Genomic DNA, 115,343 nt, shown 5'->3' on the forward strand with positions numbered 1-115,343 from the left:
ACGCCAGTCGGCTAGGGCGCGACGCGTGCCCAGGGTGTCGCGGTGGTCCTCGCCCAACACCCGCACCTGATCGGCCAGCAGCCGTTCGAGATCGGCAATCGCACCGGCCGCACCGCCCGCCTCCCCCCGCCAGTCGGCTAGGGCGCGACGCGTGCCCAGGGTGTCGCGGTGGTCCTCGCCCAACACCCGCACCTGATCGGCCAGCAGCCGTTCGTACGCGGCGACGACGTCCCCTGCCTGAGCATCGGCCTGTCCCTGCCAGGAGGCGATGGTGTGGCGTGTGGCGAGGGTGTCGCGGTGGTCTGCGCCCAGCACACGCACCTGGTCGGCCAGCAGCCGTTCGAGATCGGCGACCGCACCGGCCACATCATCGGCCTGACCTCGCCAGCCGGCGAGGTTGGCACGGGTGATGAAATTTCCCGGGTGGTCCACGCCCAGAATCCGCACCTCGTCGGCAAGGAGGTGTTCGAGATCGGTGACGGCTGCTGCTCGATCGCCCGCTTCCCACATTGAATAGGCGAGATTGTGGCGGGTGACTAGCGTTTCCGGGTGGTCTCTTCCCAGGACCCGAATCCGGTCGGCCAGGAGCTGTTCGTAGGCAACGACGACATCCCGCGCCGGATCACCTGCCTGCTCCCGCCAGTACAAGAGGCTGTGCCGAGTGGTAAGCGTTTCGGAGTGGTCCCCTCCCAGAACCCGTGTCCGGTCGGCCAGGACCAGTTCGAGCCCGGCGATGGCGTCAGCCGGATCGCCTGCTTCTCCCTGCCAGGACGCGAGGGCGTGGCGGGTGGTGAGCGTGTCTGGGTGATCTCTTCCCAGGACCCGTGTCCGCTCGGCCAGGACCAGTTCGAGCCCGGCGACGGCGTCAGCCGGATCGCCTGCCTCTCCCCGCCAGGAGGCGAGCTCATGGCGGACGGTGAGGGTGTCGGGATGCTCAGGTCCGAGCTGCCGGTGACTGGTGTTCTCCATGCGCTGGAAGTGGGTGGCGGCCGCGCCGCTCTGGCCGCTTTCGCCGAGACTTTTACCGAGACGGAACAGCAACTGGTGGGCACCGGATCGGTACAGGGCCTGCTCTGCGCGGCGGGCAAGGGTCGTGGCGTTTGCCCGAAGGGCCTGGGCGAGTGCGGCGTCGCGTTCGATGTCGGGCCACGCGGCGACGAGGGCGGAGGCGGCCGTGGATGCGACATCTTCCCGCTCCTGTGCGCACAGTGTGTCGCGAGTCGCGCGCTGGGTGAGTTGATGGACGCGTACCGCGTGGTGGGAATTGCCGGGTTCATGGTCGACGAGACTCAGGCGGTGCAAGGCGCGCAGCGCGTCGACTGCGTCCTCGACCGTTACCTGACCGGCTCCGACCGGGCGCTGGTCCTGCATCGCCGTGCGGGTGCGGTGTTCGGCGAGGTGCGTGAGGGCGGGCTCACCAGCCAGCACCGAGGTCGGAATGCCGTTGGGGTCGAGCAAGGCCGCTAAGTGCAGCATGGGGCGGGCCAGTCCCACTGGCCGGAGCTTGTCGGCACGGTCGATGGACAGGGCCCAGGCTGCAGCCACGCTCGTGGCCTGATCGTCCGGCAGACCGGACGGTTCGGGTAGCACCTCGATCAGCGTCCGGGCCCGGTCGGTCAGCCGCTGCCGGTAAGTGGCGCAGTCCAGGCCAGCGTCCAGAATGTAGGCGGCGGCCTGGGACAGGGCCAGCGGCAGATGGCCGAGGTCACCGGCGAGAGCGGTGAGCTGGTCTGCCGGTTCCTGCCGACTGTGAGCCGCCAGAGCCGCAGTCAAGTAGGCAACGGACTCCGTAACGGTGAACAGGCCGACGTTGATCAGGTGACGGCCGGATCCGGACAGGGACGCGTCTCTGCGACGGGTGGTCACCAGGGTTCGGCCGTGCGGGCTCGTGGGCGGCCACAGACCACGCAGATCGACCGGATCGGCAAGATCATCCAACACGACCAGCCAGCGACACGGCTGCTGCCGGCCCGGTTTGGGCTCCAGCCAGGCCAGGAACGCCTCTACGGCCTGTTCGGGTTCGGCCGGATTCGCGCCGAGCACCTCCACAGCGGCCCGGGCGTAGACATCGGTGATCGCCTCGCGTGACGCCGCGGTGGCCCACACGAGCAGATCCACGTGCCCGTCCCGTAACAGTGCCCGTGCATAGTGGGCCGCCAACTGGGTCTTACCGACCCCACCCGTACCGGCCAACACCTGGCACAGCACCGCCGTTCCCCCGCCGGCCATTGCTTGCTCCAGCGCTCCGACCGCCGGGCGGCTCTGGAACCAGTCGGCCTGCCGCGGCAGCACCCCCACCTGATGGGGCCACGAAACGGGGACTCGAGGTGAGCCATAGAACGTGTTGAAGTTGTTGTTCATGATTCCGCCGGGCCCGGCCTGCAGCGCGGCATGGTGACGAAACGTGTTCTCGGACACCCTGACCGCGCCCGGTGTATGCGGCACGGGACCAGTCATGCAGACGACCCCCAATTGTTGGTCTGCTCGTTGTGGTCACCGATCTGGGACACGGCCGGCCCGTAGTAGATGTTGTTGGACACCGTCGTTCCACCGCGTTCTGCCCGCTCATCCACCAGGGCCTGCAATTCCGCCGCGGCCCGCTCCCGCTCCACCCCGTCCAGACTCAGCAGCAGCGTCTCGAAGCGGCTCCGCCACAGGGTCTGCTGGCCGCTCCGCGTCAGCTCAGCCTCCTCGCCACCGACCGCTTCTAAGGCGGCCGCGGTCTGATCGAGCTCGAGCTCGACTCGCTCTTGCTGAGTGTCCCCATGGCCGAACAACCGTGCCACCCGCTGTCGACATCCGCCCCAGACATCGGTGCCCGCAGCCTGTACCACGGCCGTGCCACCTGCCGCCGCAAGAGCCGTCAACGCCTCTGTCAGCATCCAGTCGCCTCCCCCTCGAAGTCCCCACTGTTGCGCGTGACTCTGTGAACGTAGCGCCTTACCGACGGTTAGGAACCGTCTTCGACGGACCAGCCCGGCGCACTCCGGCGACTTCACCGCGGGGCGCGCTCCAAATACTCCAAAAGAGGTGCGAGCTGCGAGCACGTGTGTGCTGATGTCGTGGTATGTGGGGGAAGCCAATGGGGCCGGAAGCCGCCCGCATGCCTGTCGCGACCGGTCGGCACCGCCCCCTGGTCACCGGATGCTGCCCCCGGAACGGTCACCCGGCCCGGTCGCGGCCTCACGCAGGGCCCCGGCACTCTGCCCGCCTCATGCCTCCTCAGGCCCCTTCCTCACCGCCGCTGAGACCTGCCTCGTGGGCGGGACCGCCACGAGCCCCCCTACGTCGCCTCCCTCGAGCAGCATTGCCGCCATCCGCGGTGGCTTTGACACAGAAGCAAACTGCCCCGCCACCGTCGCCCCGAACGCCAGCCCCATGCCGACCAGTTGCACCGCCGTCAGCGCTTGTCCGAGCGCCACCCAGCCGACGACTGCCGCGGTCAGCGGGGAGAGCGGGCCGAGGAAGGTGACCTGGGTGGCGGTCATGCGGCCGATGCCGCGGAACCACAGCCAGTACGCGAGGGCAGTGTTCGCGACGGCGAGGTAGAGGTAGCCGCCGACCGCCGGGCCGTCCAGCGCCGGTGGCGCCCCTTCCACCAGGAAGGCGAGCGGCGCGATGAGCAGGCCTCCCGCGGTCAGCTGCCAGCCGGTCAGCGCCAGCGGCCCGACGCCCTCGGGGCGGCCCCAGCGCTGGGTGAGCACGGTGCCGGTCGACATCGACGCCGTGGACGCGACGGCCGCCAGCAGACCGAGCGTGTCCAGCGACCCGGCCGCCTTCAGCACGACGAGGCTGACGCCGAACGCGGCCACGGCCCCGGTCACCAGCGTGCGCGCCGACGGCCGCTGCCCGAGCAGCAGTACCGAGAGGCCGGCCACGAACAGCGGCCCGGCCGAGCCGACGACCGCCGCCAGGCCGCCGGGCAGCCGGTACGCGGAGAGGAACAGCAGCGGGAAGAAGGCGCCGATGTTCAGCGCGCCGAGCACCGCCGCCTTCCACCACCAGGCGCCGCGCGGCAGCACCCGGGCGAGGGCGAGCAGCAGCAACCCGGCGGGCAGGGCGCGCATCAGGGCGGTGAAGAGAGGGCGGTCGGGCGGGAGGAACTCGGTGGTGACCGCATAGGTCGTGCCCCAGGAGACGGGCGCGAGGGCGGTGAGGGTGATGAGGGCCGGTCGGGACATGGCCATGGGAAGCACCCTTCGAAGTAGGTCAGCAGAAAGTAGCTTACCGCTAAGCAACTTTCAGTCAAGCTACTTTCTTGCGGGTCACCGAGAGGCGGCCGATACTCGTGCCATGAGCGAACGCCCGGAGCAGCGCAAGGACCCCGTCGACGCGATCATCGACCAGTGGGCGACGGTCCGGCCCGACCTCGACACCGCCGCCATGGAGGTCTTCGGCCGGATCAACCGGCTCTCGCACGCGATCGGCGAGCGGGTGGGGCGGACGTACGCGAAGTTCGGCATCTCACGCGGGGAGTTCGACGTCCTGGCGACCCTGCGCCGCTCCGGCGAGCCCTACACGCTCTCGCCCCGGCAGCTCTCCGCGACGCTGATGCTCACCACCGGCGGCATGACGGGACGCCTGGACAAGCTGGAGCGGGCGGGGCTGCTGCGCCGCTCCCCCGACCCGCACGACCGGCGCGGACTGCAGGTCACACTCACCGGCGAGGGCCTCGCACTGGTCGACGAGGCGGTCGGGGCGGGGCTGGCGGTGCAGACGGAGGCCCTGTCCGCCCTGGGCGCGGAGCGGGCCGGGCAGCTGGCCGGTCTGCTGCGGGACCTGCTGGCCGGGACGGACAGGTCCTGACACGACGAGGGCGCCGTCGCGGATGTCGCGACGGCGCCCCCGAAGAGGAACGCGGATCAGGCCTTGACTTCGCTCTTCGCCTCGGCCTTGGTGGCGATGTTGGAGCTGGTCGGGTCCTTCTTCTTGTGCGACTTGTCGCCGATCACCACCAGCGCGTGGATGACCAGGTACAGCGCGATCGGGGCCACGACGAAGAGGCCCAGCGTCTCGATGACGCTCAGGCCCGGGCCGGGGTCGTCACCGTCGTCGCGGGTGAGCGCGCTCGCAGGGGACGACATGAGCAGCATCATCAGCGTCGTACCGGCTGCCAGGGCGCCGGCGCGCAGGGCGTTCTTCTTGTCCACGGTGTCAAAATATCCAACGCCGGCCGGGCCCGCGCGCCCGGGGTGCCGTAAGAGGCCCTCGCCTCATGGCCCCCGCCCCTGACCTCATGCCCCGCCGTCCCTGAGCACCCCCATCAGCGCGTGCAGCCGCGGCGAGGCCGCGAGGTCCTCCAGCGTCACCGGCCGTCCCTGCGCGTCCGCGATCGGCAGGCGCCAGTTCGGGTACTGGTCCCAGGTTCCCGGGAGGTTCTGCGGGCGGCGGTCCCCGACGCCGTCCGGGAGCCAGACGCCGATCATGCGGGCCGGGGTGCGCAGCAGGAAACGGTGGACGGCCTGGATCTCGGCCTCCTCCGACGACGTGTCGCTGCCGCCGCCCGTGCCGTGCAGCAGACCGAGCCGGGAGAGCAGCGACAGCCACTCCCCCGCGTCGGCGGCGGCCTCGGCGCGCTCCTCCTCCAGGGGCCGGGTCAGCAGACCCAGGCTGTCGCGGAGCTCGACGTGCTCGCCGGTGAGGCGGGCGGCCGTGGAGGGCAGGTCGTGGGTGGTGGCGGTGGCCAGGCAGTCGGCGCGCCAGGCGTCGGGGGGCAGGGGGCGGCCGTCGCCGTCCCAGTCGCGCTCGAACCACAGCACCGACGTGCCGAGCACCCCGCGCTCGCGCAGGGCCTCGCGCACCCCGGGCTCGACGGTGCCGAGGTCCTCGCCGATCACCAGGGCCCCGGCCCGGGAGGCCTCCAGGACGAGGACGGCGAGCATGGCCTCGGCGTCGTAGCGGACGTAGGTGCCCTCGGTGGGGGGATGTCCCTGCGGGACCCACCAGAGGCGGAACAGGCCCATGACGTGGTCGATGCGCAGCGCACCGGCGTAGCGGAACAGGGCGCGCAGCAGCTCGCGGAACGGGGCGTAACCGGACTCGGCCAGCCGGTCGGGACGCCAGGGCGGCAGGCCCCAGTCCTGGCCGCGGGCGTTGAAGGCGTCCGGTGGGGCGCCCACCGACATACCGGCGGCGAAGTACTCCTGCTGCGCCCAGGCGTCGGCCCCGCCGGGGTGGACGCCGACCGCGAGGTCGTGCACGATCCCGACCGGCATCCCGGCCTCGCGCCCGGCCCGCTGCGCGGCGGTCAGCTGGGTGTCGGTGAGCCAGGCGAGCCGGGACCAGAAGTCGACCCGGTCCATGAGGCCGTTGCGGGCCTGGGCGGTCTCGGCCGAGCGCGGGTCGCGCAGGCCGGTCGGCCAGCGGTGCCAGTCGGAGCCGTGCACCTCGGCGAGGGCGCACCAGGTGGCGTGGTCCTCCAGGGCCTGGCCCTGCCCGGCGAGGAAGTCGCAGTAGGCGGCGCGCCGGCCGGGGCCGAGGGGGACCTCGGCGAGCAGCTCCAGCGCCTCCCGCTTGAGCTCCCACACGGCGTCCCGGTCGATCAACGCGCCCTGGTGCAGCACCGCTTCGCGCAGCCGGCCGGACCTCTCCAGCAGCGCGCGCAGACGCCCGGGGTCCTCGGCGTACGCGGCTTCCGGGACGTCCTCGACGCGCAGGTGCACGGGGTCGGGGAAGCGGCGCGAGGAGGGGCGGTAGGGAGAGGGGTCGGTGGGAGCTCCGGGCACGGCCGCGTGCAGCGGGTTGACCTGGACGAATCCGGCGCCGAGGGACCGTCCGGCCCAGCCGGCCAGCTCGGCGAGGTCACCGAGGTCGCCCATGCCCCAGGAGCGGCGGGACAGCAGCGAGTAGAGCTGGACGAGGAGTCCGTAGGAGCGTCCGGCGGGAGCGGGCAGGCGGGGCGGGGCGACGATCAGGTGGGCGGTGGCGGTGCGGCCGTCGGGGGTGGTGGCGGTCAGCCGGTGGACGCCGGGCGGGAGGCCGTCCGCCGAGGCGCGGCTCTCGCCCTGCTCGGTGTCGATCCGCAGGCGGGTGCCCCCGGGGAGCGCGGCCAGGGCGGCCGGGGGGCTGCCGCTCCAGCCGACCACGGTCGGCGGCAGCAGCCGTTCGCCGAGTTCCCCCTCGCGGGCCGCGAGCGCGGCGCGGACGGCGCCGGGCGTGCTCGCGTCCACGCCGAGGGCGGCCAGGGTCAGGGTGACCGCGGTGGCCGAGGCCGCGACCGAGCGGTCCGGGGACGGGCTGTAGGAAGTGGCGACGCCGTGCAGTGCGGCGAGGCGGGACAGGTCCTCGGAGGGCGGGTCGGCCGGCCGGGGTGCGGTCATCTACATCCTCGTGAAGTCCGGGACGAAGGCCGGGGGCTCGCTGGTCAGGGGAGCGGCTTCGGCGAGCGGCGGCTCACTGGTGAGGGGCTCGGCGTCGGGCAGCGGGGGCTCGCTGGTCAGCGGCAGTTCGGTGTGGGTGCTCTCGGAGCTGAAGACGCAGTAGCGGGGGTCGGCATGGTGCGGGTCGTCGAGGTCGGCGGACTGGTCCGCCACGGGTTTGGACGGGGCCGGGAGCGGAAGGAAAGTCATCGCAGCCACGGGGGCCTCCTTGTCGGGTACGGCTTTCAACGGGTCATCGCAGCCCTACCCAGTCGGCGCGAAGGCAGACGCCCCAGGCCGAACATCGTGCTCCTGCTCACATTCCACTCCCCTCCACATACTCCAGATTCCGGCATTTCACCCACAACGGCCACCCTCGTTGACACGTTCACCGCACGGGTGGTGGGCTCGTTCTGCCGGTCGAACGCATCTGGAGGGGGCCTGTGGGAGTGCGGCGTGGAAAGCGGACCGCGGCCCTCGCGGTCGCCGTCGTCGCCGGGAGCCTGGTCGCCCCGCCCGCCGCGACGGCGGCTCCGCCCGGCCCCGGTGTGACCGCGACGACGGCCCCCGACACCACCGGAGGGGGCCTCTCCGTCTGGCCGCGCCCGCAGTCGCTGCGCGCGAACGGCGCCCCGGTGGCGGTGCCGGACGAGGTCGCCCTGATCACCGGGCCGGATGCGGACCCCCATGCCGTCGCAGCCCTGCGGGAGCTGCTGCGCCGGGCCGGGGCGCGCCGGATCACGGACACGCCCGGGCCGGGCGCCCTGATCGTGCGTACGCGGACCGAGCCGGTGCGCCCGGGCGACCGGCACGCCCTCCCCGCCGGGGGATACGAGCTGTCCGTGGGCGCGGGCGGCGTCTCCCTCACCGGCACCGGCGAGGACGGCCTCTTCCACGCCGTGCAGACGCTGCGGCAGCTGCTGCGGCCCTGGGAGTCCCCCCTGTTCGAGCGCAGCCGAGAACTTGGGGGACGCACGATCGCGGCGGCGGTGGTCCGCGACTGGCCCGGCACCGCCGTCCGCGGCATCACCGAGGGCTTCTACGGCACCGCCTGGACGCACCGGCAGCGGCTGGCGCAGCTGGACTTCATGGGGCGCACCAAGCAGAACCGCTACCTGTACGCCCCCGGGGACGACCTCTACCGGCAGGCCCGCTGGCGTGAGCCCTACCCGGCGCGGCAGCGGGCCGCGTTCCGGGAGCTGGCCGAGCGGGCGCGCCGCAACCACGTCTCGCTCGGCTGGGCGGTGGCCCCGGGCCAGGCGATGTGCTTCGCGTCGGACGACGACGTGCGGGCGCTGACGCGCAAGCTGGACGCGATGTGGGCGCTGGGCTTCCGGGCGTTCCAGCTCCAGTTCCAGGACGTCAGCTACAGCGAGTGGCACTGCGGGGCGGACGCCGACCGGTTCGGCTCCGGCCCCGAGGCGGCGGCGCGGGCACAGGCCCGGGTGGCCGACGCGGTGGCCCGGCACCTGGCGGACCGGCACCCCGGCGCCGCGCGCCTGTCCCTGATGCCGACCGAGTACTACGAGGACGGCACGACCGACTACCGGCGGGCGCTGGCGAACGAGCTGGCCGAGGGCGTCGAGGTGGCGTGGACGGGGGTCGGGGTGGTGCCGCGCACCATCACGGGCGGCGAACTGGCCGACGCGCGCGAGGCGTTCGGGCACCCGCTGGTCACGATGGACAACTACCCGGTCAACGACTACGCCCCCGGCCGCATCTTCCTCGGCCCCTACCAGGGCCGTGAGCCGGCCGTCGCGACCGGTTCGGCCGCCCTGCTCGCCAACGCGATGCAGCAGCCGGAGGCGTCCCGCATCCCGCTGTTCACCGCCGCCGACTACGCCTGGAACCCGCGCGCGTACCGCCCCGCGGAGTCCTGGCGCGCCGCGATCGCCGACCTGGCGGGCGGGGACCGGAGCCGTGAGCAGGCCCTGGCCGCGCTCGCCGGCAACGACGCGTCGTCGGTCCTGGACGACGAGGAGTCGGCGTATCTGCGGCCGCTGACCGAGGCGTACTGGCGGTCCGGCACGGCGGGCGGCGCGGGCACCGGCGGCGACGCCGAGCGCCGGCTGCGCGAGGCCTTCACCGTGCTGCGCGAGCTGCCCCGGCGGCTGTCCGGCACCGGCCTCGGCCCCGAGGTGGGCCCCTGGTCCGAGCAGCTGGCGGACTACGGCGAGGCGGGCACGGCCGCGCTCGGCATGCTGGAAGCGCAGCGCGCCGGGGACGCGGCGGCGGCCTGGACGGCGTATCGCAGGCTCGGCGCGCTGCGGGCCCGGCTGGAGTCGGCGCCGGTCGAGGTCGGCAAGGACGTCCTGGACCCCTTCCTGCAGCGGGCGCAGAAGTCGTACGCGGCCTGGTCGGGCATCCACCACGAGCCGCCCCGCAACCCCGGCGACGGCCGCACCCTGCGCTTCCCGCGGCCCCGGGCGCTGACCGCCGTGACGGCCCTGACCGAGCCGGGCACCGAGGGCACGGTCGAGGCGCACGTGCCGGGGCGGGGCTGGCGGGAGGCGGGCCGGCTGGACGGGTCCGGGGCGACCGAGGTGCGGCTCGGGGCACGGGCCGACGCCCTGCGGGTCACCGGTCCCGACCCGTCCCGGGTCCACCACCTCATCCCCTGGTTCACCGACGCCCCCGCCGTCTCCCTCGGCCTGCCCCGTGACCGGGCGGACGTCGAGACCGGCCGGACCGAGCGGCTGACCGCCCGGCTCGGGTCGCTGCGCCCCGCCGACGCCCGCGGCCGGCTCACCGCCGAGGCGCCCGAGGGCGTCCGGGTCCGGGTGCCGGAGGGCGAGCTGACCGTACGGCGCGGCACGACGGTGGAGGTCCCGGTCGAGGTGACCGTGGAACGCGGCACCCCGACGCGGTCCTTCGACGTCCGGCTCGGGTTCGCGGGAGCGGACCGCACCCTCACCGTCCGGGCCGTCGCGCCCACCGGCGGCCCCGACCTGGCCCGCACCGGCACCGCCCGTTCCTCGGGTGACGAGACGCCCGACTTCCCCGCGCGGGCGGCGAACGACGGCGATCCGCGGACCCGCTGGTCGTCCCCGGTCGACGACGGCGCCTGGTGGCAGGTCGAGCTGGCCCACCCGGCGCGCCTCGGCCGGGTTGCGCTGCACTGGCAGGACGCCCACCCCTCGGCCTACCGCGTCCAGGTCTCCCCGGATGGCCGCCGCTGGCGCACCGCGGCCACGGTCCGGGACGGCCGGGGCGGCCTGGAGGACGTCCGCATGGACGAGAAGGACGTGCGCTTCGTGCGCGTGCAGGGCGACAAGCGGGCGACGCCGTACGGGTATTCGCTGTGGTCGGCGGAGGCGTACGCCGTCTCGGACTGAGCCCCCCTCAGGCAAGGTGGCGAACTTCTTCCCGGGCAACTATTCACTCAGTACATGTACTCAGTACATAATGATCGGCATGAGCACCCGCCACATCCTGCTGGGCCTGCTCGCGACGGGTCCGAGCCATGGCTACGACCTCAAGCGGCGCCACGACGAACGCTTCCCGCAGGCCCGTCCGCTGGCCTACGGGCAGGTCTACACGACCCTGCAGCGCCTCGTGCGGGACGGCCTCGCGCAGGTCGACGGCACCGACTCGGACGGCGGCCCGGAGCGCACGATGTACCGGGCGACGGACGAGGGGACGCACGAACTGGCCCGGTGGGCCGGGGAGATCGCGCCGCCCGCACCCTTCGTGGCGAACGAGATCTTCGCCAAGGTCGTGGTCGCGATCCTCGCGGGCGGCGACCCGGCCGGCTACCTGAGCGCCCAGCGCGCCGCGCACATGGAGCGGATGCGGGAGCTCACGGCCGTCAAGGCCGCCCAGGGCGCGGACCTCGCGACCGTGCTCTCGGCGGACTACGCCCTCAACCACCTCGACGCCGACCTCCGCTGGATGAACACCACGGCGGCCCGGCTCACCACCCTGACCGCGGAGGTCGACGCAGCATGAGCAGACCCGTGCCCCTCCTCACGGCCGGTGGCCTCGTCAAGGCCCACGGCCGGACACAAGCCCTGCGCGGCGCGTCGGTCGAGCTGCACGCCGGCGAGATCCTCGCGGTGACCGGCGCGAGCGGCAGCGGGAAGTCCACGCTGCTGAACTGCCTGTCCGGCATCGTCCGCCCGGACGCGGGCTCGGTGACGTATGACGGACGGCGGCTTGAGGACCTGCCCGAGAAGCGGCTGAGCGAGCTGCGGCGCACCGAGTTCGGCGTGGTGTTCCAGTTCGGGCAGCTCATCCCCGAGCTGACGGTCCTGGACAACGTCGCCCTGCCCCTGCTGCTGGCCGGCACCGACCGGGCCGCCGCCCGGGTCCGGGCCGGGGAGTGGCTGGAGCGGTTCGGGGTGCGGGGCCAGGAGGACCTGCGGCCGGGTGAGCTGAGCGGCGGCCAGGCGCAACGGGCGGCTCTGGCCCGGGCCCTGGTCACCCGCCCGAGGGTGGTCTTCGCGGACGAGCCGACGGGTGCGCTGGACTCCCTCGCGAGCGAGCAGGTCATGACGGCCCTCGTGCACACCGCCCGCGAGTCGGGCACGGCCGTCCTGCTGATCACGCACGACGCCCAGGTGGCGGCGTACGCGGACCGCGAGGTCCAGCTGCGGGACGGCGCCGTGGCGGCACTGGGGGTGACGGCGTGACGTCACTGCGGGCCGATCTGCGCCTCGCCTGGGAACTGACCCGGGGCTCCGATCGCGGGGAGTGGTGGCGGGTGACCCTCACGGCGACGGGGGCGGCACTGGCGACCGGGTTCGCGCTGGCCGCCGTCGCCCTGGCGTCACTGCGCGGCCGTTACGACGTGCCCGTCGCCGCGGGTCTGCTGGACGAGCCCGGCACGCGATCCGGCGTGATCGTCGGCCTGCTGCTCCTGCTCGTGCCGGTGCTCGGGTTCCTCGGCCAGTGCGCCCGGATCGGCGCGGTGCACCGCGACCGGCGGCTGGCCGGACTGCGGCTGGCCGGGGCGACGCCCTGGCAGGTGCGGCGGATCGCGGCGCTGGAGACCGGGCTGGCCTGTCTGCTGGGCTCGGCGGTCGCCACCGTCTTCTCGGTGCTGCTCCTGCTGCGGCAGTGGGACCGGCCGACCGTCCTGGCCTGGGTGGGGGTCGCCCTGGTGGCCGTCGCCGTACCGGCGCTGGGCGCGGTCGCGGGCGCTCTCGCGCTGCGCCGGGTCGTGGCCTCCCCGCTGGGGTGGGTGCGCCGGGTGGGGCAGCGTCACGGTCGAGGCCCGGGACTGCTGTTCCTGGCGGGGATCCTGCTCGTCGCCGTGATGGCGTTGCTGGCCGTGGCCACCACGTCCACGCCTGCCGCCAACCGGCCGAACGGCGGCGCACAGCTGCAGACGATGGGGGTGATCCTCGCGGTCGGCGCGGGTGCGGTGTGGCTCTCCGGGGCCACCGCGAAGGCCACCGGGCGGATCCTCGCCGTCCGGGCCCGGTCGGCGGCGACGCTGATCGCGGCGGAACGGCTGCGCGACGATCCCTGGTCGGTCGCCCGCACCCACGCGGCGGTGCTGCTGGTGACGGTCGTCGGGACGGGCTTCCTGGGCATCCGGCAGGTCATGGGCGAGGTGGTCCGCACCCGCCGGTTCTCCGCACCCCCGTCCTACTACCTCACCGGCCTCGACCTCACCGGCGCCGCCATCGGCATCGCCTTCGCGATCACCCTGTCCGGCCTCGCCGTCGGCACCGCCGAGTCCCTGGCCACCCGCCGCAGGAGTCTCGCCGCACAGGCCGCCGCCGGAGTGCCGCAGCGGGTGCTCGACCGGTCCCTGCTGCTGGAGACGGCCCTGCCACTGGCCCCGGCGGTGCTGCTCGCGGGTCTGGGCGGGACGGCCATCGGCACCTGGTACGCCCTGGCCGGCAACCGGCCGGTCCCCTGGGAGATCACCCTGGTGCCCGTCGCCGTCTACGCCGCCTGCCTGCTGGCCGCGGCCACAGCACTGCCCCTGCTGCGCCGATCGGTGCGCCCGGGGGAACTGCGATACGCGTAGGCGTCCATGACGGTCCGGCCCGGGGGAACGGGGGTCCCCCGGGCCGGTCGCGCGCGGCATACGAAGGCCCGGATCGTCGTCAGGCGGAAATGCCGTCGATCCGGGCCATGGCGTCCTCCGCGCCGTACGGCTGCAAGTACGGCAGCCAGCGCGGATCCCTGTGGCCGGTCCCGATGATGCGCCAGGCCAGGCCGGACGGCGGGGCGGGTTTGTGGCGCAGCCGCCAGCCGATCTCGAAGAGGTGCCGGTCGGCCTTCACGTGGTTGCAGCGGCGGCAGGACGCCACCACGTTGTCCCAGACGTGCTTGCCCCCGCGGCTGCGCGGGATGACGTGGTCGACGCTGGTTGCGACGCCACCGCAGTACATGCACCGGCCCCCGTCGCGGGCGAAGAGCGCCCGGCGGGTCAGAGGAACGGGCCCCCGATAGGGAACCCGGACGAATCGCTTGAGCCGGACCACGCTGGGTGCGGGGACTGTGACGGTCGCGCTGTGCAGATAGGCGCCGGACTCCTCGAGGCAGACAGCCTTGTTCTCGAGGACGAGGACGAGCGCGCGGCGGAGCGGTACGACACCTAGCGGCTCGTACGACGCGTTGAGGACCAGGACATGCGGCACGGATGCCTCCTTGGACGCCGGCGGCGCGTGGCTCGCGCCGGGACGATTCGTAGCCAGTCTCCCCTCATGCCTGGTGGAAGCGCCACCATGTCCCCGTAACGGGCTGGGAGTGTTTTCGACCACATCTGATTCATCCCCCGGACCATGGCCTGTTCAAGCCCAGGTGAGCACGGTCTCTCCTTCACACATCCTGCCGAAGCACACACAATGCCCCGTTAGTGTGGTGGTTCTGCCCCTTCGGTGACCCAGTCGTGACCTTGACCCCCGTGAACCACCGCACCGGGGCAGACCGCTGCACCTGGAGGTACCTGCCGTGTCCCTGTCCGCCGTCCTGCTCGCCGCCGGTCCGTCGCCGTCGCCGACCCCCTCGGACTCGGAGACTCCGAGAGTGCCCTCGCTCCAGGACGCCCAGGAGAGCGCGACGAACGCCGCCGGCTGGGTCGAGCAGAACTGGTCGACGTGGCTCGCCATCGGCCTCAGGGTCCTGCTCATCGTGGTGATAGCCGCGGTGCTGAGGGTTTTCGTGCGCCGGGCGATCACCAAGCTGATCGACCGCATGAACCGGACCGTGCAGTCCGTGGACGGCGGCGCGCTCGGCGGGCTGCTGGTCAACGTCGAACGCCGCCGGCAGCGCTCGCAGGCCATCGCCTCGGTGCTGCGCTCGGTGGCGTCGTTCCTGATCATCGGCACCGCGGCGCTGATGATCCTGGGCACCTTCCAGATCAACCTCGCCCCGCTGCTGGCCTCGGCCGGTGTCGCCGGCGTGGCGATCGGCTTCGGCGCCCGCAACCTCGTCACGGACTTCCTGTCCGGCGTCTTCATGATCCTGGAGGACCAGTACGGCGTCGGCGACACGATCGACGCGGGCGTCGCCTCCGGCGAGGTGATCGAAGTGGGCCTGCGCGTGACCAAGCTGCGCGGCGACGGCGGCGAGATCTGGTACGTCCGCAACGGCGAGGTCAAGCGCATCGGCAACCTCTCCCAGGGCTGGGCCACCGCCAACGTCGACGTCACCGTGCACGCGGGCGAGGACCTGGACCGGGTGAAGGCCACCCTGGACGAGGTCGCCGAGAAGATGGGCGCCGAGGAGCCCTGGAACGAGCTGCTGTGGGGCCCGATCGAGGTCCTCGGCCTGGACAGTGTGCTGCTGGACTCCATGGTCGTGCGCGTCACGGCCAAGACGATGCCCGGCAAGTCCCTGACCGTGGAGCGCGAGCTGCGCTGGCGCATCAAGCGGGCCTTCGACGCGGCGGGCATCCGGATCGTCGGCGGCGCCACGGCCCCGGTGGAGGAGCAGCCCGTCGACCCGACGGCGGGGATGGCCGCCCCGTCGGTGTACGCGAACGCGACGTCCCCGCAGTCGGCGGCGGCGTCCCCGCTCGCACCGCCCGCGCCGACGAGCACCACGAAGTAGCGGCAACGCCTCACGGAACAGGGCGGCATCCGGTTCTCCGGGTGCCGCCCTGTCGCATGTCCGGACGCCGCCCTCCCGCATGTCCGGATGACGACAGGGCGTCCCCTATTGACGGCCATGCGGCACCGGGCCTACCTTCCTCCCACCGATAGGAAACTTTCCTAACAGTGATCGGGGAACGGCCGTCCGATGGACTTCCCCGCCTGGTCACTGAGAAGCTGAGCAGCCGAAGGGCAGGTGTGGACACGCATGGCAGGAACCGCCGGCACGCCGGGCACCCCGCGCGTCCTGCGCGCCATGAACGACCGGGCCGCCCTGGACCTGCTGCTGGAGCACGGACCGCTGTCGCGCACCCGGATCGGCAAGCTCACCGGCCTGTCCAAGCCGACCGCCTCCCAGCTCCTGTCCCGCCTGGAGGCGGCGGGCCTCGTCCTGGCCACCGGCACCACCGAAGGCCGGCCGGGCCCGAGCGCCCAGCTCTACGAGGTCAACCCGGCGGCCGGTCACGCCGCCGGACTCGACGTCACCCCCCAGCGGATCCTCGCCGCGGTCGCCGACATCACCGGCCGCACGGTCGGCCGCTTCGAACTGCCCACCCCCGGCAGGCGCACCGGCACCCCGGTCGTCCAGCAGGTCACCGACGCCCTGGACGGAGCGGTGAAGGCGGCCGGTCTCGCCCGGGACGACGTCCACCGCCTCGTCATCGGCACCCCCGGCGCCTTCGACCCCACCACCGGCCGGCTGCGCTACGCCTCCCACCTCCCCGGCTGGCACTCCCCCACCCTGCTGGAGGAACTCGCCGCCGCTCTGCCGATGCCGTTCGAGTACGAGAACGACGTCAACCTCGTCGCGCTCGCCGAGCAGCGCCTCGGGGCGGCCCGGGGCCACGCGGACTTCGTGCTGCTGTGGAACGAGGAGGGCCTGGGCGCCGCCCTGGTGCTCGGCGGCCGGCTGCACCGCGGCTGGACCGGCGGCGCCGGCGAGGTCGGCTTCCTGCCGGTGCCGGGCACACCCCTGGTCCGGCAGGTCACCAAGGCCAACAGCGGCGGCTACCAGGAGCTGGCCGGCTCCCAGGCCGTCCCGCGCCTGGCCCGTGAACTCGGCATCGAGGACATTCCGCAGAGCCCGTACGCCGAGGCCGCCGCGGAGCTGATGGCCCGGGCGGCGAAGACCGGCGACGAACCGCACCGCGAACTCCTCCGGGCCTACGCGACCCGCCTGGCCACCGGTCTGGCCTCCCTGGTCTCGGTCCTCGACCCCGAGCTCGTCGTGCTGAGCGGCGCGTCCCTCACCTCGGGCGGCGAGCCGCTGCGCGCCCTCGTCCAGGCCGAACTGGAAGAGCTGGCCGCCTCCCGCCCCCGCCTGGTCGTGGGCGACGTCCGTGAACACCCCGTGCTGCGCGGCGCGCTGGAGAGCGCGCTCGCGACCACCCGCGACGAGGTCTTCGACACCTCTCGTTGATCACCTCTCACTGATCACCCCTCACCGACCCACCCCCCTCCCCCCGGTATTCCCTTCCTTCCCCCGTGCCTCAGGGAGCTCTGCCATGCCCGGAATGTACAGAAACGCGACCCTCGCGCTCGCCGCCTCCGCCTCCCTCGCCCTCCTCGCCACCGCGTGCACCGGCCAGTCCGGGGCGGGCGCGAGCGACGACGCGTCCAAGGAGACGACCATCAACTTCTGGCACGCCTGGAGCGCGCCGTCGGAGGTGAAGGCCGTCCAGGACCTGGTCGCCGGATTCGAGAAGGCGCACCCCAACATCCACGTCGACGTCGTCGGCAACATGACGGACGACAAGATGAACCAGGCGCTGCGCACCGGCGGCGCCAAGGCCCCGGATGTGATCTCGTCGTTCACCACGAACAGCGTCGGGAAGTTCTGCTCCTCGGGCGCCCTGGTGAACCTCAACCCGTTCTTCGAGAAGTCGGGCATCGACCCGCGGAAGACCTTCCCGAAGGCCATGAACGAGTACACCCAGTTCGAGGGCAACCGCTGCGCGGTCCCCCTGCTCGGCGACGCCTACGGCCTCTACTACAACAAGACGGCGTTCAAGAAGGCGGGCATCACCGCACCGCCGAAGACCTGGTCGGAATTCGAGCGGGTCGCCGAGAAGCTGACGATCCCGCAGGGCGGCACGTACAAGCAGCTCGGCTTCATGCCGAACTACCACGGCTGGGAGACCACCACCGAGCACTACCTCGGACAGTTCTCCCCCACGTACTTCGACAAGGACGGCAAGTCGAACGTCGGCACGGACCCGGCGTTCGAGAAGGCGTTCAAGCTGCAGAAGAAGCTGGTCGACGCACTCGGCGGCTACCGCAAGCTGGAGACCTACCGCGCCGGGCTCGGCGACGAGTGGGGCCCCAAGCACCCCTTCCACACCGGCCAGGTCGCCATGCAGCTCGACGGCGAGTGGCGGCTCGGCATGGCCCTGGACACCAAGCCGACGTTCGACATCGGCGTGGCCCCGCTGCCCGTCCCCGACGACCAGGCCGACCAGTACGGCAAGGGCTACATCACCGGCACCATCACCGGTATCGCCGCGACCAGCAAGAAGCAGAACGCGGCCTGGGAACTGGTGAAGTACATGACCACCGACACGGACGCGGTGGTGAACTTCTCCAACGCCATCCACAACGTGCCCTCGACGCTGGCGGCCCTGAAGTCCCCGAAGCTGAAGTACGACCCGCGCTTCAAGACGTTCCTGGAGATCGCGGCGAACCCCGACTCCACGACGGCCCCCGCCTCCGTCAACGGCGGTGTCTACCTCACCACGATCCAGGAGTTCGGCTACGCCTACGAAAGCGGCAAGGCGACCGATCTCAAGGCCGGCCTCAAGAAGACGGCGGCACAGATCGACACGGACATCGCGCAGGCGAAGTAAGCCATGAGCACCTACACCCTGCGGGCGAAACACCGCCGCTCGACCCTGCGCACCCTCGCCTTCCTCTCCCCCTGGCTGATCGGCTTCACGGTCTTCTTCGCCTACCCCCTGGTCTCCACCGTCTACTTCTCCTTCATGCGGTACGACGGCTTCAAGCCGCCGGTGTGGAGCGGGACGAAGAACTGGACGTACGTCTTCGAGCACTACCCCTTGTTCTGGCCCGCCCTGCGCAACACCCTGTGGCTGGTCGTCATCATGGTCACGCTCCGGGTCGCCTTCGGCCTGGGCGTGGGCCTGCTGATCACCAAGATCAAGACGGCGACGGGTGTCTTCCGCACCCTCTTCTACCTGCCCTACCTGGCCCCGCCCGTGGCGGCCACGATGGCCTTCGCCTTCCTCCTCAACCCGGGCACGGGCCCGGTCAACTCGATCCTGCAGAAGACCGGGCTCCCCGCCCCCGGGTGGTTCAACGACCCGGCCTGGTCGAAGCCGGCCCTGACCCTCCTGGCCCTGTGGGGCATCGGCGACCTGATGGTCATCTTCATGGCGGCCCTGCTCGACGTGCCGAAGGAGCAGTACGAGGCGGCGGAACTGGACGGCGCGACGCCCTGGCAGCGCTTCCGCTACGTGACGCTCCCGAACATCTCACCGATCGTCATGTTCGCGGTCGTCACGGGCGTGATCCAGACGATGCAGTACTACACACAACCCCTGATCGCCGGAAAGGTCGCGTCGGGCGTGATCCAGGGGGCAGGCACCCAGTTCGAACCCGGCTACCCCGACAAGTCGACGCTCACCCTGCCTCAGCTCGTCTACAACCTGGGCTTCCAGCGCTTCGACTACGGCTCGGCCTGCGTGGTCGCCCTGGTCCTCTTCGCCCTCTCCATGGCCTTCACGGCACTTCTGATGCGCCGCAGGGGCGGCCTGATCCAGGCAGGTGAACGATGACGCAGGTACTCGAAACGCCCCTGGAGCCGAAGGCGCCCCCCACTCCCGCGGAACGCACGGCCCACCGCAAAGCACTACTGGAATGGATCGGGATCCACTCCCTGGGCATCGCCGCGGCCCTCTTCTTCACCCTCCCCTTCGTCTTCGTCTTCCTCACGTCCCTCATGAGCGACAGCCAGGCGCTCAGCCGCGACCTGATCCCGCACACCTGGGAGTGGGACAACTACCGAAGGGTCTTCGACACGCCGGGCTTCCTCACCTGGTGGCGGAACACCCTGTTCTACGCGTTCCTGGGCACGGCGCTCACGGTGATCTCCTCGATCCCGGTGGCCTACGCCCTGGCCAAGTTCCGCTTCCGCGGCCGCAATCTGGCCCTGATGCTGGTCATCTCGATGATGATGCTGCCGCCGCAGGTGGTCATCATCCCGATGTACCTGTTCTGGGCGAAGCAGCTGGACCTGTCCGGCTCGCTCTGGCCGCTGATCATCCCCATGGCGTTCGGCGACGCGTTCTCCATCTTCCTGCTGCGCCAGTTCCTGACGACGATCCCCGACGAGTACGTGGACGCCGCCAAGGTGGACGGCTGCGGCGACGTGCGCACCCTGCTGAAGGTAGTGCTCCCGATGGCCAGACCGGGCATCGCGGCGGTGGCCCTCTTCCAGTTCTTCTACGCCTGGAACGACTACTTCGGCCCCCAGATCTACGCCTCGGAGAACCCGGGCGCCTGGACGCTCTCCTACGGCCTGGAGTCGTTCAAGGGCGCCCACCACACCGACTGGAACCTCACCATGGCCGCCACGGTGCTGGTCATGGCCCCCGTGATCCTCGTGTTCTTCTTCGCCCAGAAGGCGTTCGTCGAGGGTGTCACGCTCACCGGAGTAAAGGGTTAGTACTGACATGAAACTCACCGTGGTCGGCGGAGGCTCGACCTACACCCCCGAACTCGTGGACGGCTTCGCCCGCCTGAGGGACACCCTGCCCGTCGAGGAACTGGTCCTGATGGACCCCGCCCAGGACCGCCTCGACCTGGTGGGCGGCCTGGCCCGCCGCATCTTCACCCGCCAGGACCACGCGGGCCACATCACCACGACCGGCGACCTCGACGAGGCCGTGGACGGCGCGGACGCGGTCCTCCTGCAACTCCGCGTGGGCGGCCAGGCGGCCCGCGAGCAGGACGAGACCTGGCCCCTGGAGTGCGGCTGCGTGGGCCAGGAGACCACGGGCGCCGGCGGTCTGGCCAAGGCCCTGCGCACCGTCCCGGTCGTCCTGGACATCGCGGACCGGGTCCGCCGCACCAACCCCCACGCCTGGATCATCGACTTCACCAACCCGGTGGGCATCGTGACCCGCGCCCTGCTCCAGGCGGGACACAAGGCGGTGGGCCTGTGCAACGTGGCGATCGGCCTGCAGCGCAAGTTCGCGGCCCTGCTGTCCGTCGCGGCCTCCGAGATCCACCTGGACCACGTGGGCCTCAACCACCTGACCTGGGAGACGGCGGTACGCCTGGGCGGCCCGGAGGGTGAGGACGTCCTACCGAAACTGCTCGGCGAGCACGGCGACCGGATCGCGGCCGACCTCCGCCTGCCCCGCCCCCTGCTCGACACCCTGGGCGTGGTCCCCTCCTACTACCTGCGCTACTTCTACGCGCACGACGAGGTCGTACGGGAACTGCGCACCAAGCCCTCCCGGGCAGCCGAAGTGGCCGACATGGAACGGCGTCTGCTGGCGATGTACGCCGACCCGGCCCTGGACGAGAAGCCGGACCTGCTCGCCAAGCGGGGCGGCGCCTACTACTCCGAGGCGGCGGTGGACCTGGCAGCGGCCCTGCTGGGCGGCGGCGGCACGCCGTACCAGGTGGTGAACACGTACAACCGGGGCACGCTCCCGTTCCTGCCCGACGACGCGGTAATCGAGGTCCAGGCGGCCGTGGGCGCGAAGGGCGCGGCCCCCCTCCCCGTACACCCCGTCGACCCCCTCTACGCGGGTCTGATGGCCGACGTCACCGCCTACGAGCACCTGGCCCTGGAGGCCGCCCTGCACGGCGGCCGCAACCGCGTCTTCCGCGCCCTGCTCTCCCACCCCCTCATCGCCCAGTACGAGTACGCCGAGACGCTCACCGACCGGCTGATCGCGCACAACCGGGAGCACCTCGCGTGGGCCTGACCGTCCTCGCCATCGACGCGGGCAACAGCAAGACCGACGTGGCGATCGTGACAACGGACGGAGAGGTCCTGGCCACTGCACGCGGGGGCGGCTTCCGTCCGCCGGCCGTGGGCGTGGACACGGCGATGGACGACCTGGCCGGGACGGTGACGCGGGCCCTCACCACCGCGGGGCTCACCTCGGTCACCCACGTCTCGGCGTGCCTTGCCAACGCCGACTTCCCCGTCGAGGAGGAGCAACTGGCGGCGGCACTGCACGCGCGCGGGTGGGGCACGACGGTGACGGTCCGCAACGACACCTTCGCGATCCTGCGGGCCGGTGTCACCGAGCCACGGGGCGTGGCGGTCGTCTGCGGTGCGGGCATCAACTGCGTGGGAATGCGCCCCGACGGCCGCACCGCCCGCTTCCCGGCCCTCGGCCGGGTCTCGGGCGACTGGGGCGGCGGCTGGGGCCTGTCCGAGGAGGCCCTCTGGCACGCGTCCCGGGCTGAGGACGGCCGCGGCGCCTCCACCGCCCTGTCCCACACCCTCCCCGCCCACTTCGGCCTGCCCTCCGTGTACGCCCTCGTCGAGGCGCTGCACCTGGAGCACGTCCCGGCACTCCGGCGCCACGAGCTGACCCCGGTCCTGTTCGCCACGGCCTCCGACGGTGACCCGATCGCCCGGACGATCGTGGAACGCCAGGCCGAGGAGGTGGTCGCCATGGCCGTCGTCGCCCTGACCCGCCTGGACCTCCTGTCCGAGGAGACCCCGGTCCTCCTGGGCGGCGGCGTCCTGGCGGCCCGTCACCCTCAACTGAACGACCACATCACCCACTTGCTCACGGACCGCGCCCCCAAGGCGGTCCCCCAGGTGGTGACGGCAAGCCCGGTGCTCGGGGCGGCGCTGCTGGGCCTGGACAGAGTCGGCTCGGGTGAAGGGGCGCAGGGGCGGTTGCGGAGGTACTACGGGGTGTGAATCGCAGGGCTGTTGGCCCTCAGGCCGGGTGGGTGCGCAACTCGGCGCGACGAGGTGCCTCCCCCAAGCTCTCGGCTTCGCTCGAGCAGGGGGGACCCCTGGGGGAGGCACGCATGCCCGCAGCTAGGGCGGCCCCGCACCCCCGACACGTCCCCGACCCACCCCCGGCGCCAGGCGAAGACGCGCACCCCACCCCGGGAACCGAACCACCTCCCCGCACGTGTTCCTGGGCAAGGGGTGGTGCGAGGGGTGCTGCAAGGGGGCGCGAGACACGCTCCACGCTGCGATCCGATCAAGATCGAGGCAAGGCCGGTGCGGATGTCGGCCCCGGCAGCGATACTTGCGGCGACGGATGACCATGGGGGAGGTCACAGTGACGTACACGCCGAAGAGCAGCCCGCCACCACCAGGCCCGGGCCTGCCCGTCCTGCCGCCGGTCCCGGCCCAGGCGGCACCCCCGGCCCGCCCCCCGGAGAACACCCCGGCGCCCCCTGCGCCCCCCGCACCCCCGGCCGCGCCCCGCCGCACCGCCTTCGCCGAGGGCCTCGACCAGCTCCGCTCCGCCGCCACCACCGAGCCCGGCCGCCTGCGCATCATCGGCGCCCTCCTCGCCCTCCTCGTCATCGCCTTCGGCGCCGTCACGGCCTGGCAGATGACCGACCGCGCGGCCGCCGCCGACGACGTCCTCAACCGCAGCCAGCCCCTCAGTTCGGACGCCGCCGACATCTACCGCTCCCTCGCGGACGCCAACACCGCCGCCTCCAGCGGCTTCCTCGCCGGCGGCCAGGAGTCGGCCGCCACCCGCGACCGCTACGAGCGGGACATCCGCACGGCCGCCGAGAAGCTCGTCAACGCCGCCGCCAACGCCGAACCGGGCTCCCCCTCCACGGCGACGATCGCCGAGCTCAACCGGCTCCTCCCGGAGTACAAGGGCCTCGTGGAGCGCGCCCGCACGTACAACCGCCAGGGGTTCCCCGTCGGCGGCGCCTACCTGCGCTACGCCAACGAGAAGATGCAGAAGGAGATGCTCCCGGCGGCGGAGGACCTCTACAAGAAGGAGAACCAGCGCCTCAGCGCGGACTACGCCGGCGCCACGCCCTACCCCTGGGCGGCCATCGCCCTCGGCGTCGCCGCCCTGGCCGCCCTCGCCTGGGCCCAGCACCGCAACTACCAGCGGACGAACCGGGTCCTGAACCACGGCCTGGTGGCCGCCACGGCCACGGCCACGGTCGTCCTCCTCTGGCTGGTCGTGGGCCACACCGTCGCCCGCGCGGGCCTGGACGACTCCTACGACCACGGCGTCCGCTCCCTGAACGTCCTGCACGACGCGCGCATCGCCTCCCTCAAGGCCCGGGGCAACGAGAACCTGACCCTGGTGGCCCGCGGCGCGGAGACGAAGAAGGTCGGCGAAGAGACCTACGACGCCTACGACTACGACTTCGGCAGGGACATCAAGGCCCTCGCCGCGCACCTGGCGGCGGCGGAGAAGCTCGCCGACGACACCTCGGGCGAGCGCCCCGTCACCGCCGCCGTGGGCAACATGACGGAGTGGAAGAAGCGCCACACCGCGGCCCGGGAGCAGGACGAGAACGGCAACTACCAGCAGGCGCTGAACCGGGTCATCGGCACCAAGGGCGCGACGGGCGAGTGCTTCGACAGCGTCGACGAGAACCTCCGCACGGCGCTGGCGCACGAGGAGACGGAGTTCAAGCGCGCCGCCGGCGACGGCCGTGACGCGCTGACGGGCATGCCGGCCGGCGCGGCCGTACTGGCGGTGCTGGGCGCCGCCGGCTCGGTCCTGGGCATAGGCCGCAGGCTGTCGGAGTACCGGTGAACGGGTCGGGGGCGAAGGGAGGAACGACCGTGCGAGACGCGCTCAGGGGCTGGGGCGGAGTGACCGCGATGGCAGTCGTGTGCGCCCTGGTGGCGCTGGTGGCCCTCTGCCTGCCGCTCACCACGGCCACGACGGCCACCCAGAACACCACCGCGACGCAAACCGCCCGGACGAAGGCCGACGAGGAGTGCGAGGCCCCCGAGAAGCAGACGCTGTCCCCCTCCTCGGCCGACGGCGACACCATCCGCGCGATCAAGAACCGTACGGGCGAGAAGCGCAAGCTGATCGTCGGCGTCGACCAGAACAGCTACCGCTGGGGCTACCGCAACCCCAACAACGGCAAGACCGCGGAGCTCGAAGGCTTCGACATCGACCTGGTCCACCGCATCGCCGAGGACATCCTCGGCGACCCGGACGCCGTGCAGTTCAAGGCGATCCCCACCGACCAGCGCATCCCGGCGATCAAGGACGGCCGCGTGGACATGGTCGTCCGCACGATGACGATCAACTGCGCCCGCATCGCCGACGTCGCCTTCTCCGCGCCCTACTTCAAGACAGGCCAGCAGGTCCTGGCCCCGAAGTCCTCCCCCGTCAAGGGCTACGACGGCACGCTCGCGGACCGCAGGATCTGCACGGCGGCCGGCTCCACGGCCTACGCGAAGCTGGAGGCGGACCAGAAGGCGGGCGAACTCCCCGCCAGCACCGACATCTCCACCACCGTGCCGAACCAACTCGACTGCCTGGTGCGGCTCCAGCTCGGCGAGGTCGACGCCGTGGTCACCGACGGCGCCCTCGCGGCGAGCCAGGCGGCCCAGGACCCGACGGTCCAGCTCAAGGGTGACGCCTTCACTGCCGAGTACTACGGCGTGGCGATGAAGAAGGACGCGGACGATCTGGTGCGCCGGGTCAACCAGATCCTGGTGGACTACCGCAAGGACACCGCGAACGGCTGGCAGGCGTCGTACGACCAATGGCTGTCGGCAACACTGGGCAAGGATGCGAAGAAGTCGGAACCTCCGGCACCGCAGTACCTCCGCACGAGCTGATGACCGGTACCCAACCGGACAACGACAAGACCCCCCGACGGGCACTACGCAGCGAGAGGTGATCGATGGGCGTCACGGGACCCACCGGGCCGGTGATGGACCGGGACGAGGTGGACCGTGCGCTGGCGCGGCTCGGCGCGGAGCACGAGGCGATCGAGACCTCGCTCCTCGCCCTGCAGGACCACGCGGGCCGCAGACTCCTGGAGGGCGCCGAGCTCACCGGCGTCACCCGGGAACGCTGGGCGGCGACGGAGGCGTCGATCACGCTGCTGTGGACGTACTTCGACGCGTACACCGATGCGCTGCGCTCCGCCCGCGACATCCGCTCCCGCCGCCGCTGGTCCAGCCGCGAGGACCTGGTGGAGCTGACGGAACTGCTGAACGGCGACTCGGTCACCGTCGCGGGCAGCGCCACGGCGACGGCCAACGCCCCCACCCTGCACGGCAGTCCGACGAAACTCAGCGAGCGCTACTCGCTCAGCACCCTCGTCGACCGCATGAACGAGCTGTACGCGACGAGCCTGGACATGGTGGTCGCCGCGGACGCGGTCTGGTCGGCCCTGCCCGCCCGGATCGACCTGCTCGCGGCGGAACTCCAGCGCACCCGGCGGCTCGCGCACTCGGTCGGCGTGCGCCCCGGCGAGCACCCGGCGGGCGACGACCTGGAGCGCATCACGCGGATACTGACGAAGCTGCGCGAGCAGGTCGTCTCGGACCCGCTGGCGTTCTGGCTGGCCGCGGAGGGCAGTTCGGCGCCGGGCGGCGGCCGGCCGGACACGACGGTGTACGACCGCGAGGCGCGCGCCCTGGACGAGGTACGCCGTGAGATCGACGCCGTGCTGACCGTCCGGCAGGACGCCGAGAAGCGGATCGTGAAGCTGCGGGACCTCCTCAGCCGCGCGGACCGCACGCTCGCCGAGGCGCGCACGGCACGCGGTGAGGTGCTGGCGAAGATCGCGGCGACGGAGGTGCCGGTCGTCAGCGGCCCGCCGACCGTGCTCCAGGAGCAGGTCGCGGCGGCGGCCGAGTACCGCAGGCAGGCGCAGTGGCACCGGCTGTCCCCGCTGCTGGAGTCCCTGGAGCAGAAGGCAGAGGACGAACTGCTGCGCGCCCGCGAGTCGTTGACGGCGGTCACCGCCCCGCTGGCGGTCCGCGCCGAGCTGCGCGGCCGGCTGGACGCGTACAAGGCGAAGGTCGCCCGGCACGGCTTCGCCGAGGACGCGCTGCTGGTGGAGCGCTACGAGAAGGCGCGCCGCATGCTGTGGAGCGCCCCGTGCGACCTGCGCGCCGCCGAGCAGGCGGTGCTGCGGTACCAGCACGCGGCCACGGAGCTGCTGGGCGGCCCGCGGGTGCCGGGGCAGGGCGCGCCGGAGGACGACCGGAGGGGGCCGGGCGCATGAGCGACGAGGGGGAGTCCATGAGTCAGGCACCGCAGGAGCCATCCGGCGCGCCGCCGCGCACCTGCCAGCGCCCCACCTGTGAGGGCACGTACGAGGACGTGGGGGGCGGCGAGCTGTACTGCGACACCTGCGGTATGGCGCCGGTCGTCGCCGCGGACGGCATGGTCGGTTCGCCCCCCACCGGCATCACCGCCGGCGGCAGGGGCGGCTCCCGCGGGTCCGCGGGCAGCGGCAGTTCCCGTTCCAGCGGCGGCAGTTCGCGGACGTCGTCCCAGTCGTCGAAGTCGCGACGCTCGGTGTCGGGGCGCCTGTCGCGGTCGCTGTCGGGCAAGTCGACGGGCCGCTCGGTGTCGGTGCGCAGCTCCGGTTCGACCGCCGGTTCCGGGTCCCGGGGCCGGCTGGGCGCCGGGCTGGTGCAGGTGCCGCCGATCCCGCGGCCGGACCCGCGCGAGATGGTCCTGGACAACCCCGAGGTGCCCGAGCGGAAGCGGTTCTGCTCGCGCTCCGACTGCGGCGCCCCGGTGGGCCGGGCACGCGGCGACCGGTCGGGCCGTACGGAGGGTTTCTGCACGAAGTGCGGCCATCCGTACTCGTTCGTCCCGAAGCTGAGGGGCGGGGAGGTGGTGCACGGCCAGTACGAGGTGGTCGGCTGCCTGGCGCACGGCGGCCTGGGCTGGATCTACCTCGCCGTCGACCGGGCGGTCTCGGACCGCTGGGTGGTCCTCAAGGGCCTGCTGGACACGGGCGACCAGGACGCGATGGCGGCGGCGATCTCCGAGCGGCGCTTCCTCGCGGAGATCGAGCACGCCAACATCGTGCGGATCTACAACTTCGTGGAGCACCTGGACCAGCGCACGGGTTCGCTCGACGGCTACATCGTCATGGAGTACGTCGGCGGCAAGTCCCTCAAGGAGATCGCCAACGCCCGCCGCACCGCGCAGGGCAGGCGCGACCCGCTGCCGGTGGAGCAGGCCTGCGCGTACGGCATCGAGGCGCTGGAGGCGCTCGGGCACCTGCACAGCCGGAACCTGCTGTACTGCGACTTCAAGGTCGACAACGCGATCCAGACCGAGGACCAGCTGAAGCTGATCGACATGGGCGCGGTGCGCAGGATGGACGACGAGGAGTCGGCCATCTACGGCACGGTCGGCTACCAGGCTCCGGAGGTCGCCGAGGTGGGCCCGTCGGTGGCGAGCGACCTCTACACCGTCGCCCGCACCCTCGCGGTCATGACCTTCGACTTCCAGGGCTACACGAACGTCTACGCCGATTCCCTGCCCGACCCGGACCACATCGAGGTGTTCCGGCAGTACGAGTCGTTCTACCGGCTCCTGGTCCGGGCCACCGACCCCGACCCGGCCCGCCGGTTCGCCTCCGCGCAGGAGATGACCGAGCAGCTGACGGGCGTCCTGCGGGAGGTCGTCTCCCTGCAGACGGGTCGCGCCCGCCCGGCCCTGTCGACGCTGTTCGGGCCGGAGCTGCGGGTGACGGACACGGAGTTGTTCCCCAAGCTGGACGGCGAGGTGTCCCGCCTGGGAGCCCGGGCGCCGCGGGGCCGGGCTCGTGCCGGTGCTCCCGCCGCCTTGCCGCACCCGCAGGGGCCCGCGGGCGCGCACGGCCTCGTCAGGCCCGTCGACACCCCCGCCGCCGCCTTCGCCCTGCCCGTCCCCCGCGTCGACCCGACCGACCCCAACGCCGGTTTCCTGGCGGGGCTGATGACCTCGGCGCCCGCGGAACTGCTCGGCGCTCTGGCGGCCGCCCCGGCCCCGTCGATCGAGACGCGGCTGAGGCAGATCCGGGCCTGGCTGGAGACGGGCGATCCGGCCGCCGCGTTGCAGGAGCTGGTCGCGCTGGAGGGTGAGCGGCCCGACGACTGGCGGGTGGTCTGGTACCGGGGCCTGGCCGCGCTGGTCACGGGCGACGACGAGGGCGCCGCGCTGGCCTTCGACGCGATCTACGACGCCTTCCCGGGCGAGATCGCGCCCAAGCTGGCGCTGGGCCTGTGCGCTGAGGTGCTGGGGCAGCTCGACAACGCCGCCGAGTACTACCGGCTGGTGTGGTCGACCGACCCGAGCTATGTGAGCGCCGCGTTCGGCCTGGCCCGCGTCCAGCTGGCGACCGGGGACCGGCTCGGTGCCGTACGGACGCTGGAGTCGGTCCCGGAGTCCTCCATCCACTACACGGCCGCCCGGGTGGCGGCCGTGCGGGCGCGGCTGCGCCGGCGCACGGCGAGCGCCTCCGACGCGGCGTTCCTGGGGGATCTGACGGCGGCCGCCGCGCAGGTCGAGGCGCTGGACGCGTACGGTCTTGATCCGGCGCGGCGGGAGCAGTTGTCTGCCGAAGTCCTCGGTTGCGCGCTGGACTGGGTACTCTCCGGGGGCCAGGGTTCCGCCCCTCCCGCCGCCGGGGGACGGACGCTGCTCGGCAGCGGCCTGGACGAGCGGGGCCTGCGTTTCGGTCTGGAACGCTCGTACCGCACGCTGGCCCGGCTGGCGCGGGGCGGCGAGGAGAGGATCGACCTGGTGGAACGTGCCAATCGTTACCGCCCCCGGACGTGGGTGTAGTTGATGTCGCAGATGCCCCAGTTGTCCGCCTGCCCGAGTTGCGAGGAACCCCTCGAATCGGGTGACCGTTTCTGCGGCGCGTGCGGATATGACCTGTCCGCCGTGCCGGAACGGCCGCAGGACAACCCGACCATCACCATGAACGGCTCGGTGCCCGCCCAGGGCGCTCGAGCCGGCGAGTACCCCGAGCCCCCGTCGGCGCCCCCCGCCGGCGCGGCCTGGCCCGCCCCCGGGCCGGACGGCGCGGGAGGCCCGGAGGCGGCGCACCTGCCGACGGACCTGCCGGGCACGGACTCGGGCGGCTCGGCCCTGCCGCCGGACACCCCTCCGCCACCGAGCGCCCCGCCGGCCGCGGCCGCGGGCGTACGGTTCGACCGGCCGCGGCAGCCCGACGGGGCTGCGGTGTCGCCGGAGATCTACCAGACACAGCCCGACGAGTACCTACTCCAGGCACCGGACCCACGGGTGTCCGCCGAGTCGGCGGCCCAGGCCGCGGGCACCGGCGGCAAGGTCTGCGTCGCCTGCCGGGCCGGCCGCGTGGACGACGACGGCTACTGCGAGAACTGCGGCCACGCCCAGCCGCGCGAACGGGACCACATGGAGCAGGAGTCCGGCCCGGTGGCCGCGGTCAGCGACCGCGGTCTGCGCCACCACCGCAACGAGGACGCGTTCGCCATCGGCACCACCACGCTGCCCGACGGCTCCCCCGCCTCCGTCGCGATCGTCTGCGACGGCGTCTCCTCGGCGACCCGCCCCGACGACGCCTCCGCTGCGGCGTCCAAGGCGGCGGGCGAGACGCTGCTGGCGGCCCTGCCGCGCGGCACGCACCCGCAGCAGGCGATGCACGACGCGATCCTGGCCGCCTCGCGCGCGGTCAACTCGCTCGCCGCGGAGCCCGCCACGGCCCTGGAGCAGGCCCCTCACCAGAACGCCCCCGCCTGCACCATCGTCGGCGCCGTGGTGACGTCGGGCCTGCTGATCGTCGGCTGGGTCGGCGACAGCCGCGCCTACTGGGTGCCGGTCGACCGCAGCGCTCCCCCCGCCCGGCTCACCGAGGACGACTCCTGGGCCGCGCAGATGGTCGCCGCGGGCCTGATGAACGAGGCCGAGGCCTACGCCGACGAACGCGCCCACGCGATCACCGGCTGGCTCGGCGCGGACGCCTACGAACTGGAACCGCACACCGCCGCGTTCAAGCCGGACCGGCCCGGCGTGGTGGTGGTCTGCACGGACGGGCTGTGGAACTACGCGGAGGCGGCCGAGGAGATGGCCCGGGTCGTCCCGCTCGATGCCGCCTCGCAGCCGCTGCACAGCGCCCGCGTGCTCGTCGGCCACGCCCTGGACGGCGGGGGCCACGACAACGTAACAGTGGCGCTCGTGCCGTTCCCGGCCGTGCCCCAGGGGGCAGGATCGGCCTGAGGCCACGTACGGGGACGCCTCGGCGGACCGGAGGGGACCGGTCCGCCTACCGTCATCACCCCGCCGCGGCGGGGGCTTTGGAGGGGGATCGAAGCAGGCATGGCCAATTTCTCGAAGTCGAACGTGCCCCAGTTCTCGGTGGACGTGTACCAGAACGAGTACCTGCCGGAGGGCGCCGGCGAGGTCAACGCCATCGTCACGGTGACGGCGACCGGCGGCGGCACCATCGGCAGCGCGGTCGCGGCGCCCCACCTCTACTCGCCCGGCCAGGGCCCGTCCGCGGCCGTGGCGATCATGGTCGACTGCTCGGGTTCGATGGACTACCCGCCGACCAAGATGCGCAACGCCCGCGACGCCACGGCCGCCGCGATCGACACCCTGCGCGACGGCGTGCACTTCGCGGTGATCGGCGGGACACACGTGGCGAAGGAGGTCTACCCGGGCGGCGGGCGTGTCGCGGTCGCCGACGCCACGACCCGCGAGCAGGCCAAGCAGGCGCTGCGCTCGCTCAGCGCGGGCGGCGGCACGGCCATCGGCACCTGGCTGAAACTGGCCGACCGCCTGCTGTCGTCCGCGGACGTCGCGATCCGGCACGGCATCCTGCTCACCGACGGCCGCAACGAGCACGAGTCGCCCCAGGACCTGAAGGCCGCGCTCGACGCGTGCGCCGGGCGCTTCACGTGTGACGCACGCGGCGTGGGCACCGACTGGGAAGTGAAAGAAGTCACAGGAATCGCCTCCGCCCTGCTCGGCACCGCCGACATCGTCGCCGATCCGGCCGCGCTCGCCGCCGACTTCACACGGATGATGGAAACGGCGATGGGCAAGGAGGTCGCGGACGTCTCGCTGCGGCTGTGGACCCCGGTCGACACGACCGTGAAGTTCGTCAAGCAGGTCGCGCCGACGGTCGAGGACCTGACCGGCCGGCGCACCGAGGCGGGCCCGCGCGCCGGCGACTATCCCCTTGGTTCCTGGGGAGATGAGTCCCGTGACTACCACGTCTGCGTCGAGGTGCCGGTCGCGGGCATCGGGCAGGAGATGCTGGCGGGCCGGATCTCGCTGGTCATTCCGCAGCCCGACGGCAGCGTCCAGAACCTCGGCGCGCAGGGTCTGGTGCGGGCCGTGTGGACGGACGACATGGTCGCCTCGACGTCGATCAACCCTCAGGTCGCCCACTACACCGGGCAGGCCGAACTGGCACAAGTCATCCAGCAAGGGCTGGATCTTCGCAAGTCGGGAGATATGGACGGAGCAACGGCCAAACTGGGCCGGGCCGTTCAGCTCGCGAGTGCCTCCGGGAACGCCGATACTGCGAAACTGCTTGCGAAGGTGGTGGACGTGGTCGATGCCGCGACCGGTACTGTGCGACTGAAGGCGAAGGTCGCGGAGGCTGACGAGATGACGCTCGAAACCCGTTCCACCAAGACCGTTCGCGTCAAGAAGTGACCTAGAAGAGATCGAAGGAGGGACGCGCCGACATGCCGACCTGCCCGAACGGACACCAGTCGGGTTCCGACGACTGGTGCGAGGTCTGCGGTCACCGCATGGCGGGTGCCGTGCCTCCGCCTCCTCCCCCGCCGCCGCCCGGTGGCTACGGCTTCCCGCCCCCCGCCGGCCAGGGTGGCCCGCAGGGTCCCGGCGGCCAGCCCGGTGGGCGCCCGCCGCACCTGTCCGCCGTGCCGAACTCCGAGCCGGAGCTCTGCCCGCAGTGCCGTACGCCACGTGAGGGCGGCGCGCCGTTCTGCGAGGAGTGCCGGTGGAACTTCCTGACGAACACGGCGACGTCGTACACCCCCGCGGCCCCGCCGCCCGGCCCCGGCGCGCGTTTTCAGCCACCGGGCCAGCAGGGCGGCCCGCCCCCCGGCCCGTCGTACGGCGGCGGTGACTCCTACGAGTACCAGGGCTCCCGCCCGTCGCAGGTGAACCGCCCGGCCGAGCCGATCCCGCCGTTCGGCGGTGACCCGTCCGGCCGCCCCGGCCCCGGTGGTCCCGGTGGCCCTCAGGGCGGTGGCTACGGCTACCCGCAGCCCGGCGCCGCCCCGACCCCGCCCGGTCCCGGTGGTCCCGGCGGCTTCGGCGGCCCTCCCGGCCCCGGTGGGCCTGGTGGTCCCGGCGGCTTCGGTGCCGACCCCTCAAGGCCGGTCCCGCCCCCGCCCGGACCCGGTGGCCCCGGTGGCCCGGGTGGCGCTCCGCAGGCCTTCCACCAGTCCGGCCCGCCGGCCCCGCCCGGATTCCCGCAGGAGACCCAGCGGCCTCCGCAGCAGGGCGGTCCGTCCTTCGGCGGCGGTGACGACGACTGGGTGATCTCCCCGCCGTCGTCCGGCCCGGGCAGCCATGGCGGTCCCGGTCCCGGCCAGGGCGGCTACGGCTACCCGCAGCCCGGTGCGACGCAGGCCCCGCCCGGCCCCGGTGGCTTCCCGCAGCAGCCCCAGGCGCCGCAGGGACCGGCGACGTGGACCGCGACCATCGGTCCGGACCGCGACTACTTCATGGCGATGATGCAGCGCTCCGGCCCCGAGGCCGCGGGTCTGAACCTGCCCGCGTACTCGCCCGAGCAGCAGCGCCGGCTCACCGGCAACCAGCTCACGATCGGCCGCCGCCGGCACTCCACCGGCGACACCCCCGACATCGACCTGTCGACGCCGCCGGAGGACCCGGGCGTCTCGCACCAGCACGCGGTGCTGGTCCAGCAGCCGGACGGCAGCTGGGCGGTCGTCGACCAGAACTCGACGAACGGCACGACGGTCAACGGCTCGGACGAACCGATCCAGCCCTTCGTCCCCGTACCGCTGCAGGACGGCGACCGGGTGCACGTGGGCGCCTGGACGACCATCACGATCCGCCGCGGCTGAGCCCGGCCGGCAGCGGCAACGTCACGACGGGAGGGGCCAGGCGTACGGCCCCTCCGGGTCGTCCAGCCAGGCCCACTGCCGCTCACCGCTGACGGTGATGCCGTAGCGCTCGCGCCGCGGTCTGCCCTCCTGCTCCCACAGCGCGTGCGCCTCCTGCGGGTCGAGGCTGCCGCGGGTCAGGGCCAGCAGGAAACGGAACAGGTCGTCCTCCCGGGCCCGGCGCGGCACCCCGCCCAGCTGGACCGGCTCGCCCCCGGGCCGTCCGGCGCCGCGCAGCGGCACGAAGTAGGCGGGCGTGTGCAGGAAGCGTCCCTCGGCGTGCCCGGCGCCCGTCACCGTCAGCATGATCAGGCCGGTGGCCAGCGGCATGAGGATCCGGCCGCCCGGGCGGCTCTGGGCGACCCAGGCGGGCGGGACACCGCCCAGGGCGCAGGTGGCGATGATCCGGTCGAACGGCGCACGCTCCGGCACGCCCCGGGCGCCGTCGCCGGTGACGACGACCGGGTGGTACCCGGCGGCCGCGAGGTGCCGGCGGGCCGACTCGGTGATCTCCGGGTCCAGGTCGACGGTGGTGACCTTGTCGTCGCCCAGCCGATGGGCCAGCAGCGCAGCGTTGTAGCCGGTGCCGGCGCCGATCTCCAGGACCGTGTGGCCCTGCGCGACGCCCAGCGCGGCCAGCATGTCCGCCATCAGGGACGGCTGGCTGCTGGAGGACAGCAGCTCGCCGTCGCGCAGCCGGGTCGCCAGCGGGGTGTCCTCGTAGGCGCCCCGCATCCACCGCTCGCGCGCCCCGGGGTCGGTGCTCTCGCCCCAGCGGCGTTCGTAGCCGCCCGCGACACCCACGTAGTAGTACGGCACGAAGAGATGGCGCGGGACCGCCGCGAACGCCTCCCGCCAGCCCGGATCGGCGTCCAGGGCCCCGCTCGCCTCGATCCGCCGCACCAGCGCCGCCCGCGCGGCGGCGGCGAGATCGTCGAGCTCCCTGCCGGGTGCGTAACCGCCCATGTCTCCACAGTAGGGGCAGGGTCCCGACGGGAGGGGGAGGGTCCTAGGTCTTGAGTCCTATGCCGGGGCGTCTGAGACCATGGAGCGCGTGAATGAGATTCGGCGCGGCACGCTTCAGGAGCAGACCTTCTACGAGCAGGTCGGCGGGGAGGAGACCTTCCGTCGGCTCGTCCACCGCTTCTACGAGGGAGTCGCCGAGGACCCGCTGCTGCGGCCCATGTACCCCGAGGAGGACCTGGGCCCGGCCGAGGAGCGCCTCGTGCTGTTCCTCATCCAGTACTGGGGCGGCCCCACGACGTACAGCGAGAACCGCGGCCATCCTCGTCTGCGGATGCGGCACGCGCCCTTCGCGGTCGACCGCGCGGCGCACGACGCGTGGCTCAAGCACATGCGCGTCGCCGTCGACGAGCTCGGGCTGTCCGAGGAGCACGAGCGCACGCTCTGGAAGTACCTGACGTACGCGGCGGCCTCGATGGTCAACACCGCGGGCTGAGATCCGCGGCGCTTCGCCGGAGGGCGCTGTTCAGCGGACGCTGACGTCCAGCGCCCCGAGCCCGGCACGTCGCACGGCGATGGACCCGTACGGCGTGCGCAGCCTCAGCCACGCGCCCGACGAGAACAGCCCGAGCGGCACCCCGGGCCGCAGGAAGCCGAGGGACTGCGCCGCGTGCACGGCCCGCACGGGCAGCCGGGTGTCCCCGACCGTACGGGACCAGATGTCGCGTCCGATCCGGTCGAGCTCGGCCCTGGTCCGCTGCTCGGCGGGCAACTCCTGTGTACGGGACCGGAACTCGGTGACGACGGCGGCGACCAGCGCCCGCAGGGCGTCCGGCGCCGGCAGCCCCGGCTCGCTGCGCCAGCCGCTCCGGGGCGGCAGCACACCCGCCCACGGCGGCCCGGTCACCGCACCCGGCACGACGACCGTGCCGGCCTGCTCGTCCACCGTCTCCAGGAACTCACCGGCGGACACCGTCACGTCCAGCGTGCCCTCAAGACCCTTCTCGTACGGCTTCGCCAGCCGCACCGCCCGCACGGCCAGCACCTCGAAGGACGGCGGCCGCCCGAAGACGGCCAGGGCGGTGCCCGCCGCCTGCAGACGCACCGCGGCTCCACGGTCGTAGTGGAGCAGCCGGGAGAGGAAGGCCGCGAGATCCGCCGCCTCCCCCTCGTCGGCGAGGTGGAGCACCGTCATGCCGCGACGGCCTCCTCCTCGGCGTCATCCGTGTACTCGCTGAGGAACTCCCGTTCCTCAGCGGTGATCCGGCGCGGGCGCTGGGCCTCGAAGTCGAACGGCACGATCACCGTCGAGGCCCGCACGTAGACCTGGTCGCCGTCCTTCACCTCGTAGGTGAGGGTGAAGGACGCGGCCCTGATCTCGGTGACCCACAGCTCGATGTCCACCGGGTGGTGCCGGTGGACGAGCTGCCGCTTGTAGTCGATCTCATGGCGTGCCACCACGGACCCCTGCTTGAAGTCCTTCTCCGGGCGGAACAGGAAGTCGATACGGGCTTCCTCCAGGTAGCGGAGGAACACCACGTTGTTGACGTGGCCGTATGCGTCCATGTCCGCCCAGCGCAGCGGGCAGCGGTAGATGTGCCGCAAGATCGATCAGCCCCGGGTCAGCTTCTTGTAGGTGGCGCGGTGCGGACGGGCGGCGTCCGGCCCGAGCCGCTCGACCTTGTTCTTCTCGTACGACTCGAAGTTGCCCTCGAACCAGAACCACTTGGACTCGCCCTCGTAGGCGAGGATGTGCGTGGCGACGCGGTCCAGGAACCACCGGTCGTGGGAGACGACCACGGCGCAGCCGGGGAACTCCAGCAGCGCGTTCTCCAGGCTGGAGAGGGTCTCGACGTCGAGGTCGTTGGTCGGCTCGTCGAGGAGCAGCAGGTTGCCGCCCTGCTTGAGGGTGAGTGCGAGGTTCAGACGGTTGCGCTCACCGCCGGAGAGCACGCCCGCCGGCTTCTGCTGGTCCGGCCCCTTGAACCCGAAGGCGGAGACGTAGGCCCGGGACGGCATCTCGACCTGCCCGACATTGATGTAGTCGAGCTCATCGCTGACCACGGCCCACAGCGTCTTCTTCGGGTCGATGTTCTCGCGGCTCTGGTCGACGTAGGAGATCTTGACGGTGTCGCCGACCTTGATGGCGCCGGAGTCCGGCTCCTCGATGCCCTGGATCATCTTGAACAGGGTGGTCTTGCCGGCGCCGTTCGGGCCGATGATCCCGACGATGCCGTTGCGCGGCAGCGTGAAGCTGAGGTCGTCGATGAGCAGCTTCTCGCCGAAGCCCTTGCTGAGGTTGCTGACCTCGACGACGACGTTGCCCAGACGCGGGCCCGGCGGGATCTGGATCTCCTCGAAGTCCAGCTTCCGCATCTTGTCGGCCTCGGCGGCCATCTCCTCGTAGCGGGCCAGACGCGCCTTGGACTTGGCCTGTCGCCCCTTGGCGTTCGACCGCACCCACTCCAGCTCTTCCTTGAGCCGCTTCTGCCGCTTGGCGTCCTTCTGCCCCTCGACCTTCAGACGGGCGGCCTTGGTCTCCAGGTACTTGGAGTAGTTGCCCTCGTAGGGGTAGAGGCGACCGCGGTCGACCTCGCAGATCCACTGGGCGACGTTGTCGAGGAAGTACCGGTCGTGGGTGACCGCGACGACGGTGCCCGGGTACTTGGCCAGGTGCTGCTCCAGCCAGTTCACCGACTCGGCGTCGAGGTGGTTGGTGGGCTCGTCGAGCAGCAGCAGGTCGGGCTGCTCCAGCAGCAGCTTGCACAGCGCGACGCGGCGGCGCTCACCACCGGACAGGTTGGTGACGGGCCAGTCGCCGGGCGGGCAGCCCAGGGCGTCCATGGCCTGCTCCAGCTGGGCGTCCAGGTCCCACGCGTTGGCGTGGTCGAGGTCCTCCTGGAGCTTGCCCATCTCCTCCATGAGCGCGTCGGTGTAGTCGGTCGCCATCTGCTCGGCGATCTCGTTGAACCGGTCGAGCTTGCCCTTGATCCCGGCGACACCCTCCTGGACGTTCTCCAGGACGGTCTTGTCCTCGGTCAGCGGGGGCTCCTGGAGCAGGATGCCGACCGTGTAACCGGGCGTGAGGAAGGCGTCACCGTTGGACGGCTGCTCGATGCCGGCCATGATCTTCAGGATCGTCGACTTGCCGGCGCCGTTCGGGCCGACGACGCCGATCTTCGCCCCCGGCAGGAAGCTGGTCGTCACGTCGTCGAGGATCACCTTGTCGCCGTGCGCTTTGCGCGCCTTGCGCATGGTGTAAATGAACTCAGCCAAGAGAAACCGTCCGGCAGCTTGAAACTGGCAGTGGGCAGATACACCCCATCTTGCCGTACCGCCACCCCTGGGTGGAAACGCGTATGGGTGGGGGCGGCTGACCTGGCCTTTCTCGGATGACGGCTGCCGGGCGACTGTCACTGTCGGTCGCCTTTGGTCGACCTCGGGCAACCTCGCACGGCTCAGGGACGGCCCAGGGGTGATCACTTAGCAGCCTGCATCGGGTTAGGCCGCCACCGCTGCGTGAACCGCAGGGCTGACCGCCAGCACCGCTCGACAGACGCAGACGCGCCCGAAGCGCCGCCGCAGCCCGCTCGCGAAAAGCGTGCTCAACCGTATCCGCCGCGCCGCCTCGCTCACCAGAGCGCGGTACTTCCCCAAGGGCAGGCACCGCCGCCCCTTACGGCCGCCGTCCCGGCCGACGTCCGCCGCCGCTTCCTCTGCATCCACTGACGAACCGACGGTCGTCCTGGGCCAGACCCTCGACAGGGCGAGTCACTGGCAGCTGCTCAGAGGCGAGGACACCGCACTCGTCCGTCCGTACGTACTGGCGCACGAGGAACGCGCACGCGCGGCACCCGCGGGTCGCCATCGCTCCCCAGCTACCGACCGACGTCCGGTCGACTCTGCTGAGGTCCACTGATGCCCTCGCAGCGGCAGACTCTTGGCCCGGACACCTCGACCACGTCGTACCGCTCGACTGCTTGCCAGATCGGCACGCATCACGCCTGCGCGGAGTCCTCTCCGAAATCGGCGCCGGTCGACCTGCCTTTGATCTACGAGGCGTGCGGGCACCGACGACCAAGGCGGTTACGTCTCCCGCCTGGCGGACCACATCGAGGCCTTCCAGCTCGGGATGGCGGCCCAACTGCTGGAGCACTCACATCTGGTACTTGACGACCAGACCGAAGACCTGGAGGAGCTGCACCTTCTCGCCGCCCAGTTGACCAGCGCCTTGCGGGACGTGCTGCGCGTAGCGACCAGCCGCGGACGCGGTCCCGTCGCGCCTGGGCGCCCCTGAGAGACACTGCGCTGCTGCACCGCCCCAACTGACCACCGGCGGCGGTGACCTGCGACCGTCATCCGACTGTGGCCGTCGACTCCTGCGACGGCTGGACAGAGTCACTGACGTATCCCCTCGACGATTTTGTTCTGGTGGTCGTGCGCGCCGGTGGGCTGACCCGCGCCTTGGCCGGGGCGTAAGCCGTATGGCGGCGGACCTCGCGACGCGGACGCGGAGGAGTAGGGAGAATGCGGATCGAGGGTGATTACCGAGGCATATGTGACAGACGCAAGAGCCGCGCGAGACGTGAAAGGCGGAACCCATGCCGAAGTACCTCTTCAAGGTCAAGTTGACCGTGGACGGACTGAAGGGCCTGCTCGAAGAGGGCGGCACCGCGCGCCGTGAGGTCGTCGAGCGGTTGGTCCAGAGCATGGGTGGCCGGCTCGAATCGGCGTACTGGGCACTCGGCGAGGAGGACTTCTACCTCACGGCGGACCTGCCAGGCAACACCTCCGCCGCGGCTCTGGGGCTGGTCACGTCGGCGGCCGGTGGCGTGCGCACCAACACGGTTGCGCTGCTGACGGCCGAGGAGATCGACGAGGCGGTCCGTCAGGAGGTGGATTACCGGGCGCCCGGCGCCTGAGCCGTCACCCGGGAGCGAACGGCCCGCCGGCGCGGGGCACTTCCCCCAGGATCGCGGTAACAGTCCGGGCGACTCCCCGAGACCGGCGGGGTCGACGGCGAACCGGTCCCCGGCCACCCCTCCCCCTCCCGTAGCCAGCCTCTCTTCTCCGGCACAACCGAATCGCCGCAGACGGCAACACTCGCCCCACGTAAACCGCCCACCGTGTCCGTATGCCCTGCTGTCGGAGTCGCGCTTCTCGTGGGCCTGGCTGTGGTCGGTCTGCTCCACACCCTGCTGCGGTGATCGTGTTCAACAACGGCCTTGGGGAACATCGGTACAGCGGTTATCGGTGAGATTGATCTTCCGGTGGTCGGTCAGCGGCGGGCGCGCCAGCGGGTGAAGACGCACTGGTCGTCGCCTGCGCCGAGCCGGAACGGCAGGGCGATGCGGTCCAGGGGGCAGGTCTCGCCGGGTGCCTGGGTGGTGTAGCCGCAGCGGGTGTGGAAGGCGGCGAGGTCGCGGTCGGCCTCGTACGAGCCGTACAGCAGGAAGTAGCCGAGCCCGCCGGGCCACCGGACGAGAACATCAGATCCTCGACGTCCGCGCCGAACTCGGTGGGGGACGAGGACCTCGCTGCTGCACAGTTCGGGCACCCGGCCCGTAGCCGCCCCGCTGTTCGCATGCGCGCGGTACTACCCTGGAACCTAGGTGGCTATTCCTTCGCGCACCCACGCCCTGCGCGTGCGGGGGATAAGTGGTTCGAGGCCGGAACCAGGAGGTGTGCCATGCGAAAGAGGACACTGACCGCCGTAGCCGTCTCGGGAGCGCTGTTCGTCGGCATGTCCGGCCCGACCGTGGCGACGGGCCAGGCGAACCCTGCCGGAGAGGGGGCGACCCGGCCGTCACCGACGCCACCGAAGCCCCCTCCACCGCGCGACGTCATCAAGGACTGCCCGGAGGTCGACACCACCAACTGGGCGGACTGCAGTAATGCCACGTTCCGGCTGCTGCCCGGAGAAAGGATCTCCGTGCGTGTCGCCGCCGCGTCCGAGGTCGTGGACGCCGCCTTCCAGCTCGTGGAGGCGCGTGACGTCGAAGAGGTGATCAGCGAGGTCGAAAGCGTCGGCAAGAAGAAGTGGCGGCCCCTGTTGAACAACGTCAGCAAGTTCACGGAAAGGCGTGTGACGCTGCTGGCCAGCCCCATGGAGACCTTCGACGACGGTGAGACGATCAAGGCGCAGATCCGGGTCGAACACATTCCGCTGAATGCCATGGGCACGACGTACGACATCCCCAAGAACAAGGCCTTCACCGTGAGAGTGGCGGACCAGCTGGTGTGGGGTAAGCACCCCATCACGATCACCCGGGTGTCCAAGCCTGAGCACGGGACGGAGAAGCACCTGAGCCACGTCATTCGGTACACGCCGGCCAAGAACTTCACCGGCGAGGACTCGCTCCGGTACGAAGTGCAGAGCCGTTACGGCGAGCGGGACAGCGCGACGATCACGTTCGTGGTGAAGTAGCGGGAGGAGGGGCGGGATCGCCTCGGTGCGTGCTCGCGCGCACTGTACGTGCCCGCTCTCATCGCTCCTTCGCTCCTTCGGCGGGCGTGCCGTGTCTTCAACTCAGGGAAGCGTATGTCGTCCTGTCGCTGACTCCCAGCAGAGAATCGAGCCTTGCGCCGGAGGCAACGCTCACAAGTCCCGCATTGAAAGATGCCCCCCATAGACAACTGGGTGGCTTCGGCTTCCGACTTCAACCCTGGCACGAGCAGATCCGCCGCACCGGCGGCTGCGCCGGGTCGCCGAGTTCCAGAAGCGTGGCGCCGTGCACTTCCACGCCGTGATCCGCATCGACGGCCCCGACGGACCGGAAACGGCCCCACCGTCCTGGGCCACGGTCGACCTCCTCGCCGACGCGATCCGAGGAGCTGCCGCGCACTCCTACACTTCGGTCTCCGTCCCGGCCACCGAGGACCAACCGGCCCGCACCTTCCCCTGGGGCACCCAGCTCGACGTCCGCCCCGTCAAGGCCTTCGGCGACGGCTCCGACATCACCGAACAGGCCGTCGCCTCCTACGTCGCCAAGTACGCCACCAAGGCCGCCGAGAACACCGGCACCCTGGATCGCCGCATCGGCGAACTCTCCGAACTCGACCGCCACCAAGTCCCCGACCACACCCGCCGCCTCATCGAGGCCTGCAAGCAGCTCGACCCGCTCTACCCCGACCGGCGCCTGTGGGCCTGGGCTCACATGCTCGGCTTCCGCGGCCACTTCTCCTCCAAGTCCCGCCGCTACTCCACCACCCTCGGCACCCTGCGCCAGGCCCGCGCCGACTACCGCGCCGTTCAGGAACACGCCGCCCTCGCCCTGGACGACCGCGAGCCGGACACCGTCCTGGTCCTGGCCGACTGGCAGTACGCCGGACACGGCCACACCCCCGGTGAATCCGTTCTCGCCGCCACCATCGCCCGCGACCTCCAACTCAACCGCGAGAACGCCCGCGAACCTCTACGCGCTCAACTCACCGATGAAAGGGCGTGGTGACATGTCCTCCGAGCTGCCGAACCGCTTCCTCACCCCTGACGACCTGGTCGAGATGTTCGAACTTCCCAGCGTCGAGACCGTCTACCAGTGGCGCCGCAAGCGCACCGGTCCCCGCGGCTTCCGAGTCGGCCGGCATCTCCGCTTCGACCCGGACGACGTACGTGCGTGGGTGGACTCCCTACTCGGGGAGGCTGCCTGATGGCCGGGCACATCAGGTCTTCAACGACCAGGCTTGGAAGCCCGCGCTCGCATCCGCCGGCATCATCCCGACCCCCGAGAAGGGCCAGCGGTACGCCGCCGCCCGCAAACACGGCATGCACGCCCTACGCCACTGCTGCGCCTCGGTCCTCCTGGACGCCGGAGAGAGCATCAAGGCCCTGAGTCTCTACCTCGGCCACAGCGATCCGGGCTTCACACTCCGCGTCTACACCCACCTCATGCCGTCCAGCGAGACCCGGACCCGGAAGCCATCTCCGCGATGTACCGGGCTGCCGGTCACGCCCATGACGGCCCAGGGACGCCCGACGGCCCAGAGACGGCCCAAGCCGCCTGACACGGCCCCTCATCGGCAGGAAAATCGCTGGTGAGAGGCCCTTTTATACCCTCTCGCCGCAAGTAAGACCCCATCTTGCCGTACCGCCACGCCTGGGCGGAAACGCGTATGGACGGTGCGCTGTGACCTGGGCTTTCGTTAGGGGCGGGCGGGCGAGCCGGTGGGAGTCCGTGTTCCCTCGTACCCTGTCCACGTGCCGTCCTCCCGCCTGCATCGCGTCGCCGTCCTCGTGCTCGTGGGTGCGAAGCCGCTCGACGTCGGCATTCCCGCGCAGGTCTTCACGACCCGCGCGAGCATGCCGTACGAAGTGCGTGTGTGCGGGGCGGCACCCGGTCTGGTGACCGGCGGCGACGGCCTGTCGTACTCCGTCGCCCACGGTCTGGACGCGCTCGCGTGGGCCGACATCGTCTTCATCCCCGGCTACCGGTTCCCGGATCGCGACGACCCGCCGCAGGCCGTCGTCGACGCGCTGATCGCGGCCCACGCCCGGGGCGCACGGCTCGCCGCCATCTCGACGGGTGCCTTCGCCCTCGCCGCCACAGGCCTGCTCGACGGCAGACGCGCCACTACGCACTGGCACTACTCACGGGCGCTCGCGGCGAAGCATCCGCTCGTGCGGATCGACGAGGATGTTTTGTTCGTCGACGAGGGCAGCGTGCTGACGTCGGCGGGCGCCGCCTCGGGCATCGACCTGTGCCTGCACATTCTGCGCGGCGACCTCGGAGTGGCCGCGTCGAACCACGCGGCCCGGCGCCTGGTGGCGGCCCCCTACCGAAGCGGCGGTCAAGCGCAGTACGTGCCGCGCAGCGTGCCCGAGCCGCTCGGCGAGCGGTTCGCCGCCACCCGCGAGTGGGCGCTGCACCGGCTCGGCAGGCCCCTCACCCTCGACGTGCTCGCGCGGCATGCGGCGGTCTCGCCGCGTACGTTGTCGCGGCGCTTCGTCGAAGACACGGGTTACACGCCCATGCAGTGGGTCATGCGCGCCCGTATCGACGTGGCCCGTGAGTTGCTGGAGCGTTCGGAGCGGGGCGTGGAGCAGATCGCCGCCGACGTCGGTCTGGGCACCGGGGCGAATCTGCGGCTGCACTTCCAGCGCATCCTCGGCACCACGCCGAGCGAGTACCGGCGCACTTTCGCCCGGGGCGAGTAGCCCGCCGTCCTGTGGCGCCCGTGGCGCGATCCTTTTGAACCGTGGCGATCACGCCGCTGTCCCGGGCGGTTGCCTGCCGCGACGCTGGTGGCGAACCGGAGAGACCCGAAGGGACACCACCACTCATGACGCGCATCGCGATCAACGGATTCGGCCGCATCGGACGCAATGTGCTGCGCGCACTGCTCGAACGCGACAGCGACCTCGACATCGTCGCCGTCAACGACCTCACGGAGCCCGCCACCCTCGCCCGGCTGCTCGCCTACGACACGACGGCCGGCCGGCTCGGCCGCCCGGTGGCCGCCGACGGGGACGCCCTCGTCGTCGACGGCCGTCGCATCAAGGTGCTCGCCGAGCGCGAACCGGCTCAGCTGCCCTGGGCCGAACTCGGCGTCGACATCGTCCTTGAGGCCACCGGCCGCTTCACCTCGGCCAAGGCCGCCCGTGCCCACCTCGACGCCGGAGCGAAGAAGGTACTCGTCAGTGCGCCGTCGGACGGCGCTGATGTCACGCTCGCGTTCGGGGTCAACACCGACGCGTACGACCCGGACGTGCACACGGTCGTCTCGAACGCCTCGTGCACGACCAACGCGCTCGCGCCGCTGGCCGCGGTGCTCGACGAGCTCGCGGGCATCGAGCACGGCTTCATGACGACGGTGCACGCCTACACGCAGGAGCAGAACCTGCAGGACGGTCCGCACCGCGACCCCCGCCGCGCCCGCGCCGCCGCCGTCAACATCGTGCCGACCACGACGGGCGCCGCCAAGGCGATCGGTCTCGTGCTGCCGAACCTCGACGGCAAGCTGTCGGGCGACTCGATCCGCGTGCCGGTTCCGGTGGGCTCGATCGTCGAACTCAACACGACCGTCGCCCGCGACGTGACGCGCGACGAGGTGCTGGCGGCCTACCGCGCCGCGGCGGAGGGCCCGCTCGCCGGTGTCCTCGAGTACTCCGACGACCCGCTCGTGTCCGCCGACATCACGGGCAACCCGGCCTCGTCGATCTTCGACTCGGCCCTCACCCGCGTCGACGGCCGCCACATCAAGGTGGTCGCCTGGTACGACAACGAGTGGGGCTTCTCGAACCGCGTGATCGACACCCTCGAACTGCTCGCGGCCCGCTGACGGGAAGGGTGAGAGCGGCCCGGGCGTCGCCCGGCCGGGTCACTCCCCCGCCGTCGCCTCCCTGCGCCGCAGCACGACCAGCGTCGTCCCGCCGATCAGGACCAGGCCGATGGCGACGCCCACGATCACGGGGGTGATCTCCGAGCTGCCCGTTTCGGCGAGGTTGGTGTCCGTGGCGGCGCCGCCCACCGTCGCCGGGCTCGGTTCGCTGAGGGTCTGGGTGGTGGTGCCGGCGGCGCTGCCGCGCGTCTGGCAGTCCAGCATGCCGGTGAAGCGCTTCTCGAAGCCGCCGGGGCCGTGGATCGTGAAGTCGTAGGCCTGGTCCTCCTGGAGCGGCACCGTCACCGTGCGGGACTCGCCCGCGGCGATGGTGTGCTCCAGACCGGCCAGTTCGAAGGTGAACGGCTCATCGCCCTGGTTGGACGCGATGATGTCGACGCCGCCCTCGGCGCAGTTCTCCGCCGCCGACAGCGCCGGGATCGGGCCCTGCTTGGCCCAGGTCGCCCCGGCCGTCGCGGACACCGTCGACTCGCTGGAGCCGGCCAGGATCTGTGTCTGACTGCGGTTCTCGGAGGCGAAGGCCCGGCCGACCGGCACGGTCGTCGAGGCCTGCACGGTCAGTTCCGCCGTACCGGCTGCCGCGTCCTCGGGCACGTCGAAGAACACCTGCCCGCCGTCGGCCGTGGTCGTGACGGCCTTGCCCTGCTTGTCGACGACCCGCACCCCGCTGGTCGCGGCGTCCGCGGGCGGGGTGACCGTCGCGCTGCCGGCGTTGGTGCGCACCGTCACCGGTCCGATCCGCTCTCCCGGCCGGCCGGAGACGGCGGGCGGCTCCAGGGTGAGCGAGGCCCGGGGCTCGGGCAGATTGCGGGCGCTCCTCTCCAGGTGGTCCGCGAGCTGCTCGGCCTGCGGGTCGAGGGCGTCGACGGCCACGTCGTCCGAGTAGCGCCAGATCGCCACCTGGGTGCCGGCCGCCGCGTCCTGCTCGGTCAGCGTACCGCGCACGCCCGCCTTCCGCGCCAGCGTCGCGAGGTCGTTGACCTGCGGGTAGGAGTTCTGCAGGATCCAGCGGATCTTGCCGGCGTCCTTGTTGGTGCCCAGGGACGTGCCGCTCCAGGGCGTCTCGTGGTACTTGGCGTCCCGCTGCGTGGGGTTGTGGAGGTCGACGCAGTACGTCTGCAGCATGCCGCCGCCGTCGACGGACATCTCGAACAGGCCCGCCGAGATCTCCTGGTCGCCGGTGCCGGCGTGTATCACGGCCGCGCCGTACGTCTTGAGGCCGCCTATCGTCGCGGCCGCTCCGCCCTGTCTCTGCGTCGTCTCGTCGGCGGCCGCCCGGCCGGCACCGGCCAGCCCGCCCGCGGCGACGAGCCCGGACACCACCGTCGCGGTGGCGAGGCGGGCCGCGCCTCGCCTGCGTACGAACAGCTCAGAGAACGAAGCAAACACCAAATTCCCCTTCGAGCAGGACCGTTGACGTGGGGGGACGGTCCCACCAGCAGATTCAGAGGCCTCACAGGGCACGTGAGACCCGAGAGCCATGTCCGGCATCCTAGGGACGTGGGGGGCCCCGCCCGCCGGTCAGACGGTCGGACGAGTGATCCGACTCGGAATCGTTATCGCCAAGATCCCCGGCCAGCAGGGCTTATCGACAAATCCACCCCTTGTCGTTCGGCGTGCACTCGCCGATAAGCCGCAGTTCGGGCAGGTGGCCACGGTTGACGCTACGTCAATACCGCTGGCTCCGCCTGGTCTTGAGCCTGAGCGTCCGCCGACCCCAGGGAACCATCCTGTGGTGTCTCCCAGTTGGGCTCCGGTCGTGTCGGCGCAGTCGCCGTCTCCGCCTTGGCAACGCGCCTGAAGGCCGAGGTGCCCCAGGCCAGGTCATGTCCGATCGACACGGCGTCGATGTCCGCCGACGTCCAGCTCTGCCCCTCGCGTACGTCGGTCCGCACCTTCAGCCTGCCCTGCACGATCACGGGCTCGCCGACCGTCAGCGACGCCGCCGTGTTCGTGGCCAGCTGGCGGTTGGCCCACACCGTGAAGAAGTTGGTGTGCCCGTCCGCCCACGTGTTCTTCTCGCGGTCCCAGTAGCGCGCGGTCACGGCCAGCCGGAACCTCGCCGACGGGCCGGACGCCATCTCCCTGTACACCGGCTGCGTCGCCACCCTGCCGACCGCGCAGACCATCGTCTCGTTCATCGCGAACCCTCCCTCACCCGGAGTGCGGCAACGCACCGGGCCGACACGCGTACGGGCCCGTCCCGTACGGCTGTGTCTGCCAGACTGCCGCCGCCGGGCCGGGCCCGCTGAGAGCTGTGGATCGCCGTCCGCCTGTGGACAACGCCGTCACCCACACGGGTGGCGGCGAGTTGGGCGGGGTGAGGTCGAGCGGGTGCCGGACAGGGCCGGGGGCGGCGCCGGGCAGAGCGGGCAGAGCCGGAGCGGCGCCGGAGCGGCGCCGAAGCGCGGCCCTCGACACCTGCGGCCCGTCACAGCCGCTCCACCCGAAGTCGCCATCCCGCCCTGAAGTCGCCGTCCCGCCCCGAAGTCACCGCCCTGCCCCGCGGTCACCACCCCGCCCCCGGTGTCACCGCCTTGGCGTCAGCGCCCCGTCCCCACCACCCTCCCGTACTGCTCCCGGACCTCCTGGTACCGCAGCAGTTCCGCCGCCACCGGATCCAGTACCCGGCCCCTGCCGCATCCGGCTGCCGCCTCCCGCAACCGGCGTTCCGCCTCGAGGCCGTAGCGCCGGGCCGGGCCGCGGGCCGCCATCCGGCAGCTCCACTCGATGAGCGGTCCGCCGACGATGCCGATCACCATCAGCAGCACCGGCACCCCCAGGTTCGGCGCCATGAACCCGATGATCTGGCCCAGCAGCCACAGCCCGCCCAGGAACTGCAGGATCGTCATGGACGCCTGGGTGAGGACGGCCACCGGCCACCACCCCGGGCGCGGCGGCCGCCCCGTGGGCACACCCGCGCGCACGGTCAGCTCGTCCAGCGCCTCGGGCAGCCCCTGCGAGCCGCGGACGGCCGCCTCGCGCACCGCCTGCGCCCACGGCGTCGGCAGCCCGGCCGACGCCCGGTCGGCCACGGTCCGTACCGCCTGCTCGACCCGCTGACGTGCGGTCGCCTCCTCGTCGGCCTGCGTGCGCGAGGGGAGCCGGCCCGTGGTGGGCTCGCCGCGGTCCTGGTACCACCGCCACAGCCGCAACCAGGGCGTACCGCACGCTCGGTTGGCGTTGCGCAGCCACGCGCGCTCGGCCGCTTCGCCCACCGCCGTGGCGCCCACCGCGTCCGCGAGCCGGTCGGAGAACTCCTCCCGGGCCTGTTCGCTGAGCCCGGTCCGCCGCTGGGTGGCGTAGACGGGCCACAGCCGCGCCGCGGCGATGTCCACGTCCGCCGAGATACGGCGGTTCGGCGCCCCGCGCTCCGAGACGAACTGGCCCAGCGCCTCGCGCAGCTCCCCGACACCGTCCCCGGTGAGCGCGGACAGCGCGAGGACGGTCGTGCCCGGTTCGCCGTACTCCCCGAGGGCGATGCCGTCCTCGTCGAGGAGCCGCCGCAGATCGTCGAGGACCTGTTCGGCGGCTTCTCCGGGCAGCCGGTCGATCTGGTTGAGGACGACGAACATGACCTCGGCGTGGGCTGCCATCGGCCGCAGATAGCGCTCATGGAGGACGGCGTCTGCGTACTTCTCCGGGTCGACGACCCAGATGACCGCGTCGACGAGCCCGAGGATGCGGTCCACGTGCCGGCGGTGCTGTACGGCCGCGGAGTCGTGGTCGGGCAGGTCGACCAGGACGAGTCCGCGCAGCGGCGACTCGCCGTCCCCGGCCGCCAGCGGACGGCGGCGCAGCCGGGGCGGGATCCCGAGCCGTTCGATGAGGCCGGCGGCCCCGTCGCTCCAACTGCACGCGATGGGCGCGGCGGTGGTGGGACGGCGTACGCCCGTCTCCGAGATGGTCACGCCGGCGAGCGCGTTGAACAGCTGCGACTTGCCGCTGCCGGTGGCGCCCGCGATGGCGACGACGGTGTGCTGCCCGGAGAGCCTGCGCCGCGCGGCCGCCTCGTCGAGTACCCGGCCGGCCCCCGCGAGGGTCCGGCTGTCGAGCCGGGTGCGGGAGAGCCCCACGAGTTCGCGCAGGGCCTCGAGCCGCGAGCGCAGGGACTCCTCGTGCGCCAGTGGGGTCACCGTCGGCGAGGCGGCGGAGCGGTTGTCCGTCATGGGGAACCTGTCTCCTTCGGCTGTCTCGGCGACCCGGCGCGCGATGAGTCCGTCGTCCCAGGTCTCGGTGGAGTCGGTACGCGTCGCGCGCTCGCCGCCCGGGGCGCTCCGGTCGCCGCCGCCCTTGTGGGCGTCGTCGTCCGGCTGATCGGCGTGCTCGGTGTGGTCCTGGTCGGTGACGGTCACCGGTCACCTCTCCTTTTGCAGTACGGACAGCGCGGCGATGAGCTCGGCCTGGGGCTCGGGGTGGACGTCGAGCGCGTCGAGCGGGGCGAGCCGGCGCTCACGTTCGGCGTGCACGACCCGGTCCACGTGCTCGGTGAGCAGCCGCCCGGCCCGGTCGCGCAGTCGCAGTGCGCCATGGGCGCCGATCCGCTCGGCGAGGCCCTCACCGGCCATCCGGCCCCGGCGGCCGCCCAGCAGGGAGGTGGCGACCAGGGCGGCGACCAGTTCAGGGTCGGGTGCGAGGTTGCGGTCGAGCTCGCGCACCTCCTCCTCGGCCTGCTCCTCGAGCTCGCGCCGCCATCGCCGTACGGCGAGCCCGATGCGGTGCTCGGCGTTGTCCGCGCCGGAATCACGTGCGGCGAGTTCCGGGGCGCTGGAGGCCGGTTCGCGCCGCCAGGCGTTGTCGACGCGCTCGTCGGCGGCGGTGACGGCGCACAGGAGCAGCGTGCTGAGGCTCTCCACAAGCGCGTCGAGGAGTTCGGCGGCGGTGCAGTCCAGGGGGAAGGCGCGCCATCGCTTGAGCGCGTCCCCGGCGAGGACCGCCCCGTTCTGCAACCGGCCCCGCACACGCGTGTGCTCGCTGTCGTACGCGCCTTCCACGGCGGAGGTGAGCCGCAGTGCGGCGGCGTACTGCGCGGCGGCGGCCCCGGCCAGCTCCGGCATCCGGGACTTGAGGGAGTCGAGGAGGCCGTACGCCGTACGGGCGAGGACGTGCTGCCGGGCCGCGGGGTCCTGGGCCTGGTGCACCAGCCAGGTGCGCAGCTGGGCGACGGCGGACGCCGGCAGGAGCCCGCCGCCCCAGGCGGACTCGGGCAGTTCGGGCACGGTGAAGCGCGGCACCTCGCCGAGCCCGGCCTTGGTGAGCAGGGCCCCGTATTGCCGCGACACCTCGTTCACCACCTGGTGAGGCACCCGGTCCAGCACGGTCACGAGGGTGACGTCGTACTCCTTGGCGGTGCGCAGCATGTGCCAGGGGACGGCGTCGGCGTAGCGGGCGGCCGTGGTGACCATGACCCAGATGTCGGCGGCGCAGATGAGTTCGGCGGCCAGGACCCGGTTGTCGGAGACCAGGGAGTCGATGTCCGGCGCGTCGAGGAGGGCGAGGCCGGGCGGGAGTGTCTCGGCGGTCTCGACGCGCAGCACGCGCGCGGGGTTCTCGCCGGGGAGCAGCAGGTCGTCGGTGGAGTCCTGTTGGGGCACCCACACGCGCGTGAGGTCGGGCAGCACCCGCATCCCGCTGAACCAGTGGTGGTCCTCCGGATGGCAGACCAGCACGGGGGTGCGTGTCGTCGGCCGCAGCACGCCCGCCTCGCTGACCCGCCGTCCCACGAGGGAGTTCACGAGCGTCGATTTCCCGGCTCCGGTCGACCCGCCCACGACGGCCAGAAGAGGCGCTTCGGGGTCTCGCAACCGGGGCACCAAGTAGTCGTCGAGCTGCGCGAGGAGTTCGTCGCGGTTGGCGCGCGCGCGTGGGGCCCCCGCCAGGGGCAGCGGGAAGCGTGCGGCGGCGACACGGTCGCGCAGGGCGGAGAGTGCGTCGAGCAGCTGAGGCCGTACGTCCAAGGTCACCACATGTGAAGAATGCCCAATTTTAGGGGAATTCTGAAGCATATGAGCATGTCTGCGCGCCGACAGAACACAAGGGACGGAAGGGACGACTGGGACACAGGCAGACTCCAGGCATAACGAGTGCACAACACCCGATGCCTCTGACGCCAAAAGCGATGCACGATTCGTACCTGCCTGCGATTATCAGGACCGCTTCACTGAACCTCCACATCGAGCCACGGAGGCGAAGCAACAGGGACAAGGTCGCGGGAGCCCTATCCTTGTCCCCGGCAACGTCACGGATCGGCCCACACCCGGGCACCCAGACAGAGGCCACCACACCCGGCCCCCGTAGCTCAGTGGATAGAGCAGGCGCCTTCTAAGCGCTTGGCCGCAGGTTCGAGTCCTGCCGGGGGCGCCACCTCCTACCAAAAAAGCCCCAGAGGGGATCTCCCCTCGAGGGCGTTTCGCGTCTCTGCTCCACCCCGTCGGAGCAACCAGCGCTGGTCCGCCAGACCAGCGGTGCGCAGACCGGTTACCGGGGCATGCCCTCAGTAGCGGTGGCCGGGCCAGTGCGGATCCGTCCAGCGGTCACCGCCGGTGAGTCCGAGCAGGCGTATCCGGTGCTGCAGATCCGCCGGTGCGTCCGACTCGTGGAGCCGCACCGCAGCGTGGCCGAGAAGCCACGCGACCAGTTCGGCGCGCATCTCCTCCTCGTCATGCTCGTACCAGCAGACTCTCCACGGCAGGCCGCAGCATCCGGATCGGTGAGGCTCTGCTCCCACCAGGCGTGCAGGAACTCGCGTACCGGATCGGCGTGGTCGTCGGGCCACTGCTCCCAGCGGCCGCGGGCGAAGCCGCTGCGACCGACCGATTGGTCGGTTGATGCGAGAGCCTTCCGGCACCAGCGCCACCGGCGCGATCATGGCCCTCTGGAACCGGATCATGGATCGTCCGTGGGTCGCTCCGGCAAATGACCAACTGGCCGTGAAAGGGGCACGACGTGCGGCTGCGCTGCGCTGTACTGGACGACTTTCAGAAGGTGGCGGCCGAGGTCGCCGACTGGTCGCTCGTCGCGGACGACGTGGAGGTCGTCGCCTTCGACCGGCACATCGAGGGCGAGGACGACCTGGCCGCCGCCCTGGCCGCGTTCGACATCGTGGTGACCCTGCGCGAACGTGTGCCGTTCCCCGGATCGCTGATCACCCGGCTGCCCCGGCTGAAACTGATCGTCGCCTCCGGCATGCGGAACTCCGTCATCGACTACGCGGCCGCCGAGGCATGCGGCGTCACGGTGTGCGGCACGGCCAGTTCCTCCACGCCGCCCGTCGAACTGACCTGGGCGCTGTTGCTCGGCCTCGCTCGCGGCATCGTCGAGGAGAGCGGCTCCCTGCGCTCCGGTGGCCCCTGGCAGAGCACCGTCGGTGCCGATCTGCACGGCCGGCGGCTCGGGTTGCTCGGCCTGGGGAAGATCGGCAGCCGGGTCGCCCAGGTCGGGCTCGCCTTCGGCATGCACGTGAGCGCCTGGAGTCAGAACCTCACCCGCGGGCGCACCGCCGAGATCGGCGTCGAGCTCGCCCCCTCCAAGGAGGACCTCCTCGCGAGCAGCGACTTCGTCTCGGTCCACCTCGCGCTGAGCGACCGTACCCGCGGCCTGCTCGGCCCCGCCGAACTCGCCCTCCTGAAGCCGACCGCGTACTTGGTCAACACCTCACGCGCGGCCATCGTCGACCAAGAGGCCCTCCTCGCCGCCCTGCACGACGGCAGGATCGCCGGCGCCGGCGTCGACGTCTTCGACATCGAGCCCTTGCCCGCCGACCACCCGATGCGCACGGCCCCTCGCCTCCTCGCCACCCCGCACCTCGGCTACGTCTCCCGGGCCAACTACGCGACGTACTACGGCCAGGCGGTCGAGAACATCCAGGCCTTTCTGGCCGGTTCGCCGATACGGCTCCTGCCTCGATGAGGTGCGCCGCCTGGTGACCGCCTGGCCCGGCGGTCACGGCGCCTCCGTCGGCGGCGGCTGCAACCCGCAAGGCCCGGCGGTACGCGCCGACAGGTCTCGCCGTGCCCGTTGGCGCGCCGCGCGTACGCAGCCGCAGCCGTACCCGTACCCGGCTCGTTCGGACTACGCGTACCGGTAGATGTGGCTCTGGTCCTCCAACTGGGCCGGTGTGACGTCCCACGGTGGCATCTTTTGGTTCCGCGCGACGACTCGGCCCCGTTGAGCGTCCCCCCGGGCCAGCGGCTTCGCGGGGAGATAGCGGGCGCCCCGGTGCCGCCGCTGCCAGCGCAACCAGAGAAGGTCCACAAAGGCGTGGTGCATCCAGAACACGGGGTCGTTGACGGACGCGCCACCCATCATGTGGCCGCCGACCCAACGGTGGACCCGGTTGTGGGTGCGCCACGAAGCGGGGCCCCGCCCGGGCCCCCACCCTTCGATCTTGTTGCGGAACCCTTTGGTCGACCCGGAGTGCCACGGTGCCGCGTCGTAGACGGGGTCGTTGAGGGCCCCCTCCAGGTCCTTGGCCACCGGCAGCGCGATCGGATCCCGCGGACGGCCCAGCTCACGCGTGAGGAACTTCGTGTCGGTGACCCCCACTCTGATCGTCCACTTGCCGTTGCGGTGGGCGAAGGGGCCGGACATCACCTGCCGGTCGGATCGCCGCCCGGTGCCGCCGAGCAGGTCATCGGTCCACGGTACGGCCGTCCGCGTACGGTTGCGCGTCCAGTCCCAGTACGGCAGGGTCACCGACTCGTCCACGCGGCGCAGCGCGTTCTCCAGGTCCAGCAGGAACTTGCGGTGCCAGGGCAGGAAGGAAGGCGCCATGTGGGCGGCGCGCAGGCCGCCCTCGCCGTCGGGGGTGTAGTACTCGATGTGCATACGCACGAACTCGTCATACTCTCCGCGCCGTTTGAGCTCCAGCAGCGCGTTGACGAGCCGGCGCCGTTCGGACCGGGTGAGTGTGCTGACGTCCTTACGCGTGTACACCACGGCGATGCTCCCCCTCGGCGTGCCCGTTTCCGTTCGCCGTACGGCTGTCCTCCATGCGACTGTCCCCCTCACCCGGCGTGACCAGCCGTGCGTCGGGGCCGAGTTCGTCGACGGCAGCGCGCGCGGCGGCGAGCGGAGTCGCATACGACTGATAGTGGTCGACCATGCTCATCCAGCTGCCGTCGGCCCGGCGCATCAGGTGCAACGGCCGCCCGTCCACGGTTACGTGCCACGCGCTCCGACCGTCCTCCCCGGGCCGCCCGGCGTCGTACCTGACACCTGCGATGCGGCGCCCGCGGTACGTCTCGTCGAAACGCTCCCCGTCGCCGGCCGGTCCCGGCCCGTTCCCCACCGCTCCCGACGCCCTCGGGGACGTCCCCGACGCCACCAGTACCGGTGCGAGAGCCACCGAGAACGCCGATGCGAACAGCCCCCACAGCACCCGGCGTCGCACCGTGGTCCTGGCGGCGTGTGCTGGCGACTGCGCAGAGTGCGCGGAGCCGGCGGCCACGGGGGTGACCGTCGCGGGCGCCGCGGGGCGCGCTGGTTGTGGCCGCAGTGGTTTGCCGGTTCGCAATGCCTGCCTCTTCCTCGCCCTGAACAGGGCGGTCCACATGACACACGCTCGACGGGCCCCTCGCATGCGCGACGCGATCGGCCCGGGATTCCCTCTCAACTTTGCGCCCACGGTCCGGGATGCTTGCTGACCGCGGTCACGTCTCCGGTGAGTACGGCGCCCCCGGCCTTCGGCGCTTCAAGAGCATCAGCAGGAGCGGCGGTGCCGGCCACACCCAAGGACCCGACTACGAGGGCGACCGCCCGCAGAGACTTCATCGTGTTCCTGTCTGAAACTCGGGGCCACCAGCGGGAATTGCTTCACCACTTTCAACGAGCCCTCGAGCGAGCGGAAACCGGGCAGCCAGAAAATTACGACGCCCCACACGGAAGGTCACCCGAATGAAGGGCACGTCTTATCCGGAACCGACTCGGGTGCCGGACGCCAAGCGTCCGGCACCCGGTAGGGAGTGATCGCTACCGACGGGACAGGACCCGTCCCCGCCGGTACAGGATGACGCCACCGGCCAGCAGCAGCGCGGCTGCGCCCGAGGCCGCGATCACCTCCCCGCCCCCGGTGTCGGGGAGGGAGGGCCGATCCGTCGGCGGCTTGGTGTGCGGGGGAGTCGAGGGCCACGACGTGGGCGGCTGCGTCGCCGGTGGAGTGGTGTGAGGCGGCGGCGTGGACGGCGTGTCACCGTACCCGCCGTCGTCGCCGTAACCGGGTTCCTCGTGGCCGTAGCCGTCGTCGCCGTAACCCGGCTTCTCGTGGCCGTAGCCGTCGTCGCCGTAACCCGGCTTCTCGTGGCCGTAACCCTCGTCGCCGTAGCCGGGCTTCTCTTCGCCGTAGCTAGGCTTCTCCTCGCCGTAGCCCGGCTTCTCCTCGCCGTAGCTAGGCTTCTCCTCGCCGTAGCCCGGCTTCTCCTCGCCGTAGCTAGGCTTCTCCTCGCCGTAGCCCGGCTTCTCCTCGCCGTACCCGCCGTCGTCGCCGTAGCCGCTGTCCTGGGACGCCGACGGCTTCACCTCCGCCGGCAGCGTGCTGGGCTGCGTGGACGGCGTCGCACCGGAGCCGTCCGGCTCCTCCGACTCCTCGCTGCCGTAAGACCCCTCGCCCTCACCGCCGTCCTCGTCCCCGCTCGCGGTGGCGACGCTCTCGTCGTCCCGGCTCTCGTCGCCGCTCTCGTCGTCGCCGTAGTCGCTGTCCTGGGACGACGCCGACGGCTTCACCTCCGCCGGCAGCGTGCTGGGCTGCGTGGACGGCGTCGCACCGGAGCCGTCTGCCTCGTCCGACTCCTCGCTGCCGTAAGACTCCTCGCCCTCACCGCCGTCCGCGTCCCGGCTCGCGGTGGCGACGCGGCTGCTGCCATCCGTGTCATCGCCGTCTTCGCCAACGGGTACGGCAGCCGACTGCTTGTCCTTCAGCGTGGCCAGAGCGCGCTTGACCGCCGCGTCGGCGTGGCTCTTGTGCTCGTCCAAGCCGTCGATGCGAGCGGTGTCGGGGGCGTCGTTCGACCCCTGCGCACTGGTGCCGCTGGTGCAGCCGTTCCCGGAGGAGGGCCCGTTCACGGCTGTCTCACCAGAGGAGCTGCCGCACGCGTTCGTGAGAGCCTCGCCATGCGAGTCCGCCAACGCCGGAATGCCGTACAGGGGCAGAATGCTCGTCGCGGCCGCAGCCACAACCAGCCCCTTGCTCAGTTTCTTTCGCATCGTCGTCTTCCTGCTCAAGGAAAGAGGAAAGGGGAACAGCCGACCCTGGCCAGAAGAGGAAAGCGTCAGGGTAGGCCCGTGCCGCAGCCCGTTCAGCCGACGCGTCAACGAACCTCACCGCTGACGGACTGGCAGGTGCTGCGGGGAATCCGGTACAGGTGCACCGAGAGATCGACTAGGGAGTGACTGGTCGAGATCCAGCTCGCCGAGCTGTACGCCACGGCGCGCGGAATTCGTCAGCGTTTCCCACTCTTCTTGCGGCGGGGGCTCGGGGCGACTTCCCTCCTCCCGTAATTTCTCCTCCGCCTGATTTTCTGGCTGGTCCAGTGATGGGATGCGGTGAAGTGCCAGTACCGACAACCCGAGCACCGGTAGATGCGGTCAGGGGTTTTCTCCAACAATGACTGCTTGACCAGCCAGAGCCTCGCCTCGGATTTGGTACGGAACGACGCTTTCCTTGTATCCGGGCATCGCGGCAAGATGATCATACCACTCACACCGCCTCAAATATGCGTTTCACAACCCCCTTCAACTGAAGGGCCGAACCGATGGTGCATCCGCAGGAAAGCTGCATCAAGCGGGTGACACTCTTATGGGCCAGCCGTCTCCAGACTTCGTCCGTTCGGCCCCTATTGGAAAGCTGATGCGAGTGTGCGTTAATCAGATGACACAAGGACGCCTGGCCCGCGGCTCATAAACTCCCCCGGCCGAGTGAAAAGACGGCCATCGGGAAGGATGGTCGCCTCCGGCCTACATATGATTGACGCCATGGAACGAAAGCGCCCCTCCCTCCGTCAATGAGGATGCTCACCTCATCCGCCCGTCAGGGAGAGACGCTTTCAGGTCGGGCCTCCATCCCGGGGAATCGAGATGAGGCCCCTGACCGTCGAACGGTATTCGAACGATCAAAACCCGTCCCCAGTGGACTCAGGCCGTTCAGACAGCCGCGTCGAGGAGGTCCCCGATCACCACCGAGACCGTGGCCGTAGCGGTGTTGGTGTTGGTGTTGGTGTTGGTGTTGTTGTTCTCGTTCTCGTTGACGATGACGATGCCCGGCTCGTCGCTGCCGTTGTCGTCGTTGTCGCAGGCGGCGCTGGCAGCGGAGGCGGAACCCGCGAGGAGGGCCACCGCAGCGAGGGTCGACGCAGCTCCGCGCTTCATGGTCATACGCATTGTTGTCTCCGTTCCTTTTCTTCCCCGTTGGAAGAACGAAATCGATATTGCCGCGACACCGGAGACCGCACAACTTGAAAGGCCCCCTGGTCCGGAACTTCACTCATATGGCCCTGTGCTGCAGGTTATGTCGATGATCGAGCACTCGGGCCGGCCAACGGAAACGGTGCGCTGCAACGGTGCATCACACGAATAAACCAAGAGGACCGACCGCCACAGGCGACCGGTCTCTAAGGACACATCGAATTACAAATTACCCTGGGACCACTCGGGGCGACTGCAAACGAAATGCGCGGCTCGAGGCCGCGCATTCGCCTTAGCTTGCCACCGTTCGAGCGGAGCTCCTCTTCCTCGGCGGATGAGGATGTAACCCCATCCGCCAGTCAGGGAGAAACGCTTGCAGTTCGAGCCACGATCCCGAGAGAATCGAATGACCGTCGAACTGGACTCGAACGATCACCAGCCCACTGCATTGGGCTCAGCCCAGCGTCACAGAACCGCCAGCAGGAAGCCCAGGAGGCTCGGGTCCGAGGCGCTCTGCGCCGCCGGGGCGGCCGCGGGGGCGGCAGCGGGAGCAGCGGCAGCGGCGTCGGCCTCGTCAATGAGGTCGACCTCGACGTCGGCGGTGGCCGTCGCCGTGTTGTCGTTGTCGTTGCTGTTGGTGTTGTTGTTCTCGTTCTCGTTGACGATGACGATGCCCGGCTCGTCGTCGTAGTCGCCGGCGCTGGCAACCGAGGCGGAACCCGCGAGAAGGGCCACCGCCGCGAGGGCCGACGCAGCCCCGCGCTTGACATTCGTGCGCATTGATATCTCCGTTCTGTGTCTTCCAGGCTGGAAGGACGAAACCAGTATTGCCTCAACTCCGGGGCACGCTCCACTTGGAATGCCCGTGGCTCCGGAACTTCATCCACATGGCCCCCTGGGGAAGATGATATGAGTGCGGAATTCCCAGGTCGCGACGGGTCGATCAACCCATCGGAGTAATGACACCCCGGACGCACCGGTTAACCAACAGAGTTGGGTCACACCCTCGTCCCTCGACCGAGTGCGCGGCCGATGAACCTCCTGCATTGATCCTATTTTTGCTCCGGAGGCAACGCCTTCACTGCGATGGGCAGTTGGCCAACACCTGGAAGGCGGTTCGGGCAATCTCCGTCAGACCGGCCTTGTGTGGCGGTCCAGCAGGGACAGACCGCGGTCAAGCAGGTCAGCCGCATGCCCGCTGACCAGCACATCATTCGGGAGTTCGGCCGCCGGACGTATCCGGAACCCCGGCCCGGACACGGCGGATTCGGCCCGCAGCACGTCCACAGCGGCCACGCAGTCCCCGCCAGGGAGGACGCGTGCGCCACGGTGACAGCGCTACCGATACGCCTGACACATACCGGACTTGAGGGCCGGCCGGACCGGTTCTTGTGCCGGTGATGGCTGAGTTGCTTTCAGGGGGTGTGAGGTACCGGGCTGGAAGTCACCGGTGAGGCGCTCCTGCGGATGAACACGCACATCGACCTCTTCGAGCCGACGGGCCGAAGACGCTGCGGCCGCTGCAGGACGGAGGCGTGGAGGGCTCCGGACGTTTCGTCTGGATCACCGGGCGGACCGGAGGGAGACGCCTGAGATGTGGAGTCCGGCCAGGTGGATGGTCGCGGCCTTCTCATAGCGGGTGGCAATGCCTCGCCGCTGCTTCAGGCGGTTGACGCACCGCTCGACGGTGGTGCGCCGCTCGTGAACCTCACGGTCGAATTCCGGTGGCCTGCTGCCCGGCGTCCCCGGCGAAGCCGGTGCCCGGCCGGGTGCGGGACCGTCCGTGGCGCCGGAGAACACACGGACGGCCATCGCGTCGGTCACAGTGGGCGCATCGCCGGCGGTCCGGCGGTGAGGACGAAGACCAAGGGGCGGCGGTTGCCGTCGGCTGCGCAATGGATCTTCGTGGCCGGTCCGCCGCAGGACCGGCTGATGGCGCGGTCGCCGGCTCGTCGGCCGGGGCCCCGTTCTGCGGGCCCCGGCCGCGCATCGGTGAACGCGCGCACGATCGTGGAGACCACCGAGGATGCCCGGTTCAGGTCCTCGTCGGCGTCGGCCTGGGCCTTCACCGTGGTGAGGACCTGCTCGCATCGATCACCTCATGGTGGTCCCGGCACCGGCCACCTGGCATCGGCAGTCCTCGGCGGTGACTGAGTGCCCGCGAGAGCCGTCGCCCACCCAAGCCTTGTGGAATGGGCGGCGACGACGACGTCAGACGACTGCCGAGGGGCTACGTCAGCCGCAGATCTGGAAGCTCTCACCATCGGTCTTCAGCGTTGCGCAGACCGGCGCCTTGGGCGCGGTGACCGTGATGCTCTCCTCAACACCCGCCTTGACGGTCTTGCTTACGTTCGCGAGTTCCGTGTCGCCGGAGGTGATGCGGACACTGACGGTCCGCGCCTGGTCGCAGGTGACGCTGACCGTGAACTGCTTGGTCACGTTGTTGGTGACCGTGTGACTGCCGATGCCGCAGGGGAAGGGCTGCTGAGGAGCGGCCTGCGCGGGCGCGGCAGCGATGAGCGGTGCTGAAGCCAGCAGCGCGGTGGCCGCAGAACGGAGCATGCGATGAGGCATTGGTTCTCCAGGGTGTTCAATTCGGCCGACCGCCGGGCGGCCAGCCGCTCGATCTCGGCGCGAAATGTTCCTTAAGCGCCTTTGGCGGGAAGATGTGACCACGGTCGGCACGAGCTCTGCAACACGGCGAACCATGGAGATCCGCCACTCGGGTGACGGGGCGTTCGGGATCGCCGTGCCTGCATGTGCTGGGGTGTCGGCTTCCGTCATGACGTCGGTGCCGGCGGGTGTTACGGCGTAGGCCTGCGCGCTACGTACAGGCCAAGTCGACTTGTGGGCTCGGGAGTTGGATTCAGCGCTCGATCGTGTGGCGGGTCGGTTCTCGCGTGCGGTCGGAGTCCTCACCGCTTACGGCGCGACCGCACGCGCCCGTCGGCCGCTTCGGCCGATGCCCCCCGAGGGGGGTCGGGAGCCTCCGAAAGTCCGGGCCGGCTCCGGCAGTTCATCCTGGCCATCGTGGGCCATGCGTTCCCGGGAGTGGTCGGAGCCCTGACCACCGAAAGGAGGGCCGCAGAAACGACACCACCAGCACCATCCGCCAGGCGAGATCCGAAGACTCCCGCACTGGCTAGGACACCACGTCCTTACGGGCGAAACCGCGGAAGGCCAGGGCGAACAGCACGAGCGCGTACGTCACGGAGAGAGCCGTGCCCTGGATCATGTCCGTCCATTGGAGCTGGGGCTGGACCGCGTCGAGCCAGGCATACTGCCAGTGCGCGGGCAGGAAGTCCCGCCAGTCGCCGAGGGCTGTCACCTCGTCGAGAACGTTTCCGATGATGGTCAGGAACACCGCGCCGCCGACGGCACCAAGAGGCGCGTCGGTTCTGGTCGACAGCCAGAACGCCAGGCCGGCGGTGACGAGTTGGGAGACGAGGACGTACGCCACGATGATCACCAGGCGCTGCGCGGCGGTGCCGGGGGACAGTGTGCCCCCGGTGGGGAGCTGTAGCGGGCCCCAGCCGTAAGCGGCCGTGCCGACGGCAAGGGCGACGACCGGAAGCAGCACGAGGGCGGCAAGGCTGAGGCCGAGTGCGACGACGAGTTTGGACCACAGCAGGCGTGCTCGGGGCACCGGCGCCGCGAGGAGGTAGCGCAGGGAGGACCAGCTGGCCTCCGCGGCGACCGTGTCCCCGAAGAACAGCGCCACGGGGATGACGAGCAGGAAACCGGCGGAGGCGAAGAGGTTCACGGCGGCGAAGTTGGCGCCGGACGCCGTGGCCGAGTCCATGAGGTTCACCCGGCCGTTGTCCTGGCCCGGCTCACCACCGATCTGGAAGGCCATGAGCAGGACGAACGGCAGGGCGAACATGATCGCCCCCATGACGAGTGTGCGCCGCCGCTTCAACTGCCTGACCAGCTCCACCCGCAGGGGCAGCGTGCGGCCCGCGCGGTAGCCGGACGCGACCTCCGGGGGATCGGCCACGACGCTGCTCATGCTTCAGCTCCGATCAGAGTGAGGAAGGCGTCCTCGAGGCGCCGGTGGGGGCCTACGGACTCCACGGCGACCTGCAGCTGTACCAGCCCGGCGACCAGGCGTGCAGGGGTTCCGCCGGAGTCGAGGCGGACCAGGAGTCCTTCGTCGGTGCGCACTGCCGAGGCGACGCCCGGCAATGCCCCCACCTTCTCGACGAGGGGCTCGTCCATGGGGGTGGTCGTGCCCACCAGCAGTGTGTCCCCAGAGCCGATGATCTCCGTCACCGGGCCCGCCTGGACGAGCCGCCCGTGGTCCATCACCACCAGGTGGGTGCAGGTCTGTTCGACCTCGGCCAGCAGATGGCTGGAGACGATGACCGTGCGGCCGGCCGCCGCGTAACGGATCATGACCTCGCGCATCTCGCGGATCTGAGGGGGGTCCAGGCCGTTGGTCGGCTCGTCGAGAATGAGCAGGTCCGGCAGGCCGAGCATGGCCTGGGCGAGGGCGAGGCGCTGGCGCATGCCCTGCGAGTAGGTGCGCACCGGGCGGGCGAGGGCGTCGCCGAGGCCCGCGATCTGCAGCGCTCCGTCCAGGTGCGCGTCCTCGGGCGGGCGGCCGGTGGCGCGCCAGTACAGTTCGAGGTTCTCGCGGCCGGAGAGATGCGGCAGGAAGCCCGCGCCCTCGACGAAGGCGCCGACCCGCGACAGCACAGGGGTGCCCGGCCGGATCGCGTGGCCGAAAACGCGGATCTCGCCGCCGTCCGGCTTGATCAGGCCCATCAGCATGCGCAGGGTCGTCGTCTTGCCCGCACCGTTGGGGCCGAGGAGCCCCAGTATCTGGCCCTTCTCCACGCGGAAGGACAGGTCCTTGACCGCGTATCGATCCGTCGACTTGGCGTACCGCTTGGACAGATCCGTGATGGTGAGCGGCACTTCGGCCAGCGCGGGGTCGGGGGTGGGCGCTACCGTGCGGCGTCGTCCACTCAGCAGCAGCGCCAGTGCGACGACCGCGCCGGCCGGCGGCATCCACCACACCCAGGCGGGCAGCGGGCCCGCACCGCCGGTCCGGCCGAGGGGCATCGGTACCTTGAGCTCGCTCTTGAGGGAGACGGTGTACGTCGCCGGAGTCGTCGGGGAGGCGTAGCCGAGGTCGGTCGAGGCGAGGACCAGGCGGAGCCGGTGACCGTCGGCCACCTCGTGGTCGATGGCCGGGAGGGTGACGCTCACGTCCTTGCCGGCCTTCGCGCCCTCCACCCTGAGGGGCGTGACGAGTTGCGAGGGCAGCACCGGCCGGGTGCCGTCCCGGCCGACGTCGTACAGCTTCGCGAAGAGCACGGCGTCGTCGCTGGTCGACGTCACGCGGACCGTCACCGTCGGCGAGCCGGTGATCTGCGTGTCCTCCCGGAAGGGCGCCGACTCGAACGCGGCGAACTGGCCCGGGAAGTCGAGGGCCACCCCGATGCCGAGTGAGGACAGCTGGGAGAGGCCGCCCGCGCCGCCGAGGCCGGGCAGGGCGGAAACGCCGGGCGGATTGGCACCCGCCGGGTTGTCGAGGCGCTGCTCGCGCCCGGTCAGGGTGACGGAGTGCTGGTCACTCTTGAGGCCGGGGTAGGTGTCCTCGGTCACGCCGGTCAGCCTTGGCTCGCCGTCGCCGGTGCCGGTGCCGACGGTGCGCGCGACCCGGAAGGCGGGGCCGGTGTCGGCGCCCTTCTCGTCCTTGAGGTAGCGGTCGAACCACGTCCGTACCCGGGCCTGGACGCGGCTGGTCTCCGTGTCGCCGCCGTCGTGACCACCGGCGATCCAGTCGACGTCGACGGGGGCACCGCCCGCGCGGATCGCCTTCGCTGCGGCATCGGCCTGGTCCAGCGGGAAGAGGGAGTCGGTCTGGCCCTGCATCAGGAGGGTGGGCACCTTGATGCGGTCACCGACGGCGGTCGGTGAGCGTTTCTCCAGCAGTTCGCGCGCCTCGGCGTCCGGCTTCCCTGATGCGGCGACGCGTTCGTACATCCGGCACAGCACGGGCTCGAGCCTCCGGCATCCGCCACCGGTGTTGACGAAGATGCCGGCCCACAACTTCTTGAACACGCCGTTCGGGAACAGCGCGTCCGCGAGGTTCCAATACGTGATCGACGGGGCGATGGCGTCCACCCGGTCGTCGTGGCCCGCCGCCAGCAGCGCGATCGCGCCGCCGTAGGAGGCGCCCGCCATGCCCACGCGCGGGTCGCCGGGCTTGTCGAGCTCGACCTGGGGCTGCTCGGCCAGCCAGTCGATGAGCTTCGAGACGTCGGCCACCTCGCCCTGGGGGTCGTTCAGCCCGATCTTCCCCGTGGACCTTCCGAAGCCGCGCGCCGACCAGGTCATCACCGCGTACCCGTCGCGGGCAAGGTCCTCCGCCTGCCGCCGGACATCGTCCTTGCTGCCGCCGAAGCCGTGCCCGAGCAGGACGGCGGGGCGGCGGCCGCCCGAGCCCGCGGTGAAGTACGAGGTGTCGACGCGTACCCCGTCGCCCATGGTCATGAGCTGGTCGGCGTGGTGCACCGGGGGCGGGTCGTCGGAGGCGACGGCCGACGTCACCGTCCATGTACCCGCACCGGCGAGCAGGACGACGGCGGACGCGGCAGCGATGAACCGTCGCCGTCGCCGTGACCACAGGCCCCGCAGTCCGGGCAGTCGAAGATTCATGCGTCAACGGTAAGGGCTCAACCTGTCGGCAAGTTGTCGACCAGAGAGCGAACCCCCACCCCTCCCCGAGGAGTACGGCTTCTCCGTGCGTACTGCAGGCGTGGTAGGAAGCCGCTCTTGAGCGACTGTCAGGCGTGAGTGGGCCCCCTGTTCCGGCCACTGCGACCGGCCCGGGGAGCCGACCGCCACGCTCACGGCCCTTCAGGCCCGGGCCGTCGCCCGATGCCACGAGCGCAATCGACATGGCCAGGAGGACCTGTTGGTGATCTGTAAGCCCTTAGTGGTCATTAAGGATCAAAAGGACTAATACCGCATCGTACTGACCAAGCGCCAGGTCATCCTCGAATTAGCGTCAGCCAACACGTCAGGAAGGCCCTTCAGGATGCGCGAAATCTTCACCGCCCGGCGGCGGATCGTCGCAGCGGTCGCCGCCGTGGCCGCGGCAGCCGCCATCGGGAGCGGTACCGCTCTGCCCGCCCAAGCCACCCCCTCCGCAGGAAGGATTCTGCAAGAGGACTCCGCCAACGCGGTCGAGAACAGCTACATCGTCGTACTGAAAGAGTCCGCGGGGTTCAGGGCGAACTCCACGAAAGGCGAAGATCTGGTGGCCAAGTACGGCGCCACCGTGGACTGGACCTACGACGCCGTACTCAACGGCTACGCCATCCGTATCAGCGCCTCGGGAGCGAGGAGTTTGGCGGAAGACCCGGCCGTCGAGTTCGTCGAGCAGGACCGGATGGTCCACCTCGAGGCCACCCAGTACAACCCTCCGTGGGGCCTGGACCGCATCGACCAGCCCCGGCTCCCGCGCAACCTGATGTACTCGTATCCGGACACAGCGGGCAAATCCGCGACCGTGTACGTGATCGACACGGGAGTGCGCATCACTCACACCGAGTTCGCAGGGCGCGCCAGGCACGGCTACGACTTCGTCGACCGTGACACCAACGCCTCTGACGGCAACGGTCACGGAACACACGTCGCCACCACGGTCGCCGGCAAGACGTACGGCGTGGCGAAGCAGTCCAAGATCGTGTCGGTACGCGTGCTGGACAACAACGGGGCCGGCACCCTCTCCGGTGTCATCGCGGGCGTCGACTGGGTCACGGTGCGTCGCGTCCGGCCCGCGGTCGCCAACATGTCGCTGGGCGCCGGCGTCAGCACGTCGCTGGACACCGCGGTGAGGAACTCCATCGCCTCCGGTGTCACGTACGCGGTGGCCGCCGGCAACTCGAATGCGAACGCCGACACCACCTCACCCGCCCGGGTGGGTTCTGCCCTCACCGTGGGGGCCAGCACCTGGACCGACAGCCGATCCAGTTTCTCGAACTACGGTGCCCGGCTCGACATGTTCGCCCCCGGCTCCCTGATCACCGCCGGCTGGCACACCAGCGACACGGCGACGACCACGCTCTCCGGCACCTCCATGGCGGCCCCCCATGTCGCGGGAGCCGCGGCCGTCTACCTCACCTCGCACCCCAGCGCCGGTCCGGCGACCGTGCACAGCGCCCTCGTGAACGGGGCCACGACCGGAGTCCTCAACAACATCGGGACCGGATCACCCAACAGGCTTCTCAGACTCGTGCCGTAGATGATCGACTCCCGAGACCCGGTGTCGAAGGCGGCCCGCAGTACGGGCCGCGTCCGGTGTGGCCTTTGCGCCTGACTGCTTGACGGGAATTCAGTGGTTGCGCGGGAAGCCCAGGTCGACGCCCGCCGGGGCGTCGGCCGGGTCGGGCCAGCGGGTGGTCACGACCTTGCCGCGGGTGTAGAAGTGCGTGCCGTCGTTGCCGTAGATGTGCAGGTCGCCGAAGAGCGAGTCCTTCCAGCCGCCGAAGGAGTGGTAGCCCACGGGGACCGGGATCGGGACGTTCACGCCGACCATGCCGGCCTCGACCTCCAGCTGGAAGCGGCGGGCCGCGCCGCCGTCCCGGGTGAAGATCGCGGTGCCGTTGCCGAACGGAGAGGCGTTGATCAGGTCCAGCGCCTCCTCGTAGGTCTCGGTGCGCAGCACGGTCAGCACCGGGCCGAAGATCTCGTCCTGGTAGGCCTTCGCGGACGTTGGCACCTTGTCGAGCAGCGAGATGCCGATCCAGTGGCCGTCCTCGAAGCCGTCGACGGTGTAGCCGGTGCCGTCGAGGATCACCTCGCAGCCCTCGGCCGCGGCGCCCTCGACGTAGGAGGCCACCTTGTCGCGGTGGACCTTGGTGATGAGCGGGCCCATCTCGGAGGCCGGGTCGTCGCCGGGGCCGATCTTGATCTTCTCGGCGCGCTCGCGGATCTTCTCCACCAGTTCGTCGCCGATCGAGCCCACCGCGACGACCGCGGAGATGGCCATGCAGCGCTCACCGGCGGAGCCGTAGGCCGCGGAGACGGCGGCGTCGGCGGCCGCGTCGAGGTCGGCGTCGGGCAGAACCAGCATGTGGTTCTTGGCGCCGCCGAGGGCCTGGACGCGCTTGCCGTTGGCGGAGGCGGTGGTGTGGATGTAGCGGGCGATCGGGGTCGAGCCGACGAAGGAGACGGCCTTGACGTCCGGGTGCTCCAGCAGGCGGTCCACGGCCACCTTGTCGCCGTGGACGACGTTGAAGACGCCGTCCGGCAGGCCCGCCTCCGACAGCAGTTCGGCGATCTTCAGCGACGCCGACGGGTCCTTCTCGGACGGCTTCAGCACGAAGGTGTTGCCGCAGGCGATGGCGATGGGGAACATCCACATCGGCACCATGGCCGGGAAGTTGAACGGGGTGATGCCCGCGACGACGCCGAGCGGCTGGCGGATCGAGGCGACGTCGACGCGGCTGGCGACCTGCGTGGACAGCTCGCCCTTCAGCTGCACGCTGATGCCGCAGGCCAGGTCGACGATCTCCAGGCCGCGGGCGACCTCGCCGAGGGCGTCGCTGTGCACCTTGCCGTGCTCGGCGGTGATCAGCTCGGCGATCGCGTCCCGGTTGGCGTCCAGCAGCGCGCGGAACTTGAACAGGATCGAGGTGCGCTGGGCCAGCGAGGACTGGCCCCAGGTCAGGTAGGCCTCCTTGGCTGCGGCGACCGCCGCGTCCACCTCCTCGACCGAGGCGAACGCGACCTTCGTCGTCACCTCGCCGGTCGCCGGGTTGGTCACCGGCCCGTGCGTGCCCGAGGCGCCTTCGACGGTCTTGCCGCCGATCCAGTGGTTGACGATCTTCGTCATGGCCGGGAACTCCTTCACAGATGGCGGCGTCGGGTGGAGACGTGCCGTTCGTACAGCTCACGTGCCTTGACCGCGGACGGCCGTGTCGCGGTCTCGGCCACGGGTACATCCCACCAGGCCTGCGCGGGAGGCGCGCCCGACACTGTGTCTGCCGTTTGGGTCTCGACGTAGACACATGTGGGAGTGTCGGCCGCCCGGGCCTCGGCGAGGGCCTCCCGGAGGTCCCGGACGGTCTTCGCGCGCAGGACGCGCATGCCGAGGCTGGCCGCGTTGGCGGCGAGGTCCACGGGCAGCGGCGGCCCCGTGTGCGAGCCGTCCTCGGAGCGGTAGCGGTAGGCGGTGCCGAACCGCTCCCCGCCCACCGACTCCGACAGCCCGCCGATGGACGCGTAGCCGTGGTTCTGGATGATCACGACCTTGATCGCGATCGCCTCCTGGACGGCGGTCACGAGCTCCGTCGGCATCATCAGATACGTGCCGTCGCCGACCAGCGCCCACACGGGCCGGTCCGGGGCGGCCAGCTTCACGCCGATGGCGGCCGGGATCTCGTAGCCCATGCAGGAGTAGCCGTACTCCAGGTGGTACTGGTCGGGCGAGCGGGTGCGCCACAGTTTGTGCAGGTCGCCGGGGAGGGAGCCGGCTGCGTTGATCAGGATGTCCGACGCGTCGGCGATCTCGTCCAGGGCGCCGAGGACCTGCGGCTGGGTCGGGCGGGTGTCCGGTTCCTCCACCTCGTAGCAGGCGTCGACGCGCTGCTCCCAGCGCTCCTTGTCCTCGGTGTACTCGGTGGCGTAGCTGCCGACGACCCGGTGCGCGTGCAGGCGCAGGGCGTCCGTGAGCTCCTGCAGGCCGCTGCGGGCGTCCGCGACGAGGGGCCGGCCGGCGAGCTTGTGGCCGTCGAAGGGGGCGATGTTGAGGTTGAGGAACCGCACCTCCGGGTTGCTGAACAGCGTGCCGGAGGCGGTGGTGAAGTCGGTGTAGCGGGTGCCGACGCCGATCACCAGGTCGGCGGTGCGGGCGAGTTCGTCCGCGGTGGCCGTGCCCGTGTGGCCGATGCCGCCGACGTCCTGGGGGTGGTCGTGGCGCAGGGAGCCCTTGCCGGCCTGGGTGGAGGCGACCGGGATGCCGGTGGTCCCGGCGAACTCGGCGAGGGCCTCCTCGGCGCGGCTGTGGTGGACGCCGCCGCCCGCGATGACCAGGGGCCTCTTCGCCGCGCGGATCGCCCGCACGGCCTCGGTCAGTTCCGCCGGGTCGGCGCCGGGACGCCGTACGGTCCAGACGCGCTCGGCGAAGAACTCCTCGGGCCAGTCGTACGCCTCCGCCTGCACGTCCTGGGGCAGGGCGAGGGTGACGGCGCCGGTCTCGACGGGGTCGGTGAGGACGCGCATCGCGTTCAGGGCCGAGGGGATGAGGGCTTCGGCCCGGGTGATCCGGTCGAAGTACCTCGACACCGGGCGCAGGCAGTCGTTGACCGACACGTCGCCCGCGTAGGGCACTTCGAGCTGCTGGAGGACCGGGTCGGCGGGGCGGGTGGCGAACACGTCACCGGGCAGGAGCAGCACCGGCAGGTGGTTGATGGTCGCGAGGGCCGCGCCGGTGACGAGGTTGGTGGCGCCCGGGCCGATGGAGGTCGTCACCGCGTGCGTGGACAGGCGGCCGGACTGGCGGGCGTAGCCGACGGCCGCGTGCACCATGGCCTGTTCGTTGCGGCCCTGGTGGTACGGCATCTCCTCGGCGTGCTCCAGAAGCGCCTGGCCGATGCCGGCGACGTTGCCGTGGCCGAAGATGCCCCAGGTGGCGCCGATGAGCCGCTGGCGGACACCGTCGCGTTCGGTGTACTGGGCCGCCAGGAAGCGCACGAGCGCCTGCGCGACCGTCAGCCTTGTCGTCGAGGTCATCGGTGTCCCTCCCTCTGGGTGGTCACGGATACGCGACGGCCATGGCGAACGTTCACGGGGCGAGGCCGCGTACGCCTCGTCGGGGAGACCTCCGGCGCGGGGCCGTAGCGGGCGGGGAGTTGTCGCTCGCACTTCGCTCCTGCCAAAGCAAAGCGGCCTCCCGCGCCGGAGGCGATCTGGGCCCGGGACCTGCCCGGGAGAGGGAACTCGTGGTCTTTCGTGCTGTCGCCCGTGGGGAAGGTGCGGGTGGTCATGAGGCGGCCCTCACAGCAGTCCGACGGCGGTGTCCACGGCGGCGGCCACGTCGCCGTCCGCCGGGTACAGCAGCGAACGTCCCACGACCAGCCCGCACACGGTGGGCAGTTGCAGGGCGCCGCGCCACTTCTCGTACGCCCCGTCCTGGTCGTCGCCCACCTCGCCGCCCAGCAGCACGGCGGGCAGCGTGGAGGTGGCCATGACCTCGGCCATGTCGTCGGGGTTGTCGGTGACCGGGACCTTCAGCCAGGTGTAGGCGGAACTGCCGCCGAGGCCCGAGGCGATGGCGATCGACTTGGTGACGGCCTCGGCGGAGAGGTCGTTGCGCAGCCGGCCCCGCTCGTCGCGGTAGCTGATGAACGGCTCGACGAAGACGGGGAGTTTCCGGGCGGCCATGGCGTCGACGGCCCGGGCGGTGGACTCCATCGTGGTGAGCGAGCCGGGGTCGTCGTAGTCGATGCGCAGGAGCAGCTTGCCCGCGTCGAAGCCGAGGCGCTCGATGTCCTCGGGGCGGTGACCGGTGAAGCGGTCGTCGAGTTCGAAGCTCGCGCCCTGGAGGCCGCCGCGGTTCATCGAGCCCAGGACGACCTTGCCGTCGAGGGCACCGAGCAGGAGCAGGTCGTCGAGGATGTCGGCGGTGGCGAGGACGCCGTCCACGCCCGGGCGGGACAGGGCCAGGCAGAGGCGTTCGAGGAGGTCGGCGCGGTTGGCCATGGCCATGGCGCGGCCACCGACACCGAGGGCGCCGCGGGCCGGGTGGTCGGCGGCGACGATCATCAGGCGGCCGCTCGTGTTCAGCAGCGGCCTCCGGGGGCGGCGGGCCGCTGCTTCGGCGATCGCCTCCGGGCGGTGGCTGCGCAGGCGCACGAGTTCGAGGACGTCGACGGTCACTGGACGGCCCCCGCGGTGACGGCCGCCTCGATCTCGGCCGGGGTGGGCATCGCGGAGGAGCACTCCAGGCGGGAGGCGACGATGGCACCGGCGGCGTTGGCGTGCCGCATGGTCTTCTCCAGGTCCCAGCCGGCCAGCAGGCCGTGGACGAGGGAGCCGCCGAAGGCGTCACCGGCGCCGAGGCCGTTGAGGACGTTCACGGGCAGCGGCGGGACCTCGGCGCTCTCGCCGGCGCTGTTCACCGCGAGGACGCCCTTGGGGCCCTGCTTGACGACGGCGAGTTCGACACCGGCGTCCAGGAGGGCGCGGGCGGCGGCGTGGGGTTCGCGCACGCCGGTGGCGACCTCCACCTCGTCGAGGTTGCCGACGGCGACGGTGGTGTGGCGCAGGGCCTCGGTGTAGAAGGGTCGGGCCGCGTCGGGGTCGGTCCAGAACATGGGGCGCCAGTCGAGGTCGAAGACCGTCGTGCCGGACTTGGCCCGGTGGGCGAGGGCCGCGAGGGTCGCCGTACGGCTCGGTTCCTCGCTCAGGCCCGTGCCCGTGACCCAGAAGACCCGGGCGTCGCGGACGGCGTCGAGGTCGAGCTCGTGGGCGTCGATCTCCAGGTCGGGAGCCTTGGGCTGCCGGTAGAAGTACAGCGGGAAGTCGTCCGGCGGGAAGACCTCGCAGAAGGTGACCGGGGTGGGCAGTCCGGGGACCGGGGTGACCCAGCGGTCGTCCACGCCGAAGCCCTTCAGTGCCTCGTGGAGGTAGGTGCCGAAGGGGTCGTCGCCCGTGCGGGTGATCACTGCCGTTTGCCGCCCCAGGCGGGCCGCGGCGACCGCGACGTTGCTCGCGGAGCCGCCGAGGAACTTGCCGAAGGACGTGACCTGCGGCAGCGGGACGCCGGTCTGGAGCGGATACAGATCCACCCCGATCCGCCCCATGGTGATCAGGTCGTACGCCATCGGTATCCCCTCGGTGCTCGGCTCTCCCCGGTTTTGTAGCCCCCTCTCGACGCCCTGTCAATGTTTTGTCCGGACATTCGGACCAGATCATGACAGCGCTTTCCACATGTGCTGGTCCGAATGTCCTGGTCCGGGTTTCACGGTTCCGAGGTGTTCAGGCCTCGGTGTCGCTCCGCCGCGGGGCCCTGCAGCAGGCCGGGCGTCACGTCAAGGCGCCCCGCCGACCGTCCGGGGCGCGCTTTTGCCCCGGCTGTGTCACAAACGCCCCGGTCTTGTCACGTGCGTGCCGTGTACGCGGGTCTTCCGTCACACCCGGCCCACAGGCCCTGCCCCGTATCACCGGGGATCGTTGACCGGACACAGACTTGTTGATCGCCAGCGCAGCGCCCGGCTCCCCCGGACGGCCGTCCACGGCCGCCGCCGTGGTGCGCGCGGGGAGGTGCACGTCATGACCGACCGAAGGCTGTGGTCCTACAAGGAGATCGCGGCGCACATCCGGGTGCAGCCGGACACCGTGCGGTCCTACCGCAAACATGGGCTGCTGCCCCCGCCCGACCATGTCGAGGGCGGCAAGCCCTACTGGTATGCCGACACCGTCCGGGCGTGGGTCGCCTCCAGGCCCGGCAACCGCGGCCGAAGAGCCGAGTGAGCCCGTCAGCCCGCCTCGACCTCGTGCCCCGCCCTCGCGTGGGGCACGGTCGCCGGCCGGAGGGTCAGCTCCACGGCTCGATGACCGTCGCCCCCGCTCCCGGCGCCGTCCCCATCGCCGCCAGCGCGGCCGGGACCTCGTCCAGCCCGATCGTGGACGTCACCAGCAGGTCGGGGCGCAGGACGCCGCTGCGGACCAGCTCCAGCATCGGCGGGTAGCTGTGCGCGGCCATGCCGTGGCTGCCGAGGAGTTCGAGCTCCAGGGCGATCACGCGGGCCATCGGCACGGGGGTCGTGCCGGCCGGCGAGGGCAGCAGGCCCACCTGGACGTGCCGGCCGCGGCGGCGCAGGCCGTTCACGGAGGCGGCGCACGTGCCGGGTGAGCCCAGGGCGTCGAGGGAGAGGTGGGCGCCGCCGCCGGTCAGCTCGCGGACCGCGGCCGCGGTGTCCGGCACGGCTGTCGCGTCCAGGCACTGTGCCGCGCCGAACTGCCGCGCCAGCTCCAGGGCCCGCTCCGACACGTCGACCGCCACGACCCGGGCTCCCGAAGCGGCCGCGATCATCACGGCGGAGAGCCCGACCCCGCCGCAGCCGTGCACGGCGACCCACTCCCCCGCCGCCACCCGGCCCTGCTGCACCACGGCCCGGTACGCCGTGGCGAAGCGGCAGCCGAGCGAGGCCGCCGTCGCGAAGGACAGCTCCCCGGGCAGCGCCACGAGGTTCACGTCGGCGCGGTCCAGCGCCACGTACTGGGCGAAGGAACCCCAGTGGGTGAAGCCGGGCTGGGTCTGGCGCTCGCACACCTGATGGTCGCCGGCCGCACAGGACGGGCAGGTGCCGCAGGCGCAGATGAACGGCACGGTGACCCGGTCGCCGGGCCGCCATCCGGTCACCCGGGCGCCCACCGCCTCGACGACCCCGGCGAGTTCATGCCCGGGCACGTGCGGCAGTGCGATGTCAGGGTCGTGGCCCTGCCAGCCGTGCCAGTCGCTGCGGCACAGCCCGGTGGCCTCGACCCGCACGACGACTCCGTGCTCCGCGGGCTCCGGATCCGCGACCTCCCGTACCTCGGCCGCCTCCCCGTACCGCTCGAACACCACGGCCCGCATGGACCCACCGCCTTTCGTCGCTGTCGTGCCAGGGTCGCCCCGGGGCGCCGGGTGACTTCACGCCCCCGGGGAACGCTAGCGCCGGGCCGCGGGACGCTGCCGACCCGAGCACCCCTCCCGGCCGGCGCCCTGGTCAGCCGGCCGGGGCCCCGGCCTTGTCCCGGACGGGTTCCGTCTCGGCCGCCGTCCGCTCCGGTTCGGCCTCGCTCAGGCCGAAGCGCTCGTGGAAGCGGCGCAGAGGGCCGGGGGCCCACCATGTGGCGCGGCCGGTGAGGCGCATGACCGCGGGGACCAGGAGGCTGCGGACGACCATCGCGTCCATCAGGACCGCCAGCGCGATGCCCAGGCCGAGCATCTTGGTGTTGGTCACCCGGGAGGTGCCGATCGCGACCATGACCACGGCCAGGATGACCGCCGCCGCCGTGATCAGCCCGCCGGTGCGTGCCAGGCCGTGCCGGACGGCCTGGTCGTGGTCGCCGGTGCGGTCGAACTCCTCCTTGATGCGGGAGAGCAGGAACACGCCGTAGTCCATGGAGAGGCCGAAGGCGACACAGAACATCAGGACCGGGAGGGTCGTCTCGATGGAGCCAGGGCTGGTGAAGGCCAGCAGTCCGGACAGGTGCCCGTCCTGGAAGACCCAGACGACGGCGCCGAACATGGCCGTCAGACTGAGCGCGTTGAGGACGACCGCCTGGACCGGTATGAGCACGCTGCCGGTGAGGAGGAAGACCAGGAACAGGGTGACGATCGTGATGAAGACCGCCGCGAGCGGCAGGCGTTCCCCTATGGCGTGTTTGGAGTCGACCAGGACGGCCGCGGTGCCCGTCACCTTCGTGTCGAAGGGGGCGCGGGTCTCGCGCAGGCCGCCGACCAGACGCTGGGCGGGCTCGTCGACCGCCTCGCCCTCGGGCAGCACCGTGAAGTACGCGGAGTCGCCCTTGACCAGTGGCCCGTCGACCCGGGCCACGTCGGGCAGTGCGGCGACGCGCTCCTTGTAGGCGCCGTACTGCTCCTCGGTCGCGCGGCCCTCGGCGAGCACTTCGAGGCCGCCGCCGGGGCTGCCCGGGAAGCCCTCCCTGATGTGCTGCTGCACGACGTGGGACTCCGACGTCGAGGGCAGCTGGCGGTCGTCGGCGGTGCCGAACTTCACGCCCAGGAAGGGCAGCCCGAGCAGGACGAGGACGGCTGTGGTGCCGAGGGCGAAGAAGGGGGCGCGGCGCATGACGAGCGTCGCCGTGCGGGCCCAGGCCCTGCCCTCCTGCCGGGTGGGATCCGGCCGGTGTCCGCGCCGGAACAGGCGGCGCAGGTCCAGCGCGTTGACCCGGTGGCCCAGCAGGATCAGCGCCGCCGGGAGCAGGATCAGCGCGGCCGCTGCGGCCAGCAGCACCACGGCGATCCCGGCGTAGGCGAAGGAGCGCAGGAAGTACTGCGGGAAGACCAGCATCGCCGCCAGGGAGACCGCGACCGTGAGGGCGGAGAACAGCACGGTGCGGCCGGCTGTGCGCAGGGTCGTGCCGATCGCGGTCAGGGGCTCGGCGCCCGTGGACAGCTCCTCGCGGAAGCGGCGGACGATGAAGAGCGCGTAGTCGATGGCGAGGCCCAGGCCCAGGGCCGTGGTGAGGTTGATCGCGAAGACGGACACGTCGGTGAACTCGGTGAGGCCGCGCAGTACGGCGTTCGTCCCGAGGATGGCGACGATGCCGATGCCGAGCGGCAGCAGGGCCGCGACCGCGCTGCCGAAGACCATCACGAGCAGCACCAGAGTCACGGGAAGGGCGATCAGCTCGGCCCGGAGGAGGTCCTCCTGGATGACCGTCTGCATCTCGTGCCGCACCGCGACCGGGCCGCCCACGTCGACCTGCAGCGGGCCGTGTGTGCCGCGGTAGTGGGGCGCGAGGCGCTCCAGGGTCTCGCCCGCGGTCTTCTCGTCGCCTGTGATGCGGGCCGCTATCAGCGCCTCGTGCCCGTCCTCGGCGCGCAGGGCCGGGGCGCCGGACTGCCAGTAGGACCCGACTCCGGTGACACCCCGCTCACCCGCGAGGCGCTCGGCGAGGCGCTCGGCCTCGGCGGCGACGGCCGGGTCGTCGACCGAGGCCTCGCCCGCGTCGACCAGGAGCAGCAGGTTGGGCTGGGAGCCCGGGAACTCGCGCTCCAGGGCCTTGGTCGCGTACGTGGACTCGGCGGCCGGATCCTCCCAGCCGCCTGCGCCGAGCCGGTCGGCGACGCCGCTGCCGGCCAGCACCGCGAGGGCGGTGAGCACCAGCGCCACCAGCAGCGACAGCCTGGGCCGGGCGGTGACGAAACGGGTCCAGCCGCCGACGCGCGGCGGTGTGTTGACTTCGGTCATCGTGCGGTGTCCCCTTCACCGTGACCCGTGTCCAGGCGCAGCCTGACAGCACGGGGCTGCCATAGACTGGCAAACACGAGAGATCGCTCGCATTTCTGCCGACTCCAGAATGCGAGCGGCCGCTCGCGTTTGTCAATCGCGTTCTGAGACCTGGGGATAACGCGTGCCCGAGAAGACCGAGAAGCCCGCAACGGAGACCGAGGCGGCGACGACCACCGAGGAGCGGCCGCGCCGCCGTCAGGCCCGCGGTGAGCGCCGGATCGTCCAGCTGCTCGAAGCCGCCGCCCGGGTCTTCGCCACGACCGGCTACACGGCCGCCAGCACCAACGCCATCGCCCGCGAGGCGGGCGTCTCCCCCGGGACGCTGTACCAGTTCTTCCCGAACAAGGAAGCGATCGCGATCGAGCTGGGCAGCCGGCTCATGCACGAGATGCGGCAGTCGTACGACGAGGTCCTCACGCCGGTCACCGACGACGCGACCCCGCTGGAGGAGGTGATCGCCGGGACCGTCGACCGCTTCATCGAGTTCAACTGCCGCCACCCGGCCTTCTTCGTGCTGATGCACGGCCCCGACATCCCGGGCCGCATCGCCGAGGAGCACGACGCGCTGCACACGACGCTGGTCGCCCGGGTCGAGACGATCCTCGCCCCGTTCGCACCCGAGGCGCCCCCGGCGGCCGTCACCCGCACCGCCCAGATGTGCGTCGGCATCTACAAGGCCGGCCTGGAGCTGATCCTGGCCCATGAGGGCGACGAGCGGGAGGCGTACGTGCAGGAGCTGAAGGGCGCCCTCGTCCGCTATCTGGAACCCCTCATGGGGACGTCGTGAACTGATACCCCCTAGGGGTACAGTTGGGATGTGCGGGTCCCCCAGCGGACCCCACAGCCCCACATGCCTCGACGAGGAGTAACGACATGACCGCCCAGACCGACACCACGGGCCCCGTCACCACCGTCTTCAAGGTGAGCGGCATGAGCTGCGGACACTGCGAGGGCGCGGTCTCCGGCGAGATCTCCCAGATCTCCGGCGTGAGCTCGGTGACGGCCGTCGCCAAGACCGGCGAGGTCACCGTCGTCTCCGCGGCTCCGCTCGACGACGAGGCCGTGCGCACCGCCGTCGACGAGGCCGGCTTCGAACTGGCCGGCCGGGCCTGAACCCACCCGGCTCCGGCAGACGACCGGGCCTGAGCCACCCGGGTGCGGCCGGCGAGGTCTGAGACGCGCCGGTCCTGGCACTCGTACCCGTGTACGGGCCGTACGCCGCCGCCCCGGCCCGTACGGCCCGTTCCGCTTCCCGGGCGCCCGCATCTCCTGGAGATCAGAGGACATGACCAGCACCACCGCCAAGGCACCGGCCGACCGTGAGCCGGCCCTCGCCGAGGTCGAGCTGCTCATCGGCGGGATGACCTGCGCCTCCTGCGCGGCCCGCGTCGAGAAGAAGCTCAACCGCATGGACGGCGTCTGCGCCACGGTGAACTACGCGACGGAGAAGGCCCGGGTCGCCTACCCCGCGGGCGTCGAGGTCGCCGATCTGATCGCCACCGTGGTGAAGACCGGGTACACCGCCGAGGAGCCCGCGCCCCCGCGGGAGGAGGCCGCCGACGCCGGGACGGAGGACCCCGAGCTGTCGGCGCTCCGCCGGCGCCTCACCGTCTCCGCCGTCCTCGCCCTGCCCGTGATCCTCCTGGCGATGGTCCCGGCGCTCCAGTTCGACAACTGGCAGTGGCTCTCGCTCACCCTCGCCGCACCGGTCGTCGTCTGGGGCGGGCTGCCCTTCCACCGGGCAGCCTGGACGAACGCCCGGCACGGCGCCGCCACCATGGACACGCTGGTCTCCCTCGGCACCCTGGCCGCGTTCGGCTGGTCCCTGTGGGCGCTGTTTCTCGGCGACGCGGGCATGCCGGGCATGCGGCACCCCTTCGAGCTCACGGTCTCGCGCGGTGACGGCGCCTCCTCGATCTACCTGGAGGTCGCTTCCGGCGTCACCGCGTTCATCCTGCTGGGCCGCTGGCTGGAGGCCCGTTCCAAGCGCCGCGCGGGCGCCGCGCTCAGGGCACTGATGGAACTGGGCGCCAAGGACGTGGCCGTGCTGCGGGACGGGCGGGAGGTGCGGATCCCGGCGCAGCGCCTCGCCGTCGGCGACCGGTTCGTCGTACGGCCCGGCGAGAAGATCGCCACCGACGGCACGGTCGTCGAGGGAGCCTCCGCCGTGGACGCCTCGATGCTCACCGGCGAGTCGGTGCCGGTGGACGTGACGGCCGGGGACGCGGTCACCGGCGCGACGGTCAACGCGGGCGGGCGGCTGGTCGTCGAGGCCACCCGGATAGGTGCCGACACCCGGCTCGCGCGGATGGCGAAGCTGGTGGAGGACGCGCAGAACGGCAAGGCCGAGGTACAGCGGCTCGCCGACCGGATCTCCGGGATCTTCGTACCGGTGGTGCTGCTGATCGCCGTCGCCACGGCCGGGGCGTGGCTCGGGCTGACGGGCGACGGCGTCGCCGCGTTCACCGCGGCCGTCGCCGTCCTGATCATCGCCTGCCCGTGCGCGCTGGGCCTTGCCACCCCGACCGCCCTGATGGTCGGCACGGGCCGCGGCGCCCAGCTCGGCATCCTCATCAAGGGCCCGGAGGTGCTGGAGTCCACGCGCCGGGTCGACACCGTCGTCCTGGACAAGACCGGCACCGTCACCACGGGCCGGATGACCCTCCAGGAGGTCCACCTCGCCGAGGGCGCCGACGAGAAGGAGGTGCTGCGGCTGGCGGGCGCCGTCGAGCACGCCTCCGAGCACCCCGTCGGCCGTGCGATCGCGCTGGGCGCCGAGGAGAGCGCCGGGCGGCTCCCGGAGGCCGAAGGGTTCGAGAACGTGCCCGGGCGGGGCGTACGCGGGCGTGTGGAGGGCCGTGACGTCGCCGTGGGGCGGCTCTTCGGCGAGCTGCCGCCGGAGCTGGCCCGCGCGCGGGACGAGGCCGAGCGGGCCGGGCGTACGGCGGTCGTGGCCGGCTGGGACGGGACCGCCCGGGCCGTTCTGGCCGTCGCGGACGCCGTCAAGGAGACCAGCGCCGAGGCCGTGCGCGACCTGCGCGCCCTGGGACTGACGCCGGTGCTGCTGACCGGGGACAACCGTGCCGTGGCCGGAACGGTGGCCGCGGCCGTGGGAATCGAGCAGGTGGTGGCCGAGGTGCTGCCCGAGGACAAGGTCGACGCGGTACGGCGGCTGCAGGCCGAGGGGCGGGTCGTCGCCATGGTGGGGGACGGCGTCAACGACGCGGCCGCGCTCGCCGCCGCCGATCTGGGACTGGCCATGGGCACCGGCACGGACGCGGCGATCGAGGCGGGCGATCTGACGCTGGTCCGCGGCGATCTGCGGGTGGCGGCGGACGCGATCCGGCTGTCCCGCCGGACCCTGGCCACGATCAAGGGCAATCTGGTGTGGGCCTTCGGCTACAACGTGGCCGCGCTGCCGCTGGCCGCCGCGGGCCTGCTGAACCCGATGATCGCGGGGGCAGCGATGGCCTTCTCGTCGGTCTTCGTCGTCACGAACAGTCTGCGACTGCGGACATTTCGGTGAAGTCGCCCGAATTCAGGCTAAGTTCACGGCGAACGTGATTTGAGCCCCTCTGGAGTCCCGGGCCCGGCTCACATAAGCTCTTCACAAGGCTCCCGCATCATCCTTACGCTTGGGCCTCGAACAACATATCCGGGCTCTTGCGCATCTAACGGACATACGCAAGAGACGCAGATCACAGTGATGTGAACGTAACCATCGAAGGGGTTCGAAGGTCTAAGTTGACGATGTCAGGGAGCGTCTTGGGGGGCGCCACCTGACATCTGGAGATGTCTTGGGGGACTTCTCCAGAGATGCGTTGCCGGGGCACGTACACCGGGAAGCTTTGAGCGGCCCTCCCGGGCGTGCGCTGTCCCGGCAGATCGCACCTCACCGAAGTACGACGAGTTCTGCTCGTTCTGCTCAACAGCGATTCAGGCGCTGTCCTCACAGACGCCCGGCCGGATCCCGTGGGGGGAATCCGCACCGGGACTGGGAAGGCGCCCTGGACGTCGGCCCGTGGGGGGACCGACGCCGGGGCGCCTTCTTCATTGCGTAAGAAATCCCGTGAGAGATCACGCGGAGCCCGTACCGCACGCAAGCCCGCCCCGCCCACGCCCAGGCCCGGCCCGCCCACGCGAAAGCCCCCGCACCCGGCAAGCGGATACGGGGGCCGAAGCGGTGCCGCGCCTCAGCGCTCCTCGACGGGAACGAAGTCGCGCTCGACCACGCCCGTGTAGATCTGGCGCGGGCGGCCGATGCGGGAGCCGGGCTCCTTGATCATCTCGTGCCACTGGGCGATCCAGCCCGGCAGCCGGCCGAGGGCGAAGAGGACCGTGAACATCTCGGTCGGGAAGCCCATGGCCCGGTAGATCAGGCCGGTGTAGAAGTCGACGTTCGGGTAGAGGCTGCGCGAGACGAAGTAGTCGTCGGAGAGCGCGTGCTCCTCCAGCTTCAGCGCGATGTCCAGCAGCTCGTCGGACTTGCCGAGCGCGGACAGCACGTCGTGCGCGGCGGCCTTGATGATCTTGGCGCGCGGGTCGAAGTTCTTGTAGACCCGGTGGCCGAAGCCCATCAGGCGGACGCCGTCCTCCTTGTTCTTCACCTTGCGGATGAAGGAGTCGACGTCGCCGCCGGAGTCGCGGATGCCCTCCAGCATCTCCAGCACCGACTGGTTGGCGCCGCCGTGCAGCGGGCCCCACAGGGCGTTGATGCCGGCGGAGATCGAGGCGAACATGTTCGCCTGCGAGGAGCCCACCAGGCGGACCGTGGAGGTCGAACAGTTCTGCTCGTGGTCCGCGTGCAGGATCAGCAGCTTGTCGAGCGCGGAGACCACGGTCGGGTCCAGCTCGTACTCCTGCGCGGGGACCGAGAAGGTCATGCGGAGGAAGTTCTCGACGTAGCCCAGGTCGTTGCGCGGGTAGACGAACGGGTGACCGATCGACTTCTTGTACGCGTACGCGGCGATCGTCGGAAGCTTCGCGAGCAGGCGGATCGTGGAGAGGTTGCGCTGGCGCTCGTCGAACGGGTTGTGGCTGTCCTGGTAGAACGTGGACAGCGCCGAGACGACCGAGGACAGCATGGCCATCGGGTGGGCGTCGCGCGGGAAGCCCTTGTAGAAGTTCTTGACGTCCTCGTGCAGCAGGGTGTGCTGCGTGATGTCGTTCTTGAACACCGAGAGCTCGTCGACGGTCGGCAGCTCGCCGTTGATCAGCAGGTAGGCGACCTCCAGGAAGGTGGAGCGCTCGGCCAGCTGCTCGATCGGGTAGCCGCGGTACCGCAGGATGCCCGCTTCGCCGTCCAGGTACGTGACGGCGGATTTATACGCGGCCGTGTTGCCGTAACCGCTGTCCAGCGTCACCAGACCGGTCTGGGCGCGGAGCTTTCCGATGTCGAAGCCCTTGTCACCGACGGTGCTGTCGATCACCGGGTAGGTGTACTCGCCGTCGCCGTACCGCAGTACTACAGAGTTGTCGCTCACGTCTTCCCTCACCGACGTTGTGCCTCATCTTCGAGGTGCCCTGACTGTCTCTACCATCCCCCACTTGGCTCAGGAGAGTGCACTCGGGGTCGACCATCGGGCCTATCGACGGCACTGAGTGCCGTCAACTTGCTCATCCTGCCCCCTGGGTCCCCCTTCCGGAAGTGCCTTGTGACCTTCACGACTCATTTGATCGATCATTTTTTGCGGAACCGAGCCGGAAGTCGAGTGCCGTGTACCGCCGGCCCGCCGAAATCGTGCGCACCGCCTGGCCGATCGCCTTGCGCGAACCGACGAGGACGACCAGCTGCTTCGCCCGGGTGACCGCCGTGTAGAGCAGGTTCCGCTGGAGCATCATCCAGGCGCCCGTGGTGACCGGGATGACGACCGCCGGGTACTCGCTGCCCTGGGAGCGGTGGATCGTCACGGCGTACGCGTGGGCCAACTCGTCGAGCTCGTCGAACTCGTACGGCACCTCCTCGTCCTCGTCCGTGAGCACCGTCAGGCGCTGGTCGACCGGGTCGAGCGAGGTGACCACGCCGACGGTGCCGTTGAAGACACCGTTCTTGCCCTTCTCGTAATTGTTGCGAATCTGGGTGACCTTGTCGCCGACACGGAACACCCGTCCGCCGAATCTCTTCTCGGGCAGGTCGGGACGGCCCGGGGTGACGGCCTGCTGCAGCAGGCCGTTGAGGGTGCCGGCGCCGGCCGGGCCGCGGTGCATGGGGGCGAGGACCTGGACGTCACGGCGGGGGTCCAGCCCGAACTTGGCCGGAATGCGGCGGGCGGCCACGTCGACGGTGAGCCGGCCGGCGGCCTCGGTGTCGTCCTCGACGAAGAGGAAGAAGTCCTTCATGCCGTCCGTGACCGGGTGTTGGCCGGCGTTGATCCGGTGCGCGTTCGTCACCACGCCGGACTGCTGGGCCTGCCGGAAGACCCGGGTGAGGCGGACCGCCGGGATCGGGCCGCCGTCGGCCAGGAGGTCCCGCAGGACCTCGCCCGCGCCGACGCTGGGCAGCTGGTCCACGTCCCCCACGAAGAGCAGGTGCGCTCCCGGCGGGACGGCCTTGACCAGCTTGTTGGCCAGGAGCAGGTCCAGCATGGACGCCTCGTCGACCACCACCAGGTCGGCGTCCAGCGGGCGGTCCCGGTCGTAGGCCGCGTCGCCGCCGGGCTTGAGCTCCAGCAGGCGGTGGACGGTGGAGGCCTCGGCGCCGGTGAGCTCGGACAGGCGCTTGGCCGCCCGGCCCGTGGGGGCGGCGAGCACGACCTTCGCCTGCCTGGCGCGCGCCAGCTCCACGATCGAGCGGACCGTGAAGGACTTGCCGCAGCCGGGGCCGCCGGTGAGGACGGCGACCTTCTCGGTCAGCGCCAGCTTGACGGCCGCCTCCTGCTCCGGGGCGAGGTCGGTGCCCGTGCGCCCCTTCAGCCAGCTCAGCGCCTTGTCCCAGGCCACGGTCCGGAAGCCCGGCATGCGGTCCTCGCCGGTGCGCAGGAGGCGCAGCAGCTGGGCGGAGAGGGAGAGTTCGGCGCGGTGGAAGGGGACGAGGTAGATCGCGGTGACGGGCTCCCCGCCGTCGGGGCCCGGCACCTTCTCGCGGACGACGCCGGGGTCCTCGCCGTCTTCCTGCGGTTCGGCCAGTTCGGCCAGGCATTCGATGACGAGGCCGGTGTCGACCTGGAGGAGCTTCACCGCGTCCTTGATCAGCTGCTCCTCCGGGAGGAAGCAGTGGCCCTGGTCGGTGGACTGCGACAGCGCGTACTGAAGGCCCGCCTTGACGCGCTCCGGGCTGTCGTGCGGGATGCCGACGGACCGGGCGATCTTGTCGGCGGTGAGGAAGCCGATGCCCCAGACGTCGGAGGCGAGCCGGTACGGCTGGTTCTTGACGACCGCGATGGAGGCGTCGCCGTACTTCTTGTAGATGCGCACGGCGATGGACGTGGAGACCTCGACCGTCTGGAGGAAGAGCATGACCTCCTTGATGGCCTTCTGCTCCTCCCAGGCGTCGGCGATCTTCTTGGTGCGCTTGGGGCCGAGGCCTGGGACCTCGATGAGGCGCTTGGGCTCCTCCTCGATGATCTGGAGGGTGTCCGTGCCGAAGTGCTGGGTGATCCGGTCGGCGAAGACCGGGCCGATGCCCTTGACCAGGCCGGAGCCGAGGTAGCGGCGGATTCCCTGGACCGTGGCCGGCAGGACCGTCGTGTAGTTCTCCACGTGGAACTGCTTTCCGTACTGCGGGTGGGAACCCCAGCGGCCCTCCATGCGCAGGGATTCGCCCACCTGCGCGCCGAGCAGCGCGCCGACGACCGTGAGCAGGTCTCCGGCGCCTCTGCCGGTGTCGACCCGGGCGACCGTGTAGCCGTTCTCCTCATTGGCGTACGTGATGCGTTCGAGTACGCCTTCCAGCGTGGCCATACGCCGCTCGCCCGCCTGGGCGGCCCCCGCCTGATCGGTCATGCGCCGACGGTACCGCCCGGGTACGACAGTGCGGCGGGGCGATACGGCCGACGGCCCGTGCATAAAGCGACCGATCAGTATGCGGCCGAGGGTTCACCTTTCACCGTGAATTCACAGAAGAGCCCGAAGCTTTACAGTTCAAGCATCCGGGCCGCCCCTTTTGTGATCCTTTCCCGTGGAAGAATTCAGGGGTTCGGCGAAGAGGGGGGCGGACTCGATTCCGGAGCGACCGTGATGCCCATCCGTTCCCCAGGCCCGAACGCCCCTGCGCGCGCGTACCGGGCGGGCACGCTTCTCGTCGGGCTGTGCGCCGTCAGCACGTTGACGCTGCTCATGACGGCCCCGGCGATCTCCGGGGAGCACGCGGTCATGGCTCCGGGGCCTTCCGCGCCGAACGGGAACACCCCCGCCTCTCCCCCGCTGAACCGGGCACCCGTGCCGGAATTCCGTCCTTCCCCCAGCCCGGGACCGGGCTGATTCCGACCCGGCTCCTTTCCTTCTCCCCGGCCCCGAATGACGACGAGGAACGATGTCACCCCAGGCCCAGAGCGTCGCCCTGTGGATCATGTCCCTGGCCATCAACATCACGGCGGCGTGCGCGGGGATCGTATGGGGCTGGGAGGCCTTCGCCCAGTTCCTGCTGCCGGCGTTCGGGTCGGTGGTGGGGGCGTCGATGGTGAGCTACAGCCTGCGGCGGTGAGCCCTCAACCGCGCCGGGCTGCCCGAAACTCGGTTACCGCCCCGCGTGCCGCCTGACTAGCGTCCGCCTCCATGCCCCCGGCCCTGCGCACCCCGCGCCTCCTCCTGACCCCCTATACCCCGGACGACGAAGAGGACTTCGTCGCCCTGTTCCAGGACGCCAGGGTCTCCCGGTGGATGGGGGACGGCCCCTCCCCCGAGGCGGACGACCGGGCCCTGTTCGGGCGGATCTTCAGCAAGGTCTACGCGCGGGACCTCTTCGACGTGTGGGCGGTCCGGCGCGACGGGCGGCTGATCGGGCACGCCGAGATCAAGCGGACCGACGAGGTGGGCGGGCACGAGATCGTCTACGCGCTGTCCCCCGCCGTCTGGGGAAGCGGACTCGGGACGGAACTCGCCGAGGCACTCGTGGCGTACGGCTTCGGGACGCTCGGGCTCAGCGAGGTGCACGCCACCGTCGCCGCGGAGAACGAGGCCTCGCTGCGCCTGCTCGGACGGGTCGGGTTCGCGCACGTGCGCGACATCGAGGAGGACGACGGTGGTCTCACCCGGGTGCTCACAGCAGCGGCGGATCGCCGACCCGGGTGACCTCCCGCCCTTCCTCGACGCAGCTCGTCGGGGGCGCAGGGCGGCCCGTCACGGCCCTCGCAGGGGCCCGGCAAGAATCCGGCAAGAATTTCTTACGTTGCCGTGCAACCCTTTCCGCCCTGCGTGGGTCGTACTAGGCGTCAGGACTTCTGGAGGGGGATCCGGGGGGATTGCGGGGGTTCCTGACGGGAGGGGAAAAGCCGAGGGGGCCCGGTCGACGGACCGGGCCCCCTCGAAACCGTTCAGGAGCCTTTCGCCGGCGTCAGAAGAAGACGCCACACCTCAGCAGGACGTTCGCGTACGGCCGTGCCTCGCCCGTGCGGACGATCAGACGCGCCCCCGCCGAGAGCTCCTTGAGCCGCTCGTGCGACACCAGGCGCAGCCCGGGAAAGTGCCCCTCCAGCAGCGACGACGCCTCCGGATTGGCATCCCGCAGCTCCTGCGCCGCCGTCGCCCCCTCGACCACCAGCTCGGCCAGCAGCCCGTCGAGCACCTCGGCGAATGACGGCACCCCGGCCCGGAACGCCAGGTCCACCACCCGGGGGCCGTCGGGAATGGGCATGCCCGCGTCGCACACCAGCACCCCGTCGCCGTGCCCGAGTTCGGCCAGCGCACCGGCGAGGTGGCGGTTCAGTATTCCGCTCTTCTTCACTGCGCGGCGACCTCCGCCGCCGTCGGGAAGGACGCCTGCGCGCCCTCCTTCGTCACGGTCGCGGCCCCCACCCGCACCGCGTACGCCGCCGCCTCGGCCAGGGACTCGCCCGCCCCCAGCCGCCAGGCCAGCGCGGCGGTGAAGGAGTCACCCGCCCCCGTCGTGTCCACCGCGTCCACCTTCACGGCCGGGACGCGCGAGACACCCTCGGCCGACGCCACCAGCGCGCCCTGATCGCCCAGCGTCACCACCACCGACCTCGGGCCCTTGGCGAGGAGGATCCGCGCCCAGTCCTCGGGCGTGTCCCCGACGGCGGAGTCGCCCAGGATCACCTTCGCCTCGTGCTCGTTCACGATCAGCGGGTCGCAGGCGGCCAGCACCTCCTGCGGTAGGGGGCGCGGCGGCGAGGGGTTCAGCACGAAACGGCTCCCCGGCGCCAGGCTCCGCACGGTCTCCACCACCGTCTCCAGCGGGATCTCCAGCTGCGCCGACACCACCCGGGAACCCTGGAAGAGGCACCCGGCCGCGCTGACGTCCTCCGGGGTGAGGCGGCCGTTCGCGCCGGGCGAGACGACGATGCTGTTGTCCCCGGACGGGTCGACCGTGATCAGCGCGACGCCGGTCGGAGCGCCGCCCACCAGGACACCCACCGTGTCGACGCCGGCCTGCCGCTGCGAGTCCAGCAGCAGCCGGCCGTGCGCGTCGTCGCCGACCCGGGCCAGCAGCGCCGTTCGGGCACCGAGCCGGGCGGCGGCCACTGCCTGGTTCGCGCCCTTGCCGCCCGGGTGGACGGCCAGGTCGGAGCCGAGCACGGTCTCGCCGGCACCGGGCCGGCGCTCCACTCCGATCACCAGGTCGGCGTTGGCCGACCCCACGACCAGGAGGTCGTAGTCGTACATGAGTTGCTCCCCACGTGAGTGACATGGCCGGGCGGTCACCCCACGCTGTGGACAACCGCCCGGCCGTTCCCCGATGTCAGCCGCTGAAGCCGGCCACGTTCTCCTTCGTGACCACCTTCACCGGCACCTTCACCGTCTCCTCGACCTTCTCGCCCTTCAGGGCCCGCAGGGCGTTGTCCACGGCGATCTTCCCGAGCTGGGACGGCTGCTGCGCCACCGACGCGTACAGGGTGCCGCCCTCGACCGCCTTCAGTCCGTCCGGCGTGCCGTCGAAGCCCACGACCGAGACCGACTTGCCCGCCTTGGAACCCAGCGCCTTGATCGCGCCGAGGGCCATCTCGTCGTTGGCGGCGATCACGCCCTGGACGTCCGGGTGGGCCTGGAGCAGGTTCGACATGACGTCGAGGCCCTTGGTGCGGTCGAAGTCGGCGGGCTGCTGGGCCACGACCTGGATGCCCGGGAAGGCCTTGAGGCCGTTCGCGAAGCCCTGCGCGCGCTCCCGGGCCGCCGACGTACCGGCCTGGCCCTGGAGGATCACGATCTTGCCCTTGCCGCCCAGCTTGCCGGCGATGGTCTTGGCTGCGAGTTCACCGCCGGCCACGTTGTCGGAGGCGACCAGGGCGTCCACCGACGCCTTGTTGACGCCCCGGTCGACCGCGATGACCGGGATCTTCGCCTGGTCGGCGGCCTTCACGGAGTTGCTCGCGGCGTCCGAGTCCACCGGGTTGACGATGATCGCGCCGAGCCCGGAGCTGGTGAAGTTCTGCAGCTGGTTGGCCTGCTGGGAGGCGTCGTTCTGGGCGTCGGTGACGGTCAGGTCCACGCCCCGCTTCTCCGCCTCGGCCTGGGCGCCCGCCCGGATCTGCACGAAGAAGGGGTTGTTGAGGGTGGACAGCGACAGGCCCATCTTGGGGCTGCTCGCGGCGGAGGAGCCGGTGTGCAGGAAGGACGTGGCACCGACGATCGCGACGGTGACCACGGCCGCGAGCCCGTACGTCGCCGCCTGCTTGCCCTTGCCTCCTCCAGAGGCACCGGCCACCGGGGTCGCCCCCGCCTTGCGCCGCAGCGTGTCGAACAGCACCGCGAGCGCGATGACGACACCGATGACGACCTGCTGCCAGAACGCGGACACGTTCAGCAGGTTGAGCCCGTTGCGCAGCACGGCCAGGATCAGCGCGCCGATGAGCGTGCCGGACGCCTTGCCGGTGCCGCCCGCGAGGGAGGCGCCGCCGATGACGACGGCGGCGATCGCGTCCAGCTCGTAGCCGTCGGCGGCCTGGGGCTGCGCGGAGGATAGGCGGGCGGCGAGGACGACACCGGCGACGGCGGCGAAGACGCCCGAGAAGGCGTAGATGGCGAGCTTCTGCTTCTTGACGCGCAGGCCGGACAGCCGCGCGGCCTCCTCGTTGCCGCCGATCGCGTACATGGAGCGGCCGATGTAGGTCCGGCCGAGCACGAAGGCGGCGATCAGGCCCATGACGACCATCACCAGGACCGGCACCGGCAGCCAGCCGCCGAGGGTGTCGCCGAGGTGGGAGACCGAGTCGGGGAAGGCGATCGGGGAGCCCTCGGAGATGACGAGGGACAGGCCGCGCGCCACGGACAGCATGGCCAGGGTGGCGATGAACGGCGGCAGCTTGCCGTAGGAGATGAGGATGCCGTTGACCAGGCCGCAGACGATGCCCGTCGCTATGGCGAGGAGGACGGCGAGGAAGACCGGGACGCCCGCCGAGGTGGCGCTCCAGGCGAGGACCGTGGCGGACAGCGCCGCGACCGAGCCGACCGACAGGTCGATGCCCGCGGAGACGATCACGAACGTCACGCCGAAGGCGAGGATGGCCGTCACGGCCGCCTGCACGCCGACGTTGAGGAGGTTGTCCGTCGTCAGGAAGTCGCCGGACAGCGCCGACATCGCGATGACGAGGACGATGAGCGCGGTGAGCGCCCCGTTGTCGAGCAGGAGGCGGCGCAGGCCTCCCGAGGCGCCACCCGCGCCCGTCGTGCTCTTGAGCGTGTCAGTGGCCACGGGAGGCCTCCTTGTCCGTGCTGGGGTTGCTTACTGCGAGCGCCATGACGGCGTCCTGGGTCGCCTCATCGGCGGAGAGTTCACCGGCGATCCGGCCCTGGGCCATCACCAGCACCCGGTCGCTCATGCCGAGCACCTCGGGCAGGTCGCTGGAGATCATCAGGACGGCCGCGCCGGCGGCGGTGAGTTCGTTGACGAGCTGGTAGATCTCGACCTTGGCGCCGACGTCGATGCCGCGCGTCGGCTCGTCGAGGATCAGTACCTTGGTGTCGGCGAGCAGCCACTTGCCGATGACGACCTTCTGCTGGTTGCCGCCGGAGAGGGTGCGCACGTGCTGGCCGAGGCCCGCCATCCGCACGCCGAGCTGCCCCGCTATCCGCCCGGCGGCCTCGCGCTGGCCCTTGAGGTCGACGAGCCCGCCGCGCGTGGCCGACCGCAGCGTCACCAGGCCGAGGTTCTCCTCGACCGAGGCGTCCAGCACCAGGCCCTGGCCCTTGCGATCCTCGGGGACGAGCCCGATACCGGCGGTCATCGCCGCGTTGACGTCGTACTTGGCGACCGGGGCGCCGGAGACCTTCACCGTGCCCTTGTCGTACGAGTCGGCCCCGAACACCGCTCGGACGACTTCCGTACGGCCGGCGCCGACCAGTCCGGCGATGCCGACGACCTCACCGGCGTGCACCTCGAAGCTCACGTCGTGGAAGACGCCGTCCCGGGTGAGTTGCTCGACGGTGAGCAACGCGGCGCCCCGGTCGGCGCGTTCACGCGGATACTGCTGCTCGATGGAGCGCCCGACCATGAGCCGTACGAGCTCGTCCTCGGGCGTGGTGGCGGGGACCTGGCCGACGCTCTTGCCGTCCCGGATGACCGTCACCCGATCGCCGAGCGCGGCGATCTCCTCCAGGTGGTGGGTGATGAAGACGATCCCGACGCCGTCCTCGCGCAGCGTGCGCACGATCGCGAAGAGCTTGTCGACCTCCTCGGAGGTGAGCACGGCGGTCGGCTCGTCCATGATCAGCACGCGGGCGTCCAGGCTGAGCGCCTTGGCGATCTCGACCATCTGCAGGCGCGCGATGCCGAGTTCACGGACCCGGGCGCGGGGGGACACGCTCACGCCGACCCGCTTCAGCAGGACCTCGGCGTCGGCCTCCATCTTCTTCCGGTCGATCATTCCGAGCCGGCGGGGCTGGCGCCCCAGGAAGATGTTCTCGGCGACCGTCAGATCCGGTACCAGGTTGAACTCCTGGTAGATGGTGGCGATCCCGAGCCGCTCGGAGTCCTGCGCCCCCTGGATGCGGGTCTCCTCGCCGCCGACCAGGATCCGCCCGGCGTCGGGGGTGTAGGCGCCGGAGAGCATTTTGATGAGGGTGCTCTTGCCGGCACCGTTCTCACCGAGGAGTACGTGCACCTCGCCGCGGCGCAGGTCGAAGTCGACGCCGTCCAGCGCGACCACGCCCGGGAAGGTCTTCCGTATGCCCTCGATGCGCAGCAACTCGTCCGCGTTGCTCACGTCGTGCTCCTTTGCACTGGGGTGGGGTTCTCGCCGCACGAGCGGCGTACGACGAGCCGGGCGGGGAGGGTCACGGACTGACCGGGCCGCCCCTCGATGCGGTCGACCAGGGCCCGTACGGCGGCCCGGCCCAGCTCGCCCGTGGGCTGGGCGATGGCGGTGACCGGCGGATCGGTGTGCACGAACCACCGGATGTCGTCGAACGCGGCCAGCGCGAGGTCGTCCGGTACGCGCAAGCCTCGCGCGCGGACGGCGTCCAGAGCCCCGAGCGCCATCAGGTTGTCGGCGGCGAAGACCACCTCGGGCGGTTCGGCCAGGTCGAGGAAGCCCTCGGTGACCAGCCGGCCGCTTTCGGCCTGGAAGTCGCCCTGCCCTATGTAGGCGTCGGGCAAGTCGAGCCCGTACGCGCCGAGCGCCTCGCGGAAGGCCTCCACACGCTCGCGGCCGGTCGTGGTCGCCGCCGGGCCGGCGATGATGGCGAGCCTGCGGTGCCCGAGCCCGTGCAGATGCGCCACCAGGTCCCGCACGGCGGCCCGCCCGTCGGACCGGACGACCGGCACGTCCACGCCCGGGATCCACCGGTCCACGAAGACCATGGGCGTCCCGGCCCGCGCGGCGTCCAGCATCAGCGGCGAGCCGCCGTCCGTCGGGGAGACGAGCAGCCCGTCGATCCGCCGGTCCAGCAGGGTGCGGACGTGGTGGTCCTGGAGATCCGGCCGCTCGTCGGCGTTGCCGATGATGACGCTGTAGCCGAGCGCGCGGGCCTCCTCCTCGACGGAGCGGGCCAGTTCGGTGAAGTACGGGTTCATCACGTCGCTGATGACCAGGCCGAGGGTGTGGGTCTGGTCGGTGCGCAGGGAGCGGGCGACGGCGTTCGGGCGGTAGCCCAGGGTCTCGACGGCGGCCAGCACGCGGGTGCGTGCGTCGGCGCTGACCGACGGGTGGTCGTTCAGGACGCGCGAGACCGTGGCGACGGAGACGCCGGCCTCGGCAGCGACGTCCTTGATGCTGGCCACCGCCGCTCCACCTCCTTGTGGATCAGTCGGGGAGCACGGGTAAGTGCTCGTGGAATCGATTACATCGACGGGAGCATGGAATCGATTACACGCATTCGAATCAAGCCCCTGGCGGTACCTCTTGACCGGATCGTGATGTCGCGGGGCGCGGCCCGGCGGGCCAGGCTGGAGGTACGGGGGTTGCACGAGGGGCGTAAGAGGCCCTGGCGGGCCGGAGCGGAGGAACCATGACGGCGGCGACCCGGAACGACGTACCCGTCGCCCTCGAAGGCGATGGCGTGGAACTGCGCATGATGCCGATCGGCGGCGGCATGTCGGTGGGCTACATCACCCTCCCTCAGGGCACGGACATGGGCCCGGCCCTCAAGGGCCTGCCCGACGACGCCTGCCAGTGCCCGCACTGGGGCTACCTGCTCAAGGGCCGGATCAGGATGCGCACCGCCGCGGGCGAGGAGGAGTACGAGGCGGGGCAGGCGTACTACTGGGGCCCCGGCCATGTGCCGGTGGCGCTGGAGGACAGCGAGCTGGTGGAGTTCTCGCCGAGCGAGGACTTCCAGCAGGTGATCGACCACGTGGTGGCGCAGGCCGGGTGAGCCGGAGCTTTGCCGCGCCGGGCCGGCGCCGGTGGGTTCGCCGGACCGGTCCGCCGGGTCCGCGCCCGACGGGTTCCGCCGGACCGGTGTTCCATCGGCCTCGCGCCGACCAGTCCCCCGCCCCCGGACCGGTGATCCCGCCGGCCCCACGCCGACCAGCCCCGCCGGACCTGTGATTCACCGGCCCCGCGCCGATGAGTTTCGCCGGTGCGGGCGGTCTCTCTTGTATCGATCACAGGAGGAGCGCCGTGACCCAGCTGCTGCGCGTACAGAACTTCAACGTCTCGAGTGACGGATTCGGTGCCGGTGAGGGCCAGAGCCTGGAGCGGCCGTTCGGCCACGCCGACCCGGGGACGATGTTCTCCTGGGCCGGCGCGACCGCGAGCTGGCCGAACCGCACCGACCCGGGCGGGAGCCGGGGCCTCGACGACTACCTGGTGCGCGACTTCCACAACAACATCGGCGCCGAGATCATGGGCCGCAACAAGTTCAGTCCGCAGCGCGGCCCGTGGCAGGACCACGAGTGGCAGGGCTGGTGGGGCGACGAGCCCCCGTTCCACACACCGGTGTTCGTCATGACCCACCACGAGCGCCCTTCGTTCACCCTCTCCGACACCACGTTCCACTTCGTCGGCGGGGATCCGGCCGAGGTCCTCGCCCAGGCGCGCAAGGCGGCCGGGGGCAAGGACGTCCGGCTCGGCGGCGGGGCGATGACCGTCCGGGAGTTCCTGGACGCCGACCTGGTGGACACGCTGCACGTGGCGGTCTCGCCCGGCGTGGTGCTCGGGTCCGGCTCACGGCTGTGGGAGTCGCCGGAGGAACTGCTCGACCGCTTCCACTGCGATGTGGTGCCGAGCCCGAGCGGGGTCGTGCATCACCTGTTCTGGCGCAAGTGACGGCAGGTCAGGCCCCCTTGCCCCAGTCCAGCCGGTCGGCGAGCCCGGCGGCGGTGAAGGCGGCTTCCAGTGCGTCGCCGCCTTCGGTGAAGTGGGCCCAGCTGTCGTAGTGGACGGGGACGACGCGACGGGCACCGAGGATCCGGGTGGCCTCCGCGGCCATGGCGCTGTCCAGGACGATGACCTGGTTGTCGAAGAGGACGGGGAAGCGGGGCGCGCCGGCGAAGAGCACGGCGGTGTCGACGGGGGCGAAGCGGCCGGCGATCTCACGGACCGCGTCGAGTGAGGCGTTGTCGCCGCTGACGTAGACGGTGGGCAGGTCCTCGCCGGTCAGGACGAAGCCGACGACCTGGCCGGTGAACGGCTCGACCTGCTCGCGGGAGCCGGGGCCGTGCAGGGCGGGGACGCCGGTCACGGTGACCGTGCCGCCGCCGGGCCGGTCCACTTCGACGGACTCCCAGTCGGCCAGGCCCCTGACCTTGTCGCCCAGGCTCTCGCGCAAGCGCTCACCTCCGCCGGGCGTGGTCAGGGTCAGGGGTATGCCGGGGAGCAGGGCCCGGCCGGAGGTGTCGAGGTTGTCGGGGTGCTCGTCGTGGGAGAGCAGGACCACGTCGACGCGGCCGAGGTCGGCGGGGCTGCCGGCGGCGGGCGCGGTCTTGGTCAGGAGCGCACCCCCGGGGCGGCCGTAGTCGCCGGGGGCGTCGAAGGTCGGGTCGGTCAGGAAGCGCAGGCCGCCGTACGCGAAGACGGCGGTCGGGCCGCCGAGGACACGGACGGGGAAGTCGGTCGTCGCAGGCAGGGAAGACATGCAGCACCTCACGGATAGACGCAATCGAACCGTGAGATGACCGTAGCCGCTTCTCACGGATACAGGCAAGCCGTACCATGAGAAGCATGGAGGAGCCCGTGACCGAACAGCCCGCCCCGCCGCCCGCACAGGGCGAGGAGGAGCACCCCTCCCTGGCCCTCGCCAACACCGCGATCGCCCTGCCGGGCGGGCGCACGCTGGACCTCCTGGGCACCCCCGCCCAGACGAACCACTGGCTGACCCAGCGCGGCCTCGCCCCGGTCGACGCCGGCATGCGGGAGATGTGCGCGGCCCAACTGAGGTCGCTGCGCGAACAGATCAGGTCGCTGTTCGCCGCCCGCGCCGACGGCGTGCCCGCCCTGCCCACGGCGGTGACGGCCGTCAACGACGCGATGACCAGGGTTCCGACGGCCCCGCTGCTGCGGTGGGACGACAAGACCGGCCCCTACCGGACCGCCCCCCACCCCACCACCGCGATCGTCGACCTCGCGCTGGCGACCCTCGCCGCCGACGCCGCCGACCTGCTCACCTCCCCCGCGGCCGAGCGCCTCACCGCCTGTGGCTCACCCCCCTGCAACCGCTACCTGCTCCGCCACGGCCGCCGCCACTGGTGCTCCACCCGCTGCGGCGACCGAGCCCGCGCGGCCCGCGCGTACGCCCGCCGCACCGAGCAGCGCTGACTCGGGACGCCGCCGAACCCTCGACGGGCCTGCGCAGCCCAGAACTTCGGCCCCGGTGGCCTACGTGGAGGGCTGCCGGACAGGCAACTTGATGGACCACCGGCTCTGGTGATTGCCTGTCAGATCGCTTACGCGGGGTCAGGCAGGCTGCGTGAGGCCCAGGGGCGGGTAGCTCTCGCCGCCCACGCGTTCGGCCGCCTCGATGTAGTCGGCGAGCGCGTCCCGGGACTGGGCGAGGCTCGCCAGCTGGTCGTCCAGCCGCCGCAGCCGTGACCGCATCGCGGCCAGCAACTCGGGGCATCCGACCAGCGTCGGCGCCTCCCCCGTCGCACAGGGCAGCAGGTACGCGATGTCCTCCGAGGACAGGCCCGCGCCGAGCAGGTGGCGGATCTGCCTCACCCGCAGCAGGGCGCCCTCGTCGTACTCGCGGTAGCCGTTCGCTCCGCGGGCCGGCTCCAGCAGGCCCTGCGACTCGTAGTAACGCAGCTGATGGGCGTTGACGCCCGTCCGCCGGCTCAGTTCCCCGATCCGCATCGACAACCTCGCTTGACCTTCACACCGGTATCAACGTTGACGATGCTGCCATGGACGAAAACACCCCAACACCCGTGACAGTCATCGGACTCGGCCTGATGGGCCAGGCACTCGCCGGGGCGTTCCTGAGGGCCGGGCACCCCACGACCGTGTGGAACCGTACGGCCGGCAAGGCCGGCCGGCTGGTGGCCGAGGGCGCGCGATCGGCCCCGACCGTCGCCGACGCGATCGAGCCCGGCCGTCTGACGGTCGTCTGTGTCACCGACTACCGAGCCGTGCGCGAGGCACTCGGCGCAGCCGATGTCCAGCTGGACGGCACGACGCTGATCAACCTGACCTCGGGCGACTCGGGCCAGGCCCGGGAGACCGCCCGGTGGGCGCAAGCGCGCGGCGCCCGCTACCTGGACGGCGCCATCATGGCCATCCCGTCGACCATCGGTACCTCTGACGCGGTGATCCTGCAGAGCGGGACGCGCTCGGACTTCGACGCGCACGAGCCGGCACTCGGCGCGCTCGGCACCGTCACCTACCTCGGTGCGGACCACGGCCTGGCGTCGCTGTACGACGCGGCCGGACTGGTCATGATGTGGAGCGTGCTCAACGCCTGGCTCCAGGGCACGGCCCTGCTCAGGACGGCGGGGGTCGACGCCGGGACGTACGCGCCGTTCGCGCGGCACATCGCCGCCGGTGTCGCCGACTGGCTGCCGGGGTACGCCGAGCAGATCGACCGGGCTTCGTTCCCGGCCGAGGTGTCGGCGCTGGAGACCGACGCGCGGGCGATGGCGCATCTGATCGAGGAGAGCGAGGCGGTGGGGGTCAACGCCGAGCTGCCGAGGCTGATCAAGGCGATGGCCGATCGTGCGATCGCCGCAGGGCACGGGAAGGAGCAGTACCCGGTGCTGATCGAGGAGTTCGGCAGGCCCGGCGCCCACTGACCCGGGCCTGTGCCTTACGCCGACTCGTTCAGCAGCCTGCTCAAGTGCTCATGCCCCGGCCCCAGAAGGTCGGGCAGGGGCGCGGCCTCCTCGTACCAGCGCTTCTCGTACTCCCAGCAGAGCCAGCCGTCCCAGCCGTGGCGGGAGAGGACCTCGACGCACTCGGCCAGCGGGAGGACGCCCGCGCCGAGGGGCAGGGGGGTCGTGTCGTCGGGGGAGGCGATGTCCTTGACCTGGACGTAGCCGAGGTGGGGGGAGAGCGCCGCGTAGGTCTCGGAGGGCTGCTCGCCGCCCAGCCAGGTGTGCATCACGTCCCAGAGGGCGCCGACCTGGCGGTGGCCGACGAGGCCGAGGATCCGCATCGCGTCGGCGGCGGTGCGGTGCGAGTCGTGGGTTTCGAGGAGGATGCGTACGCCCAGGTCATTGGCGTGCTCGGCGGCCGTGCCCAGGCGGCGGGCGGCCGTCGCGTCGGCCTCTTCGGGGGTCTGCACGTCGAGGTCGCCGCCGGGGAAGACCCGGACATACGGGGCGCCCAGGTCGTGGGCCAGGTCGACGAGGGCGCGGATCTCGGCCAGGACGGGCTCGTCGTCGCCCGGCGCGGCGACCTGTGCGTAGCCCGCCAGGCCCAGGAGCTCTACGCCCGCTCCCTTGAACTGGGCCGCGACGTCCGCCCGTTCGGCGGGGCCGAGGCCGGTGTGGACCGGTTCCTCGGGGTGGGTGCGCAGTTCCACGCCGTGATAGCCGTGGGCGGTCGCGAGCCGCAGGACGTCGGGCAGGGGCAGGCCGGGGACACCGAGGGTGGAGAACGCCAGCTTCATGTTGACGGACCCTACCCGGCACCCCCGCCGGCGACTCTCCTTCGTCACCCGGGTGTTGCGTGAAGATCCAGCCGCCAGTCCTGGCCGGTCAGGTCCTTGCCGAAGGAGTGGTGCGGTTTCTCGGCGACCAGCACGAAACCGTGGCGCCGGTAGATGCGGCGGGCCGCGGCGAGGACGTCGTTCGTCCACAGGACGACCTCGCGGTAACCGGCCTCGCGCGCGAAGCCGACGAGCGTCCCGACCAGGCGGTCGCCGATGCCGAGGCCGCGCGCGTCCGGCTCGACGAGCAGGAGCCGCAGCCGTGCGGCGCCCGGCGTGTCGTCCCGCACGCACATCACGCAGCCCACCGGCCGGCCGTCCAGCTCGGCGATCCAGGTCCGCTCCCGACGCGGGTCGTGGTCCTCGGCGTAGTCGGCGACGATCCTCGCGACCAGCCCCTCGTAGTCGGCGTCGAAGCCGTACTCGGCCGCGTACAGCGCGGCGTTGCGCTGCACGATCCAGCCGAGGTCGCCGGGGGCCGGCTCGCGCAGTTCGACGTCCTCGGGCCGCGGGGTCCGGGCGTCGCCGAGGATCGTGCGGACGGTCCGCAGGGCCTGAGCCAGCCGCGGCCGGTCCTCGGCCCGGACCGTGTCCAGCATGGCCCCGACCGACTGCCGCGCCCGTTCGTCGAGCAGCGCGGCGGCCTCGCGGCCGGGCGTGGTGAGCGTGACGCTGCGGCGGCGCGGGTCCGTCTCGGACGGGCCGCGCTCGATCAGCCCGTCCTCCTCGAACTTGTTCAGGATGCGGGTCAGGTACCCGGCGTCCAGGTGTAGCTGGGCCCGCAGGTCGGCGGCGTCCGTGCGGGGCGCGTGCGCCAGCTCGTAGAGGACGCGGGACTCGGTGAGGGTGTAGGGGGCGTAGAGGCGGCGGCCGTAGTCGAGGGCGCCGATGACGTTCGTGTAGAAGCGGTTGAAGGAGCGGATGTCCTGGACGGTCATGATCCCGACCCCCGATATTTGACTCAGTCAGAGATACCGTTGGGCCGAGCGTATGCCGCCCAGGACCCCGAGGGCTACCCCCGGGGGCTCCGCCGCCCGGTACACGCAGACCTGGGCGCCGGTCTTGCCGGTGACCGCGGAGATCAGCTCCATCGGGCGCTTCACGCCGTCACGGGGGAAGATCGTCTCGCCGACGCCGAGGATGACCGGCGCCGCCCGAACAGCAGCGCGTCGGCTCTGGCCAGCCCCGCGTCGAAGGCGCCGCCCAGCACCTCCTCGTCGAAGGAGCGGGGGCCTGACGCGGGAGACGCGTCCATGGAACGCACTGCCGGAAACCCTTCCGACGACGACGCGTCCTCCGTGCACCCCACCACCCCCGGTGATGGCGCCACTTGCACCAACCGCGCCGGGCCGTCCGCCGGGCCGAGGACCGGGCGGGTGACGGGGTGGTCCCCAGGGTTCAGGAGGCCCGCGGCACCCCGGAGGACCCGCGCACCATCAACTCGCCCCGCACCGAGGCGATCCCTCCGGGCGGTGCCTCCTCGCGGCCCATGGCGATCCGCCCCGCCCGGGCTCCCGCCTCCGCCAGCGGCAGCCGCACCGTGGTCAGCGACGGCACCGCGTCGATGCTGAAGGGCAGGTCGTCGAAGCCCGCAACCGACACGTCCTCCGGAATCCGCTGGCCGGAGTCCCGCAGCGCGGCGCACGCCCCCAGCGCGACGGAGTCGTTCGCCGCGACCACGGCCGTCAGCGACGGGTCACGCCGCAGCAGCTCAAGCGTCGCCTCGTAGCCGGACCGCCGGTCGTAGCGCCCGTGCACCGTCCACCCGGGGTCCTCCTCGATCCCGTGCGCGGCCAGCGCGGCCCGATGCCCTTCCAGCCGGTGCCGCGTGGTCGTCCGCTCCTCCGGGCCCGCGATGTAGCCGAGCCGCCGGTGCCCGAGCCCGATGAGGTGCTCGGTCAGCTCCTGCCCGCCGCCGCGGTTGTCGAAGGTCAGCGCGATGGCCCCGGTGTCCGGCGCCGGCGGGCGCCCGCACAGCACGACCCGCGTCCCGGCCTCGACCAGCTTGCGCACCTTGGCGTCCATCGCCGCCTTGTGCGGCGCGTCCTCGATCGCCCCGCCGGTCAGCACCACGGCCGCGGCCCGCTGCCGCTGCAGCAGCGTGAGGTAGGTCAGCTCCCGCTCGGGTGAGCCGCCCGTGTTGCAGACCACCGCGAGTCTCTCCCCGCCCGCACGGCCGCCCGGCCCGCCGATCTCGGCCTGGATGGCACTCGCCATGATCCCGAAGAACGGGTCGGCGATGTCGTTCACCAGGATCCCGACCAGGTCGGAGGTGGCGGCGGCCAGCGCGCTCGCCGGCCCGTTGAGGACGTAGTCCAGCTCGTCCACGGCCTTCAGCACCCGCTCGCGGGTGGAGGCCGCCACGGGGTAGTTCCCGTTCAGCACGCGCGACACCGTCGCGGGTGAGACCTGTGCGCGGGCCGCCACGTCCGCCAGGGTCACCGTCATCTCGTCGTCCTCCGGTCGCGCATCTCGTGTCGTCTCCGCCCTCGTACACACCCAGACCACCGGACATGGTTCCGCGCGGATCAGCAGGTCGACCGCCCCCGCCCCGGCGAACCAATGGCCAAGGTTCCGAGCAGACCTTAAGCCCCCGACCCCCGGTTGTTCGCCCCCTCGAACAACTCGTCCTGGTCACGGTCTTGTCCGGACCGCCGTTCAGAGGCTAGCTTCTCCGTATATAGAAAGCGCTTGCTGCAACGCTCACCAGTTAACGGACGGCTCACCGGGCCGCCTGTGACGGGTGGGGCGTACGCGGCGCCGCGACCGCGTACGAAGGGAACGACGTTGACACGCAAGACGGTGCGAATCGCCATGAACGGCGTGACCGGGCGCATGGGCTACCGCCAGCACCTGGTCCGCTCCATCCTCGCCCTCCGCGAGCAGGGCGGTCTCGACCTCGGCGACGGCACGGTGCTGTGGCCGGAGCCGATCCTGGTCGGCCGCCGTGAGCACGCGCTGAAGGCGATGGCCGAGCGGCACGGGCTGGAGCACGTCTCCACGGACGTGGACGCGGTCCTCGCCGACGAGACGGTGGACATCTACTTCGACGCGCAGGTCACCTCGGCCCGTGAGGAGGCCCTGAAGAAGGCCATCGCGGCCGGCAAGCACATCTACACCGAGAAGCCGACCGCCACCGGCCTCGACGGCGCCCTGGACCTCGCCCGCCTGGCGAACGAGGCCGGTATCAAGCACGGCGTCGTCCAGGACAAGCTGTTCCTCCCGGGCCTGCTGAAGCTGAAGCGCCTCATCGACGGCGGCTTCTTCGGCCGGATCCTGTCCGTGCGCGGCGAGTTCGGCTACTGGGTCTTCGAGGGCGACTGGCAGACCGCCCAGCGCCCGTCCTGGAACTACCGGGCCGAGGACGGCGGCGGCATCGTCGTCGACATGTTCCCGCACTGGGAGTACGTGCTGCACGAGCTGTTCGGCCGCGTGAAGTCCGTCCAGGCCCTCACCGCCACCCACATCCCGCAGCGCTGGGACGAGAACGACAAGCCCTACGACGCGACGGCCGACGACGCCGCGTACGGCGTCTTCGAGCTGGAGGGCGGCGCGATCGCCCAGATCAACTCCTCCTGGGCCGTCCGCGTCAACCGCGACGAGCTGGTGGAGTTCCAGGTGGACGGCACCGAGGGCTCCGCGGTCGCGGGCCTGCGCAACTGCCGCGTCCAGCACCGCAGCGCCACCCCCAAGCCGGTCTGGAACCCGGACATCCCCGCCACGGAGGTCTTCCGCGACCAGTGGCAGGAGGTCCCGGACAACACCGAGTTCGACAACGGCTTCAAGGCCCAGTGGGAGCTGTTCCTGCGGCACGTCTACGCCGACGCCCCCTACCACTGGGACCTGCTGGCCGGTGCCCGCGGTGTCCAGCTCGCCGAGCTGGGCCTGAGGTCCTCGGCGGAGGGCCGCCGTCTCGACGTACCGGAGATCTCGCTGTGACCATCCGACTTCCCGGCGCCGGCGGGACGTTGCGGACCTACGAGCCCCGCACCGAGCCCCTGGGCGTGACCCCCGGCACGCCCTTCACCTCCCGCACGGTCTTCTCGGCGGCGCACGTCGTAGCCGACCCCTTCGCGGACGTCTCCCCCGACTCGCCCGCCGCGGTCGACTGGGACGCCACCCTCGCCTTCCGCCGCCACCTGTGGTCGCACGGGCTGGGAGTCGCCGAGGCCATGGACACCGCCCAGCGCGGCATGGGCCTGGACTGGGCGGGCGCGGCGGAGCTGATCCGCCGCTCCGCCGCCGAGGCCAAGGCGGTCGGCGGCCGCATCGCCTGCGGCGTCGGCACCGACCAGCTGACCGCCGGCGGCACGCTCGCCGAGGTCCGCGCCGCCTACGAGGAGCAGCTCGCCCTCGTCGAGGAGTCCGGCGCGCAGGCCATCCTGATGGCGTCCCGGGCGCTCGCGGCGGCGGCCTCCGGGCCGGAGGACTACCTGGAGGTCTACGGCCACCTGCTGCGCCAGGCCGCCGAGCCGGTGGTCCTGCACTGGCTGGGCCCGATGTTCGACCCGGCCCTGGAGGGCTACTGGGGGTCGGCCGACCTCGACGCGGCGACGGACACGTTCCTGGACGTGATCGCGGCCCACCCCGACAAGGTCGACGGCATCAAGGTCTCGCTGCTGGACGCCCGGCGCGAGATCGACATCCGCCGCCGGCTCCCGAAGGGCGTGCGCTGCTACACGGGCGACGACTTCAACTACCCCGAGCTGATCGCGGGCGACGAGCAGGGCTTCAGCCACGCGCTGCTCGGCATCTTCGACCCGCTGGGCCCGCTGGCGGCTCAGGCGGTCCGGGTCCTGGACACCGGCGACGTGCGGGGCTTCCGCGATCTGCTCGACCCCACGGTCGGGCTCTCCCGCCACCTGTTCCAGACCCCGACCCGCTTCTACAAGACGGGCGTGGTCTTCCTGGCCTGGCTGGCGGGCCACCAGTCGCACTTCACGATGGTCGGCGGCCTGCAGTCGGCCCGCTCGCTGCCGCACTTCGCGACGGCGTACGAACTGGCCGACGGGCTGGGGCTGTTCCCCGACCCGAAGCTCGCGGAGGAACGCATGAAGACGCTGCTGAGCATGTACGGGGTGAACCAGTGAGCGGGTCGCTGGAGCGCTTCTCCATCAACCAGATGACGGTGAAGCAGCTGTCGCTGCCGGAACTGGCCGACGGCTGCGCCCGGCTGGGCATCGGCAACATGGGGCTCTGGCGCGAGCCGGTGCAGGCGTTCGGCCTGGAGGCCACGGCCAAGCTGGTGCGGGACGCCGGGCTGACGGTGACCACGTTGTGCCGGGGCGGGTTCTTCACTGCGATCGACCCGCAGGAGCGTGCGGAGGCCCTGGCCGACAACCGGCGCGCGATCGACGAGGCGGCGACGCTGGGCACGGACACGCTGGTCCTGGTCTCGGGCGGCCTCCCCGCGGGCTCCAAGGACCTGCACGGCGCCCGCGAGCGCATCGCCGACGCCCTGGCGGAACTGGGCCCGTACGCGGAGCGGCACGGCGTCCGCCTGGCCATCGAGCCGCTGCACCCCATGTACGCCTCGGACCGCTGTGTGGTGTCGACGCTGGCCCAGGCCCTGGACCTCGCCGAGCGCTTCCCGGCGCGGCAGGTCGGCGTCACGGTCGACACGTACCACATCTGGTGGGACGACACCGCCCCCGCGCAGATCGCCCGGGCGGGCGCGGGCGGCCGTATCCACACCTTCCAGCTCGCCGACTGGACGACCCCCCTCCCGGAGGGCGTCCTCACCGGCCGCGGTCAGATCGGCGACGGGGCGATCGACATGCGGGAATGGCAGGGCTACGTGGAGGCGGCCGGCTACACCGGCGCCATCGAGGTGGAGCTGTTCAACGACGGTCTGTGGGCGCGGGACGGCCAGGAGGTCCTGGCCGAGACGGCCGCGAGGTTCACCGAACACACCCGGTGACCCGTCCCGGACCAGGCCCGCCGCCCCGCCCCGCGTATCCGGGGGCGGGGCGGCGGCGTGCCGGGGACGCCCGGGCCGCTCCGGATGCACCCGCACCCCGGGCGTGACACGCTTTTCCCAAGGACTCGGCCGGTCGCAGCTCTCTCTTCCCCTCGCATCCTGATTCGGAGAGCAGCCATGGCTGACTTCCTCGTCAACACCACCAAGACCGGCGATCAGCTCCAGCCTGCCGTCGACGCCCTGTTCGGCACGCAGTTCCTGGAGCTGTGGTCGGACGAGAGCGACTTCGTCATCAAGGGGCAGTTCCTGGGGGACGACGGCGACAAGCTCGGGGACGAGTTCGCGGTCAGTACGCAGCCGGCGGACGGGCCGGGGGTGCGGCCGCTGTGGCCGTCCGTGCTGTCCGCCGGGATCAGCGGCCAGTTCGCCGCATGGCTGGAGACCCCCTTCGGCACGCCCGGACCGAGCCCGTCCGTGAAGCTCCAGCGGTTCTCCGAGGGGCGGAAGGCCGGTCCGGAGACGCTCGTCACGACCGACGCGGATCCGAAGGTCCGGCCCTGCCTCGCGTTCATGATCGACGGTGGTGTGCTGGTCACCTGGGCGAGCCGACGGCCCGACCAGCGCATTCGCGCGCGGCGGTTCCGTTCGGACGGCAGTCCGGCCACACCGGAGTTCACGGTCAGCACCACCGAGGGCTTCCATGAGAAGCCCGCCGCCTCGATCCTCACCAACGGCAACGTGGTCGTCGCCTGGTCGACCGATCCCTCGGCGATCGGCGGGGGCCGGCTCGCCCTGCGGTTCTTCGACTTCGAGGGCAACCCGCTGGGCGGGGAGATCCAGCCCGATGTCGGCGGCTTCACCGGGGTCAACGCGATCACCCTGCTCGACAGCGGACGGTTCGTCGTCGCGCACATCGAGGGCATCCAGCCCAGCGACCTGGGCAAGCCGCAGACCACCGTCGCGGCGAGCATCTTCCAGCCCGACGGCACCGAGACCTTCGACATCACGGCCGGCAATCCCCGGGGCTTCACCCGGAGCTCCCCGGCCCTGTCCCGGCTGCCGGGCGGGCGCTTCCTGATGGCGTGGGTCGAGGAGAGCGCGGACACCCACGACACCGTGCCGACGGTGATGGCCAAGGTCTGCTCGGAGAGCCAGGGTTCACTCGGCGACCCGGTGCGGGTCAGCACGGCCGACCCGGGGAGACGGTCCCACATCTGCACCGCGACGGCCTTCGGCAACGGCCCGGAGAGCGCGATCGTCACCTGGGACGACGACAGCCACCTCGACGGCGACACGGGCTTCGGCGTACGGGCCCGCACGTTCCATGTCAGCCCGCCCGGGATGCTGGTCGAGGCGTCCTAGGAGCGGCCGTCGGGTCCCGGGACCCCGCGGGGTGAGGGAGGCCAGCCCCACCCCGCCCACCAGCAGCGCCGCCGCGCACCACCGCAGCGGGCCCACCGGCTCGCCGAGGAAGAGGAACGCCGACGACATGCCGAAGACCGGCACCAGGAGGGAGAACGGCGCCACCGTGGAGGCGGGGTGGTGGCGCAGGAGGAATCCCCATGCGCCGAAGCCGAAGACCGTGGTGATCCAGGCGACGTAGAGGACCGTGCCCGCGCCTTGCCAGTCCAGGGCGCGCAGGGCCGCCAGGTCGCGCGAGGGGCCCTCCGTGAGGAGGGAGAGGGCCAGCAGGGGCAGGACCGGGACCGTGCTGACCCAGACCATGAAGTTCAGGGCGTCGGGCGGAGCGGCCTTGCGCGTGAGGACGTTCGAGGCGCCCCAGCACGCCGCAGCGCCGACGACCAGGGCGAAGGCGCCGAGCGGGCCCGAGGTGCCCTCGTCCACGGCCGCCACGGCGATGCCGGCCAGGGCGATCAGCATGCCCAGCAGGCGGATGCGGGACGGCCGTTCGCCCAGGGTCAGGGCCGCGATCGCCGCCGTGAACACCGCCTGGATCTGCAGGACCAGGGAGGACAGGCCGGCCGGCATGCCGGCGTCCATGCCGACGAAGAGCAGGCCGAACTTCGCCACGCCCAGGACCAGGCCGACCGCCACGATCCACTTCCACGCCACCTTCGGGCGGCCCACGAGGAACACCGCCGGGAGCGCCGCGGCCAGGAAGCGCAGGGCGGAGAAGAGCAGGGGCGGGAAGTGGTCCAGGCCGATCTCGATGACCGTGAAGTTGACGCCCCAGACGGCGGCGACCAGGACGGCGAGGGCGAGGTGTGACGGGCGCATGCGGTGAGCATCGCGCCCCGCGACCGTGAAGCACCAGCGATGATTGCTGCATGGTTGGATGAAGCATCGCTAAGCAGAATTCTGAGCGGCCCGCTCAGCGGAAAGGAGCGCCCCGTGCTCGATCTCCAGCGGCTGCGCGCCCTGCACGCCGTCTCCGTGCACGGCACCGTCGGCGCCGCCGCGCTCGCGCTCGGGTACACGCCCTCCGCGGTGTCCCAGCAGATCGCCAAGCTGGAGCGGGAGACCCGGACCGTGCTGCTGGAGCGGGAGGGGCGGGGCGTCCGGCTCACCGACGAGGCCCGGCAACTGGTCGTGGCCGCACAGGAGTTGCTGGCCATCGTGGAGCGCGCCGAGACCGAACTGGAGGAGCGGCGGGGCCGGCCGGCGGGGCGGCTGACCGTCGCCGCGTTCGCGTCGGCGGCGCGCGGGCTGATGCCGGGCGTGCTGGCCGAGCTGGCCCGCAGGCATCCGGCCCTGGACGCCCGGCTCTCCGAGGTCGATCCGCACCTGTCGGTCGACCTGGTGGCGAAGGGCGCCGTCGACCTCGCCGTCGCGCACGACTGGGACATCGCGCCGCTGCCCGCCCCGCCGGGCCTGGAGCAGGCGGTCATCGGGGACGACCTGTGCGATCTGCTCGTCCCCGCGGGGCATCCCTTCGCCGGGCGGGCCGCCGTGCGGCGGGAGGAGCTGGGCGGCGAGCGGTGGATCTGCCAGCCGCCGGGGCGGGTCTGCCACGACTGGCTGCTGCGGACGCTGCGCGCGGCCGGGCACGAACCGGACCTCGTCCACCAGGCCGACGAGAACCCCACCCTCGTGGCCCTGGTCGCCGCCGGGCTCGGGGTCGCGCTCATCCCCCGGCTGGGGCGCGGGCCGCTGCCCGCCGGGGTGGTGGCGGTGGCGCTCGATCCGATGCCGGTGCGACGACTGTACGCCCTGTGGCGGACGGGGGCGGCACGGCGGCCGGCCATCGCGGAAACCGTACGGGTGCTCCGTGAGTTGTGGCCGGAAGTGACGGCTCATCCGCCCCGCTGAGCCCCTGGCTCCCTCGCGTCCCGACTTGCGGAAATCCGGGCCGAGGCGGGAACCCGGACCGGACCGTCCCCGTCCAACCGCAGGCCACCGGAGAGTCACCACGGTGCGGTGTCGGCCCTCGCCACTGGCTGCGATCGCTGACCACCCTCTCCGCCGTACCGCGGCCGGCGGCACCCGCCGCCATCGGCGCGTCCCCCTCCAACCGCGCCGGTGGCGGCCCCTTCGCGGTTACCGTGCATTCCCTTGACTGGCAGAAACTTCCCGGATATTGGTGACCTCTTGGAAGTTTCCTTCAGCGGATCCGAGCGGATCACCTCCGGAAGGAGCGCACGTGCACGACACCGGCACGGGAAACACGGCTCAGCCCTCCAGACGTACCCTCCTCGCCGCATCGGCCGGCGTCACCGCCGCCCTCGCGGCCGCCGGGCCCGCGCGCGCCGCCGCCCCGGACGACAGCCGACTGCGCGCCCTCGTCTCCCGCATGACGCTGCCGGAGAAGGTCGGCCAGCTCTTCGTCATGCGGGTCTACGGCCACTCCGCCACCGCCCCCGACCAGGCCGACATCGACGCCAACCTCAAGGAGATCGGGGTCCGTACGGCCGCCGAGCTGGTCGCGAAGTACCGGGTCGGCGGCATCATCTACTTCGCCTGGGCGCACAACACCCGCGAGCCGCACCAGATCGCCGATCTGTCCAACGGCATCCAGAAGGCCTCCCTGGAGCTGCCGCGCGGGCTGCCCGTACTCATCTCCACCGACCAGGAGCACGGGATCGTCGCCCGGGTGGGCGAGCCCGCCACGCTCTTCCCGGGTGCCATGGCCGTGGGCGCGGGCGGGTCGCGGTCCGACGCGCGCACCCTCGGCCGGATCGCGGGCGCCGAGCTGCGGGCGATGGGGATCCGGCAGGACTACTCCCCCGTGGCCGACGTGAACGTCAACCCGGCCAACCCGGTCATCGGCGTACGGTCCTTCGGTGCCGATCCGCGGGCCGTGTCCGCGCTGGTGGCCGCCGAGGTCGCCGGGTACCAGGGCTCCGGGGTCGCCGCGACCGCCAAGCACTTCCCCGGGCACGGCGACACCAACGTCGACAGCCACACCGGCTTCCCCACCATCACGCACAGCCGGGAGCTGTGGGAGAGGCTGGACGCCCCGCCGTTCCGGGCCGCGATCGCCGCGGGCATCGACTCGATCATGACGGCCCATCTGATGGTCCCGGCCCTCGACGACTCCGGCGACCCGGCCACCCTCTCCCGCCCCATCCTCACCGGCATCCTGCGCGAACGCCTCGGCTACGACGGGGTCGTGGTCACCGACTCCCTCGGCATGGAGGGCGTACGCACCAAGTACGGCGACGACCGGGTGCCGGTGCTCGCGCTGAAGGCGGGCGTGGACCAGCTCCTCAACCCGCCCGATCTGGACCTGGCCTGGAACGCCGTCCTGACCGCCGTGCGCGAGGGCGAACTCACCGAGGCCCGGCTCGACGAATCGATCCTGCGGGTGCTGCGGCTGAAGTCCAGGCTGGGGCTGTTCCGTTCCCCGTACGTCAGTCAGGCCGGGGTGGACCGGACCGTGGGCACCCGGGCGCATCTGGCGGCGGCCGGCCGGATCGCCGAGCGGACGACGACGCTGCTCGTCAACGAGGGGCGGCTGCTGCCGCTGTCACGGCGCCGGTATCCCAGGGTGCTGGTGGTCGGGGCGGACCCGGCCTCGCCGTCCGGCACGACGGGACCGCCCACCGGCGTGCTCGCGGGCGCGCTGAACGAGCTGGGCTTCACGGCCACGGCCCTGTCGACCGGCACCGCCCCCTCCGCGGCGACCATCGCGAAGGCGGTCGCGGCGGCGCGGGACGTGGACGCGGTGGTGGCCGCCACGTACAACGTCACGGCGAGCAGCAGCCAGAGGGCGCTGGTCCAGCAGCTCGTGGCGGCCGGGAAACCGGTCGTGGCGGTGGCGGTCCGCAACCCGTACGACGTGGCCCAGCTGCCCTCCGTACCGGCCTGTCTGGCCGCCTACTCCTGGACCGACGTCGAACTGCGGGCCGCCGCACGGGTGATCGCCGGGCGGGTGAAACCGCGCGGGAGGCTGCCGGTGGCGGTGCAGCGGGCGGATGATCCGGAGCAGGTGCTGTACCCGATCGGCTACGGGCTGTCGTACTAGACGTACGCCACAGCCCGGGCGCACCACCCCCAAGGTGCGCAAACCGCCCCATGTGCCTGGCGTGCGCCCGCAACGGCGGGTCACGCTGGGCGAGCACACTCGGGGGGTCGGCGATGCGTGAGAGAAGTTCCGTGGGGGTGGTCTGTGGCCTGGTGGCGCTGCTCGGCACGCTGCTGACCGGCTGCCAGAGCCCGTCGGGCGGCGTGGCGGAGGACGGCCGGCTGGGCGATCCCGCGACCGGCAGGACCGGGAAGACCGCCACGGCGTCACCGGTCCCGACCCGGCCCTCCGGGTACGGGGCGGTGTTCCTCGCGGTCGGCGAGTGCAGTTCGTTCGGTACGACCAGCTTCACCGAGGTGCCGTGCTCCGGGGAGCGGGCGGCGGCCCGGGTGGTGGCACGGCACGACGGCACGGTCCGGGACGGGCCGCGCTGCCCGGCGACCACCGACTTCGTGCTGCACATCAGCGAGCAGCGGCCCGCGTCCGACGAGGACGGCGACGGGGCGGTGCCGCAGGGCTACGCCTGCATGCGCAACCTCCAGCCGCCGCACCCCGGCGACCCGGGCGGCGGGGGCGGGCCGCGCACGATCGTCGGCGACTGCGTCTACGGTTCCGGCAACGGGCAGGTCCGCGAGACCGCCTGCGACGGCGAGGGCGAGCGGAAGCCGCAGTACAAGGTGACCCAGGCGGTCACCGAGCGGTCCGACTGCCCCGGCCCGACCGCCCTGTACGTCCGGCTGGGCGGGAAACGGCCCGTGGGGTGCGCTCGGCCGCTGTGAGCGACGCCCGCCCTCGCCCGCGTCAACGCATCAGCCCCCTGCGTGACAGTCGTCGCCGGGCCTCGGCCATCTGGTCACGCACGTGCTCGGGGGGCAGCTCTGCCGCCAGCCGGGCCAGTTCTTCGAAGGTCGACAGATAGGTTCCGCTGCTGCCCTCGCCCCGCAGCTCCCTCTCCCGCTCCACGAACGGCCGGACGGCCTTCCAGACCGAGACGATCCGGGTGCGCAGGACCGTGACCAGCAGGGTCTGGTCGAGCAGACCGAAGACGGCGAGGTTGGCGAACGACTGGTAGTAGTAAACGACGCTGCAGAAGGCCGTCTTGGCCTCGGCCGGTAACCCGCGCACTCCGTTCTCCGGGTCCTGCTCGGCTCCCAGGCGGTGGCACACGTAGTCGTGCTGCTCGTGGAACTCCGCGGACCGGAACTCCCTGAGCAGGTCGATCAGCACCGATATGTGGTTGGCGTGCTTCGCGGTGCGGGCCTGCCGTGCGCTGAACACGATGGAGGTCACCACTGCGACGACGGCGATGGCCGTGGTCACGACGTTGAAGACGACAGAACTGTCCATCCGGTCACCGTACGGAGCATTCACCGCGAGCGCAGGGACATGCGAACCGCCCCTCGGCCCGGAGGCCGGGGGGCGGTCGAGTGCGCGCCTTCGGTTACGGACGCAGCGTCATCTCACGCTGGGTGTCCCGCTTGTCGAGCTTGGCGTCGAACTTCGCCAGCGGCTTCGCCGCCTGCGGGTCCGCCTGGACCGCGGCGGGGGCGACACCGGCCCAGTCGAGGATGCGGGCGGTGGCGAGGGCCTTCTGCTCGGGCACGAGGCCCGCGACGTTGGCTCCGTGGTTCATGCCGGGGGCGGTCATGACGTAGGAGTCCTTCGCGCCCTTGCCGACGCGGAAGGGCTCCGCGCCCCACGGGTCGTTCTGGCCGTAGACGAACAGCATCTGCCGGGCGTTGTGGCGGACCCAGGTGTCGATGTCCCGCATCGCCTGCGGCTGGAACTTCATGGGGATGTCCCGCGGGACGAAGTTGCGCGGCGGCTGGTAGCCGTAGCGGATGTACTGCTTCTCGATGTGCGGGAAGCCGATCGTCGGCGCGCCGAGCTGGGTGCCGGCCTGGTAGTAGTACGGCGTGTAGTTCGACAGGCCCTGGTCGGCGTAGGCGGAGAAGCCGGAGATCGTGTCGACGGAGTCCCAGATCTGGTCGTCGGTGGCGTTCTTGGCGTCGGCCGGGATCTGGTCGCAGTCGGACAGCAGGCTGTACTGCCAGAAGCCCCACACGTAGTCGAGGACGGTCGCCTCGTAGGCCTTGTCCAGGCTTCCGATGGTGTTGAAGGTGAGGCCGTTGTCCTGGGCGAAGGCCGCGTACTTCTTCTCCAGCGGTTCGCGGCGCACCAGCGCCTCGCGCTGCACGCCGTTCAGCCGGTCGCGGCACTCCTTGGTGCCGACTCCGGCGAAGAAGCGGTCGTAGGCCGAGTCCTCCTTGTTCACCACGTCGTTGGGGGCGACGTAGGCGACGACGCCGTCCATGTCCCGCGGGTAGAAGCGCTCGTAGTAGGTGGCGGTCATGCCGCCCTTGGAGCCGCCCGTGGAGATCCACTTCTTGCCGTAGATGCCCTTGAGGGCCTTGAAGACGCGGTGCTGGTCGCTGGCGGCCTGCCAGATGTCCAGCTTCGACCAGTCGGCCGGGGCGGGCCGGGACGGGGTGAAGAAGCGGTACTCCAGGGACACCTGGTTGCCGTCCACGATCTGGGTCGGCTCGCTGCGGCGGGGCGTGGTGGAGACGTTGTAGCCGCTGGTGAAGAACACCGTCGGGCGCGAGACGTCCTTGTGCAGCACGGTGATGCGCTGCTGGAACGTGCCCTTCGACGGCTTGCGGTGGTCGACCGGCTGCGTGTAGTTCAGGACGAAGAAGCGGTAGCCGGTGTACGGCTTCTCCTCGACCAGGCTCATGCCCGGTATGGAGAGCAGCCTCTCCTTGATGTCGGTGGTGCCGGCGGCGTCGGCGGCGGTGGCCGCTCCCGCCGTGCCCAGTGTGCCTATGAGCACCGTGAGCGCCAGCAGCCATCTGAGCGCCTTGCGCATGCGCACTCCCCTGTGAGACAGATGTGCGCCGGAAGCTAGCGGACCAACTCACCGGAGCACCAGGGGACATAGGGAAAACCCTGTGCGCGGGGGCGTGTTACGGGGGGCGCGGCGTCAGCAGAGGATCCAGCCGGATGTGAACTTCCCCCGGCCTACCTGACCCTTGAGCCAGACGCAGCGGCGCCCGGCGTGCACGGTCACCGGGCCCGCGTGATGGACGTACTTGCCCTCGTCGACGACCGGCCGGTTGCCGCGCGCCTGCACACTCACCGACATCTTGCGCTTCACGCCGGGCTTCTTGGTGAGGGTCACGGCGCAGACGTAACCGCCGCGCTTGTAGACGAGCACGGTCCCGGTGGAGAACGGCAGGGTGCGGACCTTGCGGCCGGAACAGTACGCGGAGGCGGCCTGCGCCTCCCCCGGCGCGGCGACGGCGAGCAGCCCGGAGGCGGTCAGCACGGCCAGTCCGAGCGCGAGCCGCCGGCGTATCGCTCCACTGTGCACTGTCGTCCTCCCGTACCGCGCCGTCCGCGACCATCGGCGTACGCCAGTACGGACGCATGACGTATGTCGGATGGTTGCACGAGCGTTACGAAAACGCCCTCGGGCGGCTCCGTCAGCGGGACGCGCCGACCGGCTCCTCCGGCTCGGCGGCGCCGATGAACGTCCGCCACAGCTGCGCGTACCGGCCGCCGCGGGCGAGCAGCTCCTCGTGCGTGCCGTCCTCGGCGACCCGGCCGTGGTCCATGACGACGACCCGGTCGGCGCGGGCGGCGGTGGTGAGGCGGTGGGCGACGACGAGGGTGGTGCGGCGGCCTGCCAGGCGGTCGGTGGCCTGGTTGACCTGGGCCTCCGTGGCCAGGTCCAGCGCGGCCGTCGCCTCGTCGAGCAGCAGGACGTCCGGGTCGACCAGCTCGGCGCGGGCCAGCGCGATCAGCTGGCGCTGCCCGGCGGACAGGTTGCGGCCCCGCTCGGCGACCTCGTGGAGGTAGCCGCCCTCCAGGGTGGCGATCATGTCGTGCGCGCCGACCGCGCGGGCCGCCGCCTCCACCTCGGCGTCGGTGGCGTCGGGGCGGCCGTAGGCGATGGCGTCGCGGACGGTGCCCTGGAAGAGGTACGCCTCCTGCGGGACGACCCCCAGACGGTGCCGGTACGAGGTGAGGTCCAGGGCCCGCAGATCGGTGCCGTCGACGGTGACCCGGCCGCCGGTCGGGTCGTAGAAGCGGGCCACGAGCTTGACGAGGGTCGACTTGCCCGCGCCGGTCTCGCCGACGAAGGCGACGGTCTGCCCGGCCGGGATGCGCAGGTCGACTCCGCCCAGGGCCTCTTCGCCGTCGCCGTAGGCGAAGTGCACGTCCTCGAAGGCGATGTCGCCGCGCAGCGACAGCACCTCCAGGGGTTCGTCGGCGGACTTCGTCGACGTCGGCTCCCTCAGCAGCTCCTGGATGCGGCCGAGCGACACGGTCGCCTGCTGGTAGCCGTCGAAGACCTGGGAGAGCTGCTGCACGGGCGCGAAGAACAGGTCGATGTAGAGCAGGTACGCCACCAGCGAGCCGATGGCCAGCGTCCCGTCGTCGACCCGGGCCCCGCCCACGATCAGCACGGCCGCCGCGGCCACCGACGACAGGAACTGCACGAACGGGAAGTACACGGAGATCAGCCACTGGCCCCGGATGCGGGCCTCACGGTAGTCGGCGCTGCGTCCGGCGAACCGCCGCTCGCCGTCCCGCTCGCGCCGGAACGCCTGCACGATCCGCAGCCCGGACACCGACTCCTGCAGGTCGGCGTTGACCACCGACACGCGTTCGCGGGCCAGCTCGTAGGCCTTCACGCTCGCGCGGCGGAAGAAGAACGTGGCGATGATCAGCGGCGGCAGCGTGGCGAAGACGACCAGCGCCAGCTCCACGTCGATGACCAGCAGGGCGACCATGATGCCGAAGAAGGTGACGCCCGAGACGAAGGCCGTGACCAGGCCCGTCTGGAGGAACGTCGACAGCGCGTCGACGTCGGTCGTCATCCGGGTCATGATCCGGCCGGTCAGCTCACGCTCGTAGTAGTCGAGCCCGAGGCGCTGGAGCTGGGAGAAGATCTTCAGCCGGAGCGAGTACAGCACCCGCTCGCCGGTCCGCCCGGTCATCCGGATCTCACCGATCTGGGCCGCCCACTGCACGGCCACCGTCAGCAGTCCCAGCAGGGCCGCCGCCCACACGGCGCCGAGCGCGGCCTGGGTGACGCCGGAGTCGATGCCGTGCCGGATCAGCACGGGCAGCAGCAGGCCCATCCCCGCGTCGGTGGCGACCAGGGCGAGGCTGACCAGCAGCGGCAGCCCGAAGCCGCGCAGCAGCCGGCGCAGGCCATAGGAGGACTCGGGCCGGACGGCCTTCGACTCGTCGATGTCCGGGACGTCGGTCGCCGGGGGCAGCGCCTCGACCTGGGCGAGCAGCTCGGGGGTCGCGGGGCTCTCGGCGAGGGCGGTGTCCTTGCGCTCGCGGTCGCCGGTCCACAGCCGGGGGGTGACCCCGCGCTCGGCGTCGAACTCGGCGTCCAGCTCGTCCCGGACGGAGGTGTCCTCCCGGGGACAGGCCGGCTGGGCGTGGCCCGGGGAGACCGCGCCCAGCTCGTCCGGGTCGGTGAGCAGGCGCCGGTAGAGGGCGGACCGCTCCTGGAGCTCGTCGTGGGTGCCGATGTCGGCGAGGCGGCCGCCGTCCAGGACGGCGATGCGGTCGGCGAGGTTCAGGGTGGAGCGGCGGTGGGCGATCAGCAGGGTCGTGCGGCCCCGCATGACCCCCTTCAGCGCCTCGTGGATCTCGTGCTCCACGCGGGCGTCCACGGCGGAGGTGGCGTCGTCCAGGACCAGCAGGCGCGGGTCGCTGAGGATGGCGCGGGCGAGGGCGACGCGCTGGCGCTGGCCGCCGGAGAGGGTGAGGCCGTGCTCGCCGACGGTGGTGTCGTAGCCCTCGGGCAGCTCGGCGATGAACCGGTCCGCCTGGGCGGCGCGGGCGGCCTTCTCGATCTCCTCCTGGGTGGCGTCCGGGCGGCCGTAGGCGATGTTGTTGCGGACGGTGTCGGAGAAGAGGAACGAGTCCTCGGGGACGAGGCCGATCGCGGCGCGCAGCGACTCGGTGGTCAGCTCGCGCACGTCGTGGCCCCCGACCAGGACGGCCCCGCGGGTGACGTCGTAGAAGCGCGGCAGGAGCAGGGAGACGGTGGACTTGCCGGAGCCGGAGGAGCCGACGACGGCGAGGGTCTCGCCGGGGCGGATCTCGAAGGACAGCCCGTCGAGGACGCTGCCGGGCGCGCCGGGGGCGTCGTCGTAGCCGAAGGAGACGTCGTCGAACTCGACCGTCGCGGGGGCGTCGGCGGGCAGGTCCTTGTGGCCGTCCTCGATCGACGGCTCGGTGTCGATCAGCTCCAGGACGCGCTCGGTACCGGCGCGGGCCTGCTGGCCGACGGTGAGCACCACGGCGAGCATGCGGACCGGGCCGACCAGCTGGGCGAGGTAGGTGGAGAAGGCGACGAACGTGCCGAGCGTGATGTGCCCGCGCACCGCCAGCCAGCCGCCGAGGGCCAGCATCGCAACCTGGCCGAGCGCGGGGACGGCCTGCAGGGCCGGGGTGTAGACCGAGTTCAGGCGGATGGTGCGCAGGCGGCCCGCGAACAGCCGCCGGCCGACCGCCCGGAGCTTGCCGGTCTCCTGCTCCTCCTGCCCGAAGCCCTTGACCACGCGCACGCCGCTGACGGCGCCGTCGACCACGCCCGCGACGGCGGCGGCCTGGGCCTGCGCGTACCACGTGGAGGGGTGCAGCCGGGTGCGGCTGCGCTTGGCGATCCACCAGATGGCGGGGGCCACCGCCAGCGCGACCAGGGTCAGCGGCACGGACAGCCAGGCCATGATCACCAGGGAGATCAGGAAGAGCATGAAGTTCCCGATGGTCATCGGGAGCATGAAGAGCAGGCCCTGGATGAGCTGGAGGTCACTGGTGGCGCGGCCCACGACCTGGCCGGTGGACAGCTCGTCCTGACGGCGGCCGTCAAGCCGGGCGATCGTGCCGTACATCTCCGTCCGCAGGTCGTGCTGGACGTCGAGGGCGAGGCGTCCGCCGTAGTAGCGGCGGACGTAGGTGAGGACGTAGACGGCCAGGGCGGCGGCGACGAGGAGGCCGGCCCAGGTGGTCATGTCCCTGGTGTGGTCGGTGATGACGTCGTCGATGATCACCTTGGTGATCAGCGGGACGAGGGCCATGACGGCCATGCCGGCCAGGGAGGAGCCGAGGGCGAGTACGACGTCCTTCGGGTGGCGCCACGCATAGGCCCACAGTCGCCGTGCCCATCCCCGTGTCGGTGTCACACCGGTGCCTTCCATCCGTCCTGAGCTGCCGGAAGGCAACAACGCGCGACCCACCCGATTTCATCCCGCGGCGCGGGCTTCCCGACCGGGGAACGAGGAGCACCCGGCCGAGGACCCAGGACCGGGCTAGGGTCTGCCGTCATGGTGCTCATACTCGCCCAGGTGTCGCGGCGGCCGCGCTTCGCGCGTACCGAGACCGTGGTGGCCCTGGCAGCCGCCCTGTGCTGGCGGCTGCTCGCCTTCGCGATGTACGCCGAGGGCTACGACCTGGACCCGAGCGCGCCGCGCCAGATGTCCGGGGACGCGGAGATCGCGCGCCTGGCCCTGCTCCTCGCGGTCTCGGTCGCGGTGACCTGGTCGCTGCGGCTGCTGCCCTGGCCGCCGCTGCGCACCGCGGTGGACGCACTCGCCGTCGTGCGTCTGGCCGCGGTGCTGATGCTGTCGGCCGTGATGGTGCTGGCCCTGCTCACCGGGGTCCGGGTGCCGCTGCTGGGCTGGGAGATGTGATCACGCCTGGGTGGGGTCAGACCCGTACGCGCAAGGAGTAGAAGCGGGTCGTCTGGGCCGTGTTCTGGTTGTCGTCGCTGACCAGCAGGACCTTCAACGTGCTTTTCGTCCTGCCCGTGATCGTCATGCCCTCGATGTTGTCCAGGAGGGGGTTCGGCTGGGGCTGCTTGGCCGTCGCTCCCAGTGACGGGCAGGTGACCAGGTCGGTGAGCAGGGTCTTCCTCATCGCGTGGCGCGGGTCGGCCAGGTACAGGCGGACCGTGTTGCCCACGCCGGCCGTGAAGCCGCGTTCCAGGACCAGGAGGCGGCCGTCGGGGGTGGCCTGGATCTCGGGGACGCCGAGGCCGGGGTCCGTGCGGTAGGTGTACCGGGCGGCGGGCCGGAAGTGGCTCCCGTGGCGGGTCCAGGTCTGGAAGCGGACGGTGTCGACGGGGTCGCCGGTCAGGGCGTACTCCATGGACGCGACCAGGGTGCGACCGC

97 protein-coding genes, 1 tRNA gene and 3 pseudogenes (1 of these 101 running past the window's edge) are annotated in these 115,343 nt (G+C 71.5%); 47 read left to right on the forward strand and 54 right to left on the reverse strand.

The window, feature by feature from the left end; translation table 11 throughout:
- The 3 genes from HNR57_RS07810 to HNR57_RS07820 all read right to left on the reverse strand — a co-directional run.
- On the reverse strand, positions 1-2,418 hold a 2,418-nt coding region (locus HNR57_RS07810), incomplete at its 3' end, for a tetratricopeptide repeat protein (protein WP_313673046.1).
- Between the two features lie 35 nt (positions 2,419-2,453).
- Positions 2,454-2,882 (reverse strand): hypothetical protein, encoded by a 429-nt coding sequence (locus HNR57_RS07815; RefSeq protein ID WP_184558232.1) that lies wholly within the window; start codon positions 2,880-2,882, stop codon positions 2,454-2,456.
- A gap of 330 nt (positions 2,883-3,212) precedes the next feature.
- On the reverse strand, positions 3,213-4,187 hold the full coding sequence (locus HNR57_RS07820) for an EamA family transporter (protein ID WP_246554322.1): 975 nt from the start codon (positions 4,185-4,187) through the stop codon (positions 3,213-3,215).
- A gap of 106 nt (positions 4,188-4,293) precedes the next feature.
- Between HNR57_RS07820 and HNR57_RS07825 the strand changes: the two genes are divergently transcribed.
- Positions 4,294-4,806: a MarR family winged helix-turn-helix transcriptional regulator gene (locus HNR57_RS07825; RefSeq protein ID WP_184558234.1), complete on the forward strand. Its 513-nt coding sequence runs from the start codon at positions 4,294-4,296 to the stop codon at positions 4,804-4,806.
- 56 nt (positions 4,807-4,862) lie between these two features.
- Here the strand turns inward: HNR57_RS07825 and HNR57_RS07830 are convergent, their stop codons facing one another.
- The 3 genes from HNR57_RS07830 to HNR57_RS07840 form a co-directional block, all read right to left on the reverse strand.
- Entirely contained in the window at positions 4,863-5,150 is a 288-nt protein-coding gene (locus HNR57_RS07830; protein ID WP_033314207.1) for a hypothetical protein, read from the reverse strand.
- A gap of 84 nt (positions 5,151-5,234) precedes the next feature.
- Positions 5,235-7,319: a 4-alpha-glucanotransferase gene (gene malQ / locus HNR57_RS07835; RefSeq protein ID WP_184558236.1), complete on the reverse strand. Its 2,085-nt coding sequence runs from the start codon at positions 7,317-7,319 to the stop codon at positions 5,235-5,237.
- Positions 7,320-7,577 (reverse strand): hypothetical protein, encoded by a 258-nt coding sequence (locus HNR57_RS07840; RefSeq protein ID WP_107454995.1) that lies wholly within the window; start codon positions 7,575-7,577, stop codon positions 7,320-7,322.
- A 230-nt stretch (positions 7,578-7,807) separates the two neighbouring features.
- Here HNR57_RS07840 and HNR57_RS07845 point away from each other — a divergent pair, with 230 nt between their 5' ends.
- From HNR57_RS07845 to HNR57_RS07860, 4 genes are all read left to right on the forward strand, one after another.
- A complete protein-coding gene (locus HNR57_RS07845; RefSeq protein ID WP_376772194.1) occupies positions 7,808-10,693 on the forward strand; it encodes a beta-N-acetylglucosaminidase domain-containing protein in 2,886 nt (961 codons plus the stop codon).
- 79 nt (positions 10,694-10,772) lie between these two features.
- Positions 10,773-11,306: a PadR family transcriptional regulator gene (locus HNR57_RS07850; protein ID WP_184558240.1), complete on the forward strand. Its 534-nt coding sequence runs from the start codon at positions 10,773-10,775 to the stop codon at positions 11,304-11,306.
- Positions 11,303-11,989 carry an ABC transporter ATP-binding protein gene (locus tag HNR57_RS07855; protein WP_184558242.1) on the forward strand — a complete coding sequence of 229 codons (687 nt, stop codon included), beginning with the start codon at positions 11,303-11,305 and terminating at the stop codon, positions 11,987-11,989. The genes HNR57_RS07850 and HNR57_RS07855 overlap by 4 nt, the downstream gene beginning before the upstream one ends.
- Positions 11,986-13,338 carry an FtsX-like permease family protein gene (locus HNR57_RS07860; protein WP_184558244.1) on the forward strand — a complete coding sequence of 451 codons (1,353 nt, stop codon included), beginning with the start codon at positions 11,986-11,988 and terminating at the stop codon, positions 13,336-13,338. Before HNR57_RS07855 ends, HNR57_RS07860 begins: the two co-directional genes overlap by 4 nt.
- A gap of 79 nt (positions 13,339-13,417) precedes the next feature.
- On the opposite strand, the gene HNR57_RS07865 is transcribed toward HNR57_RS07860, so the two are convergent.
- On the reverse strand, positions 13,418-13,954 hold the full coding sequence (locus HNR57_RS07865; protein WP_033314199.1) for an HNH endonuclease: 537 nt from the start codon (positions 13,952-13,954) through the stop codon (positions 13,418-13,420).
- Positions 13,955-14,267: 313 nt separating this feature from the next.
- Here HNR57_RS07865 and HNR57_RS07870 point away from each other — a divergent pair, with 313 nt between their 5' ends.
- The 14 genes from HNR57_RS07870 (at position 14,268) to HNR57_RS07935 (ending at position 33,434) form a co-directional block, all read left to right on the forward strand.
- Complete coding sequence (locus HNR57_RS07870) at positions 14,268-15,368, forward strand: mechanosensitive ion channel family protein (RefSeq protein WP_184558246.1); 1,101 nt, start codon at positions 14,268-14,270, stop codon at positions 15,366-15,368.
- Between the two features lie 249 nt (positions 15,369-15,617).
- The gene (locus tag HNR57_RS07875; protein ID WP_184558249.1) at positions 15,618-16,829 is read left to right on the forward strand and encodes an ROK family transcriptional regulator; all 1,212 of its coding nucleotides are present in this window, start codon (positions 15,618-15,620) and stop codon (positions 16,827-16,829) included.
- An 85-nt stretch (positions 16,830-16,914) separates the two neighbouring features.
- Positions 16,915-18,252 carry an ABC transporter substrate-binding protein gene (locus tag HNR57_RS07880; RefSeq protein ID WP_184558251.1) on the forward strand — a complete coding sequence of 446 codons (1,338 nt, stop codon included), beginning with the start codon at positions 16,915-16,917 and terminating at the stop codon, positions 18,250-18,252.
- A gap of 3 nt (positions 18,253-18,255) precedes the next feature.
- On the forward strand, positions 18,256-19,200 hold the full coding sequence (locus tag HNR57_RS07885; protein ID WP_184558253.1) for a carbohydrate ABC transporter permease: 945 nt from the start codon (positions 18,256-18,258) through the stop codon (positions 19,198-19,200).
- Complete coding sequence (locus HNR57_RS07890) at positions 19,197-20,090, forward strand: carbohydrate ABC transporter permease (protein ID WP_184558255.1); 894 nt, start codon at positions 19,197-19,199, stop codon at positions 20,088-20,090. The genes HNR57_RS07885 and HNR57_RS07890 overlap by 4 nt, the downstream gene beginning before the upstream one ends.
- Positions 20,091-20,097: 7 nt before the next feature.
- Complete coding sequence (locus HNR57_RS07895; RefSeq protein WP_184558258.1) at positions 20,098-21,363, forward strand: 6-phospho-beta-glucosidase; 1,266 nt, start codon at positions 20,098-20,100, stop codon at positions 21,361-21,363.
- Positions 21,354-22,319 (forward strand): N-acetylglucosamine kinase, encoded by a 966-nt coding sequence (locus tag HNR57_RS07900; protein ID WP_184558260.1) that lies wholly within the window; start codon positions 21,354-21,356, stop codon positions 22,317-22,319. Before HNR57_RS07895 ends, HNR57_RS07900 begins: the two co-directional genes overlap by 10 nt.
- Positions 22,320-22,692: 373 nt before the next feature.
- Entirely contained in the window at positions 22,693-24,153 is a 1,461-nt protein-coding gene (locus HNR57_RS07905; protein WP_184558262.1) for a GlnX family signal transduction membrane protein, read from the forward strand.
- A 68-nt stretch (positions 24,154-24,221) separates the two neighbouring features.
- Entirely contained in the window at positions 24,222-25,199 is a 978-nt protein-coding gene (locus HNR57_RS07910; RefSeq protein ID WP_184558885.1) for a glutamate ABC transporter substrate-binding protein, read from the forward strand.
- Positions 25,200-25,264: 65 nt separating this feature from the next.
- The gene (locus HNR57_RS07915) at positions 25,265-26,599 is read left to right on the forward strand and encodes a coiled-coil domain-containing protein (RefSeq protein ID WP_184558264.1); all 1,335 of its coding nucleotides are present in this window, start codon (positions 25,265-25,267) and stop codon (positions 26,597-26,599) included.
- A 17-nt stretch (positions 26,600-26,616) separates the two neighbouring features.
- A complete protein-coding gene (locus tag HNR57_RS07920) occupies positions 26,617-29,163 on the forward strand; it encodes a serine/threonine-protein kinase (protein WP_184558266.1) in 2,547 nt (848 codons plus the stop codon).
- Positions 29,164-29,166: 3 nt separating this feature from the next.
- Positions 29,167-30,582 (forward strand): PP2C family protein-serine/threonine phosphatase, encoded by a 1,416-nt coding sequence (locus tag HNR57_RS07925; protein WP_184558268.1) that lies wholly within the window; start codon positions 29,167-29,169, stop codon positions 30,580-30,582.
- Positions 30,583-30,681: 99 nt separating this feature from the next.
- Positions 30,682-32,028: a vWA domain-containing protein gene (locus tag HNR57_RS07930; protein ID WP_184558270.1), complete on the forward strand. Its 1,347-nt coding sequence runs from the start codon at positions 30,682-30,684 to the stop codon at positions 32,026-32,028.
- Positions 32,029-32,060: 32 nt separating this feature from the next.
- Entirely contained in the window at positions 32,061-33,434 is a 1,374-nt protein-coding gene (locus HNR57_RS07935; protein WP_184558272.1) for an FHA domain-containing protein, read from the forward strand.
- A gap of 21 nt (positions 33,435-33,455) precedes the next feature.
- Here the strand turns inward: HNR57_RS07935 and HNR57_RS07940 are convergent, their stop codons facing one another.
- Positions 33,456-34,439, reverse strand: a complete 984-nt coding sequence (locus HNR57_RS07940; RefSeq protein ID WP_184558274.1) for a methyltransferase domain-containing protein — start codon at positions 34,437-34,439, stop codon at positions 33,456-33,458.
- A gap of 79 nt (positions 34,440-34,518) precedes the next feature.
- Here HNR57_RS07940 and HNR57_RS07945 point away from each other — a divergent pair, with 79 nt between their 5' ends.
- Positions 34,519-34,932: a globin gene (locus HNR57_RS07945; RefSeq protein ID WP_184558275.1), complete on the forward strand. Its 414-nt coding sequence runs from the start codon at positions 34,519-34,521 to the stop codon at positions 34,930-34,932.
- 30 nt (positions 34,933-34,962) lie between these two features.
- Here HNR57_RS07945 and HNR57_RS07950 read toward each other — a convergent pair whose 3' ends face one another.
- From HNR57_RS07950 to ettA, 3 genes are read right to left on the reverse strand one after another with little or no spacing between them, the layout of a single operon-like run.
- Positions 34,963-35,631, reverse strand: a complete 669-nt coding sequence (locus tag HNR57_RS07950) for a DUF8010 domain-containing protein (RefSeq protein ID WP_184558276.1) — start codon at positions 35,629-35,631, stop codon at positions 34,963-34,965.
- Positions 35,628-36,041: an acyl-CoA thioesterase gene (locus tag HNR57_RS07955; RefSeq protein WP_033314185.1), complete on the reverse strand. Its 414-nt coding sequence runs from the start codon at positions 36,039-36,041 to the stop codon at positions 35,628-35,630. The genes HNR57_RS07950 and HNR57_RS07955 overlap by 4 nt, the downstream gene beginning before the upstream one ends.
- Positions 36,042-36,047: 6 nt before the next feature.
- Positions 36,048-37,712, reverse strand: coding sequence for an energy-dependent translational throttle protein EttA (gene ettA / locus HNR57_RS07960; RefSeq protein WP_184558277.1), 1,665 nt, complete (start codon positions 37,710-37,712; stop codon positions 36,048-36,050).
- 1,325 nt (positions 37,713-39,037) lie between these two features.
- Here ettA and HNR57_RS07965 point away from each other — a divergent pair.
- Positions 39,038-39,358 (forward strand): GYD domain-containing protein, encoded by a 321-nt coding sequence (locus HNR57_RS07965; protein ID WP_184558278.1) that lies wholly within the window; start codon positions 39,038-39,040, stop codon positions 39,356-39,358.
- Between the two features lie 356 nt (positions 39,359-39,714).
- Here the strand turns inward: HNR57_RS07965 and HNR57_RS07970 are convergent, their stop codons facing one another.
- The gene (locus HNR57_RS07970; protein WP_184558279.1) at positions 39,715-39,993 is read right to left on the reverse strand and encodes a hypothetical protein; all 279 of its coding nucleotides are present in this window, start codon (positions 39,991-39,993) and stop codon (positions 39,715-39,717) included.
- Between the two features lie 132 nt (positions 39,994-40,125).
- On the opposite strand from HNR57_RS07970, the gene HNR57_RS07975 reads away from it, so the two are divergent.
- The 6 genes and pseudogenes from HNR57_RS07975 (at position 40,126) to gap (ending at position 44,714) form a co-directional block, all read left to right on the forward strand.
- Positions 40,126-40,863, forward strand: a complete 738-nt coding sequence (locus HNR57_RS07975; protein WP_184558280.1) for an Ig-like domain-containing protein — start codon at positions 40,126-40,128, stop codon at positions 40,861-40,863.
- 274 nt (positions 40,864-41,137) lie between these two features.
- Positions 41,138-41,887, forward strand: a pseudogene (repSA, locus tag HNR57_RS07980) (replication initiator protein RepSA); the annotation flags it as partial.
- A 1-nt stretch (position 41,888) separates the two neighbouring features.
- A complete protein-coding gene (locus HNR57_RS07985; RefSeq protein ID WP_184558282.1) occupies positions 41,889-42,086 on the forward strand; it encodes a helix-turn-helix transcriptional regulator in 198 nt (65 codons plus the stop codon).
- 16 nt (positions 42,087-42,102) lie between these two features.
- Positions 42,103-42,440: pseudogene (locus tag HNR57_RS07990) on the forward strand (tyrosine-type recombinase/integrase); the annotation flags it as partial.
- Between the two features lie 193 nt (positions 42,441-42,633).
- The gene (locus HNR57_RS07995; RefSeq protein ID WP_184558284.1) at positions 42,634-43,590 is read left to right on the forward strand and encodes a GlxA family transcriptional regulator; all 957 of its coding nucleotides are present in this window, start codon (positions 42,634-42,636) and stop codon (positions 43,588-43,590) included.
- Positions 43,591-43,715: 125 nt separating this feature from the next.
- Entirely contained in the window at positions 43,716-44,714 is a 999-nt protein-coding gene (gene gap / locus HNR57_RS08000; RefSeq protein WP_184558292.1) for a type I glyceraldehyde-3-phosphate dehydrogenase, read from the forward strand.
- Between the two features lie 39 nt (positions 44,715-44,753).
- Here gap and HNR57_RS08005 read toward each other — a convergent pair whose 3' ends face one another.
- From HNR57_RS08005 to HNR57_RS08020, 4 genes are all read right to left on the reverse strand, one after another.
- On the reverse strand, positions 44,754-46,163 hold the full coding sequence (locus HNR57_RS08005; protein ID WP_184558294.1) for a Cys-Gln thioester bond-forming surface protein: 1,410 nt from the start codon (positions 46,161-46,163) through the stop codon (positions 44,754-44,756).
- A 275-nt stretch (positions 46,164-46,438) separates the two neighbouring features.
- Positions 46,439-46,915, reverse strand: coding sequence for a single-stranded DNA-binding protein (locus tag HNR57_RS08010; protein WP_184558296.1), 477 nt, complete (start codon positions 46,913-46,915; stop codon positions 46,439-46,441).
- A 402-nt stretch (positions 46,916-47,317) separates the two neighbouring features.
- Positions 47,318-49,129, reverse strand: a complete 1,812-nt coding sequence (locus HNR57_RS08015) for a YfjP family GTPase (RefSeq protein WP_184558298.1) — start codon at positions 49,127-49,129, stop codon at positions 47,318-47,320.
- Positions 49,130-49,132: 3 nt separating this feature from the next.
- Positions 49,133-50,740 (reverse strand): dynamin family protein, encoded by a 1,608-nt coding sequence (locus HNR57_RS08020; protein ID WP_184558299.1) that lies wholly within the window; start codon positions 50,738-50,740, stop codon positions 49,133-49,135.
- 321 nt (positions 50,741-51,061) lie between these two features.
- Here HNR57_RS08020 and HNR57_RS08025 point away from each other — a divergent pair.
- Positions 51,062-51,137, forward strand: a tRNA-Arg gene (locus tag HNR57_RS08025).
- A gap of 130 nt (positions 51,138-51,267) precedes the next feature.
- Here the strand turns inward: HNR57_RS08025 and HNR57_RS39435 are convergent.
- Positions 51,268-51,423 (reverse strand): hypothetical protein, encoded by a 156-nt coding sequence (locus HNR57_RS39435; RefSeq protein WP_246554324.1) that lies wholly within the window; start codon positions 51,421-51,423, stop codon positions 51,268-51,270.
- A gap of 296 nt (positions 51,424-51,719) precedes the next feature.
- Here HNR57_RS39435 and HNR57_RS08035 point away from each other — a divergent pair, with 296 nt between their 5' ends.
- On the forward strand, positions 51,720-52,682 hold the full coding sequence (locus tag HNR57_RS08035) for a D-2-hydroxyacid dehydrogenase family protein (protein ID WP_184558300.1): 963 nt from the start codon (positions 51,720-51,722) through the stop codon (positions 52,680-52,682).
- A gap of 162 nt (positions 52,683-52,844) precedes the next feature.
- On the opposite strand, the gene HNR57_RS08040 is transcribed toward HNR57_RS08035, so the two are convergent.
- From HNR57_RS08040 to HNR57_RS08085, 10 genes are all read right to left on the reverse strand, one after another.
- Entirely contained in the window at positions 52,845-53,711 is an 867-nt protein-coding gene (locus HNR57_RS08040; RefSeq protein ID WP_184558301.1) for a tyrosinase family protein, read from the reverse strand.
- A complete protein-coding gene (locus tag HNR57_RS08045) occupies positions 53,695-54,063 on the reverse strand; it encodes a tyrosinase family oxidase copper chaperone (RefSeq protein ID WP_376772197.1) in 369 nt (122 codons plus the stop codon). Before HNR57_RS08045 ends, HNR57_RS08040 begins: the two co-directional genes overlap by 17 nt.
- A 680-nt stretch (positions 54,064-54,743) precedes the next feature.
- Positions 54,744-55,832: an LPXTG cell wall anchor domain-containing protein gene (locus tag HNR57_RS08050; protein ID WP_184558304.1), complete on the reverse strand. Its 1,089-nt coding sequence runs from the start codon at positions 55,830-55,832 to the stop codon at positions 54,744-54,746.
- Positions 55,833-56,909: 1,077 nt separating this feature from the next.
- Positions 56,910-57,134, reverse strand: coding sequence for a hypothetical protein (locus tag HNR57_RS08055; RefSeq protein WP_221342173.1), 225 nt, complete (start codon positions 57,132-57,134; stop codon positions 56,910-56,912).
- A 501-nt stretch (positions 57,135-57,635) separates the two neighbouring features.
- Positions 57,636-57,950, reverse strand: coding sequence for a hypothetical protein (locus HNR57_RS08060; protein ID WP_184558307.1), 315 nt, complete (start codon positions 57,948-57,950; stop codon positions 57,636-57,638).
- Positions 57,951-58,733: 783 nt separating this feature from the next.
- Entirely contained in the window at positions 58,734-58,994 is a 261-nt protein-coding gene (locus tag HNR57_RS08065) for a hypothetical protein (protein WP_221342174.1), read from the reverse strand.
- Entirely contained in the window at positions 58,991-59,239 is a 249-nt protein-coding gene (locus HNR57_RS40845) for a hypothetical protein (protein WP_184558308.1), read from the reverse strand. Before HNR57_RS40845 ends, HNR57_RS08065 begins: the two co-directional genes overlap by 4 nt.
- Before the next feature lie 166 nt (positions 59,240-59,405).
- Positions 59,406-59,732, reverse strand: coding sequence for a hypothetical protein (locus tag HNR57_RS08075; RefSeq protein ID WP_184558310.1), 327 nt, complete (start codon positions 59,730-59,732; stop codon positions 59,406-59,408).
- 580 nt (positions 59,733-60,312) lie between these two features.
- A complete protein-coding gene (locus HNR57_RS08080) occupies positions 60,313-61,179 on the reverse strand; it encodes an ABC transporter permease (RefSeq protein ID WP_184558312.1) in 867 nt (288 codons plus the stop codon).
- Positions 61,176-63,839 (reverse strand): CocE/NonD family hydrolase, encoded by a 2,664-nt coding sequence (locus HNR57_RS08085; protein ID WP_184558313.1) that lies wholly within the window; start codon positions 63,837-63,839, stop codon positions 61,176-61,178. Before HNR57_RS08085 ends, HNR57_RS08080 begins: the two co-directional genes overlap by 4 nt.
- A 382-nt stretch (positions 63,840-64,221) precedes the next feature.
- Here HNR57_RS08085 and HNR57_RS08090 point away from each other — a divergent pair, with 382 nt between their 5' ends.
- On the forward strand, positions 64,222-65,430 hold the full coding sequence (locus tag HNR57_RS08090) for a S8 family peptidase (protein ID WP_184558314.1): 1,209 nt from the start codon (positions 64,222-64,224) through the stop codon (positions 65,428-65,430).
- Positions 65,431-65,520: 90 nt separating this feature from the next.
- Here the strand turns inward: HNR57_RS08090 and mmsA are convergent, their stop codons facing one another.
- The 5 genes and pseudogenes from mmsA to iolC all read right to left on the reverse strand — a co-directional run bounded on the left by mmsA (position 65,521) and on the right by iolC (position 71,014).
- Entirely contained in the window at positions 65,521-67,023 is a 1,503-nt protein-coding gene (gene mmsA, locus HNR57_RS08095; RefSeq protein WP_184558319.1) for a CoA-acylating methylmalonate-semialdehyde dehydrogenase, read from the reverse strand.
- A gap of 14 nt (positions 67,024-67,037) precedes the next feature.
- Positions 67,038-68,921 (reverse strand): 3D-(3,5/4)-trihydroxycyclohexane-1,2-dione acylhydrolase (decyclizing), encoded by a 1,884-nt coding sequence (gene iolD, locus HNR57_RS08100; RefSeq protein WP_184558322.1) that lies wholly within the window; start codon positions 68,919-68,921, stop codon positions 67,038-67,040.
- Positions 68,922-69,007: 86 nt separating this feature from the next.
- A pseudogene (locus HNR57_RS39445) lies at positions 69,008-69,121 on the reverse strand (5-deoxy-glucuronate isomerase); the annotation flags it as partial.
- Positions 69,122-69,185: 64 nt separating this feature from the next.
- Positions 69,186-70,067 (reverse strand): Cgl0159 family (beta/alpha)8-fold protein, encoded by an 882-nt coding sequence (locus tag HNR57_RS08105; protein ID WP_184558323.1) that lies wholly within the window; start codon positions 70,065-70,067, stop codon positions 69,186-69,188.
- Positions 70,064-71,014 carry a 5-dehydro-2-deoxygluconokinase gene (gene iolC, locus HNR57_RS08110; protein WP_184558325.1) on the reverse strand — a complete coding sequence of 317 codons (951 nt, stop codon included), beginning with the start codon at positions 71,012-71,014 and terminating at the stop codon, positions 70,064-70,066. The genes HNR57_RS08105 and iolC overlap by 4 nt, the downstream gene beginning before the upstream one ends.
- Before the next feature lie 448 nt (positions 71,015-71,462).
- On the opposite strand from iolC, the gene HNR57_RS08115 reads away from it, so the two are divergent.
- Positions 71,463-71,663, forward strand: coding sequence for a helix-turn-helix transcriptional regulator (locus tag HNR57_RS08115; RefSeq protein ID WP_062926956.1), 201 nt, complete (start codon positions 71,463-71,465; stop codon positions 71,661-71,663).
- Between the two features lie 64 nt (positions 71,664-71,727).
- Here HNR57_RS08115 and HNR57_RS08120 read toward each other — a convergent pair whose 3' ends face one another.
- Positions 71,728-72,771, reverse strand: a complete 1,044-nt coding sequence (locus HNR57_RS08120; protein WP_184558327.1) for a zinc-dependent alcohol dehydrogenase family protein — start codon at positions 72,769-72,771, stop codon at positions 71,728-71,730.
- 133 nt (positions 72,772-72,904) lie between these two features.
- On the reverse strand, positions 72,905-75,118 hold the full coding sequence (locus HNR57_RS08125) for an MMPL family transporter (RefSeq protein WP_184558329.1): 2,214 nt from the start codon (positions 75,116-75,118) through the stop codon (positions 72,905-72,907).
- A 163-nt stretch (positions 75,119-75,281) separates the two neighbouring features.
- Between HNR57_RS08125 and HNR57_RS08130 the strand changes: the two genes are divergently transcribed.
- From HNR57_RS08130 to HNR57_RS08140, 3 genes are all read left to right on the forward strand, one after another.
- Positions 75,282-75,947 (forward strand): TetR/AcrR family transcriptional regulator, encoded by a 666-nt coding sequence (locus HNR57_RS08130; protein WP_184558331.1) that lies wholly within the window; start codon positions 75,282-75,284, stop codon positions 75,945-75,947.
- Between the two features lie 86 nt (positions 75,948-76,033).
- On the forward strand, positions 76,034-76,273 hold the full coding sequence (locus tag HNR57_RS08135) for a heavy-metal-associated domain-containing protein (protein ID WP_062926958.1): 240 nt from the start codon (positions 76,034-76,036) through the stop codon (positions 76,271-76,273).
- 172 nt (positions 76,274-76,445) lie between these two features.
- Positions 76,446-78,686 carry a heavy metal translocating P-type ATPase gene (locus tag HNR57_RS08140; RefSeq protein WP_184558333.1) on the forward strand — a complete coding sequence of 747 codons (2,241 nt, stop codon included), beginning with the start codon at positions 76,446-76,448 and terminating at the stop codon, positions 78,684-78,686.
- A 667-nt stretch (positions 78,687-79,353) separates the two neighbouring features.
- Here HNR57_RS08140 and HNR57_RS08145 read toward each other — a convergent pair.
- Entirely contained in the window at positions 79,354-80,643 is a 1,290-nt protein-coding gene (locus tag HNR57_RS08145) for a citrate synthase (protein ID WP_031130597.1), read from the reverse strand.
- A gap of 178 nt (positions 80,644-80,821) precedes the next feature.
- Positions 80,822-83,101, reverse strand: a complete 2,280-nt coding sequence (recD2, locus tag HNR57_RS08150; protein WP_184558335.1) for an SF1B family DNA helicase RecD2 — start codon at positions 83,099-83,101, stop codon at positions 80,822-80,824.
- A gap of 529 nt (positions 83,102-83,630) precedes the next feature.
- Here recD2 and HNR57_RS08155 point away from each other — a divergent pair.
- Positions 83,631-83,801: a hypothetical protein gene (locus tag HNR57_RS08155; RefSeq protein ID WP_157851227.1), complete on the forward strand. Its 171-nt coding sequence runs from the start codon at positions 83,631-83,633 to the stop codon at positions 83,799-83,801.
- 71 nt (positions 83,802-83,872) lie between these two features.
- Positions 83,873-84,388: a GNAT family N-acetyltransferase gene (locus HNR57_RS08160; protein ID WP_184558337.1), complete on the forward strand. Its 516-nt coding sequence runs from the start codon at positions 83,873-83,875 to the stop codon at positions 84,386-84,388.
- A 262-nt stretch (positions 84,389-84,650) separates the two neighbouring features.
- On the opposite strand, the gene rbsD is transcribed toward HNR57_RS08160, so the two are convergent.
- The 5 genes from rbsD to HNR57_RS08185 form a co-directional block, all read right to left on the reverse strand.
- Positions 84,651-85,040: a D-ribose pyranase gene (rbsD, locus tag HNR57_RS08165; RefSeq protein ID WP_184558346.1), complete on the reverse strand. Its 390-nt coding sequence runs from the start codon at positions 85,038-85,040 to the stop codon at positions 84,651-84,653.
- Positions 85,037-85,939: a ribokinase gene (locus HNR57_RS08170; protein WP_184558349.1), complete on the reverse strand. Its 903-nt coding sequence runs from the start codon at positions 85,937-85,939 to the stop codon at positions 85,037-85,039. The genes rbsD and HNR57_RS08170 overlap by 4 nt, the downstream gene beginning before the upstream one ends.
- Positions 85,940-86,015: 76 nt before the next feature.
- Positions 86,016-87,965: an ABC transporter permease/substrate-binding protein gene (locus HNR57_RS08175; protein ID WP_184558351.1), complete on the reverse strand. Its 1,950-nt coding sequence runs from the start codon at positions 87,963-87,965 to the stop codon at positions 86,016-86,018.
- Positions 87,955-89,475, reverse strand: coding sequence for a sugar ABC transporter ATP-binding protein (locus tag HNR57_RS08180; protein WP_184558353.1), 1,521 nt, complete (start codon positions 89,473-89,475; stop codon positions 87,955-87,957). Before HNR57_RS08180 ends, HNR57_RS08175 begins: the two co-directional genes overlap by 11 nt.
- A complete protein-coding gene (locus HNR57_RS08185) occupies positions 89,472-90,491 on the reverse strand; it encodes a LacI family DNA-binding transcriptional regulator (RefSeq protein WP_184558356.1) in 1,020 nt (339 codons plus the stop codon). The genes HNR57_RS08180 and HNR57_RS08185 overlap by 4 nt, the downstream gene beginning before the upstream one ends.
- 227 nt (positions 90,492-90,718) lie before the next feature.
- Between HNR57_RS08185 and HNR57_RS08190 the strand changes: the two genes are divergently transcribed.
- Positions 90,719-91,084 carry a cupin domain-containing protein gene (locus tag HNR57_RS08190; RefSeq protein WP_184558358.1) on the forward strand — a complete coding sequence of 122 codons (366 nt, stop codon included), beginning with the start codon at positions 90,719-90,721 and terminating at the stop codon, positions 91,082-91,084.
- A 248-nt stretch (positions 91,085-91,332) separates the two neighbouring features.
- Positions 91,333-91,980 carry a dihydrofolate reductase family protein gene (locus HNR57_RS08195; protein WP_184558360.1) on the forward strand — a complete coding sequence of 216 codons (648 nt, stop codon included), beginning with the start codon at positions 91,333-91,335 and terminating at the stop codon, positions 91,978-91,980.
- Between the two features lie 7 nt (positions 91,981-91,987).
- Here HNR57_RS08195 and HNR57_RS08200 read toward each other — a convergent pair whose 3' ends face one another.
- Positions 91,988-92,788, reverse strand: a complete 801-nt coding sequence (locus HNR57_RS08200; RefSeq protein ID WP_184558362.1) for an MBL fold metallo-hydrolase — start codon at positions 92,786-92,788, stop codon at positions 91,988-91,990.
- A gap of 86 nt (positions 92,789-92,874) precedes the next feature.
- Between HNR57_RS08200 and HNR57_RS08205 the strand changes: the two genes are divergently transcribed.
- Positions 92,875-93,468 carry a CGNR zinc finger domain-containing protein gene (locus HNR57_RS08205; protein WP_184558364.1) on the forward strand — a complete coding sequence of 198 codons (594 nt, stop codon included), beginning with the start codon at positions 92,875-92,877 and terminating at the stop codon, positions 93,466-93,468.
- Between the two features lie 138 nt (positions 93,469-93,606).
- Here HNR57_RS08205 and HNR57_RS08210 read toward each other — a convergent pair whose 3' ends face one another.
- Positions 93,607-94,002 carry a MerR family transcriptional regulator gene (locus HNR57_RS08210; RefSeq protein WP_184558365.1) on the reverse strand — a complete coding sequence of 132 codons (396 nt, stop codon included), beginning with the start codon at positions 94,000-94,002 and terminating at the stop codon, positions 93,607-93,609.
- A gap of 50 nt (positions 94,003-94,052) precedes the next feature.
- Between HNR57_RS08210 and HNR57_RS08215 the strand changes: the two genes are divergently transcribed.
- Positions 94,053-94,937, forward strand: coding sequence for an NAD(P)-dependent oxidoreductase (locus HNR57_RS08215; RefSeq protein WP_184558368.1), 885 nt, complete (start codon positions 94,053-94,055; stop codon positions 94,935-94,937).
- 14 nt (positions 94,938-94,951) lie between these two features.
- Here HNR57_RS08215 and HNR57_RS08220 read toward each other — a convergent pair whose 3' ends face one another.
- From HNR57_RS08220 to HNR57_RS08240, 5 genes are all read right to left on the reverse strand, one after another.
- Positions 94,952-95,755, reverse strand: coding sequence for a sugar phosphate isomerase/epimerase family protein (locus HNR57_RS08220; RefSeq protein ID WP_184558370.1), 804 nt, complete (start codon positions 95,753-95,755; stop codon positions 94,952-94,954).
- A gap of 44 nt (positions 95,756-95,799) precedes the next feature.
- A complete protein-coding gene (locus HNR57_RS08225; protein WP_184558372.1) occupies positions 95,800-96,732 on the reverse strand; it encodes a bifunctional helix-turn-helix transcriptional regulator/GNAT family N-acetyltransferase in 933 nt (310 codons plus the stop codon).
- Positions 96,733-96,759: 27 nt separating this feature from the next.
- Positions 96,760-96,885, reverse strand: coding sequence for a hypothetical protein (locus HNR57_RS08230; RefSeq protein WP_313673089.1), 126 nt, complete (start codon positions 96,883-96,885; stop codon positions 96,760-96,762).
- Between the two features lie 8 nt (positions 96,886-96,893).
- Complete coding sequence (locus HNR57_RS08235; protein WP_184558923.1) at positions 96,894-97,049, reverse strand: hypothetical protein; 156 nt, start codon at positions 97,047-97,049, stop codon at positions 96,894-96,896.
- A 143-nt stretch (positions 97,050-97,192) separates the two neighbouring features.
- Positions 97,193-98,242 (reverse strand): LacI family DNA-binding transcriptional regulator, encoded by a 1,050-nt coding sequence (locus HNR57_RS08240; RefSeq protein ID WP_184558374.1) that lies wholly within the window; start codon positions 98,240-98,242, stop codon positions 97,193-97,195.
- A gap of 339 nt (positions 98,243-98,581) precedes the next feature.
- Between HNR57_RS08240 and HNR57_RS08245 the strand changes: the two genes are divergently transcribed.
- The 3 genes from HNR57_RS08245 to HNR57_RS08255 are packed head-to-tail and all read left to right on the forward strand — an operon-like array spanning position 98,582 to position 101,714.
- On the forward strand, positions 98,582-99,733 hold the full coding sequence (locus tag HNR57_RS08245) for a Gfo/Idh/MocA family protein (protein WP_184558376.1): 1,152 nt from the start codon (positions 98,582-98,584) through the stop codon (positions 99,731-99,733).
- Entirely contained in the window at positions 99,730-100,884 is a 1,155-nt protein-coding gene (locus HNR57_RS08250; RefSeq protein ID WP_184558378.1) for a dihydrodipicolinate synthase family protein, read from the forward strand. The genes HNR57_RS08245 and HNR57_RS08250 overlap by 4 nt, the downstream gene beginning before the upstream one ends.
- Before the next feature lie 32 nt (positions 100,885-100,916).
- Complete coding sequence (locus HNR57_RS08255; RefSeq protein ID WP_184558889.1) at positions 100,917-101,714, forward strand: sugar phosphate isomerase/epimerase family protein; 798 nt, start codon at positions 100,917-100,919, stop codon at positions 101,712-101,714.
- Between the two features lie 1,158 nt (positions 101,715-102,872).
- Here the strand turns inward: HNR57_RS08255 and HNR57_RS08260 are convergent.
- Positions 102,873-103,952: an EamA family transporter gene (locus HNR57_RS08260; RefSeq protein ID WP_184558380.1), complete on the reverse strand. Its 1,080-nt coding sequence runs from the start codon at positions 103,950-103,952 to the stop codon at positions 102,873-102,875.
- Positions 103,953-104,066: 114 nt separating this feature from the next.
- Between HNR57_RS08260 and HNR57_RS08265 the strand changes: the two genes are divergently transcribed.
- The 3 genes from HNR57_RS08265 to HNR57_RS08275 all read left to right on the forward strand — a co-directional run bounded on the left by HNR57_RS08265 (position 104,067) and on the right by HNR57_RS08275 (position 107,918).
- Positions 104,067-104,984, forward strand: a complete 918-nt coding sequence (locus tag HNR57_RS08265) for a LysR family transcriptional regulator (protein WP_184558382.1) — start codon at positions 104,067-104,069, stop codon at positions 104,982-104,984.
- Positions 104,985-105,315: 331 nt separating this feature from the next.
- On the forward strand, positions 105,316-107,139 hold the full coding sequence (locus tag HNR57_RS08270; RefSeq protein ID WP_184558384.1) for a glycoside hydrolase family 3 protein: 1,824 nt from the start codon (positions 105,316-105,318) through the stop codon (positions 107,137-107,139).
- A 113-nt stretch (positions 107,140-107,252) separates the two neighbouring features.
- Positions 107,253-107,918, forward strand: coding sequence for a hypothetical protein (locus tag HNR57_RS08275; protein WP_184558386.1), 666 nt, complete (start codon positions 107,253-107,255; stop codon positions 107,916-107,918).
- 22 nt (positions 107,919-107,940) lie between these two features.
- Here HNR57_RS08275 and HNR57_RS08280 read toward each other — a convergent pair whose 3' ends face one another.
- The 4 genes from HNR57_RS08280 to HNR57_RS08295 all read right to left on the reverse strand — a co-directional run bounded on the left by HNR57_RS08280 (position 107,941) and on the right by HNR57_RS08295 (position 114,356).
- A complete protein-coding gene (locus HNR57_RS08280) occupies positions 107,941-108,486 on the reverse strand; it encodes a DUF4760 domain-containing protein (protein ID WP_184558388.1) in 546 nt (181 codons plus the stop codon).
- Positions 108,487-108,580: 94 nt separating this feature from the next.
- Positions 108,581-110,008 (reverse strand): S28 family serine protease, encoded by a 1,428-nt coding sequence (locus HNR57_RS08285; protein WP_184558390.1) that lies wholly within the window; start codon positions 110,006-110,008, stop codon positions 108,581-108,583.
- A 114-nt stretch (positions 110,009-110,122) separates the two neighbouring features.
- Positions 110,123-110,512, reverse strand: a complete 390-nt coding sequence (locus tag HNR57_RS08290; protein WP_184558392.1) for a hypothetical protein — start codon at positions 110,510-110,512, stop codon at positions 110,123-110,125.
- A 112-nt stretch (positions 110,513-110,624) separates the two neighbouring features.
- Complete coding sequence (locus tag HNR57_RS08295; protein ID WP_184558394.1) at positions 110,625-114,356, reverse strand: ABC transporter ATP-binding protein; 3,732 nt, start codon at positions 114,354-114,356, stop codon at positions 110,625-110,627.
- Positions 114,357-114,497: 141 nt separating this feature from the next.
- Here HNR57_RS08295 and HNR57_RS08300 point away from each other — a divergent pair, with 141 nt between their 5' ends.
- Positions 114,498-114,863, forward strand: coding sequence for a hypothetical protein (locus HNR57_RS08300; protein ID WP_184558396.1), 366 nt, complete (start codon positions 114,498-114,500; stop codon positions 114,861-114,863).
- A gap of 16 nt (positions 114,864-114,879) precedes the next feature.
- Here HNR57_RS08300 and HNR57_RS08305 read toward each other — a convergent pair whose 3' ends face one another.
- Positions 114,880-115,343 carry the 3' end of an esterase-like activity of phytase family protein gene (locus HNR57_RS08305; protein ID WP_184558398.1) on the reverse strand. It continues 499 nt past the right edge of the window, so 464 of the gene's 963 nt are visible here — the last part of the coding sequence; its start codon lies off the right edge, out of view — the gene reads right to left on this strand; the stop codon is at positions 114,880-114,882.

The organism is Streptomyces paradoxus, assembly GCF_014202475.1.
GTDB lineage: Bacteria > Actinomycetota > Actinomycetes > Streptomycetales > Streptomycetaceae > Streptomyces > Streptomyces paradoxus.

What these genes read in the sequence shown, in the direction of transcription:
- HNR57_RS07825 (WP_184558234.1), top strand. Translation starts at nt 4,294, where the DNA reads ATGAGCGAACGCCCGGAGCAGCGCAAGGACCCCGTCGACGCGATCATC.
- HNR57_RS07950 (WP_184558276.1), bottom strand. Translation starts at nt 35,631, where the DNA reads ATGACGGTGCTCCACCTCGCCGACGAGGGGGAGGCGGCGGATCTCGCG.
- HNR57_RS08080 (WP_184558312.1), bottom strand. Translation starts at nt 61,179, where the DNA reads ATGAGCAGCGTCGTGGCCGATCCCCCGGAGGTCGCGTCCGGCTACCGC.
- HNR57_RS08160 (WP_184558337.1), top strand. Translation starts at nt 83,873, where the DNA reads ATGCCCCCGGCCCTGCGCACCCCGCGCCTCCTCCTGACCCCCTATACC.
- HNR57_RS08010 (WP_184558296.1), bottom strand. Translation starts at nt 46,915, where the DNA reads ATGAACGAGACGATGGTCTGCGCGGTCGGCAGGGTGGCGACGCAGCCG.
- HNR57_RS08210 (WP_184558365.1), bottom strand. Translation starts at nt 94,002, where the DNA reads ATGCGGATCGGGGAACTGAGCCGGCGGACGGGCGTCAACGCCCATCAG.
- HNR57_RS08285 (WP_184558390.1), bottom strand. Translation starts at nt 110,008, where the DNA reads ATGCGCAAGGCGCTCAGATGGCTGCTGGCGCTCACGGTGCTCATAGGC.
- HNR57_RS07965 (WP_184558278.1), top strand. Translation starts at nt 39,038, where the DNA reads ATGCCGAAGTACCTCTTCAAGGTCAAGTTGACCGTGGACGGACTGAAG.
- HNR57_RS08220 (WP_184558370.1), bottom strand. Translation starts at nt 95,755, where the DNA reads ATGAAGCTGGCGTTCTCCACCCTCGGTGTCCCCGGCCTGCCCCTGCCC.
- HNR57_RS08140 (WP_184558333.1), top strand. Translation starts at nt 76,446, where the DNA reads ATGACCAGCACCACCGCCAAGGCACCGGCCGACCGTGAGCCGGCCCTC.
- HNR57_RS08230 (WP_313673089.1), bottom strand. Translation starts at nt 96,885, where the DNA reads ATGGAGCTGATCTCCGCGGTCACCGGCAAGACCGGCGCCCAGGTCTGC.
- HNR57_RS08125 (WP_184558329.1), bottom strand. Translation starts at nt 75,118, where the DNA reads ATGACCGAAGTCAACACACCGCCGCGCGTCGGCGGCTGGACCCGTTTC.
- HNR57_RS08190 (WP_184558358.1), top strand. Translation starts at nt 90,719, where the DNA reads ATGACGGCGGCGACCCGGAACGACGTACCCGTCGCCCTCGAAGGCGAT.
- HNR57_RS07875 (WP_184558249.1), top strand. Translation starts at nt 15,618, where the DNA reads ATGGCAGGAACCGCCGGCACGCCGGGCACCCCGCGCGTCCTGCGCGCC.
- HNR57_RS08135 (WP_062926958.1), top strand. Translation starts at nt 76,034, where the DNA reads ATGACCGCCCAGACCGACACCACGGGCCCCGTCACCACCGTCTTCAAG.
- HNR57_RS08215 (WP_184558368.1), top strand. Translation starts at nt 94,053, where the DNA reads ATGGACGAAAACACCCCAACACCCGTGACAGTCATCGGACTCGGCCTG.
- HNR57_RS08255 (WP_184558889.1), top strand. Translation starts at nt 100,917, where the DNA reads ATGACGGTGAAGCAGCTGTCGCTGCCGGAACTGGCCGACGGCTGCGCC.
- HNR57_RS07850 (WP_184558240.1), top strand. Translation starts at nt 10,773, where the DNA reads ATGAGCACCCGCCACATCCTGCTGGGCCTGCTCGCGACGGGTCCGAGC.
- malQ (WP_184558236.1), bottom strand. Translation starts at nt 7,319, where the DNA reads ATGACCGCACCCCGGCCGGCCGACCCGCCCTCCGAGGACCTGTCCCGC.
- HNR57_RS07910 (WP_184558885.1), top strand. Translation starts at nt 24,222, where the DNA reads ATGGCAGTCGTGTGCGCCCTGGTGGCGCTGGTGGCCCTCTGCCTGCCG.
- HNR57_RS07885 (WP_184558253.1), top strand. Translation starts at nt 18,256, where the DNA reads ATGAGCACCTACACCCTGCGGGCGAAACACCGCCGCTCGACCCTGCGC.
- iolD (WP_184558322.1), bottom strand. Translation starts at nt 68,921, where the DNA reads ATGACCTCGACGACAAGGCTGACGGTCGCGCAGGCGCTCGTGCGCTTC.
- HNR57_RS08120 (WP_184558327.1), bottom strand. Translation starts at nt 72,771, where the DNA reads ATGCGGGCCGTGGTGTTCGAGCGGTACGGGGAGGCGGCCGAGGTACGG.
- HNR57_RS07930 (WP_184558270.1), top strand. Translation starts at nt 30,682, where the DNA reads ATGGCCAATTTCTCGAAGTCGAACGTGCCCCAGTTCTCGGTGGACGTG.
- HNR57_RS08300 (WP_184558396.1), top strand. Translation starts at nt 114,498, where the DNA reads ATGGTGCTCATACTCGCCCAGGTGTCGCGGCGGCCGCGCTTCGCGCGT.
- HNR57_RS08155 (WP_157851227.1), top strand. Translation starts at nt 83,631, where the DNA reads ATGTCACCCCAGGCCCAGAGCGTCGCCCTGTGGATCATGTCCCTGGCC.
- HNR57_RS07975 (WP_184558280.1), top strand. Translation starts at nt 40,126, where the DNA reads ATGCGAAAGAGGACACTGACCGCCGTAGCCGTCTCGGGAGCGCTGTTC.
- HNR57_RS07855 (WP_184558242.1), top strand. Translation starts at nt 11,303, where the DNA reads ATGAGCAGACCCGTGCCCCTCCTCACGGCCGGTGGCCTCGTCAAGGCC.
- HNR57_RS07915 (WP_184558264.1), top strand. Translation starts at nt 25,265, where the DNA reads ATGGGCGTCACGGGACCCACCGGGCCGGTGATGGACCGGGACGAGGTG.
- HNR57_RS07880 (WP_184558251.1), top strand. Translation starts at nt 16,915, where the DNA reads ATGCCCGGAATGTACAGAAACGCGACCCTCGCGCTCGCCGCCTCCGCC.
- HNR57_RS07925 (WP_184558268.1), top strand. Translation starts at nt 29,167, where the DNA reads ATGTCGCAGATGCCCCAGTTGTCCGCCTGCCCGAGTTGCGAGGAACCC.
- HNR57_RS08225 (WP_184558372.1), bottom strand. Translation starts at nt 96,732, where the DNA reads ATGACCGTCCAGGACATCCGCTCCTTCAACCGCTTCTACACGAACGTC.
- HNR57_RS08235 (WP_184558923.1), bottom strand. Translation starts at nt 97,049, where the DNA reads ATGGACGCGTCTCCCGCGTCAGGCCCCCGCTCCTTCGACGAGGAGGTG.
- gap (WP_184558292.1), top strand. Translation starts at nt 43,716, where the DNA reads ATGACGCGCATCGCGATCAACGGATTCGGCCGCATCGGACGCAATGTG.
- HNR57_RS07890 (WP_184558255.1), top strand. Translation starts at nt 19,197, where the DNA reads ATGACGCAGGTACTCGAAACGCCCCTGGAGCCGAAGGCGCCCCCCACT.
- HNR57_RS08090 (WP_184558314.1), top strand. Translation starts at nt 64,222, where the DNA reads ATGCGCGAAATCTTCACCGCCCGGCGGCGGATCGTCGCAGCGGTCGCC.
- HNR57_RS07815 (WP_184558232.1), bottom strand. Translation starts at nt 2,882, where the DNA reads ATGCTGACAGAGGCGTTGACGGCTCTTGCGGCGGCAGGTGGCACGGCC.
- HNR57_RS08075 (WP_184558310.1), bottom strand. Translation starts at nt 59,732, where the DNA reads ATGCTCCGTTCTGCGGCCACCGCGCTGCTGGCTTCAGCACCGCTCATC.
- HNR57_RS07820 (WP_246554322.1), bottom strand. Translation starts at nt 4,187, where the DNA reads ATGGCCATGTCCCGACCGGCCCTCATCACCCTCACCGCCCTCGCGCCC.
- HNR57_RS08170 (WP_184558349.1), bottom strand. Translation starts at nt 85,939, where the DNA reads ATGTACGACTACGACCTCCTGGTCGTGGGGTCGGCCAACGCCGACCTG.
- HNR57_RS07935 (WP_184558272.1), top strand. Translation starts at nt 32,061, where the DNA reads ATGCCGACCTGCCCGAACGGACACCAGTCGGGTTCCGACGACTGGTGC.
- HNR57_RS08115 (WP_062926956.1), top strand. Translation starts at nt 71,463, where the DNA reads ATGACCGACCGAAGGCTGTGGTCCTACAAGGAGATCGCGGCGCACATC.
- HNR57_RS07895 (WP_184558258.1), top strand. Translation starts at nt 20,098, where the DNA reads ATGAAACTCACCGTGGTCGGCGGAGGCTCGACCTACACCCCCGAACTC.
- HNR57_RS08280 (WP_184558388.1), bottom strand. Translation starts at nt 108,486, where the DNA reads ATGGACAGTTCTGTCGTCTTCAACGTCGTGACCACGGCCATCGCCGTC.
- HNR57_RS07945 (WP_184558275.1), top strand. Translation starts at nt 34,519, where the DNA reads ATGGAGCGCGTGAATGAGATTCGGCGCGGCACGCTTCAGGAGCAGACC.
- HNR57_RS39435 (WP_246554324.1), bottom strand. Translation starts at nt 51,423, where the DNA reads ATGCGCGCCGAACTGGTCGCGTGGCTTCTCGGCCACGCTGCGGTGCGG.
- HNR57_RS08055 (WP_221342173.1), bottom strand. Translation starts at nt 57,134, where the DNA reads ATGAAGCGCGGAGCTGCGTCGACCCTCGCTGCGGTGGCCCTCCTCGCG.
- HNR57_RS08240 (WP_184558374.1), bottom strand. Translation starts at nt 98,242, where the DNA reads ATGACGGTGACCCTGGCGGACGTGGCGGCCCGCGCACAGGTCTCACCC.
- HNR57_RS08085 (WP_184558313.1), bottom strand. Translation starts at nt 63,839, where the DNA reads ATGAATCTTCGACTGCCCGGACTGCGGGGCCTGTGGTCACGGCGACGG.
- HNR57_RS08060 (WP_184558307.1), bottom strand. Translation starts at nt 57,950, where the DNA reads ATGCGCACGAATGTCAAGCGCGGGGCTGCGTCGGCCCTCGCGGCGGTG.
- HNR57_RS07940 (WP_184558274.1), bottom strand. Translation starts at nt 34,439, where the DNA reads ATGGGCGGTTACGCACCCGGCAGGGAGCTCGACGATCTCGCCGCCGCC.
- iolC (WP_184558325.1), bottom strand. Translation starts at nt 71,014, where the DNA reads ATGGCGTACGACCTGATCACCATGGGGCGGATCGGGGTGGATCTGTAT.
- HNR57_RS08275 (WP_184558386.1), top strand. Translation starts at nt 107,253, where the DNA reads ATGCGTGAGAGAAGTTCCGTGGGGGTGGTCTGTGGCCTGGTGGCGCTG.
- HNR57_RS07985 (WP_184558282.1), top strand. Translation starts at nt 41,889, where the DNA reads ATGTCCTCCGAGCTGCCGAACCGCTTCCTCACCCCTGACGACCTGGTC.
- mmsA (WP_184558319.1), bottom strand. Translation starts at nt 67,023, where the DNA reads ATGACGAAGATCGTCAACCACTGGATCGGCGGCAAGACCGTCGAAGGC.
- HNR57_RS08260 (WP_184558380.1), bottom strand. Translation starts at nt 103,952, where the DNA reads ATGCGCCCGTCACACCTCGCCCTCGCCGTCCTGGTCGCCGCCGTCTGG.
- HNR57_RS08205 (WP_184558364.1), top strand. Translation starts at nt 92,875, where the DNA reads ATGGAGGAGCCCGTGACCGAACAGCCCGCCCCGCCGCCCGCACAGGGC.
- recD2 (WP_184558335.1), bottom strand. Translation starts at nt 83,101, where the DNA reads ATGACCGATCAGGCGGGGGCCGCCCAGGCGGGCGAGCGGCGTATGGCC.
- HNR57_RS07920 (WP_184558266.1), top strand. Translation starts at nt 26,617, where the DNA reads ATGAGTCAGGCACCGCAGGAGCCATCCGGCGCGCCGCCGCGCACCTGC.
- HNR57_RS08200 (WP_184558362.1), bottom strand. Translation starts at nt 92,788, where the DNA reads ATGTCTTCCCTGCCTGCGACGACCGACTTCCCCGTCCGTGTCCTCGGC.